The 115027-nt window shown below is 70.7% G+C and carries 99 protein-coding genes, 1 tRNA gene, 3 pseudogenes and 2 riboswitches (1 of these 105 cut by a window edge); of the genes and pseudogenes, 37 read left to right on the forward strand and 66 right to left on the reverse strand.

What is annotated here, in order from left to right:
- From AC792_RS16425 to AC792_RS09150, 8 genes and pseudogenes are all read right to left on the reverse strand, one after another.
- A pseudogene (locus AC792_RS16425) lies at positions 1–101 on the reverse strand (superoxide dismutase); the annotation flags it as partial.
- A 114-nt stretch (positions 102–215) separates the two neighbouring features.
- A complete protein-coding gene (whiA, locus tag AC792_RS09120; RefSeq protein ID WP_049830307.1) occupies positions 216–1199 on the reverse strand; it encodes a DNA-binding protein WhiA in 984 nt (327 codons plus the stop codon).
- Positions 1200–1209: 10 nt separating this feature from the next.
- On the reverse strand, positions 1210–2235 hold the full coding sequence (locus AC792_RS09125; RefSeq protein ID WP_049830222.1) for a gluconeogenesis factor YvcK family protein: 1026 nt from the start codon (positions 2233–2235) through the stop codon (positions 1210–1212).
- Complete coding sequence (gene rapZ / locus AC792_RS09130; RefSeq protein WP_049830223.1) at positions 2235–3134, reverse strand: RNase adapter RapZ; 900 nt, start codon at positions 3132–3134, stop codon at positions 2235–2237. The genes AC792_RS09125 and rapZ overlap by 1 nt, the downstream gene beginning before the upstream one ends.
- Positions 3135–3237: 103 nt before the next feature.
- The gene (gene uvrC, locus AC792_RS09135; protein ID WP_049830224.1) at positions 3238–5298 is read right to left on the reverse strand and encodes an excinuclease ABC subunit UvrC; all 2061 of its coding nucleotides are present in this window, start codon (positions 5296–5298) and stop codon (positions 3238–3240) included.
- Positions 5299–5413: 115 nt separating this feature from the next.
- Positions 5414–6079 (reverse strand): HAD hydrolase-like protein, encoded by a 666-nt coding sequence (locus AC792_RS09140; RefSeq protein ID WP_049830225.1) that lies wholly within the window; start codon positions 6077–6079, stop codon positions 5414–5416.
- A gap of 79 nt (positions 6080–6158) precedes the next feature.
- Complete coding sequence (uvrA, locus tag AC792_RS09145; protein WP_049830226.1) at positions 6159–9065, reverse strand: excinuclease ABC subunit UvrA; 2907 nt, start codon at positions 9063–9065, stop codon at positions 6159–6161.
- A gap of 85 nt (positions 9066–9150) precedes the next feature.
- Positions 9151–9528 (reverse strand): GntR family transcriptional regulator, encoded by a 378-nt coding sequence (locus AC792_RS09150; RefSeq protein ID WP_049830308.1) that lies wholly within the window; start codon positions 9526–9528, stop codon positions 9151–9153.
- A gap of 120 nt (positions 9529–9648) precedes the next feature.
- On the opposite strand from AC792_RS09150, the gene AC792_RS09155 reads away from it, so the two are divergent.
- Positions 9649–10299, forward strand: coding sequence for an MBL fold metallo-hydrolase (locus AC792_RS09155; protein WP_049830227.1), 651 nt, complete (start codon positions 9649–9651; stop codon positions 10297–10299).
- 37 nt (positions 10300–10336) lie between these two features.
- Here the strand turns inward: AC792_RS09155 and AC792_RS09160 are convergent, their stop codons facing one another.
- Complete coding sequence (locus AC792_RS09160; RefSeq protein ID WP_049830228.1) at positions 10337–11110, reverse strand: trans-aconitate 2-methyltransferase; 774 nt, start codon at positions 11108–11110, stop codon at positions 10337–10339.
- A 42-nt stretch (positions 11111–11152) separates the two neighbouring features.
- On the opposite strand from AC792_RS09160, the gene AC792_RS09165 reads away from it, so the two are divergent.
- The 3 genes from AC792_RS09165 to AC792_RS09175 all read left to right on the forward strand — a co-directional run bounded on the left by AC792_RS09165 (position 11153) and on the right by AC792_RS09175 (position 15573).
- Entirely contained in the window at positions 11153–13690 is a 2538-nt protein-coding gene (locus tag AC792_RS09165; protein ID WP_049830229.1) for a DEAD/DEAH box helicase, read from the forward strand.
- Between the two features lie 66 nt (positions 13691–13756).
- Positions 13757–14233 (forward strand): GNAT family N-acetyltransferase, encoded by a 477-nt coding sequence (locus AC792_RS09170; protein ID WP_049830230.1) that lies wholly within the window; start codon positions 13757–13759, stop codon positions 14231–14233.
- Positions 14230–15573, forward strand: a complete 1344-nt coding sequence (locus tag AC792_RS09175) for an alpha/beta fold hydrolase (protein WP_442853611.1) — start codon at positions 14230–14232, stop codon at positions 15571–15573. Before AC792_RS09170 ends, AC792_RS09175 begins: the two co-directional genes overlap by 4 nt.
- Before the next feature lie 62 nt (positions 15574–15635).
- Here AC792_RS09175 and AC792_RS09180 read toward each other — a convergent pair whose 3' ends face one another.
- The 3 genes from AC792_RS09180 to coaE form a co-directional block, all read right to left on the reverse strand.
- Entirely contained in the window at positions 15636–16697 is a 1062-nt protein-coding gene (locus tag AC792_RS09180) for a TerC family protein (protein WP_049830231.1), read from the reverse strand.
- A 205-nt stretch (positions 16698–16902) separates the two neighbouring features.
- Positions 16903–18984 (reverse strand): excinuclease ABC subunit UvrB, encoded by a 2082-nt coding sequence (gene uvrB / locus AC792_RS09185; RefSeq protein WP_049830232.1) that lies wholly within the window; start codon positions 18982–18984, stop codon positions 16903–16905.
- Positions 18985–19102: 118 nt separating this feature from the next.
- Positions 19103–20077, reverse strand: a complete 975-nt coding sequence (gene coaE / locus AC792_RS09190) for a dephospho-CoA kinase (RefSeq protein WP_049830233.1) — start codon at positions 20075–20077, stop codon at positions 19103–19105.
- 201 nt (positions 20078–20278) lie between these two features.
- On the opposite strand from coaE, the gene AC792_RS09195 reads away from it, so the two are divergent.
- Both AC792_RS09195 and AC792_RS09200 read left to right on the forward strand, forming a co-directional pair.
- Positions 20279–21934 (forward strand): RecQ family ATP-dependent DNA helicase, encoded by a 1656-nt coding sequence (locus tag AC792_RS09195; RefSeq protein ID WP_049830234.1) that lies wholly within the window; start codon positions 20279–20281, stop codon positions 21932–21934.
- A 160-nt stretch (positions 21935–22094) separates the two neighbouring features.
- Positions 22095–23243 (forward strand): class I SAM-dependent methyltransferase, encoded by a 1149-nt coding sequence (locus tag AC792_RS09200; RefSeq protein WP_049830235.1) that lies wholly within the window; start codon positions 22095–22097, stop codon positions 23241–23243.
- Positions 23244–23444: 201 nt separating this feature from the next.
- Here the strand turns inward: AC792_RS09200 and rpsA are convergent, their stop codons facing one another.
- The 3 genes from rpsA to polA all read right to left on the reverse strand — a co-directional run bounded on the left by rpsA (position 23445) and on the right by polA (position 29384).
- The gene (gene rpsA, locus AC792_RS09205) at positions 23445–24917 is read right to left on the reverse strand and encodes a 30S ribosomal protein S1 (RefSeq protein ID WP_049830236.1); all 1473 of its coding nucleotides are present in this window, start codon (positions 24915–24917) and stop codon (positions 23445–23447) included.
- A 285-nt stretch (positions 24918–25202) separates the two neighbouring features.
- The gene (locus AC792_RS09210; protein WP_049830237.1) at positions 25203–26525 is read right to left on the reverse strand and encodes a GNAT family N-acetyltransferase; all 1323 of its coding nucleotides are present in this window, start codon (positions 26523–26525) and stop codon (positions 25203–25205) included.
- 54 nt (positions 26526–26579) lie between these two features.
- Positions 26580–29384, reverse strand: a complete 2805-nt coding sequence (polA, locus tag AC792_RS09215) for a DNA polymerase I (RefSeq protein ID WP_268753368.1) — start codon at positions 29382–29384, stop codon at positions 26580–26582.
- A 19-nt stretch (positions 29385–29403) separates the two neighbouring features.
- Here polA and AC792_RS09220 point away from each other — a divergent pair, with 19 nt between their 5' ends.
- The 4 genes from AC792_RS09220 to AC792_RS09235 all read left to right on the forward strand — a co-directional run bounded on the left by AC792_RS09220 (position 29404) and on the right by AC792_RS09235 (position 33981).
- Complete coding sequence (locus AC792_RS09220) at positions 29404–29892, forward strand: hotdog fold thioesterase (RefSeq protein WP_049830238.1); 489 nt, start codon at positions 29404–29406, stop codon at positions 29890–29892.
- Between the two features lie 161 nt (positions 29893–30053).
- Positions 30054–32693 carry a bifunctional lysylphosphatidylglycerol flippase/synthetase MprF gene (locus AC792_RS09225; RefSeq protein WP_152916119.1) on the forward strand — a complete coding sequence of 880 codons (2640 nt, stop codon included), beginning with the start codon at positions 30054–30056 and terminating at the stop codon, positions 32691–32693.
- Positions 32690–33760 (forward strand): alpha/beta hydrolase, encoded by a 1071-nt coding sequence (locus AC792_RS09230; protein WP_049830240.1) that lies wholly within the window; start codon positions 32690–32692, stop codon positions 33758–33760. Before AC792_RS09225 ends, AC792_RS09230 begins: the two co-directional genes overlap by 4 nt.
- A gap of 41 nt (positions 33761–33801) precedes the next feature.
- Positions 33802–33981, forward strand: a complete 180-nt coding sequence (locus AC792_RS09235; protein WP_049830241.1) for a hypothetical protein — start codon at positions 33802–33804, stop codon at positions 33979–33981.
- A gap of 28 nt (positions 33982–34009) precedes the next feature.
- Here the strand turns inward: AC792_RS09235 and AC792_RS09240 are convergent, their stop codons facing one another.
- From AC792_RS09240 to AC792_RS09255, 4 genes are all read right to left on the reverse strand, one after another.
- Entirely contained in the window at positions 34010–34396 is a 387-nt protein-coding gene (locus AC792_RS09240) for a response regulator transcription factor (RefSeq protein WP_049830242.1), read from the reverse strand.
- Positions 34397–34450: 54 nt separating this feature from the next.
- Positions 34451–35071, reverse strand: coding sequence for a hypothetical protein (locus AC792_RS09245; protein WP_049830243.1), 621 nt, complete (start codon positions 35069–35071; stop codon positions 34451–34453).
- 144 nt (positions 35072–35215) lie between these two features.
- On the reverse strand, positions 35216–36238 hold the full coding sequence (gene ligD / locus AC792_RS09250) for a non-homologous end-joining DNA ligase (protein WP_049830244.1): 1023 nt from the start codon (positions 36236–36238) through the stop codon (positions 35216–35218).
- Between the two features lie 58 nt (positions 36239–36296).
- Positions 36297–36378: transfer RNA gene (locus AC792_RS09255), tRNA-Leu, on the reverse strand.
- A gap of 143 nt (positions 36379–36521) precedes the next feature.
- On the opposite strand from AC792_RS09255, the gene AC792_RS09260 reads away from it, so the two are divergent.
- Entirely contained in the window at positions 36522–37124 is a 603-nt protein-coding gene (locus tag AC792_RS09260; RefSeq protein ID WP_049830245.1) for an ANTAR domain-containing response regulator, read from the forward strand.
- Between the two features lie 81 nt (positions 37125–37205).
- Here AC792_RS09260 and pyk read toward each other — a convergent pair whose 3' ends face one another.
- From pyk to hisI, 11 genes are all read right to left on the reverse strand, one after another.
- Complete coding sequence (gene pyk / locus AC792_RS09265; protein WP_049830246.1) at positions 37206–38699, reverse strand: pyruvate kinase; 1494 nt, start codon at positions 38697–38699, stop codon at positions 37206–37208.
- A gap of 48 nt (positions 38700–38747) precedes the next feature.
- Positions 38748–40205, reverse strand: coding sequence for a glutamate synthase subunit beta (locus tag AC792_RS09270; RefSeq protein ID WP_049830247.1), 1458 nt, complete (start codon positions 40203–40205; stop codon positions 38748–38750).
- On the reverse strand, positions 40198–44808 hold the full coding sequence (gltB, locus tag AC792_RS09275; RefSeq protein ID WP_049830248.1) for a glutamate synthase large subunit: 4611 nt from the start codon (positions 44806–44808) through the stop codon (positions 40198–40200). Before gltB ends, AC792_RS09270 begins: the two co-directional genes overlap by 8 nt.
- A 359-nt stretch (positions 44809–45167) precedes the next feature.
- On the reverse strand, positions 45168–46199 hold the full coding sequence (gene lgt / locus AC792_RS09280; protein ID WP_082177615.1) for a prolipoprotein diacylglyceryl transferase: 1032 nt from the start codon (positions 46197–46199) through the stop codon (positions 45168–45170).
- The gene (gene trpA, locus AC792_RS09285) at positions 46196–47032 is read right to left on the reverse strand and encodes a tryptophan synthase subunit alpha (protein WP_049830249.1); all 837 of its coding nucleotides are present in this window, start codon (positions 47030–47032) and stop codon (positions 46196–46198) included. Before trpA ends, lgt begins: the two co-directional genes overlap by 4 nt.
- Positions 47029–48387: a tryptophan synthase subunit beta gene (gene trpB / locus AC792_RS09290; protein WP_082177616.1), complete on the reverse strand. Its 1359-nt coding sequence runs from the start codon at positions 48385–48387 to the stop codon at positions 47029–47031. Before trpB ends, trpA begins: the two co-directional genes overlap by 4 nt.
- An 84-nt stretch (positions 48388–48471) precedes the next feature.
- Complete coding sequence (gene trpC, locus AC792_RS09295; protein WP_049830250.1) at positions 48472–49299, reverse strand: indole-3-glycerol phosphate synthase TrpC; 828 nt, start codon at positions 49297–49299, stop codon at positions 48472–48474.
- Entirely contained in the window at positions 49300–49548 is a 249-nt protein-coding gene (locus AC792_RS09300) for an HGxxPAAW family protein (protein ID WP_049830312.1), read from the reverse strand.
- Positions 49549–49706: 158 nt separating this feature from the next.
- Entirely contained in the window at positions 49707–50480 is a 774-nt protein-coding gene (locus tag AC792_RS09305) for a Trp biosynthesis-associated membrane protein (RefSeq protein ID WP_049830251.1), read from the reverse strand.
- Positions 50477–52030, reverse strand: a complete 1554-nt coding sequence (locus AC792_RS09310; protein ID WP_049830252.1) for an anthranilate synthase component I — start codon at positions 52028–52030, stop codon at positions 50477–50479. Before AC792_RS09310 ends, AC792_RS09305 begins: the two co-directional genes overlap by 4 nt.
- A gap of 2 nt (positions 52031–52032) precedes the next feature.
- Entirely contained in the window at positions 52033–52470 is a 438-nt protein-coding gene (gene hisI / locus AC792_RS09315) for a phosphoribosyl-AMP cyclohydrolase (RefSeq protein WP_049830253.1), read from the reverse strand.
- 81 nt (positions 52471–52551) lie between these two features.
- On the opposite strand from hisI, the gene AC792_RS09320 reads away from it, so the two are divergent.
- On the forward strand, positions 52552–53196 hold the full coding sequence (locus tag AC792_RS09320) for a TIGR03085 family metal-binding protein (protein WP_049830254.1): 645 nt from the start codon (positions 52552–52554) through the stop codon (positions 53194–53196).
- Between the two features lie 42 nt (positions 53197–53238).
- On the opposite strand, the gene hisF is transcribed toward AC792_RS09320, so the two are convergent.
- The 14 genes from hisF to aspS form a co-directional block, all read right to left on the reverse strand.
- Positions 53239–54009, reverse strand: coding sequence for an imidazole glycerol phosphate synthase subunit HisF (hisF, locus tag AC792_RS09325; protein WP_049830255.1), 771 nt, complete (start codon positions 54007–54009; stop codon positions 53239–53241).
- Between the two features lie 13 nt (positions 54010–54022).
- Positions 54023–54868, reverse strand: a complete 846-nt coding sequence (gene hisG, locus AC792_RS09330) for an ATP phosphoribosyltransferase (protein WP_049830256.1) — start codon at positions 54866–54868, stop codon at positions 54023–54025.
- A 63-nt stretch (positions 54869–54931) separates the two neighbouring features.
- Positions 54932–55195: a phosphoribosyl-ATP diphosphatase gene (locus AC792_RS09335; RefSeq protein ID WP_049830257.1), complete on the reverse strand. Its 264-nt coding sequence runs from the start codon at positions 55193–55195 to the stop codon at positions 54932–54934.
- Positions 55196–55266: 71 nt separating this feature from the next.
- Positions 55267–55686 carry a hypothetical protein gene (locus AC792_RS17290; protein WP_235436583.1) on the reverse strand — a complete coding sequence of 140 codons (420 nt, stop codon included), beginning with the start codon at positions 55684–55686 and terminating at the stop codon, positions 55267–55269.
- On the reverse strand, positions 55683–55931 hold the full coding sequence (locus tag AC792_RS09345; RefSeq protein ID WP_152916120.1) for a hypothetical protein: 249 nt from the start codon (positions 55929–55931) through the stop codon (positions 55683–55685). The genes AC792_RS17290 and AC792_RS09345 overlap by 4 nt, the downstream gene beginning before the upstream one ends.
- A 107-nt stretch (positions 55932–56038) precedes the next feature.
- A complete protein-coding gene (locus AC792_RS17295; protein WP_160317628.1) occupies positions 56039–56206 on the reverse strand; it encodes a hypothetical protein in 168 nt (55 codons plus the stop codon).
- Positions 56194–56496 (reverse strand): hypothetical protein, encoded by a 303-nt coding sequence (locus AC792_RS09350; RefSeq protein ID WP_049830260.1) that lies wholly within the window; start codon positions 56494–56496, stop codon positions 56194–56196. Before AC792_RS09350 ends, AC792_RS17295 begins: the two co-directional genes overlap by 13 nt.
- A gap of 240 nt (positions 56497–56736) precedes the next feature.
- Positions 56737–57216: a 6,7-dimethyl-8-ribityllumazine synthase gene (gene ribH / locus AC792_RS09355; RefSeq protein ID WP_049830261.1), complete on the reverse strand. Its 480-nt coding sequence runs from the start codon at positions 57214–57216 to the stop codon at positions 56737–56739.
- Between the two features lie 62 nt (positions 57217–57278).
- Positions 57279–57926, reverse strand: a complete 648-nt coding sequence (gene ribA / locus AC792_RS09360) for a GTP cyclohydrolase II (RefSeq protein WP_049830262.1) — start codon at positions 57924–57926, stop codon at positions 57279–57281.
- Positions 57923–58561, reverse strand: coding sequence for a 3,4-dihydroxy-2-butanone-4-phosphate synthase (gene ribB / locus AC792_RS09365; protein WP_049830263.1), 639 nt, complete (start codon positions 58559–58561; stop codon positions 57923–57925). Before ribB ends, ribA begins: the two co-directional genes overlap by 4 nt.
- Positions 58558–59208: a riboflavin synthase gene (locus AC792_RS09370; protein ID WP_049830264.1), complete on the reverse strand. Its 651-nt coding sequence runs from the start codon at positions 59206–59208 to the stop codon at positions 58558–58560. Before AC792_RS09370 ends, ribB begins: the two co-directional genes overlap by 4 nt.
- A 32-nt stretch (positions 59209–59240) precedes the next feature.
- On the reverse strand, positions 59241–60311 hold the full coding sequence (gene ribD, locus AC792_RS09375; RefSeq protein ID WP_049830265.1) for a bifunctional diaminohydroxyphosphoribosylaminopyrimidine deaminase/5-amino-6-(5-phosphoribosylamino)uracil reductase RibD: 1071 nt from the start codon (positions 60309–60311) through the stop codon (positions 59241–59243).
- Positions 60308–60991 (reverse strand): nicotinamide riboside transporter PnuC, encoded by a 684-nt coding sequence (gene pnuC, locus AC792_RS09380; protein WP_049830266.1) that lies wholly within the window; start codon positions 60989–60991, stop codon positions 60308–60310. The genes ribD and pnuC overlap by 4 nt, the downstream gene beginning before the upstream one ends.
- 120 nt (positions 60992–61111) lie before the next feature.
- A riboswitch (FMN riboswitch) is annotated at positions 61112–61253 on the reverse strand.
- A gap of 182 nt (positions 61254–61435) precedes the next feature.
- On the reverse strand, positions 61436–63205 hold the full coding sequence (aspS, locus tag AC792_RS09385) for an aspartate--tRNA ligase (RefSeq protein ID WP_049830267.1): 1770 nt from the start codon (positions 63203–63205) through the stop codon (positions 61436–61438).
- 215 nt (positions 63206–63420) lie between these two features.
- Between aspS and AC792_RS09390 the strand changes: the two genes are divergently transcribed.
- Positions 63421–64683 carry an APC family permease gene (locus AC792_RS09390; RefSeq protein ID WP_049830268.1) on the forward strand — a complete coding sequence of 421 codons (1263 nt, stop codon included), beginning with the start codon at positions 63421–63423 and terminating at the stop codon, positions 64681–64683.
- Positions 64684–64689: 6 nt separating this feature from the next.
- Here AC792_RS09390 and hisS read toward each other — a convergent pair whose 3' ends face one another.
- Together hisS and AC792_RS18020 are read right to left on the reverse strand one after the other, a co-directional pair.
- Positions 64690–66018 carry a histidine--tRNA ligase gene (hisS, locus tag AC792_RS09395; protein WP_049830269.1) on the reverse strand — a complete coding sequence of 443 codons (1329 nt, stop codon included), beginning with the start codon at positions 66016–66018 and terminating at the stop codon, positions 64690–64692.
- 514 nt (positions 66019–66532) lie between these two features.
- Positions 66533–66673 (reverse strand): hypothetical protein, encoded by a 141-nt coding sequence (locus AC792_RS18020; RefSeq protein WP_326947981.1) that lies wholly within the window; start codon positions 66671–66673, stop codon positions 66533–66535.
- Between the two features lie 77 nt (positions 66674–66750).
- Between AC792_RS18020 and AC792_RS09400 the strand changes: the two genes are divergently transcribed.
- Both AC792_RS09400 and AC792_RS09405 read left to right on the forward strand, forming a co-directional pair.
- Entirely contained in the window at positions 66751–68031 is a 1281-nt protein-coding gene (locus AC792_RS09400; RefSeq protein ID WP_326947983.1) for a DUF349 domain-containing protein, read from the forward strand.
- Between the two features lie 102 nt (positions 68032–68133).
- On the forward strand, positions 68134–68790 hold the full coding sequence (locus tag AC792_RS09405; RefSeq protein ID WP_049830270.1) for a hypothetical protein: 657 nt from the start codon (positions 68134–68136) through the stop codon (positions 68788–68790).
- A 55-nt stretch (positions 68791–68845) separates the two neighbouring features.
- Here AC792_RS09405 and AC792_RS09410 read toward each other — a convergent pair whose 3' ends face one another.
- The 9 genes from AC792_RS09410 to pdxT form a co-directional block, all read right to left on the reverse strand.
- Positions 68846–71248: a RelA/SpoT family protein gene (locus AC792_RS09410; protein ID WP_082177618.1), complete on the reverse strand. Its 2403-nt coding sequence runs from the start codon at positions 71246–71248 to the stop codon at positions 68846–68848.
- Between the two features lie 111 nt (positions 71249–71359).
- Entirely contained in the window at positions 71360–72358 is a 999-nt protein-coding gene (gene secF, locus AC792_RS09415) for a protein translocase subunit SecF (RefSeq protein ID WP_049830271.1), read from the reverse strand.
- On the reverse strand, positions 72355–74094 hold the full coding sequence (secD, locus tag AC792_RS09420; protein WP_049830272.1) for a protein translocase subunit SecD: 1740 nt from the start codon (positions 74092–74094) through the stop codon (positions 72355–72357). The genes secF and secD overlap by 4 nt, the downstream gene beginning before the upstream one ends.
- An 85-nt stretch (positions 74095–74179) precedes the next feature.
- Positions 74180–74734 carry a preprotein translocase subunit YajC gene (yajC, locus tag AC792_RS09425; protein ID WP_049830273.1) on the reverse strand — a complete coding sequence of 185 codons (555 nt, stop codon included), beginning with the start codon at positions 74732–74734 and terminating at the stop codon, positions 74180–74182.
- Positions 74735–74851: 117 nt separating this feature from the next.
- Positions 74852–75925: a Holliday junction branch migration DNA helicase RuvB gene (gene ruvB / locus AC792_RS09430; RefSeq protein ID WP_049830314.1), complete on the reverse strand. Its 1074-nt coding sequence runs from the start codon at positions 75923–75925 to the stop codon at positions 74852–74854.
- A 26-nt stretch (positions 75926–75951) separates the two neighbouring features.
- Positions 75952–76581 (reverse strand): Holliday junction branch migration protein RuvA, encoded by a 630-nt coding sequence (ruvA, locus tag AC792_RS09435; RefSeq protein ID WP_049830274.1) that lies wholly within the window; start codon positions 76579–76581, stop codon positions 75952–75954.
- Positions 76582–76677: 96 nt separating this feature from the next.
- Positions 76678–77244: a crossover junction endodeoxyribonuclease RuvC gene (gene ruvC / locus AC792_RS09440; RefSeq protein WP_049830275.1), complete on the reverse strand. Its 567-nt coding sequence runs from the start codon at positions 77242–77244 to the stop codon at positions 76678–76680.
- A gap of 36 nt (positions 77245–77280) precedes the next feature.
- Complete coding sequence (locus tag AC792_RS09445; RefSeq protein ID WP_049830276.1) at positions 77281–78036, reverse strand: YebC/PmpR family DNA-binding transcriptional regulator; 756 nt, start codon at positions 78034–78036, stop codon at positions 77281–77283.
- A gap of 2 nt (positions 78037–78038) precedes the next feature.
- Positions 78039–78857 (reverse strand): pyridoxal 5'-phosphate synthase glutaminase subunit PdxT, encoded by an 819-nt coding sequence (gene pdxT / locus AC792_RS09450; RefSeq protein WP_082177619.1) that lies wholly within the window; start codon positions 78855–78857, stop codon positions 78039–78041.
- Positions 78858–78958: 101 nt separating this feature from the next.
- Here pdxT and AC792_RS09455 point away from each other — a divergent pair, with 101 nt between their 5' ends.
- The 3 genes from AC792_RS09455 (at position 78959) to AC792_RS09465 (ending at position 81511) form a co-directional block, all read left to right on the forward strand.
- Positions 78959–80230 carry a Mur ligase family protein gene (locus tag AC792_RS09455; RefSeq protein WP_049830277.1) on the forward strand — a complete coding sequence of 424 codons (1272 nt, stop codon included), beginning with the start codon at positions 78959–78961 and terminating at the stop codon, positions 80228–80230.
- Entirely contained in the window at positions 80227–80997 is a 771-nt protein-coding gene (locus AC792_RS09460; RefSeq protein WP_049830278.1) for a type 1 glutamine amidotransferase, read from the forward strand. Before AC792_RS09455 ends, AC792_RS09460 begins: the two co-directional genes overlap by 4 nt.
- A 154-nt stretch (positions 80998–81151) precedes the next feature.
- The gene (locus AC792_RS09465; RefSeq protein ID WP_049830279.1) at positions 81152–81511 is read left to right on the forward strand and encodes a VOC family protein; all 360 of its coding nucleotides are present in this window, start codon (positions 81152–81154) and stop codon (positions 81509–81511) included.
- A gap of 93 nt (positions 81512–81604) precedes the next feature.
- On the opposite strand, the gene AC792_RS09470 is transcribed toward AC792_RS09465, so the two are convergent.
- Positions 81605–83188, reverse strand: a complete 1584-nt coding sequence (locus tag AC792_RS09470) for an alpha/beta hydrolase domain-containing protein (protein WP_049830280.1) — start codon at positions 83186–83188, stop codon at positions 81605–81607.
- Between the two features lie 201 nt (positions 83189–83389).
- Here AC792_RS09470 and AC792_RS09475 point away from each other — a divergent pair, with 201 nt between their 5' ends.
- Positions 83390–85606 (forward strand): M3 family metallopeptidase, encoded by a 2217-nt coding sequence (locus tag AC792_RS09475; protein WP_152916121.1) that lies wholly within the window; start codon positions 83390–83392, stop codon positions 85604–85606.
- Here the strand turns inward: AC792_RS09475 and pdxS are convergent.
- Positions 85554–86401 (reverse strand): annotated as a pseudogene (gene pdxS / locus AC792_RS09480) (pyridoxal 5'-phosphate synthase lyase subunit PdxS). The gene AC792_RS09475 and the pseudogene pdxS sit on opposite strands and share 53 nt — an antisense overlap.
- Positions 86402–86555: 154 nt before the next feature.
- Positions 86556–87665: a spore photoproduct lyase family protein gene (locus tag AC792_RS09485; RefSeq protein ID WP_049830281.1), complete on the reverse strand. Its 1110-nt coding sequence runs from the start codon at positions 87663–87665 to the stop codon at positions 86556–86558.
- 139 nt (positions 87666–87804) lie between these two features.
- Positions 87805–87917, forward strand: a riboswitch (SAM riboswitch).
- 37 nt (positions 87918–87954) lie between these two features.
- On the opposite strand from AC792_RS09485, the gene AC792_RS09490 reads away from it, so the two are divergent.
- From AC792_RS09490 to AC792_RS09500, 3 genes are all read left to right on the forward strand, one after another.
- On the forward strand, positions 87955–89235 hold the full coding sequence (locus tag AC792_RS09490) for an acyl-CoA dehydrogenase family protein (RefSeq protein WP_049830282.1): 1281 nt from the start codon (positions 87955–87957) through the stop codon (positions 89233–89235).
- A gap of 80 nt (positions 89236–89315) precedes the next feature.
- Positions 89316–89759: a DUF7793 family protein gene (locus AC792_RS09495; RefSeq protein WP_049830283.1), complete on the forward strand. Its 444-nt coding sequence runs from the start codon at positions 89316–89318 to the stop codon at positions 89757–89759.
- A gap of 164 nt (positions 89760–89923) precedes the next feature.
- Entirely contained in the window at positions 89924–90727 is an 804-nt protein-coding gene (locus AC792_RS09500; protein ID WP_049830284.1) for a sigma-70 family RNA polymerase sigma factor, read from the forward strand.
- Positions 90728–90847: 120 nt separating this feature from the next.
- Here AC792_RS09500 and pgsA read toward each other — a convergent pair whose 3' ends face one another.
- The 3 genes from pgsA to thrS are packed head-to-tail and all read right to left on the reverse strand — an operon-like array spanning position 90848 to position 94112.
- Complete coding sequence (gene pgsA, locus AC792_RS09505; RefSeq protein WP_049830285.1) at positions 90848–91468, reverse strand: phosphatidylinositol phosphate synthase; 621 nt, start codon at positions 91466–91468, stop codon at positions 90848–90850.
- Entirely contained in the window at positions 91468–92118 is a 651-nt protein-coding gene (locus tag AC792_RS09510) for an HIT family protein (RefSeq protein WP_082177620.1), read from the reverse strand. The genes pgsA and AC792_RS09510 overlap by 1 nt, the downstream gene beginning before the upstream one ends.
- Entirely contained in the window at positions 92118–94112 is a 1995-nt protein-coding gene (thrS, locus tag AC792_RS09515; protein ID WP_442853612.1) for a threonine--tRNA ligase, read from the reverse strand. The genes AC792_RS09510 and thrS overlap by 1 nt, the downstream gene beginning before the upstream one ends.
- A gap of 278 nt (positions 94113–94390) precedes the next feature.
- Here thrS and AC792_RS09520 point away from each other — a divergent pair, with 278 nt between their 5' ends.
- From AC792_RS09520 to AC792_RS09530, 3 genes are all read left to right on the forward strand, one after another.
- Positions 94391–94648 (forward strand): mycoredoxin, encoded by a 258-nt coding sequence (locus tag AC792_RS09520; protein WP_049830287.1) that lies wholly within the window; start codon positions 94391–94393, stop codon positions 94646–94648.
- Between the two features lie 97 nt (positions 94649–94745).
- The gene (locus AC792_RS09525; RefSeq protein WP_049830288.1) at positions 94746–95831 is read left to right on the forward strand and encodes an S-(hydroxymethyl)mycothiol dehydrogenase; all 1086 of its coding nucleotides are present in this window, start codon (positions 94746–94748) and stop codon (positions 95829–95831) included.
- The gene (locus tag AC792_RS09530) at positions 95831–96460 is read left to right on the forward strand and encodes an MBL fold metallo-hydrolase (protein WP_049830289.1); all 630 of its coding nucleotides are present in this window, start codon (positions 95831–95833) and stop codon (positions 96458–96460) included. The genes AC792_RS09525 and AC792_RS09530 overlap by 1 nt, the downstream gene beginning before the upstream one ends.
- An 87-nt stretch (positions 96461–96547) precedes the next feature.
- Here AC792_RS09530 and AC792_RS09535 read toward each other — a convergent pair whose 3' ends face one another.
- Positions 96548–97264, reverse strand: coding sequence for a lipoate--protein ligase family protein (locus AC792_RS09535; protein ID WP_049830290.1), 717 nt, complete (start codon positions 97262–97264; stop codon positions 96548–96550).
- 176 nt (positions 97265–97440) lie between these two features.
- On the opposite strand from AC792_RS09535, the gene AC792_RS09540 reads away from it, so the two are divergent.
- From AC792_RS09540 to AC792_RS09565, 6 genes are all read left to right on the forward strand, one after another.
- Entirely contained in the window at positions 97441–98397 is a 957-nt protein-coding gene (locus AC792_RS09540; protein ID WP_049830291.1) for a manganese catalase family protein, read from the forward strand.
- A 470-nt stretch (positions 98398–98867) separates the two neighbouring features.
- Positions 98868–100376, forward strand: a complete 1509-nt coding sequence (locus AC792_RS09545) for a glycosyltransferase (RefSeq protein WP_235436585.1) — start codon at positions 98868–98870, stop codon at positions 100374–100376.
- Positions 100373–102388 (forward strand): glycosyltransferase family 39 protein, encoded by a 2016-nt coding sequence (locus AC792_RS16995; protein ID WP_049830292.1) that lies wholly within the window; start codon positions 100373–100375, stop codon positions 102386–102388. The genes AC792_RS09545 and AC792_RS16995 overlap by 4 nt, the downstream gene beginning before the upstream one ends.
- 73 nt (positions 102389–102461) lie before the next feature.
- Complete coding sequence (locus AC792_RS09555; protein WP_049830293.1) at positions 102462–103355, forward strand: DUF4397 domain-containing protein; 894 nt, start codon at positions 102462–102464, stop codon at positions 103353–103355.
- Positions 103352–104506: a glycosyl hydrolase family 8 gene (locus AC792_RS09560; protein WP_049830294.1), complete on the forward strand. Its 1155-nt coding sequence runs from the start codon at positions 103352–103354 to the stop codon at positions 104504–104506. Before AC792_RS09555 ends, AC792_RS09560 begins: the two co-directional genes overlap by 4 nt.
- A 14-nt stretch (positions 104507–104520) precedes the next feature.
- A complete protein-coding gene (locus AC792_RS09565) occupies positions 104521–105291 on the forward strand; it encodes a sortase domain-containing protein (RefSeq protein WP_049830295.1) in 771 nt (256 codons plus the stop codon).
- A 45-nt stretch (positions 105292–105336) separates the two neighbouring features.
- Here AC792_RS09565 and AC792_RS09570 read toward each other — a convergent pair whose 3' ends face one another.
- From AC792_RS09570 to AC792_RS09580, 3 genes are all read right to left on the reverse strand, one after another.
- Positions 105337–105729 (reverse strand): hypothetical protein, encoded by a 393-nt coding sequence (locus tag AC792_RS09570; protein WP_049830296.1) that lies wholly within the window; start codon positions 105727–105729, stop codon positions 105337–105339.
- A gap of 305 nt (positions 105730–106034) precedes the next feature.
- Entirely contained in the window at positions 106035–107066 is a 1032-nt protein-coding gene (locus tag AC792_RS09575) for an aldo/keto reductase (RefSeq protein WP_049830297.1), read from the reverse strand.
- A gap of 183 nt (positions 107067–107249) precedes the next feature.
- Positions 107250–108026 (reverse strand): thioesterase family protein, encoded by a 777-nt coding sequence (locus AC792_RS09580; protein WP_049830298.1) that lies wholly within the window; start codon positions 108024–108026, stop codon positions 107250–107252.
- 276 nt (positions 108027–108302) lie between these two features.
- Between AC792_RS09580 and AC792_RS09585 the strand changes: the two genes are divergently transcribed.
- The 3 genes from AC792_RS09585 (at position 108303) to AC792_RS09595 (ending at position 111880) form a co-directional block, all read left to right on the forward strand.
- Entirely contained in the window at positions 108303–109841 is a 1539-nt protein-coding gene (locus tag AC792_RS09585) for a DHA2 family efflux MFS transporter permease subunit (RefSeq protein ID WP_082177621.1), read from the forward strand.
- Between the two features lie 205 nt (positions 109842–110046).
- Positions 110047–111024 (forward strand): SGNH/GDSL hydrolase family protein, encoded by a 978-nt coding sequence (locus AC792_RS09590; RefSeq protein WP_049830300.1) that lies wholly within the window; start codon positions 110047–110049, stop codon positions 111022–111024.
- Positions 111025–111082: 58 nt separating this feature from the next.
- The gene (locus tag AC792_RS09595) at positions 111083–111880 is read left to right on the forward strand and encodes a glycosyltransferase (protein WP_049830301.1); all 798 of its coding nucleotides are present in this window, start codon (positions 111083–111085) and stop codon (positions 111878–111880) included.
- 141 nt (positions 111881–112021) lie between these two features.
- On the opposite strand, the pseudogene AC792_RS16435 reads toward AC792_RS09595, so the two are convergent.
- Positions 112022–112660 (reverse strand): annotated as a pseudogene (locus AC792_RS16435) (DNA alkylation repair protein); the annotation flags it as partial.
- On the opposite strand from AC792_RS16435, the gene AC792_RS09605 reads away from it, so the two are divergent.
- The 3 genes from AC792_RS09605 to AC792_RS09615 all read left to right on the forward strand — a co-directional run.
- Positions 112566–113453, forward strand: a complete 888-nt coding sequence (locus AC792_RS09605) for a ribonuclease Z (RefSeq protein ID WP_049830303.1) — start codon at positions 112566–112568, stop codon at positions 113451–113453. The pseudogene AC792_RS16435 and the gene AC792_RS09605 overlap by 95 nt on opposite strands.
- A gap of 162 nt (positions 113454–113615) precedes the next feature.
- Positions 113616–114602 carry a hypothetical protein gene (locus AC792_RS09610; protein WP_152916123.1) on the forward strand — a complete coding sequence of 329 codons (987 nt, stop codon included), beginning with the start codon at positions 113616–113618 and terminating at the stop codon, positions 114600–114602.
- A protein-coding gene (locus AC792_RS09615; protein ID WP_200903392.1) for a hypothetical protein crosses the window boundary here: on the forward strand, positions 114603–115027 show its 5' portion. Its footprint extends 1195 nt past the window's final position; 425 of the gene's 1620 nt are visible here — the first part of the coding sequence; the start codon lies at positions 114603–114605; the stop codon falls past the right edge of the window.

Below are 115027 nucleotides of genomic sequence, written 5' to 3' on the forward strand. Positions count from 1 at the left end.
GCGTGGTGCTTGGAGTGGTGCAGCTCCATGATCCGGCCGGAGATGTGCGGCTCCAGGGCCGCGTAGTCGTAATCAAGATCCGGCAGTACGTAAACGCTCACGTGATCCTCCTCGGTAGTGGTACGGGCCGCCTGCGCGGTCGATCCCCTCCTCGGAGCCCGTACCGCCGGCGTCGCGCCCGATCAGAAGCGGGCTTGCTGTTCCATCCTATGCACTCATTCCTCGTCGAGCATGTCGGAGGTGACATTTGCGTCCGTACCCGGGATCCCGAGGTCCGAGGCGCGTTTGTCGGCCATCGCGAGCAGGCGGCGGATCCTCCCGGCGATGGCGTCCTTGGTCATGGGCGGGTCCGCGAGATGACCCAGTTCGTCGAGACTCGCCTGCTTGTGCGCCACGCGCAGCTTCCCCGCGTAGTGCAGGTGCTCCGGCACCGTCTCGCCGAGGATCTCGAGGGCCCGCTCCACCCGGGCGCCCGCGGCCACGGCCGCCTGCGCGGACCGGCGGAGGTTCGCGTCGTCGAAGTTGGCGAGGCGGTTCGCGGTGGCACGCACCTCCTTGCGCATACGGCGCTCCTCCCACACCATGAGGGCGTCGTGCGCGCCCATGCGGGTCAGGAGCGCCGCGATCGTGTCACCGTCGCGGATGACCACCCGGTCCACGCCCCGGACCTCCCTGGCCTTGGCCGTGATGTCCAGGCGGCGTGCTGCGCCCACGAGGGCGAGCGCGGACTCCGGGCCCGGGCAGGTGACCTCGAGGGACGAGGAGCGCCCCGGTTCGGTCAACGAGCCGTGCGCGAGGAACGCGCCGCGCCAGACCGCCTCGGCATCGGCGGCGGACCCGTTCACCACCGCCGAGGGGAGACCTCGGACGGGGCGGCCCCGGCCGTCGAGGAGACCGGTCTGGCGTGCCAGGGACTCGCCGTCGCGGACCACGCGCACCACGTACCGGTTGCCCCGCTTCAGCCCGCCCCCGGTGACCACCATGATGTCGCTGCCGTGGCCGTACACCTCGGCGATGGCCGCGCGCAGCCTGCGTGCGGTGGAGGCGAGATCCACCTCGGCCTCGATGACGATCCTGCCGGAGATGATGTGCAGACCGCCGGCGAATCTCAGCAGTGCGGATACTTCGGCCTTGCGCACCGAGGACTTCTTCACGTCGAGGTGGGACAGCTCCTCCTTGACGTCGGCGGTCAGGGCCACGGACACACTCCTAGTTCTTCCCGAACATGTCGTTGTAGGACGTCGCCAATCGCAACGGATCATGCACGGGCTTGCCGGTCGAAGCTCCCACTGTACCGAAGACGGCGCGCCCTCCCAGCCCCTCGACCGCGCGCTCGAAGACGGCGTGGTCGCCCACCACGGACGGGTCGGCGAGCACGACGTCGATCGTGAGCTCCGGTGCGTACCGGGAGATCACGTTCAGGTGGTCCACGGCGGTCATGCCCTGCGGCTCCTTGGGGTCGTTGCTGAGGTTCATGGTCAGGCAGCGGCGGGCGGAGGTGCGGCACAGGGCCTCGCGCAGCTCGGGCAGGAGCAGGTGAGGCAGCACGGAGGTGTCCCAGGAGCCGGGGCCGAGGACCACCCAGTCGGCGAGCTCCACGGCCTCGAGCGCCTCCTGGCAGGCGGGTGCTCCCTCCGGCAGCAGGCGCACCGAGCTCACGTTCCCGTCCTCGGCGGCGATCGCGAGCCCCGCCTGCCCGGTCACCGTCCTGACGCGGAGACTGCCCTCCACCTCGCTCAGCACATCGCCCTCGATGGTGAGCGGCACGGTGGACATCGGGAGGACGCGTCCGCGTGCGCCGAGCAGTGCCCCGGCCCACTGGAGGCCCGCCACGGGGTCCCCGAGCAGCTCCCAGAGGGTGACGATCAGCAGGTTGCCCATCGCGTGGTGGTCGAGCGGACCCTCCACGCCGTCCCGCGAGGTGAACCGGTGCTGCATGACGTCACGCCAGGTGCGCCCCCAGTCCGTGTCGTCGCACAGTGCCGCGAGCGCCATCCTCAGGTCACCGGGCGGGAGGACCCCGAGTTCACGCCGCAACCGGCCGGAGGAGCCGCCGTCGTCGGCCACGGTGACCACGGCGGTGAGCTCCTGGGTCAGGAGCCGCAGGGCGGAGAGGGAGGCGGCCAGGCCGTGGCCCCCGCCCAGGGCGACGACGGAGGGCCCGCTCCCCTGGGCCTCGCCACTCCTGCGGGTGGCGGGTGGAATCAGGGGCAGCGGGCCGGAGAACAGCGCCACTACTCGCGTCCGAGGTCGCGGTGGTGCGCGGCGACCTGCACGCCGGGGAGCTGGGCGAGCCGCTGGGCGATCTCCTCGGTCACGGCCACCGACCGGTGCTTGCCACCGGTGCAGCCCACCGCGATCGTGGCGTAGTGCTTGTTCTCGCGCCGGTAGCCGTCGAGCACCGGCTCCAGCGCGTTGACGTAGCGGTCGATGAAGTCCCCCGCGCCCTGCGCAGCGAGGACGTAGTCGCGGACGGGGCCGTCGAGGCCCGTCTGGGGCCGCAGCACGGGCACCCAGTGCGGGTTGGGGATGAACCGGACGTCCGCCACGTAGTTGGCGTCCACCGGCAGACCGTACTTGAAGCCGAAGCTCATCACGTTGAGCCGCAGCACGATCGGGCCGGACTCGGAGAACAGTTCGGTGACGCGGGTGGCGAGGGCGTGGACGTTCAGTTCGGAGGTGTCGATCACGATGTCCGCGGCGTGCCTGAGTTCCTTGATCACCTCGCGCTCCGCGGCGATGCCGTCGAGGATCCGGCCCGCACCCTGCAGGGGGTGCGGTCGGCGGCCCTGCTCGAAGCGGCGTACCAGCACGGAGTCGTCCGCGTCGAGGAAGAGCACCCGGTAGTTCACGCCGGAGGCCCGCAGGCCTGCCAGGGACGCCTTGATCTCGCTGAACAGTTCCTTGCCCCGCACGTCGATCACCACGGCGAGCTTGGGGAGGGACTGCGGGGTCCGCGCCACGAGCTCGGTGAGCGTGGGCAGCAGCTGCGGCGGCAGGTTCTCCACCACGTACCACCCGTGGTCCTCCAGGGCGTTCGCCGCAGTGCTGCGGCCGGCACCGGACATACCGGTCACCACCAGCAGTTCCGACTCGGTGGGCTTGACCGGAGTCAGGCTCGTGGCCTCAGTCATCTCAGTGCATCCGTTCCGGTTGGACAGGACGCGCCGGTGCTCGCCGGGGCCCTGGGTCTGCAGTTCTCCGCGGCTCGCTCGGGCGGCCGCTGCTTCAGCCTAGCTAATCATCGATGATCTCGCCGGTGGTCATGTTGACCGCCGGCGTACCCGCGCCCTCACCCTGGGCGCCGAGCGCCTGCCGGACCGTCCTGGCCAGCGACGGACCCACCCCGGGTACCTCCACGAGCTCCTCCACGGATGCGGCGCGGATCTTCTTCACCGAGCCGAAGTGCTTGAGCAGTGCCTTGCGCTTGGCCGGACCGAGGCCCGCGATCTCGTCGAGGACGGAGGCGGTCATGGACTTCCCGCGTTTCTGCCGGTGGAACGTGATGGCGAACCGGTGGGCCTCGTCACGGATGCGCTGCAGCATGAACAGGCCCTCCGAGGCCCGCGGCAGGATCACGGGGAACTCGCTGTCCTGCACCCACACCTCCTCGAGCCGCTTGGCCAGACCCACCACGAAGACGTCGTCGATGCCGAGGTCCTGTAGGGCGCGGGCCGCGGCGGCCACCTGCGGGGGTCCACCGTCGACGACGACGAGGCTCGGCGGATAGGCGAACCGGTTCCGGGTGATGGCCGTGGTGGTGTCCTTCAGCGGCTCACCCTGCTCGTCGACGTCCCGCTCGTCCTGTTCGTCGAGGACCGGGTGCTCGGGGACCGCGGCGTCCTGCACTCCCGACCCCGGGTCGGGGGCGGCGGCGTCGACCTGCTCCCCGGCCTTCCCGGCCAGGTAGTTGCGGAAGCGGCGGTGGATGACGTCGTACATGGATGCGGTGTCGTCCCGGGCGGCGTCCCCGGTGATCGAGAACTTGCGGTACTCGGACTTCCGCGGGAGTCCGTCCTCCACCACCACCATCGACGCCACCACGTTGGTGCCCTGGACGTGCGAGATGTCGAAGCACTCGATCCGCATGAGCGGCTGGGGCAGGTCGAGTGCCTCCTGCAACTCCTGCAGGGCGGCCGAGCGGGTGGTGATGTCACCCGCCCGGCGGCTCTTGTGCAGGCGGAGGGCGTCCGCGGCGTTCTGCGCCACCGTGCCGAGCAGGGTGGCCTTGTCCCCGCGCTGCGGCACCCGGACGTCCACCCGGCTGCCACGGAGCCCGCGGAGCCACTCCAGCATCTGCTCCTCGTGGCTCGGCAGCACCGGCACCAGGACCTCGCGCGGGATCTGCTCGTTGCTGCCGCTCCCCTCGCCGTAGACCTGCTGCAGCAGGTGCTCCACGAGCTCGGGGGTGCCCATGTCCTCGACCTTCTCCACCACCCAGCCGCGCTGGCCCCGGATCCGTCCGCCCCGGACGTGGAACACCTGCGCGGCCGCCTCCAGCTCGTCCTCCTCGAGGGCGAAGATGTCGGCGTCCGTGTCCTCGCTCAGCACCACCGTGTTGCGCTCGAACACCCGGCGGAGCGCGGCGATGTCGTCGCGGAGGCGCGCGGCGGACTCGTAGTCGAGCTCGGCAACCGCCTCGGCCATCTTCCGCTCGAGGCCGGTGATGAACTTCTTGGAGTCCCCCGCCATGAAGTCGCAGAACTGGGCGGCGAGGGCCCTGTGGTCCTCCGGGGTGATCCGCCCCACGCAGGGCGCCGAGCACTTGTCGATGTACCCGAGGAGGCAGGGGCGGCCGGTGCGCTCGGCGCGCTTGAAGACCCCTGCGCTGCAGGTCCGGACCGGGAACACCCGGATCATCGTGTCCACGGTCTCGCGGATGGCCTTGGCGGGGTAGAACGGACCGAAGTAGCGCGTGTCCTTCTTCTTGTCACCGCGCAGCACCTGCGCACGGGGGTACTTCTCCCCCATGGTGACGGCCAGGTAGGGGTAGGACTTGTCGTCGCGGAACATGATGTTGAAGCGCGGGTCGAACTCCTTGATCCAGGTGTACTCGAGCTGCAGCGCCTCGAGTTCGCTCCCCACCACCGTCCATTCGACGCTCGCGGCCGTGAAGACCATGCTCCGGGTCTTCGCGAGCAGCCCCTGGGGGTTCGCGAAGTAGGAGTTCAGCCGGGATCTCAGGTTCTTCGCCTTGCCCACGTAGATGACCCGGCCGTGCTCGTCGCGGAAGCGGTACACCCCGGGATCGAGGGGGATCTCGCCGGTCTTCGGCCGGTACGTCACTGGGTTCGCCACCCCACAATCCTAGGGCCGGACGGTGACACCCCCTGCCCGGGGCGGGTCCTGTCAGCTCACCGCGGAGCAGCCGGACGCATGACCGGTGACACGTCCGTGGAGGACGGCGATCGGCTCATGCTGCGCCGAGCAGCGCCTCCGGCAGGTCCTCCGCCGAGTCCACGATCCGCACCGCTCCCGCGTCCTCGAGTTCACCCGCGAGCGCGAAGCCCCAGCTCACGCCGATGCACACCAGCCCGTTCGCCGCGGCGCCCTCGACGTCGTGCCGCCGGTCACCGATCATGACCGCGTCCCGGGCGGATCCCGCATGACGGTCCAGCGCGGCGCGGATGATCGGCGCCTTGCCGTGGGGGGCGCCGGTCTCCTCCCGCGGGGATCCGTGGACGGACGCGAAGAGGTGCCGCATCCCCTGCACCTCCAGGAGTTCCTCCGCGAGCCACTCGGGTTTCTGCGTGGCGACGGCCACCACGGCGCCGGCCTCGACGAGCGCCTCGACGCAGCGGACGATCCCCGGGTAGGGCCTGCTCCGTGCCATCCCGGTGGCGAGGTAGCCGGTGCGGTAGGAGGCCACGACGTCGGGGATCAGTGCGGGAGGCACCTCGGCGATCGCGGCCAGGGACTGCACGAGCGGTGGCCCCACCATCGCCTGGAGCACGGCGTCACTGGGCCTCGGGAACCCGTGGGCCATCAGGGCGGCGGCGATGCCCCCGGTGATGGCACCGGCCGGGTCCACGAGGGTGCCGTCGAGGTCGAAGAGGATCAGCGAGGGTAGAGGAGCCACCGGGCAAGCTTGCCACAGCCGCGCGGACGGGGCGGGAGGGACGGGCCCGCCCTGGCCGCGCTGCACGGGGACAGCGGCCTCAGGCCCGTTCGAAGATCTCCTTCAGGAACGTCCCCGTGTAGCTGCGCTCGTTCTTCGCCACCTGCTCGGGTGTCCCGGTGGCGATCACCTCGCCGCCGCCGGAGCCGCCGTCGGGGCCGAGGTCGATCACCCAGTCGGCGCTCTTGATCACGTCGAGGTTGTGCTCGATGGTGATCACCGTGTTGCCCTTGTCCACCAGTCCCTGGAGCACTCCGAGGAGTTTGCGGATGTCCTCGAAGTGCAGGCCGGTGGTGGGCTCGTCGAGCACGTAGACGCTGCGCCCGTTGGAGCGCTTCTGCAGCTCGCTCGCGAGCTTCACGCGCTGCGCCTCCCCACCGGAGAGCGTCGTCGCCGGCTGGCCCAGGCGTACGTAGCCCAGCCCCACCTCCACCAGGGTCTTCAGGTGCCGGGCGATGGGGCTGAAGGCGGCGAAGAACTCGGCGCCCTCCTCGATGGGCATGTCGAGGACGTCCGCGATGGTCTTGCCCTTGTAGTGCACCTCGAGCGTCTCCCGGTTGTACCGTGCTCCGTGGCAGACCTCACAGGGCACGTAGACGTCCGGGAGGAAGTTCATCTCGATCTTCAGCGTGCCGTCGCCCGAGCAGGCCTCGCAGCGCCCGCCCTTGACGTTGAAGGAGAAGCGGCCGGGCAGGTACCCGCGCACCTTCGCCTCCGTGGTCTCGGCGAACAGCTTGCGGATGTTGTCGAACACCCCGGTGTAGGTGGCCGGGTTGGAGCGCGGGGTGCGGCCGATGGGGCTCTGGTCCACGTGGATGACCTTGTCCAGGTGCTCCAGGCCGTCGATCCGCTTGTGCCGGCCGGCCACCTGCTTGGCACCGTTGAGCTTGTTCGCGAGCACCTTGTAGAGGATGTCGTTGACCAGCGTGGACTTCCCGGACCCGCTGACGCCGGTCACCGCCGTCATGACGCCGAGCGGGATGGTGGCGTCCACGTTCCGCAGGTTGTGCTCACGGGCGCCCACCACCTTGAGCTGGCGCGAGCGGTCGATCTTCCGGCGCTTCTGCGGCGTGGCGATCGTGCGGCGCCCGGCGAGGTAGTCGCCGGTGATGGACCTCTCGTTGGTGAGCAGGTCCTCGAGCAGCCCGGAGTGGACCACCTCCCCGCCGTGCTCCCCCGCCCCGGGGCCGATGTCCACGATCCAGTCCGCCTCGGCGATGGTGTCCTCGTCGTGCTCGACGACGATCAGCGTGTTCCCGAGGTTCCGCAGGCGCGTGAGCGTCTCGATGAGGCGGCGGTTGTCCCGCTGGTGCAGGCCGATGGACGGCTCGTCCAGCACGTACAGGACACCCACGAGACCGGAGCCGATCTGGGTGGCCAGCCGGATGCGCTGCGCCTCGCCGCCCGAGAGCGTGCCGGAGGCGCGTTCCAGGTTCAGGTACTCGAGCCCGACGTCGAGCAGGAAGGTCAGGCGGGCCTGGATCTCCTTGAGCACCTGGTGGGCGATCTGCGCCTCGCGCCCGGTGAGCACCAGGTTATCCAGGAAGTCGGCGCAGTCCCGCATGGGCATCGCGGACACCTCGGCGATGGAGCGCCCGTTGATCAGCACCGAGAGCGAGGCGGGGTTGAGCCGGGCACCACCGCACGTGGGGCACGGGATCTCCCGCATGTACTCCTCGTACCGGTCGCGGGCGTTGTCCGACTCCGTCTCGCCGTGCTTGCGCTGGATGTACTGCACGGCTCCCTCGAACCCGGTGCTGTACTTCCGCTCCCGGCCGAACCGGTTCTTGTACTGCACCACCACCTTGTGGTCCTTGCCGTAGAGCGCAGCCTCACGCGCGCGGTCGGGCAGCTTCCGCCAGGGGGTGGTGATGTCGAACTTCAGCTCGGAGGCGAGACCCTCGAGCAGTCGTGTCCAGTACTCCAGGGTCGCCGTGCCCAGTGACCACGGGGCGATCGCCCCCTCGGCGAGGCTGAGGTCCGGGTTCGGGACCACGAGCTCCTCGTCCACCTCGAGCTTGGAGCCGATGCCCGTGCAGGCCGGGCAGGCGCCGAACGGGTTGTTGAAGGAGAAGGAGCGCGGCTCGATCTCGTCGATGGCCAGCGGGTGCTCGTTGGGGCACGCCAGGTGCTCCGAGTAGGCCTGGATGCGCTTGGCGTCGTCCTCGGGCAGGTCCACGAACTCGGCGAGCACGCGCCCGTCGGCGAGCTTCAGGGCCGTCTCCACAGAGTCGGTGAGCCGCTGCCGGATGCCGTCCTTCACCACGAGGCGGTCCACGATGACCTCGATGGTGTGCTTGTACTGCTTGCCGAGCTTCGGGGGGTCGCTGAGCTGGATCAGCGTGCCGTCCACGCGCGCCCGGGAGTAGCCCTTGGCGGTGAGCTCCTGGAAGAGGTCCACGAACTCACCCTTCCGTGCACGGACCACGGGCGCGAGGACCTGGAAGCGGGTGCCCTCATCGAGCTCGAGCAGCTGGTCCACGATCTGCTGCGGGGTCTGCTTGGCCACCACCTCGCCGCACACGGGGCAGTGCGGGCGGCCCACGCGTGCCCAGAGCAGACGCATGTAGTCGTAGATCTCGGTGATGGTGCCCACCGTGGAGCGGGGGTTCTTGCTCGTGGACTTCTGGTCGATCGAGACCGCCGGGGAGAGCCCCTCGATGAAGTCGACGTCGGGCTTGTCCACCTGGCCCAGGAACTGCCGGGCGTAGGCGGAGAGCGACTCCACGTAGCGCCGCTGCCCCTCGGCGAAGATGGTGTCGAAGGCCAGGGAGGACTTCCCCGAGCCGGACAACCCGGTGAACACGATCATGGCGTCGCGCGGCAGGTCCAGGTCCACGTTGCGCAGGTTGTTCTCACGCGCGCCCTTGACGATCAGCCGGGAGAGGTCCTGGGCGGCCGGGGCCGGGTTGTGGGCATGCTGCTCGAGAGAGTTCGCTGTAGACACCCGACAACTGTAGGCGAAGAACCGCTCGAAGACATGTTCGATTACTCCGGGATCCGCACCGCCGTCCTCCGCCGGACCGTGCCGTTCACGCTCGGCGCAATGCCGCCCGCACCACGGCCACGGCGTCGGCCTCCGAGAGACCCGCGGAGTGCACGACGACGGCGAAGGTCTCCGCCGCGTCCGCCACCCGTCGTCGGGCGTCGTCGCCCCCGGCCGTGATCACCGTCCCGGCCCGTCCTCTCGTCTCCACCACGTCCGCCTGCTCCAGTTCACGGTAGGCGCGGGCCACGGTGTTCGCCGCGACACCGAGGTGCACGGCGAGGGTGCGGACCGGCGGCAACCGCGTGCCCACCGCCGCCCTGCCGGAGTTCGCCGCGGCCAGGACTGCCTGCTTGATCTGCTCGAACGGCGGCACGGGGCTCGTCGGCTCCAGCTTCAGCCAGCGGGGAATTCCCTGTTCCATGCCGTGGTCCTCTCCGGGCCGCCGGGAGACCCGGGCCCTGCTGATCGTGAAATCCTCCTGCACCCTACCGCCGCACCGCTCCTGCCGCACCGTGCGTCCGGCCGCGCCTACACTGGCCCCATGTCCCGCCTTCTGCACCGCCTCCCCGACGTGACCATCCGCAGCATCGCCGTCTCCGCGATGGACAACAACGTCTACCTGCTCACCTCACGCACCAGCGGGGCGCAGGTCCTGATCGACGCCGCCGACGACGCCCCGGCCATCCTCGGTCTCCTCGCGGACGCGCAGGAGGACACCGACGCCGAGGCGCGCCTGGCGCTGATCATCACCACGCACTCGCACTGGGACCACGTGCGGGCGCTCGCGGAGGTGGTCGAGGCCACAGGGGCCCGGACAGCGGCAGGGGCCGACGACGTCGCCGACATCGCCGTCCCCACCGACGTCCCGTTGCGGCAGGGCGACGCGGGATCGTTCGAGGGCTTCGAGCTGGAGGCCGTCCACCTCCGCGGGCACACCCCGGGCTCGGTGGCCCTGCTCTACCGCGACCCCCACGGACCGGCGCACCTCTTCACGGGCGACTCGCTGTTCCCCGGAGGGCTCGGGAACACGCAGGGGGATGCGGCACGGTTCGCCTCCCTGTACGAGGACGTGGTGGCACGGGTGTTCGACCAGCTGCCCGACGACACCCTCGTGCACCCCGGCCACGGGGCCGGCACCACCCTCGGTGCGGAGCGCGCGTCCCTGCCGGAGTGGCGCGAGCGCGGCTGGTAGGCAGCCACGCGCCGGGCCGGTGTCAGCCGGGCCGGTATCAGGCGGATCGGTGCCCGACGGCGAAGATGCGGCGGAACCCGAGGACCGTCCCGTGCCCGGTCCGCGGGTAGGCTGCCCGCAGCAGCTCCGCGTACCCGGTCTCGAAGTCCCGGCCGTCCTCCGCGGACAAGGCCGTGAGCACCGGGCGCAGCGCCGTTCCGCGCACCCACTCCAGGACGGCGTCCTCCCCCTCCAGGACCTGCTGGTAGGTGGTCTCCCACACATCGGCTTCCAGGCCGGCGGACAGCAGCACCTGCAGGTAGTCGGTGGGCTCCCCCACGGCGTCCTCGTGCCGCAGGACACCGTCGAGCTTCGCCGCCCACCGCGGACTCGCGGCGTGCTCGCGCAGCAGGGCATGGGACGGGGCGCCGAAGTTGCCCGGTACCTGGACGGCGACCCACCCGTCGGGGTCCAGCGATCGCGCCCCCCCCGCCAGCAGGTCCTGGTGTCCGGGCACCCACTGGAGCACCGCGTTGCTGACGATCACGTCCACGCCGTCCGTCCGGTGGTCCCGGACGTCGCCGGAGGCGAAGCGCAGATTGGCGGGTACCTGCCGCCGGCGTGCGGCCGCGATCATGTCCTCGCTCGAGTCGATCCCGGTCACCTCGGCCCCGGGCCAGCGGCGGGCGAGGATCTCGGTCAGCTCCCCGGGCCCGCACCCCAGATCCACCACCGTGCGGGGAGCCTCGGCATCGATCCGGCTCAGGAGATCGAGGAAGGGGCGGCCGCGGTGTCCGGCGTAGCGGGCATAGGTCCCGGGGTTCCAGCGCATGGTCCACCCTGACACACGTGCCCCCGGTAGGCTGGACGGACCATGAGGATCCACGAGCACCTGCCCCGGCACGAGAACGGCGAGCTCCCCGCGGACGCCGTCTACGCAGCATTCACCGGGTGGGCGGGCGCACGCGGTCTCACCCTCTACCCCGCCCAGGACGAGGCGGCGATGGAACTCGTCTCCGGGAACAACGTGATCCTCGCGACGCCCACCGGGTCGGGCAAGTCGCTCGTGGCGATCGCGGCGCACCTGAAGTCCTTCGCTGAGGGGCGCACCAGCTACTACACGGCACCGATCAAGGCGCTCGTCTCCGAGAAGTTCTTCGCGCTCTGCGAGATCTTCGGCCCGGAGAACGTGGGCATGATCACCGGGGACTCCGGTGTGAACCAGGACGCCCCGATCATCTGCTGCACAGCGGAGATCCTGGCGAACCTCGCACTGCGCGAGGGTGCGGACGCCGACGTCGACACCGTGGTGATGGACGAGTTCCACTTCTACTCGGACCCGCAGCGCGGCTGGGCGTGGCAGGTACCGCTGCTGGAGCTGCCCCAGGCGCAGTTCCTGCTGATGTCCGCGACCCTGGGCGACGTCACCCGCTTCGAGGAGGACCTCACCGCGCGCACCGGCCGGGACACCGCCACGGTCACCTCCGTGGAGCGCCCGATCCCCCTGCACTTCTACTACGCGGAGACCCCGGTCCAGGAATCCCTCGAGGAGCTGCTCTCCACGGGTCAGGCACCGGTGTACGTGGTGCACTTCAGCCAGGCCGAGGCGATCGAGCGGGCACAGAACCTGATGAGCGTGAACGTCTGCACAAGGGAGGAGAAGGACCGCATCGGGGAGCTGATCGCCGGGTTCCGGTTCTCCTCCGGGTTCGGCAAGACCCTCAACCGCCTCGTGCGCCACGGGATCGGGGTGCACCACGCGGGCATGCTGCCCAAGTACCGGCGCCTGGTCGAGCAGCTCGCGCAGGCAGGTCTGCTGAAGGTGATCTGCGGTACGGACACCCTCGGTGTGGGCATCAACGTGCCGATCCGCACGGTGCTGCTCACCGCGCTCAGCAAGTACGACGGCGTCCGCACCCGGGTGCTCAATGCCCGTGAGTTCCACCAGATCTCGGGACGCGCCGGCCGGGCGGGGTACGACACCGCCGGGACCGTGGTGGTGCAGGCGCCCGACCACGTGGTGGAGAACACCAAGGCTCTGGCTAAGGCGGTCTCGAAGTTCGGCGACGACCAGAAGAAGCTCCGCCAGGTGGTGCGGAAGAAGCCGCCGCAGGGCTTCGTCTCCTGGGGCAGACCCACCTACGAGCGCCTCGTGGAAAGTGTCCCGGACCCGCTGACGTCGTCGTTCTCGGTGAGCCACGCGATGATCCTGAACCTCCTCGAGCGGCCCGGTGACCCGTTCGCGGCGGCGCGACGGCTCCTGACGGAGAACCACGAGAGCCGGGCGTCCCAGCTGCGGCTGATGCGCCGCGCGCTGGGGATCTACCGCGAGCTCGTCGCCGCCGACGTGGTGGAGCGGCTCCCGGAGCCCGAACCCGACGGACGCCAGGCACGGCTCCGGGTGCACCTGCAGGCCAACTTCGCCCTCAACCAGCCGCTCTCCCCGTTCGCATTGGCCGCCCTGGACCTCCTCGACCCGGAGTCACCGGGGTACGCCCTCGACGTCGTCTCCGTGATCGAGGCGATCCTCGAGAAGCCACGCCAGGTCCTCAACGCCCAGGAGAAGAAGGCCCGCGGCGAGGCCGTGGCGGCCATGAAGTCCGAGGGGCTGGACTACGACGCCCGGATGGCGCGCCTCGAGGAGATCGGCTACCCCAAGCCGCTCGAGGAACTGCTGCAGCAGTCCTTCGAGGTGTACCGGGGCTCGGCGCCGTGGCTCGGTGACTTCGAGCTGGCCCCGAAGTCGATCGTGCGCGACATGTACGAGCGGGCCATGAGCTTCGGGGAGTACGTGGCGTTCTACGCGCTCACCCGCTCCGAGGGCATCCTGCTGCGCTACCTCGCCGACTGCTACAAGGCCCTGCGGCACACGGTGCCCACCGAGGCGCTGCGCGAGGACCTCAGCGACGTCATCGAGTGGCTCGGCGAACTGGTGCGCCAGGTGGACAGCTCCCTGCTGGACGAGTGGACCCAGCTCGCCGCCGGCGGGTCGGTGATCGCCGGGACCGCCGTCGACCTCGCCGAGGAGCCGCCGTCGGTGACCTCCAACGAGCGCGCCTTCCGCGTGATGGTGCGCAACGAGATGTTCCAGCGCGTCAAGCTCTTCGCCGACGAGCAGGACGAGGCCCTCGGGGTCCTCGACGGCGGGTCCGGCTGGACGGCGGACCGCTGGGCCGAGGCCCTGGACGGGTACTTCGGCGACTACGAGGACATCGACGACGGCCCGGACGCCCGCGGGCCCGCCCTGCTGCTGATCACCAGGGCACCCGGGATCTGGAAGGTCCGGCAGATCCTCAAGGACCCGGAGAGCAACAACGACTGGGGCATCAACGCGGAGATCGACCTCGCGGCGTCGGACGAGGCGGGGGCACCCGTGGTGCGGATCCTCGGGGTCGGGGCACCTGCGGCCTGATGCCGTAGGTCGGGCCGGCCGGATCCACGGGCCGGCCTGATCCTGGGTCGTGGCTAGGCTGGGAGCATGAACACGATACGGGAAGCACGGCCGGCGGACGTGCCGGTCATCCTCCAGCTCATCCACGACCTCGCCCTCTACGAGCGGGAGCCCGACGCCGTCCGGAACACCGCCGGGTCCCTCACCGAGGCGCTGTTCGGGGAACGTCCCACCATCTATGCGCACGTGGCCGAGGCGCACGGGGAGGTACAGGGCTTCGCCCTGTGGTTCCTCAACTACTCCACCTGGGAGGGCGTCAACGGGATCTACCTCGAGGACCTCTACGTCCGCCCCGAGGCGCGCGGCGCCGGTCACGGGACGGCCCTGCTGGCGAACCTCGCGCGCATCGCCTCGACACGCGGCTACGCACGGGTGGAGTGGTCGGTGCTGAACTGGAACGAGCCGTCCATCAGCTTCTACGAGAGCCTCGGCGCGTACCGGCAGTCGGACTGGAGCACGTTCCGCCTGACCGGTCCCGCGCTCGCCGAGGTGGCCGCCCGATGAGCCCGCACGACTCCACCGATCAGCTGACCGGTCAGCAGCCCGAGCAGCACCGGGTCACTCCCACCAGGGTGATGCGGGGCATGCGCTCCACCGGCCACACCTTCCGCGTACCCCTCGACCACGCCGACCCGGCGTCGCCGGTCATCGAGGTGTTCGCGCGGGAGTACTCCTCCACGGACCACGACGATGAGGAGGTCGCACGCCTGCCCTGGCTGCTCTTCCTGCAGGGAGGCCCGGGTGGGCGCGGTGCACGCGTCACGCAGCTCTCCGGATGGATGAAGGCCGCCGCCCGCGAGTTCCGCATCCTCATGCTGGACCAGCGCGGAACGGGTCTGTCCACCCCGGCGGACGCCACGACCCTCGCCTCGCTGCCCTCCCCCGAGGCGCAGGCCGGGTATCTCCGGCACTTCCGGGCGGAGGCGATCGTGGCCGACGCGGAGCTCATCCGCGCGCGGCTCGGCAGCCCGCCGTGGGCCGTCCTCGGGCAGAGCTACGGCGGGTTCTGCACCCTGACGTACCTCTCGAACGCACCCGAGGGGCTGGACCGCGCACTGATCACCGGCGGGCTCGCGCCCCTGACCGGATCACCGGACCAGGTGTACCGGGCCACCTTCGCCCGCGTGGAGGCGCGCCTTCGCGAGTACTTCTCCTGGTACCCGGAGGACCGCATACTCGTCACGCGGATCGCCCGCCACCTGGACGCCGTGGCCGAGTACCTGCCGAGCGGCGAACGGCTCACCACCCGCCGGTTCCAGATGGTCGGATCGCTCCTCGGGGGCAACACGCGGGTGCACGGGCTGCACTACCTGCTCGAGGACGCCTTCGTCACCACCGACGACGGCGACCGCCTGTCCGCGACGTTCCTGGAGCAGGTGCACGCCCTGGTGAGCAGGGCCTCGCAGCCGCTGTACGCGCTGCTCCACGAGTCGATCTACTGCCAGGGCGCCGCGTCCTCCTGGTCGGCGGAGCGCGTGCTCGAGGAGTACCCGCAGTTCCGCCCCGACGCCGAGGAGCCCCTGCTCACCGGGGAGATGGTCTACCCCTGGTACTTCGAGGAGGATCCGGCACTGCGGCCCCTGCAACCGGTCGCCGAGCTCCTCGCCGCCGAGGAGCACTGGGGCCGGCTCTACGATGTGGACGTCCTGGCCACGAACACCGTACCCGCGGCCGCCGCCGTCTACCGGGACGACATCTTCGTGGACCGGGACCTGTCCCTCCGCACGGCGGCCCAGGTGCGCGGCCTCCGGGTCTGGGAGACCGGCGACTTCCACCACGACGGCATCTCGGACGACGGCGAGGCGATCTTCGACCGGCTGCTCGCCCTCACGCGGGGCTCCTGAGGGCGCAGGTCCGGTACCGCGGGCCCGCAGGGCGCCGGGTACCGGGTACCGGACCTGGAGTGCTAGTGGCGCGGTTCCTTGGTGCCGGCGTCGTCCGCCGCCCCGTCGAGGCCGTCGCTGACACCGGGTGAGTCCTGCCCGGACGCCTCGGTCTCCAGCGAGCGCGAGCGCAGCAGGCTCGCGACCACCGCGACGAGGATCGTGCCGAGGATGACCGCCAGGGACACGAAGGTGGGGATCTCAGGGGCCCACGCGACGTGCTCGCCCCCGTTGATGAACGGCAGCTCGTTCACGTGCAGGGCGTGGAGGATCAGCTTCACGCCGATGAACGCGAGGATCACGGACAGCGCGTGCTTGAGGTAGACCAGGCGGGTCATGAGCCCGCCGAGCAGGAAGTACAGCTGCCGCAGTCCCATGAGCGCGAAGATGTTGGCGGTGAAGACGATGAACGCGCTCTGGGTGAGACCGAAGATCGCGGGGATGGAGTCGACGGCGAACAGGAGGTCCGTCAGCCCGATCGTCACGAAGACGATCAGCATGGGGGTAAACACCTTCCTGCCGTCCACCACGGTGCGGATCCTGTTGCCGTCGTAGGACTCGGACATCGGCAGGACCGACTTCAGCTTGCCGATCAGCTTGTTCTCGCCCGCGTCCTCCTCGTCCTCACCGGAGTCCGCGGCCTGCTTGTACGCGGTGTAGAGGAGGAAGGCACCGAAGATGTAGAAGATCCAGCTGAAGTTCTCGATCACCGCGGCGCCGAGGGCGATGAAGATGCCGCGGAGCACCAGCGCGATGATGATACCCACCATCAGGACCTCCTGCTGGTACTTCCGGGGTACCGAGAAGCGGGCCATGATGATGATGAAGACGAAGAGGTTGTCGATGCTCAGGCTGTACTCGGTGACCCAGCCGGCGATGAACTGCCCGCCGTACTCCGGTCCGGCGACGGCGAACATGAGCGCCGCGAACACGAGCGCGAGACCGACGTAGAACGCGACCCAGAGACCGGCCTCCTTCATGGACGGCTCGTGGGGACGCTTGAGGACGAGCAGCAGGTCGAGGAGCAGGACGAGGCCGAGCACGACGAACGTACCGATCTCGAAGGCGACGGGGAGTGTGGGCACGGCAGGGCCTCTCAGAGGGTACGGGTGATTGCCGCAAGTCTCTCCGCCGCGATGCTACCGCTGGCTGCTACGTCCGGCGGGGCAACGGTGCCCCACGTGTTGACGTCCGTAGCTCTTGGGATACTCCCCTACGTCCGGAGCCGATGGTACTCCTACCGGGCAGCGCCGACGAATCCACGGATCGTCCGCGAGCCGCATCCGTGGATCAGGCGTGTCCCGCGGACTGCATCTGCCGCAGTTCCTTCTTCAGGTCACCCACCTCGTCACGGAGGCGGCCGGCGAGTTCGAACTGGAGTTCCGCCGCCGCGGCGTGCATCTGGTCGGTCAGCTGCTGGATCAGGTCGGTGAGGTCCTCGGCCGGCACGGAGGCCGTCCCGCCCCGGCGTTCGGCGCCCTTGCCCTTCTTGGATCTGGGGTTCTTCCCCGCCTCCTCCAGCAGCGCACGGGTGTCGGCGTCCTCCCGGTTGATCGTGTCTGTGATGTCCGCGATCCGCTTGCGCAGCGGTGTGGGGTCGATCCCGTGCTCCAGGTTGTGCGCCACCTGGATGGCACGCCGTCGGTTCGTCTCGTCGATGGCCCGCTCCATGGAGTCCGTGATCCGGTCCGCGTACATGTGGACCTCACCGGAGACGTTGCGGGCGGCGCGGCCGATGGTCTGGATGAGCGAGGTGGTGCTGCGCAGGAACCCCTCCTTGTCGGCGTCGAGGATGCTCACCAGCGAGACCTCCGGCAGGTCCAGCCCCTCGCGCAGCAGGTTGATGCCCACGAGGACGTCGAAGGTGCCCATCCGCAGTTCGCGCAGGAGCTCCACCCGGCGCAGCGTGTCGACGTCGGAGTGCAGGTACTCCACCTTGACGCCGTGCTCGAGCAGGTATCCGGTCAGGTCCTCCGCCATGCGCTTGGTGAGCGTGGTGACGAGCACCCGCTCGTTGATCTCCGTGCGAGCGCGGATCTCCCCCAGCAGGTCGTCGATCTGGCCCGTGGTGGGCTTGACCACCACCTCGGGGTCCACCAGGCCGGTGGGTCGGATGATCTGCTGCACGTAGCCGTCGGCCTTGCCCAGCTCGTACTTGCCCGGCGTCGCCGAGAGGTAGACGGTCTGCCCGATGCGATCGAGGAACTCGTCCCACTTCAGCGGCCGGTTGTCCATCGCCGAGGGCAGCCTGAAGCCGTGGTCCACCAGGGTGCGCTTGCGCGAGGAGTCCCCCTCGTACATGGCGCCGATCTGCGGGATCGTGACGTGGGACTCGTCCACCACGAGCAGGAAGTCGTCCGGGAAGTAGTCGAGCAGGCAGTGGGGTGCACTGGCCGGATCGCGCCCGTCGATGTGCCGGGAGTAGTTCTCGATGCCGTTGCAGAAGCCCATCTGCTGCATCATCTCGAGGTCGTAGGTCACGCGCATGCGCAGGCGCTGCGCCTCGACCAGCTTGTTCTGCGACTCGAGTTCCGCGAGCCGTTGCTGCAGCTCGTCCTCGATGTCCTTGATGGCCCGCGTCATGCGGTCCTCGCCGGCCACGTAGTGCGAGGCCGGGAAGACGTACATCTCCTCCTCCTCGCGGATCACGTTCCCGGTCAGCGGGTCGAGGGTGTAGATGTTCTCCACCTCGTCACCGAAGAACTCGATGCGCAGGGCGTGCTCCTCGTACATGGGGATGATCTCCACGGTGTCCCCGCGGACGCGGAACGTCCCCCGGTGGAAGTCCATGTCGTTGCGGGTGTACTGCATGCCCACGAACTGCCGCAGCAGCTGGTCCCGGTTCATCTGGTCACCGCGGCGCAGGGTCACCATCTTGTTGATGTACTCCTCCGGCGTTCCCAGGCCGTAGATGCAGGATACCGTGGCCACCACGATGACGTCGCGGCGGGTGAGGAGGGCGTTGGTGGCGGAGTGCCGCAGCCGCTCCACCTCCTCGTTGATGGAGGAGTCCTTCTCGATGAAGGTGTCCGTCTGCGGGACGTAGGCCTCGGGCTGGTAGTAGTCGTAGTAGGAGACGAAGTACTCGACGGCGTTGTTGGGCAGCAGCTCACGGAACTCGTTGGCCAGCTGCGCCGCGAGCGTCTTGTTCTGCACCATCACGAGGGTGGGCCGCTGGACCTGCTCGATCAGCCACGCCGTCGTCGCGCTCTTGCCCGTTCCTGTGGCCCCCAGCAGCACCACGTCCTTCTCCCCCGCGCCGATCCGCTCCGAGAGCTCCTTGATGGCGGTGGGCTGGTCACCGGCCGGCTGGTACTCGCTGATGACCTCGAAGGGCGCCACGACACGCTTGATCTCCTGCGCAAGACTCATGCTCCAACGGTAGTCCCTGCCGGTGACGAACGGACCATGATCTGCTCCGGGCGGACAGCTCGCGCGACGGTTCCCGACGGTGGTCCGACACGGGTCCCGACGGAGGACGCCGTTCGGCTCACCTGCCGCCCGTGAGGGTGACGACGACGTCGTACGCCGGATCGGCCGCGCGGTGCACCGGGGCGGCCGACGACGCCTCCGCCTCGCGTGCGGAGCGCGGGTAGCCGGCTCCCGCGACCGCGGCCGAGACGGTACCGAGGTCCTGCGATCCGGGGACCTGGACGCGGAGGACGGCACGCCGCGCGTCGTCCTCGTGCCCGGAGGTTCCGTCCCCGGCCTCCCCGGACGCCGCGCCGGCCCCGGATCCCTCGACGACGACGTCGGCGGGCAGCACCGCCGCGAGCTTCGCCCGGACGCGGGGGTCGAGGTCCCCCGTCCCGTCGAGCCCGGTCCGGACCGAGCCCGGCGCGGACGCCGGTCTGCCTGCCCGGAGATCGGCGGCGAAGGGCTCGATGCGCTCGTGCCACAGGGCGTCCGTCGCCGCCAGGAGGTCCTCCAGCCCGCGCTCGTTGGGGAGGACCGCGTCGGCCGCCCGGAGCCGTTCGTCCCGCGGGGCCTGGGCGGCGATGCGCTGCTCGGCGTCCTCGCGCCGCATGCCGCGCTGCTCCACCATGCGGCGCACCCGCAGCTCGTCCGCGGCGTCGACGACCACCACCTTGTGGAAGCGTGCGGCCTGCCCGGTCTCCACCAGCAGCGGGATGTCCTCGACCACCACGGAGTCCCCGGGTGCCCGCTCGATCAGGGTCGCGGAGGCGGCGCGCACCCGGGGGTGGATGATGGCGTTGAGCCGTGCGCGTGCGGCGTCGTCGCCGAAGACCAGGCGTCCGAGGGCCGGGCGGTCCAGGGTGCCGTCCGCGCCGAGGACGTCCGGACCGAAGGCGTCGACCACCTCCCCGAGCCCCTCGGAGCCCGGCTCCACCACCTCGCGGGCCAGCAGATCGGCGTCCACGAGGACGGCCCCGAGGTCCCCGAGCCGGCCGGCCACCACGGACTTGCCCGCGGCGATGCCTCCTGTGAGTCCGATGCGCAGCATGCCTCCACCCTAGCGACACCCGACGGGGCCGTCCCTCGGTACTTCGGTCTTCTGCTCCTACGGAACCGGCGCGGGACCAGCGGACGGCGGCGGTGCAGCAGGGGTCCGGTCCTGTCAATCGCACCCATGCGATGCAGGCTGGGCCGGAAACAGTCGGAGCCCCCTCCTACGCTGAGGGTACTGAGCATCGAAGGAGGGCCTGTGACCGTCACAGTGCAGGAGCTACGGCAGACAGCGGAGTACGTGTTCGGCTGGGAGGAGCTGCGCCCCGGTCAGCAGCGGGCCATGGAAGCGGTCCTGGAGGGGCACAGCGTCCTGTGCGTCATGCCCACCGGGGCCGGGAAGTCCGCGATCTACCAGGTCCCGGGACTGGCCCTGCCGGGCATCACCGTGGTGATCTCACCCCTGATCGCCCTCCAGCAGGACCAGGCGGCCTCCATCAACGAGCGCCTCGCCCGTCCGCGCGCGTTCGTCCTGAACTCGGGCAAGAAGAAGCGCGAGATCGAGGCGGCGTGGGCCGCGGCGGAGAACCGGGACGAGACCGAGCGCGCCAAGTTCCTGTTCCTCGCACCCGAGCAGCTGGCCCGGGAGGAGGTCGGGGCCCGGCTGCGTGCCCTCGACGTCTGTCTGGTGGTGGTGGACGAGGCGCACTGCGTGTCCTCCTGGGGTCACGACTTCCGCCCCGACTACCTCCAGCTCGGGCACCTCATCAGGGATCTCGACGTCCCCACGATCGCCCTCACCGCCACGGCGTCGCACTCCACGCAGAGGGAGATCATCGAGCGCCTGCACCTCCGCGAGCCCGTCGAGGTGATCGAGAGCTTCGACCGCCCCAACCTGTTCCTCGACGTGGTGCAGCACGTGGGGAAGACCGACAAGCTCGACGCCGTCCACGACCAGGTACTGACCCTCGGCGGGCACGGGCTGGTGTACGTGGCGACGAAGAAGGCCGCCGACCTGCTCGCCGAGCGCCTCCGGTCCTCGGGCCGTTCCGCCGACGTCTACCACGCGGGGCGGACCAAGGAGGAGCGCGAGAGCGTCCACGAGGCGTTCCTGGACGGCAGCATCGACGTGGTGGTCGCCACGACCGCCTACGGCATGGGCATCGACAAAGCCGACGTCCGCTTCGTGGTGCACGCCGACATCTCCGACTCGCTGGACAGCTACTACCAGGAGATCGGACGGGGAGGACGCGACGGGCTCGAGACCCGGGCGGTGCTCCACTACCGGCCGGAGGACCTCTCGCTGCGCCGGTTTTTCGCCGCGAAGACCGCCGGCAAGAAGGATCTCGAGCAGCTCTTCCTCCTCCTCGTCGCACAGGGCAAGCCGATGCGTCCCGCGAAGCTCAAGGAGATCTCCGGGCTGTCCGCGCGCAAGCTCAGCGGGCTGCTCAACGTCCTGGAGGCCTCGCACGGCATCGACGACGGCGCGAAGGGGTACCGGGTGCGGGACATCCCGCCCCGCCAGGCCGTCCGCCAGGCCGTCGAGTACATCGAGAACCGGGAGCGGATCGACGAGTCGCGGATCGAGATGGCACGCCGGTACGCCGAGACGAGGTCGTGCCGCCGACGCGCGCTGCTGAGCTACTTCGGGGAGGAACTGCCCGTGGCCTGCGGCAACTGCGACAACTGTCTGCGCCACAGCCCGGAGGGCCGCTCGGACGCGGGCGGGACCGCCGCCCCGAAACCGTTCGGCGTCGACAGCGTGGTGGAGCACCCCGAGTGGGGCACCGGCACCGTGATGGGGTACGAGGACGACGTCGTGACCGTCCTGTTCGACACCGTGGGGTACAAGACGCTCTCGGTGCACCTGGTGGAGGAGAAGCACCTGCTGACCGAGGTCGCCGCGGCGGGGTGAGGGGTCGGAGGGCCGGAGTCATCCACCCTCCGGGACGGACCTGCCGGCAGCAGCCGTTCCGACCCGCCGACCGCGGTGGCGATCGCCGGACCGCCGGGACGTGCATCCATAGGGGGTATCGGGGCCGGATCGGGACGTGCAGCCGCCTAGGATGGGCTGAATGAGCCCGTTCCGCCTCGATCGACTCACACGCCATCCCGACATCGACACCCCGGACCTCGTGGCCGTCGACGCGGCCGACCGCCTCCTCCTCGACACGGCCGCCGACGCCCTCCGCCGCGACACCGTCGCGGTGATCGGTGATTCCTACGGCGCGCTGACGCTCACCGCCGCCGAGGTGAACCCGCACCTCCCCGTCCGCGTGTTCCAGGACGGGATCGTCCACCAACGGGCGCTCGGCCGGAACGCCCGTGAGGCCGGGATGGAGGATCGCTACCGCACCCTCCCGCTCGGCGCGGAGCTGCTGGCGGGCGTGTCGACCGTCCTGCTGCGGCTACCGCGGTCCCTGGACGAGCTGGACGAGATCGCGGCGCTGGTGGCCGACCACGCCGCACCGGACGTACGGGTCCTCGCCGGCGGCCGGACCAAGCACATGACACCGACCATGAACGACGTCCTGGGACGGCACTTCGGCACGGTCACCGCGGGGCTGGGCCGGCAGAAGGCCCGGATCCTCACGGCCTCCGATCCCCGCCCCGGCACCTCGGCAGGCTTCCCCAGGAGCGCGCGGCACGACGTCGGCCTCGCACGCCCCCTCGAGCTGCGCGCCTACGGGGCGACCTTCGGAGGTGCGGCCCTCGATCCGGGGACCCGGCTGCTGCTCCCCCACCTGCTCCCCCCTGTGCTCCCCACGGGGCGGACGGAGCGGGACCCGCGGGGGGAGGTGATCGATCTGGGCTGCGGCAACGGCGCCCTCTCCGCCTACCTCGCCCTGACGCACCCGGACCTCGTCGTCCACGCCACGGACCAGTCCGCATCGGCGGTCGCCTCGACCCGGGCGACTGCGGCCGCCAACGGCGTGTCCGACCGCGTCCGGGTCAGCCGGGACGACGCCCTGTCCGAGGTCCCCGACGCCTCGGCGCGGCTGATCGTCCTGAACCCGCCCTTCCACGTCGGCAGCACGGTGCACACCGGGATCGCGCTGAAGCTCTTCCGCGCCTGCGCGCGGGTGCTCGCACCGGGCGGCGAGCTCTACACCGTATGGAACGGCCATCTGCGCTACCGGTCCGCCCTGGAGAGCATCATCGGGCCCACCCGGCAGCTCGACCGCTCACCGAGGTTTACGGTGACCAGCTCGCGACGCGGCTGATGCCCGTCACCCCGCACCGGTCGGCCGGTGCCCACCGCCTGACCCCACCGGGAGGCCGACAGGACGGAGCGGCGGGGAACAGGCTCACGGCGTGGACGACGGAGCCGGCCGGGGAAACCGTGACCAGCACGGGAGCAGGGAACGAGGAAGGCCCCCGTCCGGGTGGACGGGGGCCTTCCTCGTGTTCGCCGTGGCGGGAGCTTACGCCCCGGTCAGCTTCTCGCGCAGTGCCGCGAGTGCCTCGTCCGAGGCCAGCGTCCCGGAACCGGTCTCGGTGGCGACGGGCTCGGAGGAGTAGCTGGTCGAGTTCGACTCGGCCGGCTCGTTGGCGGCCGCGGCGTCGTCCGATGCGTGCTGGACGACCTGCTTCTTGTGGGCCTCCCAGCGGGACTGGGCCTCCGCGTACTGGGCCTCCCACGCAGCGCGCTGCGTCTCGTAGCCCTCGAGCCATTCGTTCGACTCAGGGTCGAAGCCCTCGGGGTACTTGTAGTTGCCCTCGTCGTCGTACTCGGCGGCCATGCCGTAGAGCGCGGGATCGAACTCGGTGCTGTCCGCGTCCACGCCCTCGTTGGCCTGCTTCAGGCTGAGGGAGATCCGGCGGCGCTCGAGGTCGATGTCGATGACCTTGACGAAGAGCTCGTCCCCGACGGAGACGACCTGCTCGGCGAGCTCCACGTGGCGCACGGCCAGCTCGGAGATGTGCACGAGACCCTCGATGCCGTCCTCGACGCGGACGAACGCGCCGAAGGGCACGAGCTTCGTGACCTTGCCCGGCACGACCTGACCCAGGGCGTGCGTACGGGCGAAGGTCTGCCAGGGGTCCTCCTGCGTGGCCTTCAGCGAGAGAGAGACGCGCTCGCGGTCGAGATCGACCTCGAGGACCTCCACGGTGACTTCCTGACCGACCTCGACGACCTCGGAGGGGTGGTCGATGTGCTTCCAGGAGAGCTCGGAGACGTGCACGAGACCGTCGACGCCGCCGAGGTCCACGAACGCACCGAAGTTGACGATCGAGGAGACGACGCCCGGACGGACCTGGCCCTTCTCGAGCTTGTTGAGGAACGTGGAGCGGACCTCGGACTGGGTCTGCTCGAGCCAGGCACGACGTGAGAGGACCACGTTGTTGCGGTTCTTGTCGAGCTCGATGATCTTCGCCTCGATCTGCTGACCGATGTACGGAGCCAGGTCGCGGACGCGGCGCATCTCGACGAGCGACGCGGGCAGGAAGCCGCGCAGACCGATGTCCAGGATGAGACCACCCTTGACGACCTCGATGACGGTACCGGTGACGACGCCGTCCTCCTCCTTGACCTTCTCGATGTCGCCCCAGGCGCGCTCGTACTGCGCGCGCTTCTTGGAGAGGATCAGGCGGCCTTCTTTGTCTTCCTTGGTGAGGACCAGGGCCTCGACCTCGTCACCCACGGAGACGACGTCCCCGGGGTCGACGTCGTGCTTGATGGAAAGCTCGCGGGAAGGAATGACACCCTCGGTCTTGTAACCGATGTCGAGCAGGACCTCGTCGCGGTCGACCTTGACGACCGTACCCTCGACGAGATCTCCGTCGTTGAAGTACTTGATGGTGGCGTCGATCGCTGCGAGGAAGTCCTCAGCGGTGCCGATGTCGTTGATCGCGACCTGCGGGGCACCTTGCTTCTCGGTGGTGGTGATGGTCATGTAGTTGGGGCTCCGTTGTGGAAGATTAATTGCTCCGGACGGCACGGGAACCACCGACCCGGCGGGGCCGGGAGCGGATTCCGATGTCCGGATGTGGACGAAAGGGAAAGAACCTCGGAAGGTTCCGAGAGGAGCGGTGCGATCCTGGATGCCCCCGAGAAGATCCGGGGACGATCGGAGCGCACCACACGCCCGTCCAGTCTAGCCCTCGGTGTCCAGCACCGTCAAAGCACGGACCTCCGCGCGGGGAGGCCCCCGTGCGGCCCGGGCGGGACCGGGACGGGGTCAGAAGTGCGTGATGCAGTACGGCTCCTGTGGCACCCCGAACAGCGTGTCGAGCAGGTCCACGACGTCGTCGGCGTGCGCGGTCAGCGCTCCTGCCGCGGCCAGCACCGAGGCCTGCACACCCCCGAGGTACAGCGAGCCGAGGGCGTTCGCGGTCACCGTGGCGTCCGGTACCGCGGTGGCCCCCGCCGGCTCCACCTCCGCCACGCCGTCCGCGACGGACAGGGCGTAGGAGCCGTCCACGAGTCCGAGGGCGTCCTCCACCGCGACCACGACCCTGCCGCTGCCCCGGTACGACCGCGCCCGGAGGGCCGCAACGACGTCGAGCACGCGGACCCACAGGACGTCGTCGGTCCCCTTGACCTGGTAGCACCGGCGGTCGCGCAGGGCCCAGGGCAGCGGGTCGTCACGCCGGGCGTCGTCCCAGGTGATCCGCTGGACGAGGTCCAGGGATCCGAGATAGCGCCACAGCTCGAGGTAGGCCGAGGGCGTGGCCGCCACCAGGTCCACGAGCTTGGTGGTGCGCGGGGTGGTGTCCCAGCCCGCGAACCGGTAGGAGACGTAACCGGCCGGCTCGCCGTCGGCGTCGTAGTGCACGGCCATGCGGGCGGCGCGGTCCTCGGTGGGCCGCTCGCGCCCCCACTCCCCCGAAGCGCGCCGCGGGTAGGAGGACTGCCTGCCCACGGAGCCGAAGGTGGAGTGCTGGAAACGGTCGAAGACCTCGCCCGCGAGACGTGCGGCGTGCTCCCGCGCCACGAGCGTGGTGGTCCCCGTCGGCGGTGCGGTGATCTCGAACCGCTCCTGCACGTCCACCTCGATGCTCTGCGTGAACGTGGCGCAGCCGAACCCGAACCGCCCGTAGATGGTGGCCTCGGACGCCGTGAGGATCGCGAGCGGGAGCCCGCGCTCCTTCGCGCCCGACAGGTCCTCGGTGATCATGGAGCGCAGGATCCCCCTGCGGCGGTGGCTCGCCCGCACCGTCACCGCGGTGATCTGGTGGACGTCCAGCTGCGTCCGGCCCACGTTGAGGGCGTGCACCATGGTGCCGTAGGTGGCCCCGGGGAAGTCGACGCCCATCGCCTCGGCGGGCTGGGCGTCGTCGTGGACCCCGCGCAGCTCGCGCCGGTCCTCCGTGAACACCCGGAGCATGGCCGGGAGGTCCTCGGGATCCATGAAGGGGTCGTTGAAGCCGATCCCCTCGGCGTTCAACCACGTCGCGAAGCGGCCCTCCGCCGAGGTGTCGTCGGCGGGTCCCGGGGTGAAGCTCTCGGTGCGGAGGTCCCGCCGGTCACGGGTCTGGTCCGGTGCAGTGTAGTCGCTCACACCTTCACCCTAGACGGAGCGTGAGCCGGGCATCCACCTGCGGCGGGCACCCCTCTAGTGCGCGGCCTCGTGCCAGCTGGCGCCGGTCCCCACCGAGACGTCGAGCGGCACGGTCAGATCAGCGGCCCCGCCCATCTGCGCGCGGACCAGCGCCTCCACCTCCTCGGCCTCCCCCGGGGCGATCTCGAGGACCAGCTCGTCGTGCACCTGGAGCAGCATGCGCGAGCCCAGGCCGCGCTGCGTCAGGGCGTCCTCCACCCCGAGCATGGCCTTCTTGATGATGTCCGCCGCGGATCCCTGGATCGGTGCATTGAGGGCTGCCCGCTCCGCCATCTCACGGAGCTGACGGTTGTCGCTGGAGAGATCGGGCAGATAGCGGCGGCGGCCCTCGATGGTGGAGGTGTAGCCGACCTTCCGCGCCTCCTCCACGATGCCGCGCAGGTAGTCCCGCACCGCGCCGAAGCGCTCGAAGTAGTCCCGCATCAGGGTGCGTGCCTCGTCCACGGAGATGTTCAGCTGCTTGGAGAGGCCGAACGAGCTCAAGCCGTAGACCAGGCCGTAGGACATCGCCTTGACCTTGGACCGCATGGCGTTGGTGACCTCCTCCGGGGCCACGCCGAAGATGTGGGAACCGACGAACCGGTGGAGGTCCTCCCCCTCCTGGAAGGCGGAGATCAGCCCCTCGTCGCAGGAGAGGTGCGCCATGATGCGCATCTCGATCTGCGAGTAGTCGGCCGTCATCAGGCTCTCGTACTTCTCACCGTCCCGGCCCTGCCCCACCACGAACACCTCGCGGATGCGCCGGCCCTCCTCGGAGCGGACCGGGATGTTCTGCAGGTTCGGGTTCGTGGAGGAGAGCCGGCCGGTGGCGGCGACCGTCTGCAGGTACGTGGTGTGGACCCGGCCGTCGTCGCCCACGGCCTTCCGCAGACCCTCGACCGTCTGGCGCAGCTTCGTCGCGTCACGGTAGGCGAGGAGCTGGGTGAGGAACGGGTGGCCGGTCTTCGCGATGAGATCCGTGAGGGCATCGGCGTCGGTGGAGTAGCCCGTCTTGATCTTCTTGGTCCTCGGGAGTTCGAGCTCGTCGAACAGGACGGTCTGCAGCTGCTTCGGCGAACCGAGGTTGATCTCCTTGCCGATGATCCGGAAGGCCTCCGCGCTCGTGGCGCCGATGGTCTTCGCGAAGTCGTCGAGGAGCCGCTCGAGGCCGTCGATGGACACGGCCACCCCGGTACGCTCCATCCTCGCGAGGACCTCGGCCAGCGGGAGCTCGAGACCGCCGAGGAGCTGGTTCGCGCCGCGATCCACGAGCTGCCCGGCGAAGTGCTCGCTCAGGCGCAGGGCGGCGAAGGCCGCCACCACCGCGGGGGACGCGACGTCGTTGCCGCCGAGGTCCAGTGCCTGCTGCCCCGAGGAGTCGTTCGCGGACGCCGTGATGGACAGGCGCAGGTGGTACTGCGCGAGGTCGGCGAGGTCGTAGCTGCGGCGATCGGGCTGGATGAGGTACCCGGAGATCGCGGTGTCGTCCACCTCCCCCACGAGCGGCAGACCCCGCTCGGCGAGCAGCTTGAACACGGTCTTGAAGTCGTGGACGATCTTCGGGGCGTCGGCGTCGGCCAGCCACTCCGCGAGCACCTTCTCGGCGGCGGCATCGAGGGGCTCCAGCGGCACGTAGGCGGCCTGCAGGGAGGTGACCACCGCCAGGCCCACCACGTCGGTGGTGCCCGCCGTCGTCTCCGTGGCCGGGGAGATCGACGCCGGGGCCTGGTTCGTCGCCCGGAACCACGCGGCCAGGCTCGCGGCGTCGTCGAGGAGCACGTGGGCGGGGGCGCTGAGCTCGTCCCCCTCCTCCTGCGACTCCTCCTCGCCGAAGAGGTCGAACAAGCGCTTGCGGAGCGTGTTGAACTGCAGGGAGTCGAAGAGGTCCTCCACGGCGGCGCGGTCGGGGTGCTGGGAGAGCATCGCGGACAGCTCCACGGGCAGCTCGAGATCGGTGAGCAGCCGGTTGAGCCTCCGGTTCCGCTTCACGTCCTCGATGTTGGCGCGTAGTGAGTCCCCCACCTTGCCGCCGATCTTGTCCAGGTTCTCGAGGATGCCCTCGAGTCCGCCGTAGAGCTTGATCCACTTCGCCGCGGTCTTCGGGCCCACACCGGGCACGCCGGGGAGGTTGTCGGCGCTCTCCCCCACGAGCGCCGCGAGGTCGGAGTACTGGTGGGGCGGCACGAAGTACTTCTCCTCGATGGCCCGCGCGTCCATCTGCGGGATGTTCGTGACCCCCTGCTTCGGGTACAGCACCGTCACGCGGTCGTTGACGAGCTGGAAGGCGTCGCGGTCGCCGCTGACCACCTGCACGTCCCAGTCGGCCGCGGCGGCCTGGTGCGCGAGGGTGGCGAGGATGTCGTCGGCCTCGTAGCCGTCGAGGGAGATGGTGGGGATCCGCATGGCCTCCATGACCTTGATGATCAGGTCCACCTGGCCGTGGAATTCCTCGGGCGTCTTGTTACGGCCGCCCTTGTACTCGGTGTACTCCTCGCTGCGGAAGGTGGGGGTGTCGAGATCGAAGGCGACCGCGACGTGGCTGGGCTTCTGGTCCTTGATGAGGTTGATCAGCATCGCCGTGAAGCCGTAGACCGCGTTGGTGTGCTGCCCGGTGTCCGTGGAGAAGTTCTCGGCCGGCAGCGCGTAGAAGGCGCGGAAGGCCATGGAGTGACCGTCGATGACCAGGAGCCTGTGGCGCGTGCCGTCGGCGCGGCGGGTGGGCTCCACCGCCGTCGTCCCGACCGCCCGGGCCGGCTCCGGGGAGGCCTCGACGGACGGTTCGGAGGGCGGGGTCACGGCAGTTTTGGTTGTCTCACTCACAGGTGTCAGCCTAGTTCCCATGACAGACAACCGCACCCGCCCCGATCCCCTCGACGAGCCCTCCGGGGAGCGGCTGGCCGAGCTGCTCGCAGCGGGTGTCCCCGCCGAGCTGCACGGTCTGCTCCGCCGCCACGGGGTCGGTGCACTGACGGTCAAGATGGGGATCGTCTTCTCCGAGATGAGTGCCGAGCGCATGGTGGCCACCATGCCGGTGGAGGGCAACCAGCAGGTGGCCGGCATCCTGCACGGCGGCGCGCACGTGGTCCTCGCCGAGACGCTCGGGTCCTTCGCCGCGAGCCTGCACGCGGGCCCCGGGCGGCAGGCCGTGGGTATCGAGGTGGGGGCTACCCACCACCGCGGTGTCGCCTCCGGTCTGGTGACGGGCACGGCCACCGCGATCCATCTCGGGCGTACCCTGACCACGCACGAGGTGGTCATGACCGACCAGGAGGGACGACGGCTGTCCACCGCGCGCATCACCAACCTCATCCGCGACGAGCGCCCGTGAGCTCCACGAGCAGGCCGGACTGACGGTTCCCAGCCGGTCTCCAGCGGACGTCCAGGAACGCACCGGATGCTTGGCGCGGCGCTCCTGCCGAGGAGGAGCGCTGCCGTCCCCGTGAGACCTGTCACCGGCGGCCGTGGAACAGGGCACGGAGGTCGACGACGGTGAACAGCGGTAGGTCCGGGAGCGCGGACACGGAGGGGCCGGGGAGGATCCGGCCGGTGCTGATGGCCGGGGTCCGTTCCGCCCGACGGGTGGCACGCCGGGCACCGTTGTCCGTGGCCGGGGCCGCGTGCCTCTGGCTCCTCGCCCTCGGGACCCGCTCCCTGCCCGCGGGTCCTCACGCGGGGCTCGCCCGATCGGTGCTCTTCGATCCCAGCACGCTCGGCCAGGATCCGCTCTCCCTGCTCCTCTCCCTCGCCTGGGCCCCGGACGCCGGGGCCTACGCCGTGTCCACCGTGGCCCTGCTGGTGCTCGGCGTCCTGGCCGAGAGCAGGCTCGGTTCCCGCCGCTTCGCCGTCGTCGTCGTGCTCAGCCACGTGGTCGCGCTCCTCGGCGCGACCCTGGTGGGGACGGCGATCACCCCGCTGTTCCCGCGGTGGGCCGAGGACTTCAGCAGCACCTACCTGGGCGGTCCCGCCTTCGGGGCGCTGGGCGCCGCGATGGCCGCGACCATGCTGATGGGACCGCTGTGGCGGCGTCGGCTGCGGATCTCGGGGATCCTGCTCCCGGCCACCCTCGTGCTCTACAGCGGGGCCCTCGTGTCCGTGACGCTGCTGCTGGCTGCCCTGGTGGGGCTGACGGCGGGAGCACTGCTGCTGCGACGCCGTGCACGACGACCCGCAGCACCGTCCATCCGGGAATCACGGGTGCTGGTGGCGCTGGTCTGCGCCGCGGCCGCGGTGGGCCCCGCGCTGGCCGCTCTGTCCCCGCACGCCGCCGGTCCGTTCGCGGTGCTCGGGGTCCTGTTCACCTCCTACGACGCCGTCACCCCGGACCTGGTCCGTTCGATCTGCGCACCCGGCGGCGCGGTCCACGACTGCGCCCTGGTGCAGCTGCAGGCCCGGGCCGGCCTGGGCGGCATCGTCATGTCCTGCCTGCCCACCGTCTTCCTCCTCGTCCTCGCCGACGGCCTGCGGCGTGGCCGCCGGTTCGCCTGGGTGGGCACCATCGTGGTGCAGATCGGCCTGGCCCTGCTCTCCGTGGACACGTTCCTCACGCTCCTGAGGCACGGCGGCGACGACGGACTGGTGGTCCTCCTCGGCGGTGAGCGGCCTCGCCAGGTGGTCATGGGCCTGGTCCTGCCGGCCCTCCAGCCCGTCGCGGTACTGCTCCTGCTCGTGCTCACCCGGCACCTGTTCCGCCTGCGTGCAGCGCCCGGCGTCCACCGGTCGATCGCCGTCAGGACCGCTCTCGCTCTGGCGGTGGCCGCCGGGGCCTACGTGGGCGTGGGCCTCGCGCTCGCCGACCAGTTCAGCCCCCGCGCCACACTGCCCCTCCTCCTGGCCGACTTCCCCGAGCGCCTGCTGCCCGTGGAGGCGACCCTGCGCATCTACCCGGCGTTCCTCCCCGTGGACTCCGGGGCCGTGATCCTCTACGAGTGGATCGGCATCGTCTTCTGGGCCGTGGTGGCGGTGCTGCTCCTGCGCTCCTTCCGCTCCGTGCAGCGGACCGAGGACGAGGACGCCCGCGAGCGCGCCCGCTCGATCGCCTCGGTGCACGGGAGGGGGTCGATGACGTGGATGGGCCTCTGGCCGGGGAACTCCTACTGGTTCGACGACACCTCCTACGTGCCGTACCGGGTGATCTCGGGGGTCGCGCTCACGCTCGCCGGTCCGGTGGGTCCCCGTCCGGACGAGCAGCGTGCGCTGCGCGACTTCACCCAGTTCTGTCTCACCCAGGGGTGGACGCCCTGCTTCTACTCGGTGTCCGGTCCCACCGCCGAGGCGCTGGCCGGTTCCGGGTTCCGGCGGCTCCAGGTGGCGGAGGAGACGGTGCTGGATCTCGGTGACCTGGCCTTCAAGGGCAAGAGGTTCCAGGACGTCCGGACCGCGTTGAACCAGGCGCGCAGGAGCGGTGTCCGCAACGAGTGGGTGGACACCGCGCATGTTCCCCTCGTGCTGCTGGACCAGATCCGCAGCATCTCCGAGGAGTGGGTGGCGGACAAGGCGTTGCCGGAGATGGGCTTCACCCTCGGGGGGCTGGAGGAACTGCGCGACCCCGCCGTCCGGTGCTCGGTGATCGTCGACGACGAGCGGACGGTCCACGCGGTGGCCTCCTGGTTGCCGATCCACGACGAGGGCCGGATCACCGGGTGGACGCTGGACTTCATGCGGCGGCGTGGCTCCGGGTTCAAGCACAGCATCGAGGTGCTGATCGCGCAGGCCGCGCTCGATCTCCAGGCGGAGGGCTACACGGAGCTGAGCCTCTCCGGTGCACCGCTCGCACGATCGGGTCCGGTGGCCGCGGGCGAGGTGGAGGCCCTGGACCGGATCCTCGGACTGGTGGGACGGGCGCTGGAACCCGTCTACGGTTTCCGCTCCCTCTTCGCCTTCAAGTCGAAGTTCGGGCCCCGCTACGTACCGCTCTACCTGTGCTACCAGGACCCCACCACCCTGCCCGCGATCGGCCAGGCCATCACGCGGGCGTATGCGCCGGACGTCAACGCCGTGGCCATGTGGCGGCTCCTGACCGCGCGGCCCCGGCCCGAACCCGCTCCGGGGAGAGCACCCGACGCACCTCCCGTCCGGACCGACACCGGCGTCCCGCCCCGGGACACCACCGCAGAGCAGGAGTCACGATGAACCCCGTGGACTGGCAGCTGATCACTCCCGCCGCACTGACCGTGTTCGCGATCGCAGGAGGGCTGTCCCTGCTCTGGTTGATCGCCGGGCACCGCCGCTTCCTCGTGCGGACCGTGCTCCCCGCGGCCGTGCTCGGAACGGTCTGCGCGGTCGGCATCTGGCTGGTCACCGAGAAGGTGCTGAACGTGTGGGGCGCACCGCAGCCCCCGTGGTTCTACGTGCTGGGCGCCGCGGCCATCACCGCCGTCCTCCTGGCGGGCCGCAAGGTGATCTCGCAGCCACACCGGTGGCAGCGGGCGCTCTCGGTGGTCGCGGCGCTCGTGGTCCTCGCCGCGGCGGCCGGAGGGATCAACGCCTACTTCGGGTACTACCCCACGCTGAGGGCGGCGGCCGGCGGGAGCGACATCGCCGAGCTCGGTGTGGTCACCGCGCCGGACGATCCCGGGCCGGTGACCACGCTGGGCGACTGGACCCCACCGGCCGACATGCCGGCCTCGGGCGAGGTGCGGGAGACCACGATCCCCGGGACCGTGTCCGGTGTCGACGCCGGGACGGCCTACGTGTCCCTGCCGCCGGCCTACCTGTCCGCGACACCGGCGAACCTCCCGGTGCTGGTGCTGATCCACGGTGATCCGGGGGGTCCGAAGGACTGGATCACCGGCGGGGAACTGCCCGCCGTGATGGATGCCTACGCCGCCGCGCACAAGGGGCTGGCACCGATCGTGGTGCTCCCGGACGCCTCCGCGAGTACCGGGCCCCCACCGTCCCCGGGCCTGGACAGCAACTACGGGAAGGCGGGCACCTACCTCTCCACCGACGTCCCGGACTGGGTGCGGAGCACACTCGGGGCGGGGACCCACGCCCCGACCGACTGGGCGATCGGCGGGTTCTCCCCCGGGGGCACCTGCTCGCTCACCCTGGCCATGAACCACCCCGACGTCTACCCGAGCTTCCTCGACATCTCCGGCGAGAACGCGCCGACCATCGCCGCCGGACAGGACACGTTGTCACCGACTACTTCTCGGGCGACGCCGCCGCCTTCGCGGCGCAGAGCCCCCTGGACCTGATCACCACGCGGGACTACCCGGACACCGCCGGCATCGTCACCGTGGGGGCCGACGACGCGTTCTACCGCCCGCCGGGTGAACAGGTGGCGGCCGCGATGAAGGACGCCGGGGTGAGCGTGCAGCTGCAGACGGTTCCCGGGGGCCACACGTGGCAGGCGTGGAAGGCCGGTCTGCAGAACAACCTCGACTGGCTCATGCAACGGTACGGCGTGCTGCCCTGAGCAGTCGGCGGAGTCGGCCCCGGCGTCGTCAGAGCCCGGCGGCCCGAGCCGGGACGGCCCGGAGGTGCTCCCGCAGCTCCGCGGGGCGGAAGGGCTTGCGGATGTACCCGTCGGCTCCGGCGGCCCGGCCGCGTTCCTCGTCGCCGTCGCCGGTCCTGGCCGTGATCATCAGGATGAACGTGGTGGAGAACCGACGGATCCGCTGCGCCACCTCGAAGCCGTCGATGTCGGGGAGCCCGACGTCGAGCGTGACGATGTCGGGCATCAGCTGACGGACCATCTCGACGCCCGCGATGCCGGCGGGAGCCGTGTGCACGAGGAAGCCCGACCCGGGGAGGACCGCGTGCAGGAGGTCTCGTACGTCGTCGTCATCCTCGATGACCACCGCAGCGCGGCTCGGTTCCATGCTGGGCATGGCGCAAGCCTACCCCTCGCCCCGCCCGGTACTCCGTACGGTACGGAGGGGGCGTCAGGACCCCGGACGGACCTGTGCCTCCACGGCCTCGCCGCCGCCGCGGGGCTGCACGACCACGCCGGACACGGTGTCGGGGAGCTCCGGGAACAGACCAATCATGAGGAGCTCCGTGGTGGTGTCCGGGAGGGCGTCGCCGCTGTACTGCTCGATGAGGTCCACGACCTCGGCGGACGGCTCGCTCCCGTTCGACGCGGCGCCCCACTCCTCGAGGACCGGCACGGCCGGCCGGAACTGCAGGTCCTGCCCGTCCGGCGTGGTGACCGTGACGGAGTCGAGCCCCAGCGCTGGAGCCCCGTCCGGGTTCTGCACGCTCACCACCGCGTAGGTCACCGGGTCCTGCCCGAGGTCCCCGCGCAGGCGCTCGACGTCCTCGGGCACGGGTGCCGGCAGGGTCACGTCGCCCGTCGCCTCGCCGATGACGAACGCGAACAGCCCGCTGGTCGAGTCCGTGAGGCCCTCCACGGTCGGTGCGTCCGAGGCCGGCGTCACCGGGTCGGTGGCGGTCCGGGCCGGGTCCGGAGTGGCACCTGCGGTCATCGGGGCCGTCGCGGGATTGGCGGTGCAGCCCGTCAGCAGGAGCAGCAGCACACTCGAGGTGAGGAGGGTCTTCTTCATGGGGCTCCCAGCGGCCGGCAGGACCGGCGCGGAATCGGGCCCGGCTCTGCGCCGGGGCTCGGCGGCGTTCCCCTCCGTTCTACCAGTGGAACCCCCTGCGGGCGCCGGGAGATCCTCTGCACCAGGGGTCGTTGACAGGGCTCGTCAGGCGGGCCTACGCGCGCGGCTGGGCTGGACGCGCGGCGGCTCACCCGGCATCTTCGGGAAGTCCGGTGGGAACGGCAGCTCCCCCAGACCCGCCTGTGCATCACGCTCCCACCACTGCCGGAGGACCTCGATGCCGCCCGCCGTCGCGTGGAGGTCCTCCCACGGGTCCCCCACCGTCCTCAGCCGCTCGGGGACGGTCGCCACCGTGAAGGCGGCGGGGTCGACGTCGTCCAGTTCCGCCCAGGTGACGGGGGTGGACACGGGTGCCGCGGGGAGGGCACGCGGGCTGTAGGCGCCGGCCATGGTGCGGTCCCGGTTCGCCTGGTTGTAGTCCACGAAGATCCGCGCTCCGCGTTCCTCCTTCCACCACGCCGTGGTGACCTGCTCCGGCATCCGCCGCTCCAGCTCGCGGGCCGCCGCGATCACGGCCCTGCGGACCTCGAGGAACTCGTGTGCGGGCTCGATCGGCGCGAAGACGTGCAGGCCCCGGTTGCCCGAGGTCTTCACGAACGCCGTCAGGCCCGCCTCCCCGAGGACGGTGCGCAGGGCGTGCGCCGCGACGACGACGTCGGCGAAGGTGGTACCCGGCTGCGGGTCGAGGTCGATGCGCAGCTCGTCCGGCAGATCCGGTGCCCCGGCGCGCGAGGCCCAGGGGTGGAAGACGATCGTGTTCATCTGCGCCGCCCACACCACGGCGGCCGGTTCGTCGAGCACCAGCTGCGGGTGCGAGCGGCCGCTGGGATACACCACGGGCACGCTGCGCAGGTAGTCGGGGGCACCCTTCGGCGGGTTCTTGCTGAAGAAGGACTCACCGTCCACGTCCCCCGTGAAGCGCTGCAGCGAGATCGGACGGTCACCGTTCGCCCGCAGAAAGGCGGGGGCCACCTCGACGAGGTACCGGGCGAGGTCGAGTTTCGTCAGCCCCGCCTGCGGCCACAGCACGCGCGACGGGCTGGAGATCCGGACGGGGCGTGCACCGTGGGGGCCGTCGACCTCGAGGACGATCGCTTCGCTGGCCATGGGGTCAATGTACCGCGCAGCGGGTGCGGAGCCGTGGGGTGCACGTACCAGGGGAAGGTGCCCGAAGTGGGACTCGAACCCACACACCTCTCGATACTGCATTTTGAGTGCAGCGCGTCTGCCAATTCCGCCATTCGGGCCGGCTGCGCATCGGATCCGTGCCGGATCGACTTCTGGACCCCCGGTGCGCGAATCCACTCTACATGCCGATAGGCTGTTTTCAGGAACGACGGGGGACGCTTCCAGCAGCCCATCGGATCACCATCGTCATCAAGGAGCAACAGTGTCTGAACCGATCGAATCCACGCCCACCGGACCGGCACGGCGGGTGGTCGTGGCCGAGGACGAGACGCTCATCCGGCTCGACATCATCGAGATCCTGCGCGGCGAGGGGTACGACGTGGTGGCGGAGGCCGACAACGGGGAGAAGGCCGTGGCCCTCGCCGAGGAGCACAAGCCGGACCTCGTGCTCATGGATGTGAAGATGCCCGTGATGGACGGGATCACCGCGGCCGAGCAGATCGTGAAGGCCCGGATCGCCCCGGTGGTGCTGCTCACCGCCTTCAGCCAGAAGGAGCTCATCGAGCGGGCACGGGACGCCGGGGCCATGGCGTACGTGGTCAAGCCGTTCACCCCCGCGGACCTGATCCCCGCCATCGAGATCGCGATGTCCCGGCACGAGGAGATCAAGGCCCTGGAGGCGGAGGTCTCCGATCTCCAGGAGCAGTTCGCCACCCGGAAGCTCGTGGAGCGGGCCAAGAGCCTGCTGACCACCAAGATGGGGCTCACCGAACCGGAGGCCTTCCGCTGGATCCAGAAGACCTCCATGGACCGCCGCCTGAGCATGCGCGAGGTCGCGGAGACCATCATCAACCAGGTGAACTGAGCGCGCCTCCCCACACCCGCCGTACGACGAGAGGACCCCCACCCGATCTGGGTGGGGGTCCTCTCGTCTGACGGACCTGCTCTACTTCTTGGTCTTCAGCGGCCAGGGACCGACGTTCTCCTTGATGTAGGAGGTGTGACCGTCGGGCAGCTGACCGGCGTCGGTGATGTCACCGACGCGGTGCACCTTGATGGAGTTCGTCGAACCGGCCTGTCCGGGAGGGGACCCGGCAGCGATCACCACGAGGTCGTCCACCTCCACGAGACCCTGCTCGAAGAGCACCTTGTCCACCTGCGAGGTCATCTCGTCGGTGTGCTTCACGAACTCCACCAGGCGGGGCTGGACCCCCCAGAAGAGCGACATGGTGTTCAGCGTGGACTGCACGGGCGTGAAGGCGAAGACAGGCTTCTTGGGCCGGAGCCTGGAGAGACGGCGCGCCGAGTCACCGGACTGCGTGAAGGTGCAGATGTACTTGGCGTCGAGCTGGTCGGAGATCTCGACGGCGGCGCGCGTGATGGCACCACCTCGCGTTTTCGGCTTGCTCCCGAGGGCGGGGACGCGTTCCATACCGTGCAGTTCCGTGGACTCGATGATGTCCGCCATGGTGCGGACCGTCTCCATCGGGTACTTCCCCACGCTCGTCTCGCCCGAGAGCATCACGGCGTCCGCCCCGTCGAGGACGGCGTTGGCGCAGTCGGAGGCCTCGGCGCGGGTGGGCCGTGGGCTGTCGATCATGGACTCGAGGACCTGCGTGGCCACGATGACGGGCTTGGCCCAGCGGCGGGCGAGCTCGACGGCACGCTTCTGCACGATCGGGACGTCCTGCAGGGGGAGCTCGACGCCGAGATCGCCGCGGGCCACCATGATGGCGTCGAAGGCGTCGATGATCTCCTCGAGCGCATCGACGGCCTGCGGCTTCTCGATCTTGGCGATCACGGGAACGCGGCGGCCCTCCTCGTCCATGATCTCGTGGACGCGCACCACGTCCGAGGCGTCACGGACGAAGGACAGCGCGACCATGTCCACGCCGAGCTGGATGGCCCAGCGGAGATCGGCCTCGTCCTTCTCGCTCATCGCCGGGATGTTCACCGCGACACCGGGCAGGTTGATGCCCTTGTTGTTCGAGATGGTGCCACCCACCACCACCTCGGTGACGACCTTGACGTCATCCACCTCGGTGGCCCGCAGTGCGACCTTGCCGTCGTCGATCAGGAGCAGGTCCCCCACCCGGACGTCCTGGGGCAGGCCCTTGAACGTGGTGGAGCAGATCTCCTGCGTACCCTCGATGTCCTCGACCGTGATGGTGAAGACGTCTCCCGGGACCAGGGCGTGCGGCCCGTCGGCGAAGCGGCCGAGGCGGATCTTGGGTCCCTGCAGATCGGCGAAGATGCCCACCGGCTTACCGAGCTCCTCCGAGGCCTGGCGCACGTTCTCGTAGGTGCTGCTGTGCACGGTGTAGTCACCGTGGCTCATGTTCATCCGGGCCACGTCCACACCCGCCTCGAGCACGGCGAGGGTGTTCTCATAGCTGGCGATTGCGGGGCCGAAGGTTGCAACGATTTTTGCGCGTCTCATGGAGCTAGCCTAGTCCTGTTCGGGTATGGGGAGATGTCGCCGGAGGGGTCAGAGGACCGCGATGGAGCGGTCGGTGGGCGCGACCGGCGCCGGGAGTTTGGTGGAACCCATCAGCCACTGGTCCACCGCTGCCGCGCACGCACGGCCCTCCGCGATGGCCCAGACGATGAGGGACTGCCCGCGGCCGGCGTCGCCGGCCGAGAAGACCCCGGGCGTGTTGGTCATGTAGTAGCCGTCGCGGGCGAGGTTCCCGCGGTCGTCGAACTCCGCCTGGACCTGCTCGGTGATACCGGCCGTCTCCGCACCGGTGAACCCGAGGGAGAGGAACACCAGATCCGCCGGGATCTCGCGCTCCGATCCGGCCTTCGGCACACGGCGACCGTCCACGAACTCGGTCTCGGCCACCGTGATCCCGCGGACGGCACCACCCTCGCCCACGAACTCCACCGTGGAGGCGAGGAAGTGACGTTCACCGCCCTCCTCGTGGGCGCTGGCGATGTCGAAGAGAGTGGGGAACGTGGGCCACGGCTGATCCGGCCTGCGCTCGGTGCTGGGCTGCTGGCCGATGGCGAGGGTGGTGACGCTCGCCGCCTTCTGCCGGTGCGCGGTGCCGAGGCAGTCCGCCCCGGTGTCCCCTCCTCCGAGGATCACCACGTGCTTGCCCTCGGCGTGGATCTGGTCCTCCACCTCCTCACCGGCCACCACGCGGTTGGCCTGGACGAGGTAGTCCATGGCGAAGTGGACGCCCGTGAGCTCACGGCCCGGGATGGGCAGGTCACGCGGCACCGTGGCCCCCGTGGCCACCACCACGGCGTCGTACCGCCGCTTGAGCTGCCCCCAGCTGATGTCCTTGCCCACGTCCACACCTGTACGGAAGCGGGTGCCCTCGGCCTTCATCTGGTCCAGGCGGCGCTCCAGGTGGATCTTCTCCATCTTGAAGTCGGGGATCCCGTAGCGGAGCAGCCCGCCCACGCGGTCGTCCCGCTCGTACACCGCCACGGTGTGACCGGTACGCGTCAGCTGCTGGGCCGCGGCGAGCCCGGCCGGGCCGGAGCCGACGACGGCGATGGTGCGCCCGGTCAGACGCTCGGGCGGGTGTGGCTCCACCCATCCCTCGTCGAACGCCTGGTCCGCGATGGAGACCTCCACCTGCTTGATGGTCACGGGGGGCTGGTTGATCCCGAGCACGCAGGAGGACTCGCACGGCGCCGGGCACAGCCTGCCCGTGAACTCGGGGAAGTTGTTGGTCGCATGCAGGCGCTCGATGGCCTCGCGGTCCTTCTCCCGGTAGGTGAGGTCGTTCCACTCGGGGATCAGGTTCCCGAGCGGGCAGCCCTGGTGGCAGAACGGCACACCGCAGTCCATGCAGCGTCCGGCCTGCGACTTCAGGACGCCCTTCTCCTGCGCCTCGTACACCTCCTTCCAGTCCATGATGCGCACCGGTACGGGCCGGCGGGGTTGCGTCTGGCGCTCGCGCACCTTCATGAATCCGCGTGGGTCAGCCACCGGTCACCTCCAGGATCTTGTTCCAGGTCTCTTCGCCGTCGGGGTCCAGCCCCTCCCGGGCGGCGGTGGTGCGGGCGTCCAGGACCGCGGCGTAGTCCCGTGGCAGCACCTTGGTGATGCGCGCGGTCGTGCCCGCGTAGTCCTCCAGCAGTTCCTCCGCCAGGGTCGATCCCGTCTCCTCGACGTGCTGGATCAGCAGCCGGCGGACGATCTCGGCGTCCTCGGCGTCGGGTTCGACGAGCAGCAGCTCACCGTTCTCCAGACTCTGCTTGTTCACGCGGGCGCGGTCCAGGTCCAGGACGAAGGCCGTCCCACCGGACATCCCGGCACCGAAGTTCCGGCCGGTGGGGCCGAGCCCCAGGGCCTGCCCGCCCGTCATGTACTCGCAGCCGTGGTCACCGATCCCCTCGGCCACCGCCGTGGCACCGGAGTTGCGGACCAGGAACCGCTCACCGACCTGACCCCGCAGGAACATCTCGCCGCTCGTGGCGCCGTACCCGATCACGTTCCCCGCGATCACGTTGCGCTCGGCGCGGAACACGTTGGCGCGGTCGGGGCGGACGATCACGCGTCCGCCGGAGAGCCCCTTGCCCACGTAGTCGTTCGAGTCGCCGAACAACCGCAGGGTGATCCCCGCCGGCAGGAAGGCGCCCAGCGACTGACCGGCCTGGCCGGTCAGCGTGACGTCGATGGTGTCCGGTGCCAGGGTTTCCAGAGCGAACGTCCGGGTGACCTCGTGCCCGAGCATGGTCCCCACCGAGCGGTCGGTGTTGACCACGTCCAGGGAGATCCGCACCGGGGAGCGGTGCTGCAGCGCGTCGGCGCTCATCTCGATGAGCTTGTTGTCGAAGTGCAGGTCCAGCTCGTGGTTCTGCTGCAGCATGTTCCGCATCGGCTCGCCCGAGTCGAACTCGTTGCCGCGCAGGATCGGGTCCAGGTCGAGGCCGTCGGCCTTCCAGTGCTCGATCGCCTCCCGCGCGTCGAGCAGCTCGCTGTGCCCGATGGCCTCCTCCAGCGTGCGGAAGCCCAGCTCGGCGAGGATCTCCCGGACCTCCTCCGCGATGAACTCGAAGAAGTTGACCACGAACTCGGGCTTGCCGGTGAACCGGCTGCGCAGCTCCGGGTTCTGCGTGGCCACACCCACGGGGCAGGTGTCCAGGTGGCACACGCGCATCATGATGCAGCCGGTGACCACGAGGGGCGCGGTGGCGAAACCGAACTCCTCCCCACCGAGCAGTGCGGCGATCACGACGTCGCGTCCGGTCTTCAGCTGACCGTCCACCTGCACCACCACGCGGTCCCGGAGACCGTTAAGCATCAGGGTCTGCTGGGTCTCGGCGAGACCCAGCTCCCACGGGATCCCGGCGTGCTTCAGGGAGTTCAGGGGGCTCGCGCCGGTGCCACCGTCATGACCGGACACCAGGACGACGTCGGCCTTGGCCTTCGTGACTCCCGCGGCGACCGTGCCGATCCCCACCTCAGAGACGAGCTTGACGTGCACCCGGGCGCGCGGGTTGGAGCGCTTGAGGTCGTAGATCAGCTGGGCGAGGTCCTCGATGGAGTAGATGTCGTGGTGCGGCGGCGGCGAGATGAGCGCCACGCCCGGCGTGGAGTGGCGGGTGCGCGCGATCCACGGGTACACCTTCTGGCTCATGAGCTGGCCGCCCTCACCGGGCTTGGCTCCCTGGGCCATCTTGATCTGGATGTCGTCGGCGTTGGTCAGGTAGAGGCTCGTGACGCCGAAGCGGCCGGAGGCCACCTGCTTGATCGAGGAGCGCCGCTCCGGGTCCATCAGGCGGTCCACGTCCTCGCCGCCCTCACCCGTGTTGGAACGTCCGCCCAGCCGGTTCATCGCGATGGCCAGCGTCTCGTGCGCCTCCTGCGAGATGGACCCGTAGCTCATGGCGCCGGTCTGGAACCGCTTCACGATCGCGGAGACGGGCTCCACCTCGTCGATGCCGATGGGCTCACGGGCGTCACCGCGCAGCTTGAGCAGACCGCGGAGCGTCATCAGCTCCCGCGACTGGTCGTCCACGCCACGGGTGTAGGCCTTGAAGATGTCGTAGCGGCGCTCGCGCGTGGCGTGCTGCAGGCGGAAGACCGTCTCGGGGTTGAAGAGGTGCGGGGGTCCTTCCCGCCGCCACTGGTACTCCCCCCCGTTGTCCAGGCCGCGGTGCGGGTCCTCGATGCCGTCCTCGGGGTAGGCGCTCTCGTGGCGTGCTGCCGTCTCCTTGGCGATCACGTCGAGACCCACGCCGCCCAGCTGGGTCTGCGTGCCGTGGAAGTACTCGTCCACCAGTTCCTGCGAGAGTCCCAGCGCCTCGAAGGTCTGGGCACCGCAGTAGGAGCTGACGGTGGAGATGCCCATCTTGGACATGATCTTCAGCACGCCCTTGCCGAGGCCCTTGATGAGGTTGGTCACGGCCTTCTCCGCCGTCACGCCGGTGATGTCCCCGTTGCGGACCAGCTCCTCGCAGCTCTCCATCGCGAGGTAGGGGTTCACCGCGGACGCCCCGTACCCGATGAGTACCGCGATGTGGTGGACCTCGCGGACGTCGCCGGCCTCCACCACGAGGGAGGTCTTCGTGCGGGTGGCGCTGCGCAGGAGGTGGTGGTGCACGGCGCTGGTCAGGAGCAGGGACGGGATGGGCGCCCACTGCGCGTTGGAGTCGCGGTCCGAGAGCACCACGTACTCCACCCCGCGGTTGAGCGCACTGGAGACCTGCTCGCAGATCTCCGCGAGCCGTGCACGGAGGGCGGCCTCGCCGCCGTCGTGCCGGTACAGCCCGCGCACACGGACCGCGAGGCGGTCGCCGTCGGCCGTCTCCACGTTGGCGATCTTGGCCAGCTCGTCGTTGGTGATCACGGGGAACTTCAGGGCGATCTGCTTCGAGCGGACCCGGCCGGTGGAGAGCAGGTTGCCGTCGGGGCCGATCGTGACGCCCATCGAGGTGACGAGCTCCTCGCGGATGGAGTCGAGCGGGGGGTTGGTCACCTGGGCGAAGGACTGCACGAAGTAGTCGAACAGGAGCCGCGGCCGCTTGGAGAGCACGGCGATCGGGGTGTCCGAGCCCATCGCGCCGAGCGGTTCCGCGGCGTTCTTCGCCATGGGGCCGAGCAGGATGCGCAGTTCCTCCTGCGTGTACCCGAAGGTGCGCTGGCGCCGGTTGATGGAGGCCTTGGTGTGGATGACGTGCTCGCGCTCCGGCAGGTCCTCGAGCTGGAGCAGGTTCTCCTTCACCCACTCACCCCACGGGTTCGCGGCGGCCACCTCGGCCTTGATCTCGCGGTCCTCGATGAGGCGCCCCTCCTCGGTGTCGACGAGGAACATCTTCCCCGGTGACACCCGGCCCTTCCGGACCACGCGGGCAGGATCGATGTCCAGCACCCCCACCTCGGAGGCCAGGACCACGAGACCGTCCTCGGTGACCCAGTACCGTGCCGGCCGCAGGCCGTTGCGGTCCAGGACAGCCCCGACGAGACGACCGTCGGTGAAGGACACCGCGGCGGGGCCGTCCCAGGGCTCCATGAGCATGGAGTGGTACTGGTAGAAGGCACGCCGCGCGGGATCCATGGTGGCGTGGTTCTCCCACGCCTCCGGGATCATCATCATGATGGCGTGGGTGATCGGGCGTCCGGAGAGGGTCAGGAGCTCGGCGACCTCGTCGAAGGACGCTGAGTCGGAGGCCCCCGGTGTGCAGATGGGGTACAGCTCCTCGGGGGAGTCCCCGAGCAGCGGGTTGGAGAGCATGGACTGCCGGGCCCGCATCCAGTTCCGGTTGCCCTTGACCGTGTTGATCTCCCCGTTGTGGGCGATGGTCCGGAAGGGCTGGGCCAGCGGCCAGGAGGGGAACGTGTTGGTGGAGAAGCGCGAGTGGACGATCCCGAGGCGCGTCTTGAAACGTTCGTCGGACAGGTCCGGGTAGAAGGGCTCGAGCTGGGCCGTGGTCACCATGCCCTTGTAGACGATGGTCCTCGAGGACAGCGAGGGGAAGTACACGCCGTACTTGTTCTGGGCGCGCTTGCGCACCCGGAACGCCTTCGCGTCGAGGTCCGCCGGGTCGCCGTCGGTCGGGGCGAGGAAGAGCTGCACGAAGTGCGGCATGCAGGAGCGGGCCATGGCACCCACGAGATCGGCGACGATCGGCACCACGCGCCAGCCGAGCACCCGGAGCCCCTCCGCCTCCGCGAGGGACTCGAGGCCGGTGCGGGCCGTCTCCTCCTCCTTGGCCTCGGCGGGCAGGAACGCCGTCCCCACCACGTACGACCCTGCCGGCGGGAGGTCGAACCCCACGACGGCGCGGAAGAACTCGTCGGGGATCTGCGTGAGCAGGCCCGCGCCGTCGCCCGTGCCCTCGTCGGCGCCCACGGCGCCGCGGTGCTCGAGGTTGCGCAGCGCCGTGAGGGCGGCGTCCACGATGTCGTGCCCCGGTTCGCCGCGGAGGGTGGCGATGACGGCGAGGCCGCAGGCGTCCTTCTCGTTCTCCGGGTCGTAGAGACCCTGGGCGGCGGGGAGCGCCGCGAAACGGCTGAAGGGCGATTCCGCGACCGGCGTCGTGCCGTTGTCTGCTGCGGCGGATGTGCCCGATGTGAAAGCATTCATAGAAAGGATCCTTCCCCCATGATGGAGCGTCGGGAGGGGACGGCCTCGGCCCCGTGGGTCCCGCACGGGCGGGAGCAGTACGTCTGTCACGAACACGTCCGCCGGCGGGCCCCACCCGGCGCCTGTCGGCGGGAAGGAGCCCTGGTCGTGCTGTACCGGGCGGAAGCGGTGGCGGTGCGGGCTCGGACGGTGATCCAGCCGTTGCACCAGGGGCCCACGACTGTGTGGTCCGGAGTTCCCGACGAGCGGTGGCCCGGGGACTACGGGAACGGATGTCCTCGGGAACACGCGGTTCCACGCGACGCCCCGGACGGCATGCTGCTACCCGGGACCCGTTTGTTTCCGAAAGATTACCACGATCACTTCGCGGGTTTTCCCCGGTCCTCCACCGCTCGATCACCCGTGACCGGAGCGGTGTCCGGGGCTGCAGCTCCCCCGGTTCCCGGAGGCATCAGCCCCTCCCCGGTGGCGGTGGGCACCGGCTGCTGCGCGCCGTCCGTGACGGCGCCGGTCTCCTGCGGTTCGCGACCCGGCAGGTACACGGAGGCGGGGACCTCGCGTCCGCGCCGGACGGCGAGCATCACGAGGATCCCCAGCGAGATCAGGAACACCACGATGCTGGTCCACACGTTCAGGCGCTGCGTGACGCCGAAGAAGGTGACCAGCTCGGCGTCGTCGATCCGGAGGGTCTCGATCCAGACCCGGCCGAGGGTGTAGTAGGCGGCGTAGAGCCAGAACATCCGCCCTCCGCGCAGGCGGAACCTGCGTGCCAGCAGCAGGAGCAGCGCGACCCCGGCGAGGTTCCAGAGGAGTTCGTAGAGGAACGTGGGGTGGAAGAGCGTGCCCGGTTCCTGCGTCCGCGGGAAGTTGGGGCTCGACGCGTCGATCTCGAGGCCCCACGGGAGATCGGTGGGGGCGCCGAAGAGCTCCTGGTTGAACCAGTTGCCGAGCCGCCCGATGGCCTGGGCCAGGAGGATGCCCGGTGCGGCGGCGTCCGCGAAGGCCGAGAGCCGCACACCGGCCCGGCGCGCCCCGATCCACGCACCCACGGCCCCGAGGGCGATCGCACCCCAGATCCCCAGGCCGCCCAGCCAGATCATGGGGATGCGGCTCAGGTCCCCCTGCGGCCCGAAGTACGCCTCGGGCGAGGAGACCACGTGGTAGAGCCGGCCGCCGATGATGCCGAAGGGGACCGCCCAGATGGCGATGTCCCAGATGGTCTCCGCGCGCCCGCCGGAGGCGACGAAGCGCTTCTGGGTGACGAGCAGCGCCAGGACGATGCCGATGAGGATGAACAGGGCGTAGGCGTGCAGGGTGACCGGGCCGAGGGACAGGCTGGCCCACTCGGCGGGCGGGCTCGGGATCGAGGCCGCGAACCGGATGCTGTTCACGCGGCGGTCCTCGGCGTACCGGTGCTGAGCTCACGCGTGAGCTCGGCCACCGCCGGGACACCGCCGTCCCGCAGGGCCGCCACGAGGGCCGTCCCCACGATCACGCCGTCGGCGTAGGCGCCGATCTCCCGCACCTGGGCGGAGGAGGAGACCCCGAGACCCACGCAGACGCGGTCCGCGCCAGCCCCGTGGGCGGCGTCCACCACGGCCTGCGCGGCGGCTCCCACCGAGGTGCGGGCACCGGTCACCCCCATCACGGAGACGGCGTACACGAAGCCGCGGCTCGCCTCCACCGTGGTCTGCATGCGCTTCTGCGAGGTGGACGGCGCCACGAGGAACACGCGGTCCAGTCCGAACTCCTCGGGGGCCTCGAGCCACTCGGCGGCCTCGTCGGGCACCAGGTCCGGGGTGATGAGACCGGCACCGCCTGCGGCGGCCAGGCGCTCGGCGAACGCGCGCACGCCCATCCGCATCACGGGGTTCCAGTAGGTCATCACGAGCACCGCGGCATCCGTGCGCCGGGTGATCCCCTCGACCACCTCGAAGATCTGTGGCACGGTGAAGCCCTGTGCCAGGGCCTCCACCGTGGCCTCCTGGATCACGTGGCCGTCCATCACGGGGTCGGAGTACGGGATCCCGATCTCGATCAGGTCCGCCCCGTTCTCGGCCAGGGCGATCCCGGCCTCGATGCTCGTCGGCACGTCCGGGAAACCCGCGGGCAGGTACCCGATGAGCGCCGTGCGGCCCTCGCCGCGGGCCTTCTCGATCGCCGCGGCGGCCTTGGAACCGCTGCTGCCGGATGTCGTGTCCGGGCTGCTGGGCTGCGTCGTCACAGCTGCTCCCCCTCCTCGGCAATCTCCTGCTCGGCGCTGTCGTCCGGCAGGAGGTCGAAGTATCCTGCGGCAGTGGCCACGTCCTTGTCGCCGCGGCCGGACAGGCTCACGATGACCACCCTGTCGCTCGGGCGCTCGTCCGGGCCGAGATCCGCGGCGAGGCGCCGGCCGATCTTCATGGCACCGGCGAGGGCGTGCGCGGTCTCGATCGCGGGGATGATCCCCTCGCTGCGGCTGAGCACCTTGAAGGCCTCCATCGCCTCGGCGTCGGTGATCGGCTCGTAGTGGGCCCGCCCGATGTCGGCGAGGTACGCGTGCTCCGGTCCGACGCCGGGGTAGTCGAGCCCCGCGGAGATGGAGTGGGACTCCATGGTCTGGCCGTCCTCGTCCTGCATGAGGTAGGAGCGCGCCCCGTGCAGCACGCCGGGACGCCCGAGCGTGATGGTGGCCGCGTGCCTCCCGGTCTCCACCCCCTCACCCCCGGCCTCGAACCCGTACAGCGCCACCGAGGGATCATCGAGGAAGCCGTGGAAGATCCCGATCGCGTTCGAGCCGCCGCCCACGCAGGCGCACACCGCGTCGGGGAGCCTGCCCGTCTGCTCGAGGATCTGCTCGCGGGCCTCCTCACCGATCACCTCGTGGAAGAAGCGCACCATCGCGGGGAAGGGGTGGGCGCCCGCCGCGGTACCGAGGAGGTAGTGCGTGGTGTCCACGTTGGCCACCCAGTCCCGCAGGGCGTCGTTGATGGCGTCCTTCAGGGTCTGGGACCCGTTGGTCACCGGGATCACGGTGGCGCCGAGGAGCTGCATCCGTGCCACGTTCAGCGCCTGCCGCCGCGTGTCCTCCGCGCCCATGTAGACCACGCACTCGAGGTCGAGCAGCGCGGCGGCCGTGGCGCTGGCGACGCCGTGCTGACCCGCGCCGGTCTCGGCGATGATGCGCGTCTTGCCCATGCGCTTGGCGAGCAGCGCCTGGCCGAGCACGTTGTTGATCTTGTGCGAGCCCGTGTGGTTCAGGTCCTCGCGCTTGAGGAACACCCGGACCCCGCCGCAGTGCTCGGCGAAGCTCTTCGCTTCGGTGAGCAGCGACGGCCGGCCGGCGTAGTTCCTGTTGAGCTCCGCGATCTGCGCGGTGAACTCGGGATCCGCCCTGGCCTGCTCGAAGGTCTCCTGCAGCTCGTCGATCGCCGCGATGAGGGATTCGGGCATCCAGCGGCCGCCGTAGGACCCGAAGTAGGGTCCGGGCGCGTTCCGCAGACTCCGGTCGTGGCTGAGGAAGGCCTCGGCCGCTCCGTCCCCGATGGGGTCCGGGGTCCCGGTGCCGTCCGGACCGGTGCCCTGGTGCGTGTCAGTCATGACTTCGACGATCCTCTTCTGTTGTCCTGCCCGGGCGGTGATACCGCCGGGTCGTGCCTCCGGCCCCGCACGACGTCGGGGCGGTCAGCCGTGTGCGGGGGCGTCGGCGTGGTCCCACGCCGCCCGCCCCACGGTCCGGAACTCCGCGATGGTGGCGGCGGGGTCCCGGTGGCGTACCAGTGCCTCTCCCACGAGGACGGCCTGGGCACCGTTCCCCGCGTAGTCCGCCACGTCGGTGGCGTCCCGGACCCCCGACTCGGCGATCACCACGGTCCCAGCCGGGATCAGGCCGGCGAGGGGGGCGAACACCCCGCGGTCGATCTCGAGGGTCTTCAGGTTGCGGACGTTGACCCCGATGATCCGCGCACCCACCGCCACCGCGCGCTCCACCTCACCCGCGGTGTGCGTCTCCACGATGGCGTTCATGCCCAGTTCATGGGTCAACGCGAGGAAGGAGGACAGCTCGGCGTCGGTGAGCGCCGCGACGATCAGCAGGACGACGTCGGCACCGTGGGCCCTCGCCTCCCAGATCTGGTACGCGTCGACCGTGAAGTCCTTGCGCAGGACCGGGACGCCCACGGCGGCACGGACGGCGTCGAGGGCGGCGGGGGAACCGCCGACCCGCCGTTCCTCCGTGAGGACGGAGATCACGGCGGCACCGCCGGCCGCGTACGCTCCCGCGAGGTCCGCCGGGTCCGCGATGTCGGCCAGCGGTCCCTTGGACGGGCTGCTGCGCTTGACCTCGGCGATGACCGCCAGGGATCCCGGTGCTCCCGCCCCGAGGGCCGAGAAGGCGTCCAGGGGTGCCACCGCGGCGAGCGCCGCGGCCCGCACGTCCTCGAGGGGCACCTGCTGGCGGCGTTCCGCGAGGTCCTCGCGTACGCCGGCGATGATGTCGTCGAGGACCGTCATCTAGTGACCGTGGCTCTTCAGCTTGGAGCCGCCCACCCCGTAGCCGAGCTTGCGCATCACGCCCCCGATGATCAGCCCCACGAACATCACGGCGATCCCGGCCCAGAAGAGCAGCGTGCCGAGGTCGTGGTTGCCCTCGGTGCTGGCGAGGATGTAGGCGAACGAGGCGACGGCGGCACCGGCGAGCATGACGAGCACGCACGTCCAGGCCGCAGGGCTGTTGCCGTGGCCGATCGTCTCGTCACCCATCCGGGCGTGGGACTCGGCGGCGTTGCGGTGCGGGGAGTTGCGGGTCTCTGCGGCCATGGGGGATCTCCTTCGAACGGGTTCGGACCTATTCTGCCATTGATGGTGCGGACCGGCCGAACGGTATCGCCGCGGGTGGTCGGGGTGGGACGGGGATCCCGTCAGGTCGGGTCGTTGCCCCGCGACAGCTCGTCCCAGCTGTCGATCTCCCGGGCGTGCGTGCTCCCCCCGGTGCGCCTCGACGGCCGCCGGCCGGGCCGGCCGGCATCGCCCTGGACGCCGCCCGGGCCCGCGGCCCCCGCCGCGTCGACCGGTGTACCGTCATCCTCCGGCCCCGCACCCGGCGCCACGGCGCGGGTGGGCGGGGGTGGTGCTCCGGGCGGCAGGCCTCCGGGGGCGGCAGCACCCGGGCGGGCCGCCCCGGCGGCGTACTCCCGGTTCACCCGCCACGTCCTCCCGGCGAGGACCACCCACACCGCGGCGGCGACGAGCAGCACTCCTCCGAGGGTCGCGATCCAGGGCATCACGGTGGCGTCGGTCCGGGCACCCTCCACCCCGCTCACCCCGATCGCCGCTCCGACGGCCGGCCCGGCTGCGGAGGCGGGATCGAGCGCCACACCCGCCGCGGTCACGGCGATCCCCGCTCCGGAGAGGACGAGGAGGACGGTGATCACCCAGCGGGCGGCGCGCCCGGCGATGGAGACGGCGAGCGCCGCGGCGAGCGCCACGAGGGCGAACGCCGTCACCGGGGTCGCCGCGTCGCTCCCGGCGATCCGCAGATCGGGGGTGAGCACGGCGTCCTGCGGCAGGCCCACCGTCCCCCAGGTCTGGGCGCTGGAGACGAAGACGAGCAGCGCCAGGGCCACGATGCCGAGCACCACGACTCCCCTGCGGGCGAGCCGGCCCGGCGGCGGCTGCTGCAGCGCGGCGCTCACGATCGGTCCGCCGTTGCGTCGCGCAGGGCCGAGGCGGCCAGCGCGGCCCGCAGGGGAGCCGCCGCCTTGTTCACGGTCTCAAGGGCCTCCGCCTCGAGCACGGAGTCCGCCACGATCCCGCCGCCCGCCTGCACGTAGGCACGTCCGTCGCGGAGCAGCGCCGAGCGGATGGCGATCGCCATGTCCATGTCACCGGCGAAGTCGAGGTACCCCACCACTCCCCCGTAGATGCCCCGGCGGTGGGGTTCCACCTCGTCGATGAGGCGCAGCGCCCGGGGCTTCGGGGCGCCGGAGAGGGTGCCGGCGGGGAAGGTGGCCGCGAGGACGTCGTAGGCGGTGCGGCCCGGGGAGAGCCTGCCCACCACGGTGGAGACCAGGTGCATGATGTGGCTGAACTTCTCCACCTCCATGAACTGGGTGACGTCCACGCTGCCGGGGGCGCACACCTTCGAGAGGTCGTTCCGGGCGAGGTCCACCAGCATGAGGTGCTCGGCCTTCTCCTTGAGGTCCCCGCGCAGTTCCACGGCGAGGTCGCGGTCCTCCTCCGTGGTCCTGCCGCGGGGCCTGGACCCTGCGATCGGGTGCGTGATCACCTCGTCCCCGGTGACGGTGACGAGGGCCTCGGGGGAGCTGCCCACGATCGAGTAGGCGTTGCCGTCGGCGTCCTCCAGGCTGAAGAGGTACATGTAGGGGCTCGGGTTGGTGGTGCGCAGGATCCGGTAGACGTCCAGTGCGGAGGCATCGCAGTCGAGCTCGAAGCGGCGGCTGATCACCACCTGGAACACCTCGCCGTCCACGATGGCCCGCTTGCCCCGCTCGATCGCCCGGAGGTACTCGGGTTCGAACCACGACTCCCGCACCCTGCCCATGGACTCCTCGGCGTCCGGGGCGCCACCGTCCAGCACGGACACGGGCAGCTCGGCCGGTGCCACCACCTTGTCGAGCATCGCCCGCACACGGGCCACGGCGTCGTGCCAGGCCTCGTCCACGCGCTCGTCGGTGTCGTCGAAGTTGACGGCGTTGGCCACGAGGGTGAGCGAGCCCTCCGAGTTGTCGTGGACGGCGAGGTCCGAGACCAGGCACATCGCGAGTTCCGGGAGCAGCAGGTCGTCCTCCGGGGGGCTCGTGAGCCGTTCCCAGTGCCGCACCGCCTCCCAGCCGACGAATCCCACCATGCCGGAGGTGAAGGGCGGCAGTTCCTCGAACCGGTCGGTGCGCAGCGCCTCGACGGTCAGGCGCAGCGCCTCGACGGGGTCACCGTCCACCGGTACGCCTGCGGGCGGCTCGCCGAGCCAGTGGGCCTGCCCGTCGCGGGTGGTGAGGGTGGCGCGCGAGTGCGCACCGATGAAGGAGTACCGCGACCACACCCCGCCCACCGCGGCCGATTCCATGAGGAAGGTGCCCGGTTGCCCCGCGGCGAGCTTCCGGTACACGCCGATGGGGGTGAGGGCGTCGGCGAGGACCTTCAGGTGCACGGGCACCACGCGGCGGCTGCGCGCGAGGACCCGGAACTCCTCGAGGGTGGGGCTGACGGTACCGAGCTGCTGCATGGTCAGCGTCCTTCCGCGGCGGTCGGGGCGGCGGTGACCACGGGCAGTGCCCGCCCGTCGAAGCACGTGCGGGTGCCCGTGTGGCAGGCCGCGCCCTCCTGGTCCACGGAGACGAGCAGGGCGTCGCCGTCGCAGTCCAGTGCCACGGCCCTGACCCACTGGCGGTGACCCGAGGTGTCCCCCTTGCGCCAGTACTCGGAGCGGGAGCGGGACCAGAAGGTGACGCGCCCGCTGCTCAGGGTGCGGCGCAGCGCCTCCTCGTCCATCCAGCCCAGCATGAGCACCTCGAGGGTGTCGTGCTGCTGGACGACGGCGGCCACCAGACCGGCGTCGTCCTTCCTGAGCGCTGCGGCGATCGCCGGGTCGAGGGCGTACGGCGCTTCGGTGGCTGCAGTGGGACTTTCGGCGGGGGGCCCCGAGGGGGAGGTGAGGGTTGACATCGCCTCCGATTCTAGTGCCGCGCACGATCCGCGCGGGCGCACCTGCCGCCTCCACATCGGGGCGTGCTAGTTTCTGCTGGTATGCGCTACATGAACCCGTCCCGTGAGGTCCTGGCCGAAACGCTCCTGGCAGCCGGCCCCGATGCGCCTACGCTCTGCGAGGGGTGGCGGACACGCGACCTGGCGGCGCACCTGTACCTCCGCGAGCACCGGCCGGCGCTCGGGGTGGGCATGGTGGTCAAGCAGCTCGCCGGTGTCACCGAGCGGGCCACCCGGGAGACCGCGGAGCGCGCAGCATCACCCGCCGCCTACGAGGCGCTCGTCGAGCGGTTCCTCGCCGGCCCCCCGGCCCTGTCACCGATGCGGATCGGCCCGGTCGACAGGACCGCCAATCTGATCGAGTACTTCGTGCACACCGAGGACGTCCGCCGCGCCACCACGCGCTGGGCACCCCGTGCGCTCGACGAGGACTACGCGGACGCCCTCTGGGAGGACCTCGTCAAGCGTGCCGCGCTCCTGTACCGCGGGGTGGATCTGGGAATCGTGCTGGTCCGCCCGGGCGGACCCCGGCATGTGGCCAAGCGCGCCCCGGTGTCCGTGGCCATCGTGGGCGAGCCGGGCGAGCTGCTGATGCACGCCCACGGACGCACGGAGCAGGCCCTGGTGACGTTCGAGGGGCAACCCGACGCGGTCGCGCTGCTCGAGAGCGCCGACGTCGGCCCCTGACCGGCAGCTCGACCCGCGGCCGGCCGGAGATCGGACGGGTGTTCAGCGGACGGGGAAACCCGCGTCCCGGATGGCCGCCTTGACCTGCGCGATGGCGTCCACGGGACCGAAGTGGAACACGGAGGCGGCCAGGACGGCGTCCGCTCCGGCGGCCACGGCGGGTGGGAAGTGCTCGGGACTCCCGGCGCCGCCCGAGGCGATCAGCGGCACGCCCACGGCGGCACGCACCGCGCGGATGAGTTCGACGTCGAACCCGGCCTTCGTCCCGTCGGCGTCGATGGAGTTCAGCAGGATCTCGCCGACACCCCGCTCGGCGGCCTCCCTCGCCCAGGCCACGGCGTCGATCCCCGTGCCCTTGCGGCCACCGTAGGTGGTGACCTCGAAGCCCGAGGGCGTGCTGGCGTCGCGGGTACGGCGTGCGTCGAGGGACAGCACCAGCACCTGCGCGCCGAAGTGCCGGGTGATCTCGTCGATCACGCCGGGCCGGGCCACGGCGGCCGTGTTGATCGAGGCCTTGTCCGCACCGGAGCGCAGCAGGCGGTCCACGTCGGAGATCTCGCGGACCCCGCCGCCCACGGTGAGCGGGATGAAGACCTCCTCCGCGGTGCGGGCGACGACGTCGAAGGTGGTCCCCCGGTTCCCGGAGGACGCCGTGACGTCGAGGAACGTGAGCTCGTCCGCCCCGGCGCGGTCGTAGCGGTGCGCGAGCTCCACCGGGTCCCCGGCATCGCGCAGGTCCTCGAAGTTCACGCCCTTGACCACACGCCCGGCGTCGACGTCGAGGCACGGGATCACGCGGATCGCGACGCTCACGGTTGCCCCTCCCCTAGATCCGGCAGGCGTGGATGGTGCTGACGAGGATGGCGCGGGCGCCGAGCTCGTACAGCTCGTCCATGACGCGGTTGGTCCTGCCGCGCTCCACCATGGAACGCACGGCCACCCACCCGGAGTCCCGCAGTGGGGAGACGGTGGGCGATTCCAGTCCCGGCGTCAGCGCCGCGGCGGCGTCCACGAGATCCTTCCGGATGTCGTAGTCCATCATCACGTACTGCCGGGCCACCAGGACGCCCTGCAGGCGCCGCAGCAGCACCGCCAGACCGTCCGGCGCCGTGGCGCCGGCCCGGCCGATCAGCACGGCCTCGCTCTCGAGGATCGGTTCGCCGAAGATCTCCATCCCGGCGGCGCGCAGCGTGCTGCCGGTCTCCACGACGTCGGCGATCGCGTCGGCCACGCCGAGCCGCACGGAGGACTCCACGGCACCGTCCAGGCGGACCACGGATGCGCTGATCCCGCGCTCGGCGAGGTAGTCGGTCAGCAGCCCCTCGTAGCTGGTGGCCAGGCGCTTGCCCTCGAGCTGACCGACGGCGGAGAAGTCACCCACCGGGCCGGCGAAGCGGAACGTGGAGGCGCCGAAGCCGAGCTGCAGGAGCTCCTCGGCCTCCACCTGCGCGTCGAGGAAGAGGTCGCGGCCGGTGATGCCGACGTCGAGCGTGCCCGACCCCACGTACACGGCGATGTCCCGCGGCCGGAGGAAGAAGAACTCGATCTCGTTCTCGGGGTCGACGAGCACCAGCTCGCGGGAGTCGCGGCGCTGGCGGTAACCGGCCTCGGAGAGCATCGCGGAGGCGGCCTCGGAGAGGGCGCCCTTGTTGGGAACTGCTACACGGAGCATGACGGAACTTTCGGGAAGAGGGAGAGGGACGGAGCCGGGCCGCGGGCGGGAGCGCCTGCGCGGCTACAGATGCTTGTAGACGTCCTCCAGGGTGAGTCCCTTGGCGAGCATGAGGACCTGCAGGTGGTACAGCAGCTGGGAGATCTCCTCGGCCGTGTCGTCGTCGGACTCGTACTCGGCGGCCATCCACACCTCGGCGGCCTCCTCGACCACCTTCTTGCCGATGCCGTGCACGCCCGAGTCGAGCTCCGCGACGGTCTTCGATCCGGTGGGCCGGTCCGCGGCCTTGGTGCTCAGTTCCTCGAACAGGGAATCAAAGGTTTTCACACCTCTAGGCTATCGGCTCACCGGGCCGTGCCCGCACCGGGCGGTACCCGGGGATCCGGCGGGTAGGGCGGTCACCCCACGTGGCGGAGGGCGGAGCGGACGACGACGACGTCGTGCCCGTACTCGGTGTCCAGCACCTCCTGGAACGAACCGTCGTCGTACACCACCGTCACCGTGACGAAGCCGCGCTCGATCCCGATGGTGAGGACACGTCCGTCGGAGCCGGAGGAGACGGCGTCCAGGATCCGGTCGAGCTCCTGCGGGTCCGCGGCCCCCCGGCGGTCCGCCGTCGGGTCCTCGAGGGGCAGGGGGTCGTAGAGCGAGAGGGGGATGGGGGCGGCGGTGGTGGCGAAGCGCGTGCCGTCCCAGGTTCCGGTGACCGCGTAGGTGCCCCAGGTGACGCCCGAGGCCGTCTCCCGCTGGTCCGCGGGGTCCCAGTCCCAGCCCACGAGCTCCGGGCCCGAGCACTGCGGAGGGTAGGACTCCATCACCGGGCCGAGGCAGAACTGCGGGGCCTCCCCTCCACCTGCAGCACGGTGCCCTGACCGATCACCTCGCCGGCGGCGGGCGGCACGGCATGGTCCGGTGCGGACGGAGTCCCGGGTGGCGCACCGACCGGTGTCCCCGCTGTCGTCGGTTCCACCGCCGGCGCCCTCCCGGCGTCCCCCTGGGTGGCGCAGGCGGTGAGGAGCAGCGTGATGAGGGCGAGGATGCCGTATCGGCTCGGCCGTGTCATGCGTCCATCATCGGCGTCGGCGATCGAGGGCACCATGACCGGCCCGGGATCATCCTCGAACCGTGACCTCGCGCGGCCCGATCATCTTCCCGGGACGGCGGTGCGCCCTAGGCCGACCTGGGGGTGAGCCGAGCGTCGGGCTCCTTGCCGAATCGACGAACGTACACCTGACGGAGCTCTTCGAGCTGGGCGCGTTCGCGATCGCTGATCGGCTCGGCCTTACCCGCCGCGATCCGCCGCTGCAAGCTACCGACCCGCTTGTCTACCTCTGCCATGGAAATCGCCTCCGCCGTCCATTTTCCGCTGATCCGACCGTGGTGTCCATCGACCCGCTCGTCTGCAGGTTCTCGATGGTGCGGTAGATCATCCTGCCTTCCGTCTCTGTTGCATCGTCCAACAGGGCCACCAGGGCGTCGTTCGCGACCTCGCGGTCGGTCTGGCTGTCCGAACCGGCCTGTCCGAGGGCCCACTCCGCGCGCTTCCACCACTGCTCGCGCGCAGCGTTCTCACGAGCGATCAGCGTCGACCGGAACGCCGGGTAGAAGGCGATCGCCGCAGCGATCACGGCGAACAGACCGGCTGCGGGGGGACCGGACCAGAAGCCCCGCCAGAAGGGCCGTCGAGGACGAACGGCGGCCGAAGCCCGCGGCCCGCCCCGCCCCCGAGAGCCGATCCAGCGGCGATACCGCCGAGCAGCCAGCCCCGCCGCGCTCGGGCACTCATCGGCTGCGTCCGCGACGCAGGGCGAAGGACGAGCATCCCGGGATCATGCCGCCCGAACGGCAGGAACGGGGTGGAGCGGTGCTCACCGTCCCCAGGGCCGCAGGACCGCGGCGGGGGCGAGCGCCGCGGTGACGGCCTCGTGGCCCTTGTCCTCGGCGGAGCCGGGCAGCCCGGCACGGTCGAGCCCCTGCTGCTCGGTGTCGCAGGTCAGCACACCGAAACCGATCGGCACGCCGGTGCGGACGCTGACGTCGGTGAGTCCCGACGTCGCCGCCTGGCACACGTAGTCGAAGTGGGGTGTCCCGCCCCGGATGACCACGCCGAGCGCGACGACGGCGTCGTAGTGCGGTGCCAGCCGGGCGGCCGCGACCGGGAGCTCGAAGCTGCCCGGGACGCGGATCACGTCGGGGTCGACGCCGGCCTCCGCTGCCGCCCGGCGCGCGCCGTCGAGCAGTCCGTCCATGATGGCGGTGTGCCAGCTGGCCGCGATGACGGCGAGCCGGACGGGGTGCTCGCGGCCGATGCCGCTGATGTCGATGGTGGGTGCGCCGTGTCCGGCCATGGTTCTCCTTCGGTGGGGTGTTCGGTGTTCGGTGTTCGGTGTTCGGGGTGCGGGAGCGGGCGTCAGCTCTGCCGGACGGTCTTCTCCTGCCGGCGCTCGTGGGACTGCTCCTCGAGGTGGGACAGCCGGTGATCGAGGCGGGCGCGTTTGGTCTCGAGGTAGGGCCGGTTCTCCAGCCGTGACGGGACCTCGGAGGGGACCATCGCCTCCACGATGATGCCGTACCGCTCGAGGTGCGCGCGCTTGAGCGGGTTGTTGCTCAGCAGCCGGATCCGCGGGATGCCCAGCTGGGTGAGGATCTCCGCCGCCGCCCGGTAGTCGCGTGCGTCGACGGGCAGGCCGAGCTGCTCGTTCGCCTCCACCGTGTCCGCGCCGTCCTCCTGCAGGGCGTAGGCCCGGAGCTTGTTCGCGAGCCCGATCCCGCGGCCCTCCTGCCCCCGCAGGTAGACGACCGTCCCGCCCTGCTCCTGGACCAGCTCCAGCGCCTGGTCCAGCTGCTCCCCGCAGTCGCAGCGGTAGGAGCCGAACACGTCGCCGGTGAGGCACTCCGAGTGCATCCGGACCAGGGGTGCGCCGACACCACCCCCGGGACCCGGTGCGGACATGCTCAGGTGCTCCACCCCGGACTCCTGGTCCCCCCAGGCCTGCGCGCGGAACGTCCCGAAGGCCGTGGGGATCCTGACCACCGGGCCTCCGGCCACCGTGCTCATCCCCGGGCCCCGGTGGTCTCCGCGGTGAGATGTGCCGCGAGGTCCTCGATCGAGATCAGCGGCACTTCGGAGCGGGTGGCGAACTCCCGCAGTGCGGGCAGGCGCATCATCGTGCCGTCGTCGTGGGTGACCTCGGCGATCACGGCGGCGGGCTCGAGACCCGCCAGGCGGCACAGGTCCACGGCCGCCTCGGTGTGTCCGCGCCGCTCCAGCACGCCGCCGGCCACGGCCCGGAGCGGGAACATGTGGCCAGGGCGGGTGAGATCGGACGGCGTCGAGGACGCGGAGGCCAGCACGCGTGCGGTCAGTGCCCTGTCCGCCGCGCTGATCCCCGTGCCCACACCGACGGCGGCATCGCAGGAGACGGTGTAGGCGGTCTGCTTCGGGTCCTGGTTGTCGGGCACCATGGCCGGCAGCCCCAGCCGGTCGGCGCTCTCCCCGGCCACCGGGACGCAGAGCACCCCGGAGGTGTACCGGATGGTCCATCCGGTCAGCTCGGCGGTGGCGAACCGGGCGGCGAAGATGATGTCCCCCTCGTTCTCGCGGTCCTCGTCGTCCACCACGACGACGGCGCGGCCCGCGGCGATCGCGGTGATCGCGTCCTGGATCGGGTCGAGACGGATGTCCTCGGTCACTGCTCTCCCCCGGTTCCCGTGCCGCGGGCATCCGCGGCGGCGAAGGAGAGGAGCCGCTCGGCGTACTTGGCGAGGACGTCCATCTCGAGGTTCACGTGGTCCCCGATCGCCTTGGCACCCAGACCCGTCTCCTGGAGCGTGGTGGGGATGAGACCCACCTCGAACCACTGGTCCTGCTCGTCGGGGTCGCTCACGGCGGTGACGGTGAGGGAGACGCCGTCGACGGCGACGGACCCCTTCTCCGCGGCGTAGCGGCCCAGCCGCGCCGGCAGGCCGAAGCGCAGGCGGTGCCAGGCCCCGAGGTCCTCGCGTTCGAGCAGCACACCGGTGCCGTCCACGTGCCCCTGCACCACGTGGCCGTCGAGGCGGCCACCGGCCGGCACGCAGCGTTCGAGGTTGACGGGCGCGCCGGGGTGCAGGGCTCCCGTGGTGGTGCGGCGCAGGGTCTCCCCCATGACGTCCACGCCCACGCGGCCGCCGTCGAGGGTGACGGCGGTTAGGCAGACGCCGTTCACGGCGATCGACGCACCGGGGGTGAGGTCCCGGCCCGTCTCCGGTGCCTCGACGACGAGCAGTCCGCTCTCGCCGTCGGCGGTGAGCTCGAGGGCTACCACGCGGCCCTGCTCGGACACGATTCCTGTGAACATCGATGCTCTCCTTCGGATGGGAGTGGTAGGTATCAGGGGGCGGTGCTGGAGGGGCGGAGATGCAGCCGGACGTCGGGGCCCAGCCGCACGACGGCGGGTCCCCCGGCGTCGTCGAGCTCCCAGCGTGGGGCGTCCGCGAGGGTACCGACCCCGAGGTCGGGGAACGCCGGTGCACCGTCGCCGAGGAGTACCGGTGCCACGTAGGAGAACACCTCGTCCACCACGCCGGCGCGGAGGAAGGCGGAGGCGATCCGCGGTCCTCCCTCGACCAGGAGGTGGCGGACACCCCTGCCGTGCAGCTCGCCGAGGACCTCGGTGACGTCCCGGGTGATGAACCGGAGGAAGCCCTCGCCGCGGATCGCGGCATCCGCGGGCACCGGCGTATGTCCCATGACCACGCGCAGCGGGCCCGAGCCGGGGCCCGGTCCGGTGTCCTCCCCCGACCGGGGACGGGCGGTGAGGCGGGGATCGTCGGCCAGCACGGTGCCGGTGCCCACGAGGACGGCGTCGGCGAGGGCGCGGATCCGGTGCCCGTCGGCGCGGGCGTCGTCGCCCGTGATCCATCGACTGGAGCCGTCCGACGCCGCCACGCGGCCGTCGAGCGACTGCGCCGACTTGAGCGTGACGAAGGGACGCTGCTCGGCGAGGCACCTGGTCCAGCGCTCGTTGAGGCGACGCGACCGCTCGGCGTGGAGGCCGCGGACGCACTGCACACCGGCGGCTTCCAGGGGCTGCGCCCCACCGGCCGCGGGCCCGTTGACGTCGTCCGCCGCGTACGCCACGCGGCCCCCCCCGGCGGCCAGGACCGCCTCGCTGCAGGGCCCGGTGCGCCCGGTGTGGTTGCAGGGCTCCAGGGTCACCACCAGCGTGGTGCCGCGGGGATCGTGGCCGTGTGCCCGGGCGTCGGCCAGGGCGGCGGGTTCGGCGTGGGGTGTGCCGGCGCCGCGGTGGTACCCCTCGCCGAGGACGGCACCGTCCGGGGCGAGGAGCACGGCGCCCACGAGCGGGTTCGCTCCGCGTACGCCGCGGGCCGCCAGCTCCAGGGCACGCAGCATCGCCGCACCCTCCGCCGTCGTGGTGCCCGGAGGCGTCGTCGTCGTCATCGCAGGGTCGGATCGGGGTGCAGGGTCTCCACGCTGGGCTTGGCGTCGCGCTGGGCACGCGCCCAGACGAAGAACCCGACGAGCGTGAAGGCGCCGTAGAACACGTACATGAAGGCGCTCGCGTAGTAGCCGGCGCTGAAGAGCAGCGGTACGCCCACGATGTCCACGGCCACCCAGACGAGCCAGAACTCCACCCACCCCTTGGCCATGCCGTAGGTGGCCAGGAGCGAGCCCACGAAGGTCCAGGCATCGGCCCAGACCGGCTCGTAGGAGCCGAGCATGCGGAACACGGGGGTCAGCGCGATCGTCCCGATCACCATGAAGCCGACCATGCCGAGGCGCGTCCGGTTCCCGGCCCAGGTGGGGGTCACGGCCTGCCCGCCGTCGTGCCGGCTGGCCTGCCACTGGCGCCAGCCGTAGACGGAGACGGCGATGAACATGATCTGCCGCCCGGCCTGCCCCAGGAGATTAGCGGCACTCGCGGCACCGAAGAGGGAACCGAGGAACACGGTGAGGAGCAGGAGATTGCCCACGATGCCCACCGGCCATGCCCATACGCGCCGCCGCATGCCGCCGAGCGCGCTGAGGAGGCCGAAGACGTTGCCCACCACTTCACGCAGCAGGAGGGAGCCGTTGCCTACGGGGATGCGGGCCTCGAAGAGCCACTGCAGAAGATCCATGCCATTTCCTTCGCCGATACGACGGCTCCGGGGGAATGGCAACTGACAGGACAGTCCCGGACGGCGCAGCCGGCCGGGAAGACGGCAGCCCGCAGGGCGGACAGCCGGTATCCTCAGCTGTTCGTGCTTCTCCCATCCAGACTTTGACTGTCGGTCCCGGAATTCCACCGGCTCAACCGTCCCCTCCTCGCGGATGCGAGGAAACGGGCGGGTCGCGGACTATCACCGCCGGTTCGGAATTACACCGACCCCGGAGCACGTACTGCTGCGATTGTCGCACGGACCGCTGACGGGTGTCGCCGGGGTCGTCACAATTCTTCCGAGAGCGATCACCCGACGCCGATCCTTCCGGCGTTCAGCGGTGACGGGCGGTGATGCAGGACGCACGAAGGGCAGGCACCCCTCGCGGCGGAGTACCTGCCCTTCGGGCGGATCGGGGACGGCTCAGGCGTCGGGCGCCTTCGGCTTGGCGTCCACACCGGCTTCCTTGCGCTGCTGCGCGGTGATGGGCGCCGGTGCGGCTGTCAGCGGGTCGTACCCGCCACCGGACTTCGGGAACGCGATGACGTCGCGGATGGAGTCGGCCCCGGCGAGGAGGGAGACCACGCGGTCCCAGCCGAGCGCTATCCCGCCGTGCGGCGGCGCGCCGTACTTGAAGCCCTCGAGCAGGAACCCGAACTTCTCCTGAGCGTCCTCCTGGCTGAGCCCCATGACGGCGAACACGCGCTCCTGGACGTCGCGCCGGTGGATACGGATGGACCCACCACCGAGCTCGTTCCCGTTGCACACGATGTCGTAGGCGTACGCCAGGGCGTGCTCCGGGTCGGTGTCGAAGGTGTCCATGAACTCGGGCTTGGGCGAGGTGAAGGCGTGGTGCACGGCCGTCCAGGCCCCACCACCGACGGCCACGTCACCGGCGGCCACCGCCGCCGAGGCCGGCTCGAACATGGGGGCGTCCACCACCCACACGAACGCCCAGTCGCCGTCCTTGATGAGCCCCGTCCGGTGTCCGATCTCCACCCGTGCAGCACCGAGGATGGCGCGCGAGGTCACGGCGTCGCCCGCACCGAAGAAGATGCAGTCCCCCGGGTTCGCGCCGGTCGCGGCGGCGAGACCCGCACGCTCGGCGTCGGTGAGGTTCTTCGCCACCGGCCCGCGGAGGCTGCCGTCGTCGTCGATGAGGACGTAGGCGAGGCCCTTCGCCCCGCGCTGCTTGGCCCACTCCTGCCAGGCGTCGAGCTGGCGGCGGGGCTGGGAAGCCCCGCCGGGCATGACGACGGCGCCCACGTAGGGGGCCTTGAACACGCCGAAGTCCGTGTCCGCGAAGAACTCGGTGAGCTCGGTCAGCTCCAGCCCGAAGCGCAGGTCCGGCTTGTCCGAGCCGTACTGTGCCATGGCGTCGGCGTAGGTCATGCGGCGGATGGGCAGCGGGATCTCGACGTCGATGAGCTTCCACAGCTCGGAGACGAGGCGCTCACCGAGGGCGATAACGTCGTCCTCCTCCACGAAGCTGGCCTCGATGTCCAGCTGGGTGAACTCCGGCTGGCGGTCTGCGCGGAAGTCCTCGTCGCGGTAGCAGCGCGCGATCTGGTAGTACTTCTCGAACCCGCCCACCTGGAGCAGCTGCTTGAACAGCTGCGGGGACTGCGGCAGCGCGTACCAGGAGCCCGGCGCCAGCCGGGCCGGCACCAGGAAGTCGCGGGCACCCTCGGGGGTGGACCGCGTGAGGGTGGGGGTCTCGATCTCCACGTAGCCGTCGTCGTGCAGGAGGTTGCGGGCGATGCGGCTCGCCTCGGAGCGCAGGCGCAGGGTGGCCTGGGGACCGGGGCGGCGCAGGTCCAGGTAACGGTGGCGCAGACGGACCTCCTCGCCCACCTCCACGTGCTCGTCGATCTGGAACGGGAGGGGGTCCGAGGTGTTCAGGATTTTCACGGTGTCCGCGATGACCTCGATGGCACCCGTGGGCAGGGCCGGGTTCTCGTTGCCCTCGGGGCGCTGCTGCACGGAGCCGACGATCTGCAGGACGTACTCGTTGCGCAGGCTCGAGAAGACGTCCTCCTCCCGCACCACCACCTGGGCAACACCGGAGGCATCGCGCAGATCGAGGAACGCCACCCCGCCGTGATCGCGGCGGCGGGCCACCCAGCCCGCCAAGGTGACCGTCTGTCCTACGTGCTCGGGCCGAAGGGATCCGAGTTCATGCGTGCGGAGCACAGCAATCCTTCCCACAAGTGGTTTCGTCGAGTCGCAGGCGGTACGCCGCCTGCCTAGAGTTGATGCGTATCCGACCACACACTACCGGTCCCGGTCCCGGTCCCGCCGACCGGACAGGCGGTCGCTCCCGAGGACACCCTCGGGAGCAGCGGGGAACCATCCCCCGGACCCGGCCGCACCACACCGAGGGCCCGGACGGGATCCGAAGGAGAAGCATGAGCCAGCAGCCGGGACTCCGCCGAGCACTGGGCGGGTTCGACGCCACCACCGCGGGGATCGGGGCCATGATCGGGGCCGGCGCCTTCGTGGTGCTCGCTCCCGCCACCGCCGCCGCCGGTGGGCTCCTCCCCTACGCCGTCGGCATCGCCGCGTTCGTGGCCTACTGCAACGCCGCGGCGACCGCATCGCTGGCCGTCCGGTACCCCTCGAGCGGCGGGACGTACGTCTACGGGCGGGAGCAGCTGGGTCCGTGGCCGGGTTTCCTGGCCGGCTGGAGCTTCGTCACCGGGAAGATCGCCTCCTGCGCGGCCATGGCGCTGACCTTCGGGCTGTACGTGCTGCCCGGCGCGGAGCGCGCGGCGGCGGTGGCCGCCGTGGTGGGCCTGACGGTGGTCAACCTGCTCGGGATCACCCGGACGGCGCTCGCCACCCGGGTGATCGTCTCGCTCGTGGTGCCGGTGCTCGCGTTCGTGGTGGTGGTGGCCTTCTCCTCACCGCGGGCACCGGACAGCGCCTCGACGGACGCCGTCGGGGCAGGGGGCGTGCTGCAGGCCTCGGCCCTGCTGTTCTTCGCGTTCGCGGGCTACGCGCGGATCGCCACCATGGGTGAGGAGGTCCGCGAGCCCCGCCGCACCATCCCGGCGGCGATCTTCGGGGCCCTCGGCTTCACCCTGCTGCTCTACCTGCTGCTGGCGCTCTCGCTGCTGCACGCCTTCGGGGCCTCGGGCCTCGCCGGGACCACCGCCCCCCTGCGGCAGCTCTTCGAGGACGTGATGCCCGACGCCGGTGCGGCCCGCGCCGGCGGCATCGTCACGATCGCCGCCGCACTCGCGAGCCTCGGGGCGCTCCTGGCACTCATCGCGGGGGTGGGACGCACCACCCTCGCGATGGCCCGGGAGGGCGATCTGCCGCGGGCCCTGGCCCGGATCTCGCACCGCACCTCCGTCCCCTGGCTCGCGGACACCGCCGTCGCCGTCGTGGTGGTGGTGCTCCTGCTCACCACGGACGTCCTCACCGTGGTGGGCTTCTCGAGCTTCGGGGTGCTGCTGTACTACGCGGTGGCGAACATCGCCGCCTTCACCTTGGCCGAACGGCAGTGGTACGCGCCGCGCTGGCTGAACCTGATCGGTGCGGCGGCGTGCCTCGTGCTCGCCTTCACCCTGCCGGTGGCCTCGGTGGTCACCATGCTGGGCGTCCTCGCGGCGGGCCTGGTGCTCCGCGCCGTCGTGCTGGTGCTCCGGCGGCGCCGCACCGCCTGAGCCGGGTCAGGCGGGGGTGACCACCGGGCGGAGATCCTCGGCGGGAGGTGCCCACGACGCCGGATCCGCGCTCACCTGCTCCCCCGACCGGATGTCCTTGACCTCGTGCGAGCCGTCGGCCGCGGTGAACCAGACGAACGGGATGCCTCGGCGGTCGGCGAACTTGATCTGCTTGCCGAACTTCTCCGCCCCGGCGGCCACCTCCGCGGCGATCCCCCGTGCGCGGAGGGCGGCGGCGACGTCCTGGGCCTCGGACCACGAGTCCTCGTCGGTGAGCGTGACGAGGACGGCGGTGGGGACGGCGCGCGAGACGGAGGCGAACCCCTGGCTGAGGATGCGCGAGACGATCCGGGTGACGCCGATGGACAGTCCCACCCCGGGGAAGGTGCGGTTGCCCTTGCGGGCCAGGGCGTCGTAGCGGCCGCCCGAGCAGATGGAGCCGAGGCCCTCGTGGCCGTTCAGCACGGTCTCGTAGACCGTACCGGTGTAGTAGTCGAGACCGCGGGCGATGCTGAGGTCCGCGACCACCCGGCCCGGCGCGCGGCGTGCCGCCTCGTCCACCACCTGGCGGAGTTCCTCCAGGCCCTCCTCGAGGAGATCGTCGCTCACGCCGAGCGCGCGGACCTCGTCCACGAAGGACGCGTCCCGGGTGCGGATGCCTGCGAGCCGCAGCGCCAGCTCCACCTGGTGGTCGTCCGCACCCGCCTCGTCGCGGAGGAGGGCGCCCACCTTCTCGCCGCCGATCTTCTCGAGCTTGTCGATGCTCCGCAGCACCGCGGCGGTGTCCGTGAGGCCGATCCCCCGGTAGAAGCCCTCGGCGAGCTTCCGGTTGTTCACGCGGAGCGTGAAGTCCGGGACGGGGAGCGCGCCGAGCGCCTCGACGACGGCGAGCGCGAGCTCGACGTCGTAGCGGAACGGCAGCGCGCCGTCGCCCACCACGTCGATGTCCGCCTGGGTGAACTCGCGGGCACGGCCCTCCTGGGGCCGCTCGCCGCGCCAGCACTTCTGGATCTGGAAGCGGCGGAAGGGGAAGGCGAGGTGGCCCGCGTTCTCGACCACGTAGCGCGCGAAGGGCACCGTGAGGTCGTAGTGCAGTGCCAGGCCGCTCTCGGAGGCCGACGCCTCGTCCGCCTGGAGCCGCGACACCGCGTAGACCTCCTTGTCGATCTCCCCCTTGCGCAGGAGGTGGTCCACCGTCTCGACGGCCCGGGTCTCGATGCTCGAGAACCCGTGCAGCTCGAAGGTCCGCTGCAGCACGTCGAGCACGTGGAGCTCGATCAGGCGCTCCTCCGGCAGCCATTCGGGGAAACCGGACAGTGATGCCTTGCGGGCCATGGGATTGCTCTCCTCCTGGGGGTGGTACCTGGTGTCGCAGGATGTGCGGCCGGGTGACGGCCGGCCCCGCGGCCTTCATCCTAGGCGGCGGGGCACGCCCGGGGAAAAGGGCGGCATGGCGGCACCGGCTCCTCCTGCCGCGTATCACGCCGCTTCACCCCGTCCGGGGAGGCCCTGTGGGTAAAGTAACCTCAGCGCAGGTTCCGTGGTTCCACGGCCCGGGACGGTGCCGCGCACCACCCGGTCCTGCCGATCGTGACGCGTGGACCGGCTCCCCGGACAGATAGACTCCGAGACCTGCAGAACATGGCCCCGGCGTTGCTTCCGGCCATCCGACGAGCGAAAGACTTCTAGCGGTGACAGACAGTCAGCAATCCGACGACACGACCACGAGCCACGACGCGCAGCAGGGTGCTGCCGGAGGATCCGGTGTGGACACGCCCACCTCCACGGCAGCATCCACGCCGATGACGGAAGCTCCCGCCGACGTCACGGACACCGCGGCGGATCCCGCTCAGGAGGCAGCCGGCAGCGCGGACCCGGTGACCGACGAGAGCGGGCCCACCGACGCCGCGTCCTCCGACGCCGCCTCCGCGGAGCGCGAGGGCCCCCCCGAGGCCGAGGCCGCGGCGGAGGAACCGACGGTGCCCGCCACGGCACCGGCCTCATCGGAGGGCGCTCCGGCCCCGGAGGCCGTCGTCGAACCCGCGGCCCTCGAAGGCAGCCCAGCCGATGGCGACGCCCCCCGCCCACAGCACCCCCCTCGCGGAGGCCGGGAAGTTCGCCCGGGTGGAGGAGGACGGCCATGTCTTCCTGCTCGTCGACGGTGCCGAGCACCCCGTGGGCCAGTACCCGGACGCCTCCCGGGAGGAGGCCCTGGCCTACTTCGTGCGCAAGTACGACGACGTCGCGAGCCAGGTGGCGCTGCTGGAGCAGCGCGTGCAGGCCAAGGCGCCGTCCTCGGACATGGCGAAGACCGCCAAGCACCTGCGCACCCAGGTGGGTGAGCGGAAGATGGTGGGCGACGTCCTCGCACTCGAGGCCCGCATCGACACCCTGCTCGAGGCCGTCCGCGGTATCGAGCAGGCAGAACGCGCGGTCCAGGACGAGCTGAAGGCCAAGGAACTCGCGGCACGGGAGGCGATCGTGGCCGAGGCCGAGGAGCTCGCCGGCCGTGACCCGTCCACCGTGCAGTGGAAGGCCAGCAGCACCCGCATGAACGAGTTGTTCGAGCTGTGGAAGGCCGCGCAGAAGAACGGACCGAGGCTGGGCCGCGGCACGGAGGACGCCCTGTGGAAGCGGTTCCGTTCCTCGCGCACGGTGTTCGACCGCCATCGCCGCGCCTACTTCTCCCAGCTGGACACGGACAACGCGGAGGCCAAGCAGGCCAAGGAGGCGCTCATCACGCGCGCCGAGCAGTTGGCCGACTCCACGGACTGGGGCCAGACGGCCGCGGAGTACCGGCGGCTGATGGACGAGTGGAAGGCGTCCAAGCGTGCCAGCCGGAAGGACGACGACGCCCTGTGGGCGCGGTTCCGCGCGGCGCAGGACCGTTTCTTCGAAGCCCGCAAGTCCGTGAACGAGGCCGTCGACGAGGAGTACGCCGGCAACCTCGTGGTCAAGGAGGCGCTCTTGAAGGAGGCTCAGCAGATCCTCCCGGTCCGCGATCTCGCCGCCGCCCGGAAGGCCCTCACCTCCATCCGTGACCGGTGGGACGCGGCCGGCAAGGTCCCGCGCGCGGACATGGGCCGGATCGACGGCGCCCTGCGCCAGGTCGAGGACGCCGTGAAGTCCGCGGAGGACGAGAACTGGACGAGGACCAACCCCGAGACGAAGGCACGCACCAACAGTGCGCTGAGCCAGCTCGAGGCCACCATCGCCCAGCTCAAGGAGGACCTCGCCGCCGCCGAGCGTGCGGGGGACGCCAAGAAGATCGCCTCCGCCCGGGAAGCGCTGGCGGCCCGCGAGCAGTGGCTCGAGATGCTGCAGCGCTCGGCGCGGGACTTCTCCTAGGACCCCCGTCCGCCGCTGCGGCATCACCGGCCCCCCGGCACCGTTGTCCACATCGGTGCCGGGGGGCTTCCCTGTGCGACGCACGGTGGTGATCCTGGAGGAATGCCTCCCCTGGACGGTCCTCGCGCAGCAGCACCACCGGAGCGGTTCCTCGGTACCGGGGACTCCGCGGTGACCTCCACCGGTGGCACCCTGTTCCACGCGGGCGAGGTCTTCACCTCGGCGGAGCTGCAGGCCATGCGGCTGGAGGGACTGGTGCGCCGCGTGATCGGGGACTCCTACCTCCGCAGCGACTTCACCGAGGATCCGGCCACCCGGGCACGGGCCGCGGTGCGCAGCGTGCCGCCCTCCCTCCGCTCCCGGGTGGCGCTCGGCCGATCGTGCGCGGCGGGGGTGTACGGATGCGCACGGCCGCCCGGACTGATCAGTCTCGTGACCGATCACCGCCGGCGCACCACGGCCCTGCCGCCGTTCGCGGCAGCGGTGATGCACCAGGTGGCACTCGGTCCGTTCGACGTGAACCTGGTGGGCGGCGTCTCGGTGACCACACCCCTGCGCACGGCACTGGACATCGCGGTGCACGGGGACGCCGACGCCGTGGCGGTCCTCCGGGCGATCGGCGGGGCGCAGGAGCTCGACTGCCCGTTACGTCTCGTGGAGGCCGCCCTCGTCAACACGCCCCGCGTACCGGGCAAGACGCGGGCCCTCACCCGGCTGCGGCTGGCACGGCAGCACCCGGACCGGGCACGCTCCGGGTGAGCATCCCCACGGGGCCCGGTGCGGCGGTGCGCCGCCGCACCGGGCGGGCGCGAGGTCAGGATCTGCGCTGGGAACCGGTGGTGCGGTAGACGTCGAACACGCCGTCGATCCGGCGCACCGCGCTCAGCACGTGGTTGAGGTACTTGGGATCACCCATCTCGAAGGCGAAACGGGACATGGCCACGCGGTCCGAGGACGTGTTCACGTTCGCCGCGAGGATGTTCACGTGGTTCTCCGCGAGGACGCTTGTCACGTCCGAGAGCAGGCTCTTACGGTCCAGGGCCTCCACCTGGATCTCCACGAGGAACACGCTCGTCTGGGTGGGTGCCCACTCCACCGGGACCATGCGGTCCGGCTGGTCACGCAGCTCGTCCACGTTGCGGCAGTCGTTGCGGTGCACGGAGACCCCGGAGCCGCGGGTCACGAAGCCGATGATGGGATCCGGCGGCACGGGTGTGCAGCACCGTGCGAGCTTGACCCAGACGTCCCCGACCCCGCGGACGGTGACGCCCGAGTCGGAGAACTTCGGCCGGCGCGGCTGGGTGGTCACGGCCGTCTCGGTGAGGTTCTCCTTGGCCTCCTCGTGGCCGCCCATCAGCGCGACGAGGTGCTCGATCACGTTCTGCGCGGACGTGTGCCCGTCCCCCACCGCCGCGTACAGCGCCGAGATGTCCTGGTGCTTGAGCTTCTCCGCCACCGCCATCAGCGCGCTGTGGCTCATCATGCGCTGCAGCGGCAGGTTCTGCTTGCGCATGGCACGCGTCAGCAGTTCCTTGCCCTTGTCCACCGCCTCCTCGCGGCGCTCCTTGGTGAACCACTGCCGGATCTTGTTCCGGGCCCGCGGGCTCTTGACGAACCCCTGCCAGTCCTGGCTCGGCCCCGCACCCTCGGCCTTGGAGGTGAAGATCTCCACCGAGTCGCCGTGGTTCAGTTCGCTGTTCAGCGGCACCAGCTTGCCGTTCACCCGCGCGCCGATGGTCCGGTGCCCCACCTCGGTGTGCACGGCGTACGCGAAGTCCACCGGGGTGGAGCCCGCCGGCAGGGCCATGACCTCCCCCTTGGGGGTGAACACGAACACCTCGCGCGCGTTGATCTCGAAGCGCAGGGAGTCCAGGAACTCGTCGGGGTCCGCGGTCTCCTGCTGCCAGTCGACGAGGCTGCGCAGCCACCCCATGTCCTCGTTCTCGGGGGCCTCGAACTGCTTGCCGCCGCTCTTGTACTTCCAGTGGGCGGCCACACCGTACTCGGCGCGACGATGCATGTCGTGCGTACGGATCTGGATCTCCACGGGCTTGCCGCCGGGTCCGATCACCGTGGTGTGCAGCGACTGGTACATGTTGAACTTCGGCATCGCGATGTAGTCCTTGAACCGTCCCGGCAGAGGGTTCCAGCGCGCGTGCAGGGAGCCGAGGGTCGCATAGCAGTCGCGGACACTGTCCACGAGCACCCGCACACCCATCAGGTCGTGGATGTCGTCGAAGTCCTTCCCCCGCACGATCATCTTCTGGTAGATCGAGTAGTAGTGCTTGGGGCGGCCGGTGATCGTGGCCTTGATCCTCACCCCGCGCAGGTCCTCCTCCACCTGGTTGCGCACCACGCTCAGGTGCTTCTCGCGTTCGGGTGTGCGGTCCCCCACCATCCGGACGATCTCCTCGTACACCTTCGGGTGCAGTGCGGCGAAGGAGAGATCCTCCAGCTCCCACTTGATGGTGTTCATCCCGAGGCGGTGGGCCAGCGGGGCGAAGATCTCGAGGGTCTCGCGGGCCTTCTTCGCCGAGGACGTCGGCGAGACGAAGCGCCAGGTACGGGCGTTGTGCAGGCGGTCTGCCAGCTTGATGACGATCACGCGGATGTCCTTGGCCATCGCGACCACCATCTTGCGCACGGTCTCCGCCTGGGCCGCGGCACCGAAGGACATCTTGTCCAGCTTGGTGACGCCGTCCACGAGCATGGCGACCTCCGGGCCGAAGTCCCGCGTCAGCTCCTCGAGCGTGTACGCGGTGTCCTCGACGGTGTCGTGCAGCAGGGCGGCGGCCAGCGTGGTGCCGGTCATCCCGAGCTCGGCCAGGATCGTGGCCACGGCCACGGGGTGGGTGATGTAGGGATCCCCGCTCTTCCGGGTCTGCCCCTCGTGGCTGCGCTCCGCGACGAGGTACGCCCGCTGGATGAGGTCGAGGTCCTCCTTCGGGTTGTTGGCCCGTACCGTGCGCAGCAGCGGCTCGAGCACGGGCGAGTAGCCGGAGGAACCGCGGCCGGTGAGGCGCGCGATACGGGCCCTGGTGCGCCCGCGGCGTCCGGTGACGGGGGGTTCCGCGGGCGGGGGCGACGTCGTCCCGGGCCCGGCACCCCGGGCGGGGACGTCGGTCGGTGCATCGGTGGCGACCCGCCCGGGAGCGTTGTGCTCCTGTGGCCCCCGACCGTCCGCGGGCCGCGCTGCGGGATTCACCGCTTCAGCCATTCACAACCCCTCAATCTCGCACCGGGTTCCCACGAAGTGTTCAACATGCCACATCTGCCGGAACAACGCCAAGTGTAGCCGCGCCCGGCCGGCGGGCTCCGCGGGTACGGCTCAGGCCGGGGCCGCCTCGAGCTCACGCCGCTGCTGCACGCGCTCCGCCTGCTTCCTGAGCTCGGGCTCGTTGATCCGGAGCTGCGCGTAGAGGGGGGCCGCAATGAACAGGGTGCCGAGCGTGCCGAGGATGATGCCGATGAACAGGGCCAGCGAGAGGTCCTGGAGGGTGCCGGCGCCCAGCAGGAAGGCGCCGATGAAGAGGATGGAGGCCACCGGGAGGATCGCCACCACGGAGGTGTTGATCGATCGGACGAGGGTCTGGTTCACCGCCAGGTTCACCTGCTCGGCGAAGGTGCGCTTGGTGGAGTCGGTGATGCCCGCCGTGTTCTCGCGGATCTTGTCGAACACCACCACGGTGTCGTAGAGGGCGTAGCTGAGGATGGTCAGGAAACCGATGATCGCCGACGGCGTCACCTCGAAGTTGCTCAGCGAGTACAGTCCGGCCGTGACCACCATGACCACCAGCAGGGCCACCATGGCAGCGAGGGACATCTTCCAGGTGCGGAAGTAGATCCCCATGAGGATCGCGGCGAGCACCACGAACACGCCGAGCCCGATCAGCGCCTGACGGCTGACGTCCTCACCCCAGGTGGGGCCGACGAAGCTGGAGGCCACCTGGTCGGCGTCCACCCCGTAGCCGGCCACCAGGTTGTCGCGTACCTCGAGGGTCTCGTTGTCCGAGAGCTGCTCGGTCTGGATGCGGACGGTGTTGGTGGCGATGTTGGTCACCCGTGGCACCGCCCCGGAGACCACCTGCGTGACGGCGTCCTCACCGATGGAGGTGTCCGTGTTGTCGGTGGCGGACACCGTGAACTCGGACCCGCCCCGGAAGTCGATGCCGAGGTTGAAGCCACCCTTGACCACCGGGATGATCAACGCCGCCAGCACTGCGACGGCCGCGATGACGAACCAGAGCTTGCGCTTGGCGAGGAAGGGGTAGGAACGCTTGCCCGTGTAGAGCTCGTTCCCGAAGGTGGCGAAGCTGGTGCGGCTCATTCGTTGGTCTCTTTCTTCGAGGAACCGGTACGGCCCGCGAGGGTCTTCTCCTGCTCGGCCCGCTTGCGCTCGGCGATGGTCAGGCGCCGTTCGGCCTCCGCCGAGGCACCCTTGTTCCTGGTCCGCGTCGCGGCCACGGCCGCGGGCCGCCCCGGCTCGCGGACCTGGCCCGCCCCCCGGTAGAGGGGGATCTTGTTCAGCGTGTCCGAGGACATCCCGGACCACGGGTGGCCCCCGCCGAAGAAGCGGGTCCCGGCGAGCAGCCTCATGACCGGGTGGGTGAAGAGGAACACCACGATGAGGTCGGCGATCGCGGTGAGCCCGAGGGTGAAGGCGAAACCGCGGACGTTGCCGACGGCGACGAAGTACAGCACCAGCGCGGCCAGCAGGTTCACGGCCTTCGACGCCAGGACCGTCCGCTTGGCGCGCCGCCACCCGCTCTCCACGGCGGCGACGAGGTTGCGGCCGTCCCGCAGCTCGTCACGGATCCGCTCGAAGTACACGATGAAGGAGTCGGCGGTCTGGCCGATGGCCACGATCAGTCCGGCCACGCCCGCGAGCGAGAGCCGGTAGTTCTCCGTCCACCCGAGGATGCAGATGGCGAGGTAGGTGAGCACACCGGCGACGAGCAGCGAGATGATGGTCACCAGACCCAGCAGGCGGTACTGGAACATGGAGTAGACCGCGACGAGGGCCAGCCCGATCAGACCCGCGATCAGGCCGAGGCGCAGCTGGTCGGCGCCGAGGGTGGCGGAGATCTGCTGCTCGCTCTGGATCTCGAAGCTGATGGGCAGCGCACCGTACTTCAGCTGTTCGGCCAGGGCCGCCGCGGACTGCTCCGTGAAGTTGCCGCTGATCGACGGCCTGCCGTCCGGGATCACCGCGTTCGTGGTGGGCGCGGAGACGATCCGGCCGTCGAGCACGATCGCGAACTGGTTGCGGGGGTCCCCCTGACCGATCGCGTACAGGCGCTCGGTCACCTCGCGGAAGGTCTGGGTGCCCTCGGCGTTGAACTCGATGTTCACGGCCCAGGTGTTCAGCGCCTGGCCCGTGGAGCTGCGCTGCAGACCGTAGGTCGCCGTGGTGATGTCCGTCCCCGGCACCTCGACGGGTCCGAGGATGTACTTGCCCTGCGTGTCGGGTTCGCACGCGATCATCGGCTGGTCCGCGGGAGCCGCCTCCACGGCGGGCTCCAGGGTGGCGGGGTCCAGGCAGTCGGTGGTCTCGAACTCGCTGTACAGCTCCGCGGTGATCCAGTTCGGGTCGCTGGCGTCCTGGGGCTCACCGGGCGCATTGGGCAGCTGGTCCTCGGGGGTGGGCGTCTCCGCCGCCGGTGCCTGACCGGGCCCGCCGGCGAGCACCGGGCGGAACTCCATCTGCGCGGAGGCCTGGATCAGGTCGCGGGTCTCGGCGTCCGGGGTCCCGGGGAGCGAGACGATGACGTTCCGGCCGGACTGCGTGTTGATCTCGGCTTCGGAGACACCGGAGCCGTCCACCCGCTGACGGATGATCTCCACGGCCTGGTCGAGCTGCTCGGCGGTGATCTCGCTGCCGCCCTGCACCCGCGGCGCGAGGATCATCTGCGTGCCGCCCTCCAGGTCGAGGGCGAGGCGCGGGCTCCAGCTCGCGGAACCCCACTGGGTGCCCGCGCCCAGCAGGATGGCGAGGAGTGCGGTCAGTGCGCCCAGCCAGACAAGTGTCCGCTTGGCTGCCGTCCCGGGACCGGTACGAGGCATGGTGAGGTGTCCTTATGCAGTGGCGTCCAGGACGCCGAGGTGAACCTGGGGGCGCGGCCGACTACCGGCGCCTTCTGGGAAAATGCTAGTTCTCCGGGTCGGCTTTCGGCTCGCGCCGGCCCCGCGCGTCGGGCTTCCCGGTGCTGCGCTCGCGCTCGAGGCGTGCGAGGGTCTCCTCCGGGGTCTCGACGGCGGAGGAGCCACCGGCGCTCCCCGGGGCGGTGTCCGGACGGTCCACGTCCGCGAGGGAGGACGCGTCGTCGGGTACGGAGGTGCCCTCGTAGGCGTCGAGATCGTTCCGGGTGCCTTCGGCGGGCACCGCTCCCTCCGGGTCCTGCTCCACGACCTTCGCGAGGGCCTGCGTGTGCACGGTGGCGGTGTTGCCGGGGGAGAGCTCCAGGACGGCCTGGTTGTTCTCGGTGTCCACCGAGACGATGGTGCCGAAGAGACCGAACTGCGTCATCACCCGCGTGCCCGGCTCCATCTGCGTCCGCATCTCCTTGACCTGCTGCTGCGACTTCCGCTGACGCCGGAACATCGAGAAGATCAGGAACGCGAGGGCGAGGGGCAGCAGGAGGTTGATGAAGCTGAAACCCCCGCCGTCTGCGGAGGTGTTGGCGGCGAGTACGTCTGCGAGCACTGGGAAGTATCCGTTCCGGGAGCGGGGCTGTGGGCAGCACCCCCGTGCACCGCGGCACGCGAGGGTGAACCCCCAGTGTAGAGGGGGAAACTGGGCGTACCGGTGCCCGCGGGGCTGCTAGGGCCAGGTCGGGGGAGGTCCGTCGGCGTCCGGGAGGTCCTCGGGCACCACGGAGAACAGGTCCTCCGGCATGTTCGCGGCGATGCTCTGCGGGATCTCCAGGCCGAGGTGCCGCCACGCGGCGGCGGTGGCGATGCGGCCGCGCGGCGTCCGCCCGAGCATGCCCTCGCGCACCAGGTAGGGCTCGGCCACCGTCTCCACGGTCTCGGGCTCCTCACCCACCGCGATCGCGAGCGTGGACAGTCCCACCGGCCCCCCGTTGAACTTGGTGATCAGTGCGGTGAGCACGGCGCGGTCCAGCCGGTCCAGGCCCCGGGCATCCACCTCGTACATGTCCAGTGCGGCGCCGGCGCTCCGGGCGTCGATGAGATCGGTCCCGTGCACCAGCGCCCAGTCACGGACGCGGCGCAGCAGCCGGTTGGCGATGCGCGGGGTACCCCGGGAGCGGCCGGCGATCTCCGCGAAGGCGGCGGAGTTGACCTTCATGTCCATGAGCATCGCGGATCGGCGCAGCACCAGTTCCAGTTCCTCCGTGGAGTAGAACTCGAGGTGGCCGGTGAAGCCGAAGCGGTCACGGAGCGGGCCCGGCAGCAACCCCGCACGCGTGGTGGCACCCACGAGGGTGAAGGGCGGCAGCTCGAGCGGGATGGCCGTGGCACCGGCACCCTTGCCCACGATGATGTCCACCCGGAAGTCCTCCATGGCCATGTAGAGCATCTCCTCCGCCGGCCGGGACATGCGGTGGATCTCGTCGAGGAACAGCACCTCGCCGTCCGTGAGGGAGGAGAGGATCGCGGCGAGGTCGCCCGCGTGCTGGATGGCGGGGCCGGAGGTGATGCGCAGGGGCGCGTTCATCTCGGCGGCGATGATCATGGCCAGCGTGGTCTTGCCGAGACCGGGCGGGCCGGAGAGCAGCACGTGGTCCGCGCTCCGCCCGCGGAGCCTGGACGCCTCCAGCACCAGGGAGAGCTGCCCCCGCACACGCTTCTGCCCCACGAAGTCGTCGAGGTTCTTGGGCCGCAGCGCCGCCTCGACGGCGCGGTCCTCGGGATCCGCCGCGGGCGCCACCAGGGGGGCGTCGTCGGTGCCGCCCGCGGTCACGAGCCCACCCTGGTGCGGGCCGAGGTGCGCGCACCGTCCTGGCCGAGCCGGCGGAGCGTGAGTTTGAGGATCTGGCCCACGTCGCCCGTCGCGGCGATCTCGGGCGCCTCGGCGACGGCGGCGTCGACGGCGGCGCCGGCGTCCTTCTCGGACCAGCCGAGGCCCATCATCGCGGTGAGCACCTGCCCCTGCCAGGTCTTCGCCGGGACGCCCGGTGCGGCCTCCGGCGGCACGAGCTTCCCGGCGAGTTCGAGCACGATGCGGCGGGCGCCCTTGGGGCCGATGCCCGGCACCTTGCTGAAGGCCTTGTCGTCCCCCGCGGAGGCCGCGACCCGGATGGCGTCCGGTGCGTGGACGGCGAGGACGGCGAGCGCCAGCCGCGGGCCCACGCCGCTGACGGCCAGGAGGGTCTCGAAGACCTCGCGCTGGTCGGCGTCCTCGAAGCCGAAGAGGGTCATGGAGTCCTCGCGGATGATCATCGCGGTGGCGATGCTCGCGTCCGCACCGACGCGGAGTCCGGCGAGGGTCTGCGGCGTGGCCTGCACCAGCATGCCGAAACCGTTGACGTCGAGGACGGCGGAGTGCAGGCCCACGTGGGTCACTGTCCCGCGCAGGGAACTGATCATGAGGAACTCCAGGGTGCTGTGGGGGTACGGCGGACGGCGACCGGTCGTCCGAACATACGTTCTATTGTGCAACGGTACAGGAGAGCCGCCGGTGGGTCAGCGGCGCCGGGCGCGGGCCTCGGCGTCGGCCCAGATCCGCTGGGCGGGGGTGAGCGAGGACGTCCCGGTGGGGGCACCGGATGCCGCTCCCCTGCGCCAGGCGTGCGTGATGGCCAGCGCCAGCGCGTCCGCCGCGTCGGCGGGCCGGGGCGCGGTGTCGAGGCGGAGGATCTTGGTCACCATCGTGGTCACCGCGGCCTTGCCCGCCTGCCCGTTCCCGGTGACCGCCGCCTTCACCTCCGTGGGGGTGTGCAGGGCCACGGGGATGCCCCGCCGGGCCGCGGCGACGATCACCACGCCGGAGGCCTGCGCCGTCCCCATGACGGTGCTGACGTTGAGCTGGCTGAAGACGCGTTCCACGGCGAGCACCTGCGGCTGGTGGAGATCCAGCCAGGTGTCCACGGCCTCGGAGATCACCAGCAGCCGCTCGTCCAGGCTCCTGCCCGCCTCGGTGCCCACCACGCCCACGGCCACCAGGGTGGAGCGCCGGTTCGGTTCGACGTCCACCACCGCGAGGCCGCAGCGGGTGAGACCGGGGTCCACCCCCATCACGCGGTAGGTCACGGCACGCGCCGCCCGGGGATGCTCACGGGCCCGATGTCAGTCGTCCTCGAGCTCCGCCAGCACGTCCTCGGACAGGGTGGCGTTCGAGTACACGTTCTGGACGTCGTCGAGGTCCTCGAGGGCGTCCACGAGCTTCAGGAACGTGCGTCCGCCGTCGGCGTCGAGGTCCACCTGCATGGAGGGGACGAACTCCACCTCGTCGGTGTCGTAGCCGATGCCGCTCTCGTCGAGGGCCGCCACCACCGCGCGGAGGTCCTGCGGTTCGGAGATGATCTCGAAGGTGTCGGAGGACTCCTTGACCTCGTCCGCACCGGCGTCGAGCACCGACATCAGGAGCTCGTCCTCGGTGAGGTCGTTCTTCGGCAGCGTGACCACGCCCTTGCGCGCGAAGAGGTAGGCCACGGACCCGGGGTCGGCGACGGTGCCGCCGTTGCGGCTGATGCCCAGACGCACCTCGGAGGCCGCACGGTTCTTGTTGTCCGTGAGGCACTCGATGAGCAGCGCCGAGCCCTGGGGTCCGCGCGCCTCGTACATGATGGTCTGGTAGTCCACCGCCTCGCCCAGCAGTCCTGCACCGCGCTTCACCGCGCGGTTGATGTTGTCGATGGGCACGGAGGTCTTCTTGGCCTTGGACACCGCCAGCTCGAGTCCGGGGTTACCGGCGACGTCGGCGCCGCCGGCCCGCGCGGCCACCTCGATGTTCTTGATCAGCTTCGCGAACGACTTCGCCCGCTTGGCGTCGATCGCGGCCTTCTTGTGCTTGGTTGTTGCCCATTTGGAGTGGCCCGACATGCTTACGCTTCCCCTCTGATCATCCGGATGAAAAGTTCGTGGACCCGCCTCTCCCCCGTGACCTCCGGGTGGAAGCTCGTGGCCAGCAGGTTCCCCGAACGCACAGCGACAATTCTAGCGACCGCCGCCACGTCCCGTCCCGCACCCTGTGCAGGGTCTCCGCCGGGACCGTGCACCGGGCCTGCCGCGGGGCCCGGGGCCGGCGTCCTCCCGGCCGATACCTCGGCGAGCACCTCGACGCCCTCGCCCACCTGCTCCACCCCGGGTGCGCGGATGAAGACGGCGTGCACCGGGTCCGCGGCCCCGGCGTCGCCCGTGGCGGCCAGGCCCGCGAAGGCGAGGTCCGTCTCGAAGGATTCCCGCTGGCGGCCGAAGGCGTTGCGCCGCACCACGATGTCGAGGCCACCGAGGGTTCGCTGCGGATCCCCCGATCCGTCGGTCGCGGGGTCGGCCACCACGTCGGCGAGGAGGATCATGCCCGCCCAGGAGCCGTAGACCGGCAGGCCGCCCGCGATCCGCTCCCGCAGCGGCTCCGCCAGACCGAAGGCGCGCGTGAGCTTGTCCATGACGGTGGACTCCCCGCCCGGGATGATCAGGCCGTCGATGCCCGCGAGCTCCGCGGGGCGGCGCACCGGGACGGCACGGCCGCCGAGGGCGGTGACGGTGGCCACGTGCTCCCGCACGTCCCCCTGGACCGCGAGGACACCCACGACGACGCCGCGGCCCCGGGTCCCGGCGCTGGGCGCCGGACCCGCCGCAGGAACGGCCGCCGGAGCGCCGTCGGAGGTGGGCAGGGGTGCCGAGAAGGACGGTGAGGTCATCCGACGATTCTAGATCGACCCCCGAGCACCTGTCGGGGCGCTCGGGCGTCCGACGCCCCGGGGATCCAGGGAAGGGCCCGCGGCGGCGATAGTCTGGGGGGATGAATCCCCTTCCAGTCCTCGTGGGCAAGGCCGTACGCATCGCCTCCCGCCTGCGCGGCGGCGGCTCCGCCCTTCCCGGCCTCGTGGTGGAACGCCTCGATCCCGGTTTCATGGGGCGGGCGCTCGCGGCGGTCCCCCACGGCGTGGTGGTGGTGAGCGGCACCAACGGCAAGACCACCACCACGAAGATGGTGGTGGAACTCCTCGAGGGTCAGGGCCTGACGGTCTTCACGAACCGCACGGGCAGCAACTTCACGCGCGGTGTCGCCGCGGCCCTGCTCGGGGAGGTGGACTGGCGGGGGCGCCTGAAGGCGGACGTGGCCGTCCTGGAACTCGACGAGGCCCACGCCGTGCACTTCGTGAAGCTCGTCCCCCCGCGGTACTCCCTGCTCCTGAACGTGCTCCGCGACCAGCTGGACCGCTTCGGGGAGATCGACGCCACCACACGGCTCCTGGAGCGCATCGCCCTGGCCACCACGGGCACCGTGGTGCTGAACCGGGAGGACCCCCGGGTCGCCGGGATCGCCTCCTCGGTCACCGAGGCCGATGTCCGCTACTTCGGCCTCGACGCGACCCTGCGGAGCACCTTCCCCAACGACGACGAGCTGCGCGGCGCCGAGGGAACCGCGCCGGCGTCGGCCCTGCCCGCGGACGTGGTGCTCCGGTCCGTGGACGGGAACTCGGCGGAGTTCGAGGTGGACGGCGCCACCACGCGCACGGACCTGCGCCTGCGCGGCGTGTACAACATCTTCAACGCCGCCGCGGCGCTCGCCGCCGCCCGGGCGGTCCTCGGGGTCTCCGCCGACCGGGACGCGCTGTTCTCCTCGCTCGCCGCCGTCGAGCCCGCCTTCGGCCGCGGTGAGAGCCTCGTGGTGGACGGCCGGCCCCTCGAGCTCGTGCTCGTGAAGAACCCGAGCGGCTTCCGGCTGGGGCTGAAGTCCTTCGACCCCGCCGGCTGCGCCACCATGATCGCGATCAACGACAACTACGCCGACGGGCGCGACATGTCCTGGCTGTGGGACGTGGACTTCGACTCCCTCGGGCTCGACGGCGTGGACGTGGTCAGCGGCGTCCGCGCGTACGACATGGCGCTGCGCCTACGGTACGACGACGTCCGGGTGGGAGCGGTGGACCCCGACATCACGGCCGCGCTCCGGCAGTTCGTCGCAGGCTCGGCGGACCGGCCCAAACGCATCTTCTGCACCTACACCGCCATGCTCGCGGTCCGCCGCGAGCTCTCCAAGATCACGAAAGTGGAGGTGGTCTCATGACCGACGCACCGTCCGCCGCCGACCTCACCGCCGCCCCCGCGGACTCGTCGAAGGGAACGCTCCGCATCCTGCAGCTGTACCCGCGGGAGATGAACATCTACGGCGACTACGGCAACGTCCTCGTGCTCAAGCAGCGCCTCGCCTGGCGCGGCTACGGCGCGGAGATCCTCGAGTACGACGCCGGGGACGCGTTCCCGGACGACGTCGACGTCGTCGTGGGCGGTGGCGGACAGGACAGCGGCCAGGTGGTCATCCAGGACGACCTCCAGGCGATCGCGCCCCGCCTGCGGGAGCTCGCCGAGGACGGCACCCCGATGCTCCTGATCTGCGGGCTCTACCAGCTCTTCGGGAGGTCCTTCCGCACGCACGACGGCACCGTGATCCCCGGCATCGGCGTGCTGGACCTCGAGACCCGCGGCGGGACCGAGCGATTGATCGGCAACGTGGTGGCCACCAGCGAGGAGTTCGGCGAGATCCACGGGTACGAGAACCACAGCGGCCAGACCTTCCTCGGGGCCGGGCTGGAGCCGCTCGCCACCGTCACCAAGGGTGCCGGCAACAACTCCGAGGAGAAGCACGAGGGCGCCCGGTACAAGAACATCGTGGCCAGCTATCTCCACGGCTCCCTGCTGCCGAAGAACCCCGCGATCGCCGATTTCCTGCTGCGCACCGCGGCGGAGCGGAAGTTCGGATCGTTCGCCGCCGCCGGGGTGGACGGCTCCCGGGCGGACCCCGCCCGCCAGCACGCGGGAGCCCGCCCCCGCTGATCCGAGCGGGTACCGCAGACAGCATCGCGGACCACCGGTCAAGGGGGTACCCGTACGGCTCCGGCGGCAGGACCGGCGGGTAGCGTTCGACGTGGCGGACCCGCTGACGGGTCCGCACCACCTCAGACCCGTTCGGGTCCGGACAAGGAGCGTCATGGCCAAGGGAGTAGCAGCAGTCTGGGTACCGGTCGAGGACATGGACCGGGCCGTCAAGTTCTACCGGGACACCCTCGGGCTCGAGCTGACCATGCAGGATCCCGACTGGAGCGAGATCGACGCCGGTGGCCTCACGATCGGCCTCAACGCCCGCGAGAGCACCTCCGGCGGCGCGGACGGCGGCGCCGTCATCAGCTTCCAGCCGGACGGTTCCATCGAGGACGAGCTCGAGCGGGTCTCCTCGCGGGGCGCCTCGATCGAGGGTGAGATCAGCGACCACCCGTGGGGGCGGATCCTGCCCTTCAAGGACACCGAGGGCAACGACCTCCAGTTCTACACACCGCCGTCGGGCGACTGAGCCCCGAGCAGCGGTAGCTGACACGGGACCCCCGGCGTTCCCGCCGGGGGTCCCGTTCGCTGTACCAGGGGACCTGCGCCTGCGCCTGCGTCGTCAGGAGGGGATCCTGCTCTTCGCGGCCTCCCGTCGGAGCGCCTGGGCGTCGTAGTCCGTCAGGAAACCCTGGCGTTCGAGGGCACGCGTGCTCTCCTTCACCGCGCGCACGTAATCGGCGCGGTTCCGGTAGAGGCCGTCCAGCGTCTGCTGCGCCAGAGGCACCTCGTACCCGGCGATGAAGCAGAACGACGCCCCGGTCGCGTTGCCGTACCAGGTACTGGTGGGCGCGTCGAGGTAGGGCGAACGCAGGCCGCCCTGCACATTGCCGACCTCGTCCAGCACCGGTACGCCGTCGCGGACGAGGATCGGTTCCGCCCGCGGAGGCGCGATGTCGTCACGCACCCAGCGGTCCAGGTTCCTCAGCGCCGCGTCGAAGAAGATGGAACTGGGGAAACGGCTCCGCGGGCCCTCGTTGCACGAGGCCGGCGGGACGTCCCGCCCTGCCGCGAGGATGTCCGCCGACCGCGCCGAGAACGTGAGCTCGTCCGGGGTGGCGTGCCCGGCACCGGCCATCTCGTAGTGGCGGTACCGGTCCCCAGGCTCGTCGCTGTCCGCCCGGCGGGAGCCGATGCCGCGCAGGTAGTCGGACTGCGACATCATCCGCATGACCGGCACACCGACGTCCTGGAACTGCCTGCGCTCGTCGTCCACGGGTGGGGCCGCCTCGCACTGGTTCATCGGGTAGGCGCCTGCGAAGGCGCCTCCGGCGACGGCCACGAGGTACGCGTCGTAGATCGGCGCGCCGTCGGACTCCACCACACGCGGGTGCACCCCGTTGATGTAGTTGACCAGGAAGCCGCCGGTCTGCGAGTAGCCGAAGCCGTAGGCGTGCTCCACCCGCGTGGTGGGCGCGCCGTACCGCAGCGGGTTGGTGGCGGCGTCGCTGCGGAGCCAGGCCCCCACCTGCGAGTAGATGTCCCAGACGAGCCCGTTCTCGGTGGTCCGTGAGGAATCGGCCGCCACGGTGGAGCAGTTGGCGGGGTCCTCGAGCGGCAGCGGGTTGGCGAAGGACAGCGAGGCGTACCGCTGGGGGTCGAAGGTCTTCAGGGCCTCCACGGCCACGGGCTTGGCGGTGATCCCCACCCAGGCGTCCCCGTTGGCGATGATCTGCTCCTGCGCGAGGGCCCAGCCGATGTTGAGGTCGAACAGGTTGCTGGGGTTCAGCATCTCCACCACCACGTTGCCGCTGAACCGGTGGTCACGCGCCGGCCGGCGCACCAGCACCCGGGTGGTGTACGGGGCGTCCGCGGTACGCACCTCGGCGGGGCCGGCGTCGGGCCAGGTGTAGACGTTCGAGGTACCACTGACCAGGTACTCCTCCTCCACGTAACGGCTCTTCGCCAGATCCTGCGGGACCTCCTGGTAGCCGGCGGCACCGAAGGGGTGCGAGTCGGGGGTGACCGCCAGGGGTCCCCGGACCTCCGGGACCGGGGTGCGACCGGGGTCGACGGTCGGGGAGGGTGTCGGGGCCGCGGGCGGAACGGGGTCGGCCGCGACGGCGGCCGGCACGGTGGATGCGCTGAGACCCGTGACCACGAGGGCCACGGTCAGCAGGAGGGACGTCCGGGAACTGCGTCTCATCGTTACTCCTTCTCGGGACCGGGCAACACTGCCCGGTCGGCTCCGCGGCGCACCGGCGTCGGTGCCGCGCGTCCCTGCCGGCCCGGCGCCCCTGCCCGGGACGCCGGCCCCCAGGCGGCGAAGCACCTCGAGACTAGGTACCGGGCCCGCGAGGGTCAAGGGTGCTGCACAAGCGGGGAGGAACGTGCAAAAGTGGTTTCCATGAGCAACCCTTTCCTCACGCCCAGCACGCTCGACCACCAGTTGCCGCCGTTCGCCGAGATCCGCGACGAGCACTACCTGCCCGCGTTCGACGCCGGCTTCGCCGAGCACCTCGCGGAGATCGACGCCATCACCTCCTCGCAGGAGACGCCGACGTTCGAGAACACCGTGGTCGCCCTGGAACGCGCGGGGAGAACGCTCGGGCGCGTGTCCGGCGTCTTCTTCAGCAACTCGGTCAGCCATGCGACGGCGGCCGTCCAGGAGATCGAGCAGCAGATCTCACCCCGCATCGCGGAGCACGAGGACAACATCATGCTGGACCGCGCCCTGTTCGAGCGGCTCCGCCAGGTGCCGCTCGACGGGCTCGACGACGAATCCACCCGCCTGGTCCAGGAGTACCTGAAGAGCTTCGTGCGGGCGGGTGCCGAGCTGGACGACGACGCGCAGGCCACGCTCCGCCGGCTCAACGCCGAACTCTCCACCCTCAGCACCGAGTTCTCGCAGAGGCTCCTGAAGGACACGAACGACTCCGCGCTGCTCCTCGACGCGGCCGAGGAGCTCGACGGCCTCTCCGCGGACGCCGTCTCCGCCGCCGCGAACGCAGCCGCGGACGCAGGGCACGAGGGCAAGTACCTGCTCACCCTGATCCTCCCCACCACGCAACCGGCCCTCGAATCACTCACGGACCGGGACGTCCGCCGTCGGCTCCACGAGGCGTCCGTGACCCGCGGCGCACGCGGGAACGACGCCGACACGCTCGCCACCGCCACGCGCATGGCCGCGCTCCGGGCCGAGCGCGCCGCCCTGCTCGGGTTCGACACCCATGCGGCCGCGGCGACGGACAACCAGACCGCACCCTCCCTCGAGGCGATCCTGGACCGGATGCGCGAACTGGCCGCACCCGCGGTGCGCAACGCACGCGCGGAGGCCGCGGAGCTGGAGGCCGAGGCGGGCCACCCGATCGAGCCCTGGGACTGGGAGTACTACGCGGCGCGGGTGCGGAAGGCGAAGTTCGACGTCGACCTGGATGCCCTGCGCCCCTACTTCGAGCTCGAGCGCGTGCTCCAGGACGGCGTGTTCCATGCCGCCACCCGCCTGTACGGGCTGACGTTCACCGAGCGCCCCGACCTCGTGGGCTATCACCCGGACGTCCGCGTGTGGGAGGTGTTCGACGAGGACGGCTCGGCCCTCGGACTGTTCCTCGGGGATTACTACACGCGCGACACCAAGAGCGGTGGCGCCTGGATGAACTCCTTCGTGCACCAGTCCGCACTCGAGGGCACGCGCGCCGTGGTGGTCAACAACCTGAACATCTCCAGGCCCGCGGCGGGTGAACCCACACTGCTCTCCTACGACCAGGTGGTCACCCTGTTCCACGAGTTCGGCCACGCGCTCCACGGATTGTTCTCCGACGTCACCTACCCGAAGTTCTCCGGCACCGCCGTACCCCGTGACTTCGTGGAGTACCCGTCCCAGGTCAACGAGATGTGGATCCTCTGGCCGGAGATCGTGGCGAACTACGCCCGTCACCACGAGACCGGCAAGGCGCTCCCGCAGGAGGTGATCGACCGCATCCACGCCGCCGGCACCTGGGGCGAGGGCTTCGAGACCACCGCCTACCTCGGCGCCGCACTCCTCGACCTCGCGTGGCACTCGTTGCCCGCGGGCCGGGAGATCGCGGACCCGCTGGCGTTCGAGGCCACGGCGCTCGCCGAGGCCGGCGTCGACTTCGCACCGGTACCACCGCGGTACCGCACCTCCTACTTCAAGCACATCTTCGCGGGCGGGTACGCGGCGTCCTACTACGCGTACATCTGGAGCGAGCTGCTCGACGCCGACACGGTGGAGTGGTTCAGGTCCTCCGGCGGGCCCACCCGGGAGAACGGCGAGCACTTCCGGCGCGAGCTGCCCTCGCGGGGCAACAGTATCGATCCGCCGCAGGCGGTCCGGAACTCCCGCGGGCGCGAAGCCGAGCTCCGGCCCCTGCGGGCGTCGCGGGCTCGCCCGAGGTGTCCCCGAACCGCCGAGGACGCCTCGGCGCCGCAGCGCAGGAACGGGCGGACCCACCGCGGGGATGCCCGGACACAGGACAGGACCGCAGCCCGGGCTGCGGTCCTGTCCTGTGTTGTCCTGCCCTGTGTCTGCGTCCGGCGTACCGGGCCTGCTACCAGCCGCGCTCGGCGAGCCGGTGCGGCTCCGGGATCTCGTCCACGTTGATGCCCACCATGGCCTCCCCGAGGCCCCGGGACACCTTGGCGATCACGTCCGGGTCGTCGTGGAACGTGGTGGCCTGCACGATCGCGTTGGCGCGCTCCGCCGGGTTGCCGGACTTGAAGATGCCGGAGCCCACGAACACGCCGTCGGCGCCGAGCTGCATCATCATCGCCGCATCCGCCGGGGTGGCGATCCCGCCGGCGGTGAACAGCACCCCGGGCAGCTTGCCCGCGGAGGCCACCCCCGCACCAGGGCGTACGGGGCCTGGAGCTCCTTCGCCGCGACGTAGAGCTCGTCCTCGGCCATGGAGGACAGGCGGTTGATCTCCGAGCGGATCCTGCGCATGTGCATGGTCGCGTTCGAGACGTCACCGGTCCCGGCCTCACCCTTGGAGCGGATCATCGCCGCACCCTCGTTGATGCGACGCAGCGCCTCCCCCAGGTTGGTGGCACCGCACACGAAGGGCACGGTGTACTTCCACTTGTCGATGTGGTTCGTGTAGTCGGCGGGGGTGAGCACCTCGGACTCGTCGATGTAGTCGACGCCGAGGGACTGCAGCACCTGCGCCTCCACGAAGTGACCGATGCGTGCCTTGGCCATGACGGGGATGGAGACGGTCTCGATGATGCTGTCGATCATGTCGGGGTCGCTCATCCGTGACACGCCGCCCTGCGCCCGGATGTCCGCGGGCACCCGTTCCAGTGCCATGACGGCCACGGCACCGGCGTCCTCGGCGATGCGGGCCTGCTCGGCGGTGACGACGTCCATGATCACGCCGCCCTTGAGCATCTCGGCCATCCCGCGCTTGACCCGGTCACCGCCGGTCCGTGCTGCGGCTGTCGGGTTTCCTTCAGTGGACACGTTTGCCCCTCAGAGCTAGTTGGGAGTTGGAATCTCATGATACGGCTCCACCCCCGAGGACACGGCGTCGGGTACGGGAGCCCGAGACCGGTCAGGTCCAGTAGAGGAGCCGTGCTTCGGGCAGCCGCCGCTCGAGCCCGTCGACGAACCACTGCCGCATCTCGGCCATGGTCTGCTTCGGGTACACGTACTTCACACCACCGAACTTGGAGCGTTTCCGGCTCCGCGCGTCCTCGTCCATCTCGAGCTTGGTGTTCGGGTACCAGCCGAGCAGCACCTCCTTGCTCGCGGGCGTGAAACGGTGCGTGATGATTTCCGCCGTGAGATCGAGGTCCTCGATGCCGGCGATCGCCTGCGCGACGTCGTCGAGCAGTGCGCCGTACTGCTCGCGCCAGCCGGGCACCGGCATGATCGGGGCGATCGTCAGCCCCACCCGGTACCCGGCCGTCGCCACGGCCCGGAGTGCTGCCAGCCGGGCGGGCATGCGCGCGGTACCGCCCTCGAACCGGTTGGCCACGTCCGCGGCGTTCACCGAGAACCGGATCCGGGTACGGCGCCCGTGGTCGAGGGTCACCAGCTCACGGACGTCGTCGAACTTGGTGGTGAAGCGCAGCTGGACGTCGCTGCCGAACCCACCGGCACCCACCCGCGAGATCGCCGCGGCGAGCGAACCGGTGACGCTCTCGATGCCGAGCGGGTCAGTGTAGCAGGAGAGCTCGAAGGTGGTCCCCTCGTGCCCGCGCTCGATGGTGCCGCTGGTCACGGCACCGCGGCCGGCGTGCGTGGTGATGCCGCCGAGCACGTCGTCGATGTTGGCGTACACGCGGGTCACCGGTGGCCCCTGCAGCGATCCCGCGAGGTAGCAGTACTGGCAGTGCGCGGGGCACCCCTTGGCCAGGTCGATCCGCCAGTCCGCGCTCGGCGGGATGGGCTGCGGCTTGAGGGCGCTCGGTGGGGCCACGACCACGCCCAGGGTGTTCTTCGCCGACGCGTACGTCTCCCGCTCGCTGTTCCCCCGTAGCCCCGTCAGGGCGTTGCCGGGCAGGAACCGGATGTCCGTGACCCCGGCCTGCTCGCACCGCCGGACGATCTCGGCGGTGTGCGGCAGCTCGGCCGCGGCGCGGGTGATCAGCACGTGCTTGGGCACCCACAGGCGTGTTGGCGCGAGGGTGGTCAGGTCGAGTTCCCGGGCTGTGGTCATCGATGTGTACAACACCCGTGGGAGCCGGGATGTTCCGTGGATCCCGCACCCCGGGCGTGCTCCCCGGGCCGTCACGGAGCGTCATCTTCCCCCGGTGCGCTGGTCGTGGGAACAGTGCTCGTCTAGCCTCGGGAGCACAGATCAAGAGTTCCGATGCGAAGCCCTGGCTCGTCGGGCGGCAACCCTCTCCCGTGGCGGGGTGCCCCAGGTGACGATCCGGCCCGCGCATCGAGCGCAGGGCAAGCACGGCGTCGGCCCCCGGGCCGCGCCTCTCCGGAAGGACCTCCGCATGCCCGTACCAGCATCCCTCCAGCGACCCGCTGTGGCCGTCACCGGCGCCGGCGCCGACTACGACCTGCTCGCCGTCCGCTTCCGGCCCCTCTTCGCGCGGATCGCCGAGGGCGCATCGCGCCGGGAGCAGGAGCACGAACTGCCCCGCGCGGAGATCCGGGAGCTGATCGACGCCGGCTTCGGCGCCCTGCGGGTACCGGTGGCCGACGGCGGCTCCGGGGCCTCGCTGCCCCAGCTGTTCCGGCTCCTCACCGAACTGGCCGCAGCGGATCCGAACCTCCCGCAGGCACTGCGCGCGCACTTCGCCTTCGTGGAGGACCGCCTGGTCTCCACCGGTCCGCAGCGCTCGAGGTGGCGCGCCCGGTTCGTGGACGGCGAGATCGTCGGCAGCTCGTGGACCGAGGTGGGCGCCGTGCCCCTCGGGGACGTGGGTACCAAGGTGACACGCCACGCAGGTGGTACCGACACCGGGTTCTCGATCACGGGCACGAAGTACTACTCCACGGGCAGCATCTTCGCCGACTGGATCGACACCTTCGCCCAGCGCACCGACAACGGCGTGAAGGTGATCGCCGTCGTGAACGCCCACCAGCCCGGGGTGACCCACCGGGACGACTGGGACGGGTTCGGTCAGCGCACCACCGGATCGGGGACCTCCACCTTCGAGCAGGCGCACGTGGACCCGGAGAACGTCATCGACTTCGACACACGCTTCAAGTACCAGACCGCGTTCTACCAGGCGGTGCTCCTCGCGGTCCTGGCCGGGAGCATCACCGCCGCCGAGCGTGAGGTGGCGCAGGAGGTCAGGAACCGCACACGGATCTTCAGCCACGGCAACGCGTCCTCCTTCGCGGCCGACCCGCAGATCCTGCAGGTGATCGGGCAGGTCTCCGCCGCCGCCTACGCCGCGGACGCGACGGTGGAACGCGCCGCGCGTGCCCTGCAGCTCGCCCACGAGGGCGCGTTCCTCGGGGACGACGACGAGGACGAGCGCCGCAACGACGCCGCGGAACTGGAGACGGCGAAGGCCCAGGTGATCCTCAGCTCGCTCGCCACGCACGCCGTGTCCGACGTCTTCGACGCGCTCGCCGCCTCCGGGGTGGGCCGGTCGAAGAACTTCGACCGGCACTGGCGGAACGCCCGGACCGCCGCGAACCACAACCCCTGGGTGTTCAAGGCGAGGATCGTCGGGGACCACAGCGTCAACGGGACACCTCCGCCCCGGGTCTGGTCCATCGGTGCCGCACCCGTGGGGAACACGCCACCACCGCGCCTATGATGGTGAGCCCGGTACGCGGCTGGTCTCGAACGTCAGGAGTCGGTGCCGGGGTACCGCCGTCGGACCAGCCGGAAGACTCCATGACAGATCCCGAGACCGCCACGACCTTCCAGCTGGAGCGCCTGGACCGGTGCGCCGTGCTGCTGCGCCCCGGGCGGGACGCCCGGATCACCGAGGCGGACGCGGTGGAGATCCTGCAGCGGAGCTTCGCCCTCACGGGTCGGCGCCAGTACGTGCTCCACTTCGACCTCCGGCGGGTCTCCCGGATCTCCGCCGGAGCGCGCCGCACCTTCGCCTCGGCACGGGACGTCCTGGCCTGCGCCCTGGTCGGCGCGCGGCCCATGGACCGGATGCTTGCGGTGCCCTACGAGCAGGCCGCCTACCCCTCGCAGTACTTCACCGACCCACGGGCGGCGCTGGAGTGGTTGGCGATGATGCACGACGTGCTCTGCGCCGACCCGGTGGAGCACACCATGAGCCTCACCGTGGACGTGGACCCCTTCGATCGGCGCCGTATTTCCTGACGTTAGCGGACGAAGCTCAGCCTTTGAGCAGGATTGGCCCAGCCGGGCGTTCGCCCGAAAATCCCGCTGATAGCTTCATCGGGACAGAGGCCGCCCAGGGCGCATCCTGACAGAGGATGCAGCGCTCGGCAGCACAGGTATCGAGGCAGCTGGGGAGCTCGCTCATGACATCTCGGGAACGCGAACAACTGATCCTCGACAACCTGCCGCTGGTGGGTTTCCTGGTCTCCAACCTGTGCGCCCGCGCCACCCACCTCTCCCGGGAGGATCTGGCCTCGGTCGGGGCGATAGCCCTGATCACCTCCGCCGACTCGTTCGACCCCACGCTGGGCGTACCCTTCGGCGCGTACGCACGGCGCAGGATCACCGGTGCGTTCGCGGACGAGCTCCGCTCCAACGACTGGGCACCGCGCTCGGTCCGACGCCGCATCGGCGAGACCGCAGTTGCGCAGGAGGCCCTCGCCGCCTCCCTCGGCCGGACCCCCACCACCGACGAGCTGGCCATGACACTCGGTGTGACCCGCCAGGAGGTCCGCACCACCCTCGACGATTCCGCGCGCACCGTCCAGGCCCTCGACGAGACGGTCCTCGAGATCGTCCCCTCGCTCGACCAGCTCCCCGAGGCGTCCATCCTCGCCGACGAGCAGGTCCACCACGTCCGGGCCGCGGTGACGCATCTCCCCGCCCGGATGCGCCACGTCATCGAGCGGATCTTCTTCGACGGGCAGTCCGTCACCCAGGTCGCCGACGAGCTCGGCACCACCCACTCCGCGGTGTCACAGCAGAAGTCCGAGGCGCTCAGGCTCCTGCAGGACGGCCTGTCGACGCACTACGCCGACACCACGGAGTCCTCCTGCATCCCGGTGTCCCGGATCTCCCCGAAGCGCCGCGCGGAGTACCTCTCGGCACTCGGCACGGCGCTCGCCCCGGTCCGCAGCGGCGTCGTGGGCCTGGCCTCCGCCTGCTGAGCGGGCACTGGGCGGCCCGATCACCAGCGTCGGACACCCACCTGCAGAACCGACAGGATCCGGGCCACCGGCCCGGGTCCTGTCGTGCTCCTGCTCCTGCTCCTGCTCCTGCTCCTGCTCCTAGGACGGTCGATCGGATTCGAGGGACTGCAGCCGCACCGTCCGCAGGCGCTGGTACACCGTGACCGCGCTCGCGGCGGCCAGGGCCACGAGGACGGCGAGGAGGAACCCCTCGGGCAGCCCCAGGCCGGTGAGCCCCGTGACCACCAGCACGGACACGAGCCGCTCGGCGCGTTCGGCGATACCCACGTTGGCCGTGAAGCCGAGCGACTCGGCCTTCGCACGTGCGTAGGAGACCAGCATCCCCAGCACCAGGCAGACCAGGGCCGCGACGGCGACGGCCGGGTTGTTCCCCCCCAGGAAGAACCAGACGGCGATGCCGGAGAACACGGCTCCGTCCGCGATGCGGTCGAGCGTGGAGTCCAGGAAGCTCCCCCAGGACCCGCTGCGACCTTCCAGGCGCGCCATGATGCCGTCGAGCAGGTCCGAGAAGACGAACAGGGTGATGAACAGGGTGCCCCAGAACAGCTGACCCAGCGGATAGAACACCAGCGCACCGGCGGCGACGCCCACGGTTCCCACGATCGTCACGGTATCGGGGGTGATCCCCCGGTCCAGCAGGAGACGGGCCGGCGGGGTGAGGAGTCGGGTGAAGAAAGCACGTGCGTACCGGTTGAGCATCAGAGACCCGTCGCCTCGTCGGCGACACCGGGGGCCGGCCAGGCCGCAGCCACCTGTGCACGGACCTCGCCGAGCGTCTGCGTGATGGCCTTGGTCTGCGCGATGACGGGCAGGAAGTTCCCGTCACCGCCCCAGCGCGGCACCACGTGCTGGTGGAGGTGCGCCGCGATGCCCGCCCCGCCCGTGACCCCCTGGTTCATGCCGAGGTTGAAACCGGAGGGGTTCGAGACCCGCCGGAGCACCCGCATGGCGGTCTGGGTGAGGGCGGCGATCTCCGCGGTCTCCGCGGCGTCCACGTCCGTGTAGTCGGGGACGTGCCGGTACGGGCACACCAGCAGGTGCCCGGCGTTGTACGGGAAGAGGTTCAGCAGCACGAACGCGTGGGTGCCGCGGTGGACGATCAGGGATTCCTCGTCGCTCTGTCCCGGAGCACGGCAGAACGGGCACGTCTGCTCGGAGGTGACCTGGTCCTGCCCGCCCTTGATGTAGGCCAGGCGGTGGGGGGTCCACAGCCGCTGGAAGGCATCGGGCACCCCCGCCAGGTCGAACTCGTCCGTCACCTCCTCGTCCCCCGGGTACCCCTGGGAACCGTCCGGATCCTCGCCGGGCAGGGCTCCGACCGTGCCTCCCGCGTCTCCCCCGCGCCCCATCAGATCGTGGCCTCCCGGCTGCGGACCGCCTCCACGATCCTGCGCACGGCGTCCTCCACCGGCACCTGGTTCTCCTGGCTGCCGTCACGGAAGCGGAAGGAGACGGCGCCGGCCTCCTGGTCCTCACCACCGGCGATCAGCACGAACGGCACCTTCTCCTTGCTCGCTGTCCTGATCTTCTTCGGGAAGCGGTCGGAGCCGGCATCCATGTGCGCGCGGATCCCCTCGGCCTTCAGCCGGTCGACGACGTCGAACAGGTACTCGTTGAACGCCTCGGCCACCGGGATCGCGAGGACCTGCACCGGCGCCAGCCACGCCGGGAAGGCGCCGGCGTAGTGCTCGGTCAGCACCCCCATGAAGCGCTCGATCGAGCCGAACAGTGCGCGGTGAATCATGACGGGCCGCTGGCGCGAGCCGTCGGCGGCCTGGTACTCGAGCTCGAAGCGCTCCGGCAGGTTGAAGTCCAGCTGGATGGTGGACATCTGCCAGGTGCGGCCGATCGCGTCGCGGGCCTGGACCGAGATCTTCGGGCCGTAGAACGCGGCTCCCCCGGGATCGGGCACGAGCTCGAGACCCGAGGACTCCGCGACCTCGGCGAGCGTGCGCGTGGCCTCGTCCCAGATCTCGTCCGAGCCCACCGACTTCTCCGGGTTGCGGGTGGAGAGCTCCAGGTAGAAGTCCTCGAGGCCGTAGTCCTTGAGGAGCCCCAGCACGAAGTTCAGGGTCCCGGTGAGCTCGTCCTTCATCTGCTCGCGGGTGCAGTAGATGTGGGCGTCGTCCTGGGTCATGCCGCGCACGCGCGTGAGCCCGTGGACCACCCCGGACTTCTCGTACCGGTACACGGAGCCGAACTCGAACAGGCGCAGCGGCAGCTCACGGTAGGAGCGTCCGCGGGAGCGGAAGATCAGGTTGTGCATGGGGCAGTTCATGGGCTTGAGGTAGTAGTCCTGCCCGGGCTTGCGCACCGAACCGTCCTCGTTGAGTTCCTCGTCCACGTGCATGGCGGGGAACATGCCGTCCCGGTACCAGTCCAGGTGCCCGGAGACCTCGTAGAGATGGCCCTTGGTGATGTGCGGGGTGTACACGAACTCGTACCCGGCGTCGGTGTGGCGCTTCCGGGAGTAGTCCTCCATCTCCTTGCGGATGATCCCGCCCCTGGGGTGGAACACCGGCAGCCCCGAACCGAGCTCGTCCGGGAAGGAGAAGAGGTCCAGCTCCGTGCCGAGGCGGCGGTGGTCGCGGCGCTCGGCCTCCGCGATGCGCTCCTGGTAGGCCTTGAGGGCGTCCTTGGTGGGCCACGCCGTGCCGTAGATGCGCTGGAGCTGCTTGTTCTTCTCGCTGCCCCGCCAGTAGGCGGCCGCGGAGCGGGTGAGCGCGTAGGCGTTGGAGATGAGCTTCGTGTTCGGCAGGTGCGGGCCCCGGCAGAGGTCCTGCCACACGACGTCACCGGACTTCCGGTCCACGTTGTCGTAGACGGTCAGCTCGCCGGCACCCACCTCCACGGACGCGCCGTCGTCGTCCGTGGCCCCGCCCTTGAGGCCGATCAGCTCGAGCTTGTACGGCTCGTCCTTCATGGCCTGGCGGGCCTCGTCCTCGGACACCACCCGGCGCACGAAGCGCTGGTTGGCGTTGACGATCCTCAGCATCATCTTCTCGAGCTGCTTCAGCTCATCCGGGGTGAAGGGCTCCTCGACGTCGAAGTCGAAGTAGAAACCGTCCGTGATGTAGGGGCCGATGCCGAGCTTCGCCCCGGGCCGCAGCTGCTGCACGGCCTGGGCCATGACGTGCGCGGCGGAGTGCCGGAGCACCTCGAGCCCGGCCGGGTCCTCCAGTGTCACGCCCTCCACCGCCGCACCGTCGCGGAGCACTGTGTCGAGGTCGCGCAGCTCGCCGTCCACGCGCATGACGACGACGTCGCGCCGGTCGGCGAAGAGCTCGGTGCCGGTGGTACCCGTGGTCGCCTGGTGCTCCTCGCCGTCGACGGTGACTTTCATGGGCTCTGGCGCTGACACGGATGGTCTCCTCGGTGCTGGGTCGGTGCCCCGGAACGGGCGTGACGGATCTCCTGGATGGACCGGAGCCGCCGTCCTGATCGTATCGGCTGGCCCCTGGGCCCACCAACAGCCCCGCCGTCGCCGTGGACCCCGGATGCCGGCGCGTCCGGGAGGAATGGCGGGGCGCCCCCCCGCGGTGACACCGGCCGCGGGCCGATCAGCCGCCCGCACATCGACGATCGCGTACGGGGAGCCGTGCGCCCATCCCGAGGAGCACCGTGGACTACACGCCAGAAGCCGGATCCATCACCATGTTCTCCACCTCCTGGTGCGGGTACTGCCGTCGCCTCAAGTCCCAGCTCGACGCCCAGGGCATCGGCTACACGGAGATCAACATCGAGGAGGTCGAGGGCACGGCGGAACTCGTCGCCTCGCTCAACGGCGGCAACCAGACCGTACCCACCGTGATCTTCCCCGACGGCACGTCCGCCACCAATCCGTCCGCCGCCGAGGTCAGGAGCCGCGTGGCCGCGTGAGCCGACCGCCTCGGCGGACCGGCGGCACCGCCCATATGCTGTCAGAGGTGGGTCCGTTCCCTGGTCCCGCCGACCCCAGCGGAAGGACGGCAGAATCATGGTGCACAAAGTTCAGGGAGTCGTGGTGCGGTCGAAGGACGCCCCGTCCAGCATCGAGACCATCCTCGTCCCGGACCCGGGTCCGGGCGAGGCGCTCGTGGACATCATCACGTGCGGGGTGTGCCACACGGATCTGCACTACAAGCAGGGTGGTATCACGGACGATTTCCCCTTCCTGCTCGGCCACGAGGCCACCGGCACGGTGAGTGCGGTGGGCGCCGGTGTCACCGAGGTGGCCCCGGGCGACCGCGTGGTGCTGAACTGGCGAGCAGTGTGCGGCGAGTGCCGCGCCTGCCGCAGGGGTGAGGCGCAGTACTGCTTCAACACCCACAACGCCACGCAGAAGATGACGCTGGAGGACGGCACCGAGCTCACCCCCGCGCTGGGGATCGGCGCATTCGCCGAGAAGACCCTCGTGGCCGCCGGTCAGTGCACCAAGGTGGACCCCGAGGCGGACGCCGCGGCCGTGGGTCTGCTCGGCTGCGGCGTGATGGCCGGCATCGGTGCAGCCCTGAACACCGGCAACGTCGGCTACGGCGACTCCGTGGCCGTGATCGGCTGCGGCGGGGTGGGCATTGCCGCCGTGGCGGGAGCCCGGCTGGCCGGAGCCACCACGATCATCGCGGTGGACATCGACGACCGGAAGCTCGAGCTCGCCCGCGGCCTCGGCGCCACGCACGTCCTCAACTCCACGGAGGCCGATCCGGTGGAGGGCATCCGGAACCTCACCGACGGCAACGGCGCGGACGTGGTGATCGACGCCGTCGGCCGCCCCGAGACCTATACGCAGGCGTTCTATGCACGCGACCTCGCCGGGACGGTGGTGCTCGTGGGCGTACCCACACCGGGCATGACCATCGAGCTGCCGCTGGACGACGTCTTCGGGCGCGGCGGTGCACTGAAGTCCTCCTGGTACGGGGACTGCCTACCCAGCCGGGACTTCCCCATGCTGGTGAACCACTACCTCCAGGGCAACCTGGACCTCGACGCCTTCGTCACCGAGCGCACCACGCTCGACAAGGTGGACGAGGCGTTCGAGAAGATGCACGGCGGCGCGGTGCTGCGCTCGGTGGTGGAGCTCTGATGCCGGCACGCGTGGAGCACCTCGTCACCTCTGGTACCTTCTCGCTCGACGGCGGCACGTGGGACGTGGACAACAACGTCTGGATCGTGGGCGACGACGAGGAGTGCGTGATCATCGACGCACCCCACGACGCCGGCGCGATCGTGGAGCAGGTCAAGGGCCGCACCGTGCGCGCGATCCTGCTGACCCACGCCCACGACGACCACATCCGCGTGGTCCGGGATCTGCAGGAGAGCGTGCAGGCGCCCGTCCACCTGCACGAGGCGGACCGGGAGCTGTGGGACCTGGTGTTCCCGGACACGGCCCCCGACCGCACCATCGCGGACGGCGACGTGATCGACGTCGCCGGGGCACGCCTGACGGCGCTGCACACCCCCGGGCACTCCCCCGGCTCGGTCTGCTACCACCTGGAGGAGGCGGGCACCGTCTTCACCGGCGACACCCTCTTCCAGGGCGGACCCGGTGCCACCGGGCGCTCCTACAGCGACTTCCCCACGATCGTCGAGTCCATCCGCACCCGGTTGCTCACCCTGCCGCCGGAGACGGTAGCGCGCACCGGTCATGGGGACAGCACCACCATCGGTGACGAGGCCCCGCCCCTCGAGGAGTGGATCGCCCGCGGGCCCTGACCCCCGGCCCGGCCGCACGCCCCGCCCCGCCGTGCGCCGGCAGTCCTCCTCGCCCCGCTGTTCCACGAGCAGCGGGGCGAGGTGCGTTCAGACCAGCCGCACCGCGTCCGCGTACGCGGCGAGCAGCGCCCCCTGCACGTCGTCGACGGTGAGGCCGGGTGCCAGGTCCTCGGCCGACCCCGCCGTCGCCGGCCGCCACGCGAGGCCCAGCGCCGCGTAGACCTCCGTCAGCACCGCCCGCAAGGGCGGGGAACCCTCGACCACCAGCACCGACGAGAACAGCCACGCACCGGAGACCACCCGCTGCGCCGTACCCACCAGCTTCACCGCGGGCAGGCCGCCGACCCGCCCGTGCACCGTGAACTCCCCCGGGCAGTACTCACCCGGGACCTCCCCCACGGCGGCATCGAGACCGAGCCCGGTCAGGACGTCCGCGAAGAACGCGCCGAACGCGGCGAACCGCGCCCGCGTGCCCATGACGGCGTCGGAGGCCGGTTCGAGGTGGTCCACCACCAGGCACCCCGGATGGTAGGCGGCGGCACGCCCGCCGGCCCTGCGGACCAGCGGGGCGAAACCCCGTGCCGACGCCGCCCGCCCGGCAGCACCGAATCCCGCCAGCCGGGCATCACGCTGGCCGAAGGCGACGGTGGGGCTCGGACGGTACAGGCGGAGCGTCGCCGGCCGGTCCCCGGCGGCCACCTCGTGGAGGAGGGAGATCCCGCGGCCGAGCTCCGTCGCGGCGTCGGAGGACAATGGATCCAGTACCAGCGCCAGCTCCGCCGCGCCGCCCCAGGGAGTGCTCATCGACCCATCGTAGGCAGTGCCCGGGGAGGGCCTGGACCCGGGGCCCCCGGGCGCGGGATAGCAAAGTCGGCGCCCGGAGTCCATCGGGGTGCGGCGGCGCGGGGGACGATTGCCGTCGTCCGCGGCGTGGGTGAGGGTGGGCAGTGGTGGCACCGTGCCACGCCTGAGGAGGCATCATGTTCTTCCACGTCCAGCAACTGATCAACGAAATCATCCCCGACGAGCCCGATCCCGCGGCAGCGAACGCACTCCAGGAGGGCCTCGGTGGCCAGTTCGGCGAGATGCGGACCATGATGCAGTACCTCTTCCAGAGCATGAACTTCCGCGGGGCATCGGCGAAGCCCTACCGTGACCTCATCCAGGGGATCGGGACCGAGGAGATCAGCCATGTGGAGCTGATCGGTACCACCATCTCGCGGCTGCTCGACGGCTCCCCCCGGTACCAGGGGAAGCTCGACGACCCCCTCGACACGCCGGGCGCAGGCGGCTCGATCCCGCTGAACCTCGCCCTGTCCGAGGGCAACATCCACCACTACCTCGTCGGAGCCCAGGGTGCTCTGCCCGTGGACTCGGCGGGCAACCCGTGGAGCGGCAGCTACGTGTACAACTCGGGGAACCTCCCCCTGGACCTGCTCTACAACCTGATGCTGGAAGCCACCGGTCGCCTGCAGAAGTGCCGGATGTACGAGATGACGGACAACAAGACCGCCCGCTCCACGATCGCCTACCTGATCGTGCGCGACCAGGCGCACGAGAACGGCTACGCCAAGGCCCTGGAGACGCTGGGGGTCAACTGGAAGTCCCTGCTGCCCATCCCGAAGACCAACGCCGAGAAGTTCCCCGAGGTCAAGAAGCTCGTGGACCTCGGGCTGCAGAGCAAGCAGTACACCTTCGATCTCAAGGGGCAGTCGGAGGCCGGCAAGATCTACCAGGGGCTCTCCCCCTCGAACGACGGCACCATGCTGGATGCCAGCGAGCAGGCACCCGAGGGGGTCCCGTCCACGATCGCGGACGAACGCCTCGAGGAGTTCGCGCCGGGCCTGGACCCGGACCTGCTCGCACTGATCCAGGCCACCGCCGACATGGAGATGGCGGACATCGACGCGACGTTCGGTCCCATGACCGCGAGCTGACCCGTCCGGGAACCGATCCCGGGCGGATGACCCGGAACGGATGACACGGAGGACCCTGCACCCACCGGGTGCGGGGTCCTCCGTCGTCGTACCCGCAATCGCCCCGGAGCTCTCGGTGGTGATGCTGTTCGTAGCCGATGACGCCCCGGATGGCTCCAGCCGGTGGAACCCGGTGATTCCCGGCCGTCTCCGGCCGTGGGGTGCTCGGGAACGAGTGGTGCCTACTCGTGCCATCTGCCCCTGCCCTTCCCTAGCGTGGGACGCGAGGAAGGCGATCCAGGTCTCAGCGGATCGTCCTTCCGGGTCAACGCACCGCCGTCACTGCCGACAGCACTGATGTGAGCCGTGCAGGGTCTCCCTCAGCCGCCGTGTGGACCCAGCGTAGAAGTGGCGACGACGTCCCATGGTCATCGTCCTCGTACGCGCTTCGGCCCCAGCCCGACCACGCTCCGAAGGATCGAGAACCCACGATGGACCTACCAGAGGACGCTCCCGATGTGCGGGCAGCCGACCCGGCGCCCCTGCTGACCCCGCTCCCGGAGGATCCCCTGCCCGTGGACCCCGCGGGGCCGAACCGTGGAGAGCTACCGGTCCCCGGATCCGAGGGTGGTCTCTCCGGATCCTCCCCGTTCGACTGGTCGGTGTGGGAGTGGCTGGGCTACGGGGCCATGATCGTGGTGGCCCTCCTGCTGACGGCGATCGCCGTCACCACGCTCTGGTGGATGCTGCACGCGTGGCGGTCCCGTGACAGTCTCCAGCGCACGGGCTTCTCCAGGGCCCCTCGCCCCGCCGCCCACTCGTTCAGCCTCCTGGTGCCCGGGCGGCACGAGGAGGAGGTGATGGGCCAGACCCTGGACCGGCTGGCCGAACAGGACCACCCCGACTTCGAGGTCATCGCCATCGTGGGACACGACGACCCCGGGACGGAAGCCGTTGCCCGTGCCGCGGCCGCCCGCCACCCGGAGCTCATCAAGGTGGTGGTGGACTCCTCCGTCCCGAAGAACAAGCCCAAGGCGCTCAACCTGGCGCTCGACACCGCTCGGGGCAGCGTGATCGGTGTCTTCGACGCGGAGGACGACGTCCACCCGCGACTGCTCTCCCTCGTGGATTCACGCTTCAGCGAGACCGGCGCCGACGTGGTGCAGGGCGGCGTCCAGCTGATGAACTTCCACAGCTCCTGGTGGTCGCTCCGGAACGTCCTGGAGTACTACTTCTGGTTCCGCTCCCGCCTGCACTTCCACGCCAACGCCAAGTTCATCCCGCTCGGGGGCAACACCGTGTTCATCAAGCGGGTGTGGCTCGACTGGTCCGAGGGGTGGGACGCGGAGTGCCTTGCCGAGGACTGCGAGGTGGGCGTCCGCCTCTCCAGCCAGGGAGCCACGGTGGCCGTGGCCTACAGCCCCGAGGTGGTCACCCGGGAGGAGACGCCGGGAACCCTGACGTCCCTGTTCAAGCAGCGCACGCGCTGGAACCAGGGGTTCCTGCAGGTGCTGGGCAAGGGTGAGTGGCGCAAGCTCCCCAGCGCCCGCCAGCGCCTGTTCGCACGCTACATCCTCGCCATGCCGTTCCTGCAGGCCGCCACGGGTCTGCTGATCCCGTTGTCGATCATGCTCATCCTGTTCGCCAAGGTCCCGGTGGTCGTGGCGCTGATCACCTTCCTCCCGCTCGGCCCCACCCTCGTCACCCTCGCGGTGGAAGCCGCCGGACTGAACGAGTTCGGCCGTCTCTACGGCAGGAAGGTCCGGGTGCGCGACTACGTCCGGCTGATCCTCGGGACCTTCCCCTACCAGGTCTTCCTCGCGGCCGCAGCCGTACGTGCGGTCTACCGCCAGCTCCGCGGGGAGAACTCCTGGGAGAAGACGGAGCACTCCGGGGCCCACCGGACCGAGGCCCCGGTGCGGCCCGAGGAGCGTGAGCTGGTGGCGGCCGGTGCGTCGAGGCCCGCGCAGGGCAGGCACGCGGAAGGAGCATCGTCATGAGCACCTCGCTCGATCGGGTACGTGTGGCCGAACGGCCCACACCGCCCCCCGCACCCCCTGCCGCTCCCCCCACCTCGGACGGCCGGACCCTCGGCCGGAGGTGGGACCGGTGGCGGCGGATCCACGGCCGCGCACCCCTCCACCTGATTCCCCTCCTCCTGATCACGGGCATCGTGCAGGCATGGAACCTGGCGGGTGCTCCGCAGCGGATCGACGACGAAGGCACGTACGTGGCCCAGGCCTGGGCCATCTCGAACCTCGGTGAGCTGGCGCACTACACCTACTGGTACGACCACCCCCCGCTGGGCTGGATCCAGCTCGCCGCCTACACCGACCTGACCGGGGCGTTCTCACGCTGGGACACCGCCGTCATGGCGGGACGCGAGGCCGTCCTGGTGGCCACCCTCGTCTCCACGGCACTGCTCTGGCTCCTCGGACGGAAGATCGGCCTGTCCCGGGGCACAGCCACGGCGGCAGCACTCCTCTTCGCGCTGTCCCCCCTAGCCCTGCAGTTCCACCGCACCGTGTACCTGGACAACATCGCCACCCCGTGGCTCCTCGGGGCCCTGATCCTGGCGATGAGCAGGAAGCATCAGCTGGCCGAGTTCGTGGGCGCGGCCGTCCTCTTCGGCATCGCCGTCCTGACCAAGGAGACCTATCTCCTGGCGCTGCCGCTGCTCGCCTACGTGATGTACCGGTCGGCCTGGCCGGCGACGCGCCGCTACACGCTCTCCGTCGCGGCCAGCATGCTCGTGCTCGTGGGCCTCGGCTATCTCCTCTTCGCGGCGATCAACGGCGAGCTCTTCCCCGGCCAGGATCGCGTGAGCCTCGTCGACGGGGTGGCGTTCCAGCTCGCGTCCCGCGAATCGAGCGGTACCGTCGCCGATCCGGACAGCCTCATCAACCGCACCCTGGCCATGTGGTGGCAGCTCGACCCGGTCTTCATCACGGCAGGCCTCGCCGCGGCCGCCGTTGCGCTCTTCCTGCGACCCCTGCGCCCGTACGCTCTCCTGGTGCTCGCGCTCGTCGCCTTCATGTTCCGCCCAGGGAGCTATCTGCCCGTCCCCTACGTGATCATGCTGCTGCCCTTCGCAGCGCTGCTCGTGGCGGGTACGGCCGGGTGGGCCGTGCGGCAGCTCCGCTCCGGCACCAACGGTGCACTCCTGATGTCCGTCACGGTCCTCAGTGCGCTGGCGATCGCGGCGCTGGTGGCCGTGCCGCTGTGGGCCACCCAGTTGCGGGGTTTCCTCCTCGCGGATCTCGACCGGCCCGGCGTGCAGGCGCAGGAATGGGTGGAGGAGAACGTGGCGCGCTCGGACCGCCTGATCGTGGACGACTCCATGTGGGTGGACCTGGTCAGCAGCGGCTTCGACCGTGACAACGTGATCTGGTACTACAAGCTGGACACGGACAGCGACGTGATGGAGGCGTCCCCCAACGGGTGGCGTGACTCCGACTACATCATCACCACCGATTCCATGCGCACCTTCCCCGAACAGTTCCCCCAGGTGGATCAGGCGCTCTCCAACTCCGAGGTGGTGGCGTCCTTCGGCACGGGCCCGCAGACGGTGGATGTCCGGCGGATCCACCCCGGCGGTCTCGAGGAGCAGAACGGGCTGCGTGCCGAACAGGACGCGCAGCGCGCCGACATCGGAGGGGACCTGACACGCAACCCTGCCCTGGATCTCTCCGCCGAAGCGCGGGCACAGCTCGCGGCCGGGCAGGTGGACGCGCGGATCGTTGTGGCACTCGGACTGCGGGCGTCCATGGACAGCTCCATCACCGCGTCCTTCCCCGCCCGGGACGGCGAGGACGGGTCCCTGCGACGCCAGGTGCTCCTCTCGGCGACGGACGGCACGGACCTCGGTGAGGACACCACCCGGGCGGCGGCCGTCCGCTCCTGGTTCGAGAATCTGCAGCCCGTGCTCGCACCCGCCTCGGTGCAGGAGACGGACGACGGCGTACTGGTCACCTTCCCCCTCGACCAACCGGCGGCACTCCTGCCGGGGTGACACGCCCTGCAGTTCCATTCCATTTCCATTCCATTTCCATTCCACTTCCATTCCACTTCCGAGGAGTTCACCCATGACATCCCGCACCCCACGATCCCGCTCCACCCACCGTCCGCTCCTGAGCCTGCTCGGCACGGTGGCCGTCCTTCTCTCGCTGGTCCTCACGGCCGCCCCGTCCAACGCCTCGGAGCAGTCGTCGACGTCGGAGGGGTGGGCTCGCGTGGCACACCTGTCCCCCGACACGAAGGCCGTGGACGTGGCGCTCACGGCCGTCGCGGGAGGCCGGACGCTCCTCGAGCTCGAGGACGTGGCGTACGGCGACGTCTCCGACTACGTGCGACTGGCCGTGGGGACCTACCTCGTGGAGATGGTGCCCGCCGGGAGCCCCGTCGACACCGCCCCGGCGATCAGCGAGGTGATCCGTGTGCAGGCCGGGCAGCCCATCACCCTGGCCGTGCTCGGAACGAACGACGACCTCACCACGGAGATCTTCCAGGACGACCTCACTCCCCCGGCGGACGGCGAGGCCCGGGTCCGCGTGCTCCAGGCCAGCACCGTGGCGGAGTCGGTGGACATCGCCACCACCACGGGTGACATCATCGCGACGGACGCCCGGCAGAACCAGGTCACCGGATACGCCACCGTGGACGACGGCCCCTGGGACCTCGAACTCACGAACGGTTCGGAGACCAGCTCCGCGGAGGTGGACCTCCGGTCGGGGAGCGTCAACACCCTGCTGGTCCTCGACAACGCGTCCGGCGGACTGACCGTCAAGGCGATCTCCGACAGCGGTTCGGTGAGCGACACCCCGGTGGGCGGCACGAACACCGGTGCGGCACCGGCCGTCGCCGGACCGGTGGACGCCGGGTGGATCGTGGTACCGGTGACAGCCCTGCTGGGCGCGATCGCCCTCGTGGTGCTCCGCGGTGCAGGGCGTGGCCCGGTGGCGGCAGCGCGGCGCCGATGAGATCGGGGCGGACCCCCCGCTGGCTCGTCCTCAGCATCGTCCTCGCCGCCGCGGTCGTCGTCCTGCTCGCCCTGTGGGCCACCGGGATCCTGCGCCCGGGGGCCGGGCCGGAGGGCACGGCGGAGGAACCGGCTCCACCGCCGACGGAGGAGACGACGAGCCCGCAGGAGGCGTCCGCCGACTTCCTCGACACCTGGGTGGACGACGACGGACGGGTGGTCCGCCGCGACCAGGGGAACGACACCGTGAGTGAGGGCCAGGCCTACGGCCTGCTGATCGCCGTGGGCGCCGACGACGAGGAACGGTTCTCCACCATCTGGGACTGGACCCGCACGAACCTGGTGCGCGAGGACGGGCTGCTCGCCTGGCGGTGGCAGGACGGTGCCGTGGTGGACGACGAACCGGCGTCGGACGCGGATCTCGATGCCGCACGCGCCCTGGTCCTGGCCGGGGAGCGCTTCGACCGCCCGGAGTTCACCGACGCCGGCCTCGCACTCGCCGACGTGGTCCTCGACGAACTGACCGCCTCCACCCCGCTGGGGAGGATCATGCTGCCCGGGCTGTGGGCCCAGGGCGGTCCCGACTACTTCTACAACCCGTCCTACGCATCCCCCGCGGCCTTCGCCCAGCTCGGCGCCGCATCCGGCGACCCGCGCTGGGAGGAACTCGAGGAGGGCGCCACGGCGGTCGGTGCTGCTCTGCTCGCCGCGAGCCCGCTCCCCCCGGACTGGGCGCAGATCACCGCGGACGGAGGCACGAACGCGATGCCCGGGGCGGCCGGCACGGGTGACGACGTCCGGTACAGCTACGACGCCGCGCGATTGCCCCTGCGGTACGCCGAGTCGTGCAGGGGCGAGGATCGTGACCTCGCCGCCGCGGTGCTTGCGCCCCTGACCCGCCAGGAGGATCTACCTGCGGCCCTGGACCTCGGCGGCACGGCGGTGAACCCCGACGAGCACCCCCTCGGGTACCTCGCGCGGGCCGCAGCACGGACCGCCGACGGCGACCGGCGTGCCGCGGACGACGACGTACGGCTCGCCGTGTCCCTCGACGAGCAGTTCCCCACCTACTACGGTGCCGCGTGGATCACCCTGGGACGACTGATGCTCGAGACCGACGACCTGGGCGGTTGCTCGCCCTCCGCCGCATGAGAGGAGGACCAGGCATGGTCCACGGCAGCGAAGCCCGACGCCTCGACCGGCTGGTGCTCGGCGCCCTGCTGGTGGGCGCCCTCACCGGGTGCGGGGCGGCGGGAGGGGCGGAGACCACCGCTCCGCCGGAGGACCCGCGCGGCGGAACCGCTGCCGCGGCCGCCGCACCCGCGTCCGCGCCGCCCTCGGCCACCCCGCGCACGGACGCCCCGCTCCCGACGCCGGAGGGCACCGGAAGCACATCGTCCGCCACGTCACCCGCCGCATCGTCCGCGGCGGCGGCGGCCGCCGGTCGTATCCAGGACCCGACGTCGTCGGTGGAGGTCCCCGTCACCACGGAAGCCCCCACCAGGGTGCGCATCCCGTCCATCGGCGTCGATGCGCCCCTCGAGGTCCTGTCCGTGGACGCGGACGACGCCCTGCAGCCCCCGGTGGCCTGGGAGGCGGCCGGGTGGTACGACGGCAGTCCGGTACCGGGCGAGCGGGGCCCCGCGGTGATCGCCGGTCACCTGGTGGGACCCACCGATGCGGCGGTCTTCGTGGATCTGGGGTCACTCGCACCCGGTGACCTGGTGTCGGTGGACCGGGCGGACGGGACCAGCGCCACGTTCGCGGTGGACCGCACCATCTCGGCCGAACGGACCGACTCCTTCCCCACCTCGGAGATCTACGGCCCCACCCCGGACGCCCAGCTGCGGCTCATCACGTGCGACGGCGAGTACGATCCGTCGCGGGGTCACTGGACCCGCAACATGGTGGTCTTCGCATCCGAGGTCGGCCCCTAGACCGGGCGGCGGGCACCACCACCGGCCGGGCGGACGGGACCGGGGTCAGGCCGGCGGCTGATCCGTCGCGGGGCCCCGACCCGGCGCGGAGTCGTCGAGCAGCCACCAGACGTCGTCGGTGGTGTAGCCGCGGGCCTGGTGCTCGCTCTGCGCGTGGGCATCCAGGGTACGTCTCAGCACCGCCGCAGTGACCCACTCGCCGAGCGGGTCCGCCCGTGCGGACCATCCCCGTACCTCGTCGTCGGCCGGGAGGACCACCCTGACCCCATAGGGTCCCCGGAAGTCCCCCACCGGCCCTTCGAACCGCACACTCAGACAGCCGTGGCGGACCTCGGCGGAGCTCAGGCGCAGCCCGCTGTAGCTGGGGCATCTGCCGAAGGCGTCCTCCGTGGCACGGACGTAGTCCTCGGCGGTGGGTGGTGCGAGCTTGCTGGTCACGTGTCTCAGGTCTCCTGGGAGGAATCGGGTGGTGCGGGCCGTGCGGGCCCCGCTCCACCCCGGTGTTCGGAGCGGTTCCCCCGACGGGTGGCCGGCGCGGTGGTCCTCCCGCGCCGGAGGAGCCGGGCGACGTCGTCGCGCAGGCTCCGCCACGGTCCCTGCGGGGGGTCGACGTCCTCGGGATCGTGTACCCATGGTAGGAGCGCGTACCGCAGGACGGACACCGCATTCCCGTCAGTTTTCCCCGAAGAAACGTTTTCCGGGCACGGAGGCACCGTGCTCCGGGCGGAGCACAGGGCCGGGACCTACCGGCCGCCGTCGATCCTGCGGCTCCGCTGCTCGGTGCCGGGTCCGCCGTACGGGTAGTCGCCGAAGGTCGGCACGCTGACCTCGTCGAGGCGGTCCAGCTCCTCCCGTGTCAGCGTGAGACCGGCCGAACCGAGATTGTCCGCGAGCTGGTCCTGCGAGCGCACCCCCAGGATCACCGAGGTCACCGCGGGTTTCGCGGCCACCCAGGCGAGCGCCACCTGCGAGGCGTTCACGCCGCGCTCGGCGGCGAGCCCGGTGACGGCGTCGACGATCCGCCAGGTGCGCTCCTCCGCGTTGCGCTTCTCCCACGCCTCCATGCCACGTGCAGGGTTCTCGCCGAGGCGGGTGCTGCCCGTCGGTGCGGTGTCCCTCGAGTACTTGCCCGTCAACCACCCGCCCCCGAGGGGGGACCAGGGCAGGATCCCCATGCCGGCGTCGAGCACGGCGGGGACGATCTCCGCCTCGATCTCACGGACCAGCAGCGAGTACTGGGGCTGGAGGGTCACCGGCACCGAGTAGCCGCGCTGCCGTGCCGTCATCACGGCCTTGGTGAGTTGCCACCCCGTGTAGTTGGAGAACCCGTAGTAGCCGATCCTGCCCTGCACCACGGCCTCGTCCAGGAAGCCGAGGGTCTCCTCGAGGGGGGTCAGCGGGTCCCAGGCGTGCACCTGGTAGAGGTCGATGTGGTCCACGCCGAGCCTGGTGAGGGAGGCGTCGAGTGCGCGGCGGAGGTGCCTGCGTGAGAGTCCGAGGTCGTTGACGCCGTCGCCCATGGGGAAGCGACCCTTCGAGGCGAGGACCATGGTGTCCCGTTCGGCCGGGTTCTTCGAGAGCCAGCGCCCGATGATCTCCTCGGACACCCCGGCCGAGTAGACGTCCGCGGTGTCGATCAGGTTGCCGCCCGCTGCTGCGTAGTCGGACAGGATCGCGTGGGATGCCGCCTCGTCCGCCTCCGCCCCGAAGGTCATGGTGCCGAGGGCGAGGTGGGACACCGAGGTGCCGCTGTTGCCCAGTTTCCGATACTCCATGTGCCTGCTCCTTCGCTCGTGCTGCACTCGGCGTCGTCCGTCGTGGCACGGACGCCCTCCCCGAAGAGTAGTGAGCCGCACGCGCTCGTGGCACCCCATGCGACCATCGAGCACCGCACCGGCGTCCTTGCTATGCTCTGCGCCGCCTCGCGGGGACCCGCCCCGGCGCGCCCGACCGAGAGGTCACAGCTTCCGCACGGTGAGGATCTGCTCGATCCGACCGAAAGGACCGGCGAGGTCGTGGACCACGCTGGAGGTCAGTCCCACCCCGTGGGCACCGAACGTCACGCGGGTGTCGAGTCCGAGCCACTCGCCCTCGGGCAGGCGGTGCAGGTGGACCTGCAGATCCACGTTCGGGAACATCCAGCTGTCACCACCCGGAGGAACGCGTGCCGCGATCCCGTTCGCCGCGTCCATCATGCCCACCAGGCGGACGACGTCGGGGCTCACCTGCCCCTCCACGGTGCTGTACGGGGTGCGCAGCCACACCTGACCCCGGCCTGCCCGGTGCCCCGGTACCACCCGGACCTCGAGCGATTCGATGAAACCCCCGGGCCAGGCGGTCATGCCCTCGTGCGGGCCGGCGTCCCCCGGCCCAGGGATGCGGGGGTCCTCGACGGCGGCGACGCCGGCGGTGTCCTGCGTGCTCAGGCGCCAGGCCCGTGCCACCACGGCCGTCCTCCCGCCTGCTTCCATGCGGGCCTCGAGCAGCTCGATGGTGCGGCCCGGCCGGATGACCTCCACGTGCACCTCGAACCTGCCGCCGGGGATCATCCCGAGGATGTCGAAGCTCATCCTCGCGAGCTGCAGGCCGGGGCGGGGCTCATGGTCCAGCAGGCACCGGGTCAGCAGACCCGAGACGGGCGCCATGTGCTGCTCGGAGGGATTCCAGGCGCCCTGCGCGTGCCGGGTGGACTCGAAGCTCCCGCCTCCGAGGTGTCGGTAATAGGCATCGGGCATGGTGCTTCTCCTTCGTCGAGCCGTGGTGGACCCGGCGCGGCCCACCACTGTCATAGCACCGATCGGGCACCGCTCCCCACGCTCCCGGCAGGACCAGCCACGTCCGTCCGGGCACGCAGCAGGTGTCACCCCGTAGGACGGACGGCGGAATAGAGTGCGACGAGGCATGGTTCAGCACCACTGGTGGGGTCTGCCCTGCAGCACCCCGGTATGACCATGGCACACCGGCACAGCGATCCGGTGAGTGCCTCAGTACTTCGAACTGAGCGGAACCTGATGACCAACAGTCCTTCGTCGCGCGTGTCGAACCCCCCGCCGGGCCCCCCCGCCCCTGCCGGGCCGGAGGTGGAAGTCACCGAGACCGCCGGGAACCCCGGCACCCCGGGCAACGGCCCCCTCCCCGCACGGGACAAGCTGGTGATCACGCTGCTGCTCATCTCGGCCTTCGTGGTGATCCTCAACGAGACCATCATGGGTGTGGCCATCCCGCGGCTGTCCGAGGACCTCGGCGTCTCCTTCAGCACCGGTCAGTGGCTGACCACGGCCTTCCTGCTCACCATGGCCGTGATCATCCCCATCACCGGGTTCCTGCTGCAGCGCTTCAACACCCGCCCCATCTTCATCACCGCCATGACGCTGTTCAGCATCGGCACCCTGATCGGTGCCCTGGCCCCCGGCTTCGGGATGCTGGTGACCGGCCGTGTGGTCCAGGCCAGTGGTACGGCCATCATGATGCCGCTGCTCATGACCACGGTGCTCACCCTGGTGCCGCCCGCATCGCGCGGCAAGATCATGGGGAACATCTCGATCGTGATCGCCGTGGCGCCCGCGCTCGGTCCCAGTATCTCGGGGGCCATCCTCAGCGCCTTCGACTGGCGCTGGATCTTCTGGCTCGTGCTGCCGATCGCGCTGACCGCCCTCGGCATCGGCTACGCCAAGATGCAGAACGTCACCACACCCGAGCAGTCCTCCATCGACGTGCTGTCCGTGCTCCTCTCCGGACTGGCCTTCGGTGGACTGATCTTCGGCTTCAGCCAGCTCGGCGAGGCCTCCGAGGGCAGCAGCATCCCGCCGATGCTCCCGCTGGTGGCCGGGATCGTGTTCCTCGCACTGTTCATCACCCGTCAGCTGCTGCTGCAGCGCCGTGACGCCGCGCTGCTGGATCTGCGAGTGTTCACCTCGCGCAACTTCACGGTGTCCATCGTGGCGATCGTGGTGACCATGATGGCCCTCTTCGGGTCCATCATCCTGATCCCCATCTACGTCCAGGAGGTCCTGGGCCTGGACCCCTTCGCGTCGGGTCTGCTCCTGCTGCCCGGCGGTCTGATCATGGGCCTGCTGGGACCGGTGGTGGGGCGCATCTACGACCGCCGTGGCCCGCGCGTGCTCCTGGTACCCGGGTCGCTCATCGTCAGTGCGGTGTTCTGGTCCCTGACCCGGGTCACCGAGAACACGTCCACCTGGTCGGTCCTCGCCGCGCACGTGGTGATGAGCATCGGCCTCGCCCTGATCTTCACCCCCCTGCTCACCTCGGCCCTCGGCTCGGTGCAGCCGCGACTGTACTCCCACGGCAGCGCCGTCTTCGGCACCACGCAGCAGCTGGCCGGCGCCGCCGGGACGGCCCTGTTCATCTCGGTGATGACCCTCCAAGGCGCGGCGCTCGCCGCCGACGGCGTGGCGGAGCTCCCGGCGATGGCCGGTGGTATCCGTGCCGCGTTCCTCTACGGCGCCATCATCTTCGTGCTGGCCGTGATCACCTCGTTCTTCGTGCGGAAGCCCGAGGAGAACGCGGACACCCCGGCTGCGGTGCACTAGCGGCCCCGGATTCCTCCGGTTCCACTGACCGGGCCCCGTCGGATCCCATCCGGCGGGGCTTCGTCGTCCCCGCCGCCGGCACAGGACGGTGGTCAGGATTCACCGTGGTTTCCGCGGGTTTCCACCCGTGGTCCCGTGTCCCGTGCGCACCTCCTTGTAGCCTGATGGACGACGCCGATCGGGGGTACGGCGAGAACGGGTGGGAATGAGCAGCAGGTCACGATCGAACAGGCCGTCGGGACGTCGGCGCAGGGCCGGTATCGCCCTCCTCTCACTGGTGCTGCTGGCCGGTGGGACCCTTCCCGTCTCCGCCACGGAGCAGCCGGACACGACGGGCGCCTTCGGGGGCGCCGCCCCCGGGTCCGACGTCGCGACGCATCGCGTCCACGAGGTCCTACGCCCGGCACCGCATGCGGGTCCGCGGACCCCGGCACGGCAGGCGCCCGCGCCGGGCGCCCTACGACAGGCGCCGGCCACCTCCACGCAGCTCGCCGTGGGCAGTTTCGCGAAGAACTCCATCACGGGCCGTCGGGAAGTGGTGGTCCCCGACATCCGGCGCACGGCGGTGCTCATCGGCGACTCGCAGTCGGGGGGTGAGGACACCTGGCCGCAGCTCGCCCTGCGCGAGCTCGGATACTCGGTGAGCTTCGCCGGAGCCGGCGGCACAGGGTTCGTGGCCGCCAACGAGTCGGGAGCATCGAACTACTACGACTCCCTGACCTCCGGTGCGTGGACACTCCCCCACGGTGATCCCGCCCTGATCGTGCTCGAGGGTGGCGGCAACGACGCCGGCTCCGGTGCTTCCGACGACGCGATCCTCGCCAGTGCGAACGGGCTGATCCTCGCGATGGAACGCACCTACCCGCACTCCCGGATGGTGATGATCAGCACCCTGAGCAGGAGCACCGCCGACGGCGGGGGCCGGCGGGCGGAGGTGGACGCGCTCCTCGGCGGGCTCGCCGAGCTGCGGGGCATCCCGTTCGTCTCCACCGGGGACTGGTTGACCACCTACGGCCTGGAGGACCTCCTCGCCGACACGGTGCACCTGGGCCCCGCCGGTCACCAGCGCGCCGCAGATCTCCTGGAAGGCAGACTCGCGGCCCTGAAGCTGACCGCGGAGGACGCCCGGCTCCGGGCGGCACCGGCGAGCGCCGGGACGGGACACGTCGAGCCGCTCGAGTGACGCCCGCCCCGCTCGCGGGCAGGACGGCCCGTGCAGCAGGGCGGCCTAGAGTGGGAGGATGACCCCCACCGACAGCGAGCCGACCGGTAGATCCTCCGCCACCCCCCTCGCCGTCGTCGTCCCCGTGTTCAACGAACCCGGCATCGCCCGGACCCTGGAGGCCCTGTACGGGCAGCAGGACCGCGGGGACCTCCGGGTGTACGTGGTGGACAACAACTCCTCGGACGACACCGCCGAACGCGTGGCACGGTTCGCGGCCGCTCATCCGGACCTGCCCGTGCACGTGCTGCACGAGGGGCAGAAGGGTACCGGTGCCGCCAGTGACACCGGGTTCCGTGCGGCGATCGCCGACGGCGTCCACCTCGTGGCCCGCACCGACGGCGACAGCGCGCCGGAGCCGGACTGGGCGCGACGGATCCGCGACGTGTTCCGCGCGCATCCCGAGGTCCAGCTGCTCGGTGGCACCAGCATCCCGCTCCGCGACCGTGACTTCCGCTGGGGGGATCACCTCCTGATGCCGGGGGCGCTCGTCCTGCTGAGGATCATGCTGTCCCTCGAGCACCTCAACGTCCGGTACCTGCGTGCGGTGGCCGGGCACAACATGGCCGTGCGCTCCACCGCGTACCTGGCCAGCGGGGGGATCGGCCGCACCTCGATCGACACGCGCGACGAGGACATCGAGTTCTCCGTGCGGGTCTCCCGGACGCTCGGCCACCGTGCCGTGCGCATCGACAACCGGTTGCGGGTCGCCACGTCCATGCGGCGGGTCAGGCGCTACGGCTTCGGCCTCATGGGCATCCACCCCCTGATGCCGGCGCCCCGCGGGAGACCCCCCCGCACCATCGACCTCCGGTAGCCGGCCCCCGGCCCAGGACCCGGTGCCCGCCGCCCCGCGCACCAGGGCCAGGGCCCCCCCCCCCCCCGGCCCCCGCCCCCGCCGCGCTCCCGCGCCGAGCCGCACCGTCCGGCGGAGGTGCGCGTCGTCGCCGTCGCCTGCACGGAAGGCCGCCAGATGGGTCAGCACGGCGGCCCGGCGGAGCCAGGCGTCCTCGGCTGCGGCCCAGCGCTCCAGCACCGTGCGCGCCCGGGCCGCATCGGCCGTCCCCAGGCGCGGGAGCAGCGCCCCGACCACGTCGACGGCGGGGGGGGCCCCCCGGTCCCGGATCCCCGCCGAGCGGAGGAATCCCTCGATCCGGGTGAGGGCCGAGGCGCGCAGCGTGGCCCCCGGGGCCCGGGCGGCCGACTGCAGGAGCACCGCCGCCGCGAGGCGCCGCTCGAACACCGGGCGGGACCACAGCTCCGAGGCGAGGGCGGTGAGATCGTCGTGCCCCTGGTCGGGGAACTTGCGCATCGCATTGCGGACGGTGCCGCGCACGGCGCCCACGGAGGCCCCGTAGTAGGTGAGCACCTCTCCCCACGAGCGCTCGTACTCCTCGGCCCGCTCCCACGAACTCTCGTACTGCAGGGCCTCATCGATGAAGTCCGCAGCAGCACTCATGCTCCCAGCGTAGAACGTGCCCGGCCGGTGCCAGACTGGTGCCATGCGTGAGCTCGTGGTCCTCGGGACCGCCTCCCAGGTCCCCACCCGTACCCGCAACCACAACGGGTACCTCCTGCGGTGGGAGCAGGAGGGCATCCTCTTCGACCCCGGCGAGGGGACGCAGCGCCAGCTGATCCACGCGGGCGTGTCCGCGTCCAGGATCACGCGCATCTGCCTCACGCACGTGCACGGGGACCACTGCTTCGGGCTGCCCGGTGTGCTCTCCCGCATGGTGCTCGACGGCGTCCGGCACCCCGTGCACCTGCACTACCCGGCATCGGGCGAGGACGTGGTGCGGGCCCTCGTCTCCCTCGCCACACCGGGACTCGATCTGCGGCTCGTGCCGCACGGTGCGGCCGGCGTAATCGCGGACGGCCTCGAGGTCGAACCGCTGCATCACCGCATCGAGGCGTACGGCTATCGCGTCACCGAGCCCGACGGGCGGTCCTTCCGGCGGGACCTGCTGGCCGCCGCGGGGATCGAGGGGCCCGCGGTGGGGCGGCTGGTCCGTCAGGGGCGGCTCGGGGACGTCCGGCTCGAGGACGTCAGCGTGCACCGGCGCGGTCGGCGGTTCGCGTTCGTCATGGACACCGCACCGTGCGACGGCGCGTACGAGCTGGCCGACGGCGCCGACCTGCTGGTCGCGGAGAGCACCTTCGCGGACGGGGACGCACCGCTCGCGGCGCAGTACCTGCACCTCACCGCCGGGCAGGCGGGATCGCTCGCGGGAGCGGGCGGGGTGGGCAGGCTGGTCATAACGCACTTCTCGTCGCGGTACGACGACGTCGGGGTGCTCGCGGAGCAGGCCCGGGCGACGGCGGGGGCGGCGGACGTCGTCGCGGCGGCGGACCTGGACCGCGTCCCTCTCCCGCCGCGGACCCGTTCCTGACCGGGCGGATCCGCTGCACCATGACGAGACCATGGCGGAGCCGTGACGGAGCCGTGATGAAACCGTGACGGTGCAGCGGAGGAAGTCGTCCTGAGGTATGACGTGGAACACGTTCCCGGCGGGCTAGCATGCACTAGTCCCGCCCTCAGGAAGAAGGAATCCATGCGTCTCTCGCCCTCTCTCACCGCAGTGCTCTGCGCCTCCCTCGGCGGCTCCCTCCTGCTGGCGGGATGTGCTTCGTCCGAGGAGACCACGACCGCCGAGGAGTCCCCGCTGACGCAGTACTTCTCCGCGGCCTACGGGGGTGACCTCAGCCCCGAGGAGCAGGAGGAGCAGTTCCGCGAGGACAACCGCGAGCGGGAGGAGCTCGTGGCGCAGTGCATGACCGAGGAGGGCTTCGAGTACATCCCCAATGTGCAGAACGCCTCGTTCATGAGCGGGGGCGAGTGGGAACCGGACTCCCGGGAATGGGTGGCCCAGTACGGGTACGGGATGATCAACTACCCGGGCCGGGACGAGCCGGTCCCGGAGGAGGAGCAGTACGTCGACGCCAACCAGGACTACATCGAGTCCCTGTCGGAGTCGGAGCAGACCGCCTTCTTCGAGGCCCTGCACGGTCCGATGCCGGACGAGGAAGCCATGATGTCGGACGAGCCGATGGAGTACGACTGGACCACCGCCGGCTGCTTCGGATGGGCCGAGAACGAGCGCGGCGGTGGTGAGGATCCCTTCTCCACGGAGGAGCACAAACCCCTCATGGACGCGATGGACGAGTTCTACCAGAACACCATGGACTCCCCCGAACTCGCGGAGATCGATGCCGCGTGGTCCTCCTGCATGTCCGACGCCGGCCATCCGGGATTCTCCGCCCAGTACGACGCGCAGACCAGCATCAACGAGGCGTCGAACGCCCTGTACGAGAGCAGTGCGGGGGCGGCGCCCGAGGAGATGGTCATGCCCGACGAGGCGGCCATGGCGGACCTGGGCGAGAAGGAGATCGAGCTCGCCCTCGCGGACCTGGACTGCCGGGAGGAGACCGACTACCGGGAGCGGCAGCAGGAGGTCCAGTTCGAGCAGGAGCAGCAGTTCGTGGACGACCACCAGGACCAGCTGGAGGCCCTGAAGGCCGACATCGAGCAGGGGCGCTGAGTGGCCGGTCTCCGTCGTCGACGCGCACGACCCGTGGAGCAGGGAGAGGGGACACCACCCACCGAGGGCCTGGACCTGATCCTCGACGATCCCGAGGATGCGCCGGAGGAGAGACGCCGCCGGGGGTCCTTCCTCGCCGGCGGGGCAGCGGTCTACCGGCAGAACCGGACCCTGTGGATCGTCGCGGCCGTGGCCCTGCTCGGCCTGGTGGCCGGGCTGCTCCTCGGGCGGTTCGTGGTCTCCCCCGCCGATGCGGCTGCAGGCACCGAACCACCGACGCCGGGACTGGTCACCGTACCCGTGGAGTTCGGCCCGCTCAGCAATGACGTCACCATCCGCGGCGAGGTCGCCTACGCCGATCCGGTGGAGGTGCGCATCGACACCAGCACGGTTCCCGGGGTGGCGGTGGTCACCGGGCAGGTTCC

It is taken from the genome of Arthrobacter sp. RIT-PI-e (assembly GCF_001187915.1).
Classification (GTDB): Bacteria; Actinomycetota; Actinomycetes; order Actinomycetales; family Micrococcaceae; genus Arthrobacter_D.

Coding starts and splice junctions, on each gene's coding strand:
- AC792_RS09410 (WP_082177618.1), bottom strand. CDS start 71,248: ATGGCTGAAGCGGTGAATCCCGCAGCGCGGCCCGCGGACGGTCGGGGG.
- AC792_RS09575 (WP_049830297.1), bottom strand. CDS start 107,066: ATGGAGTATCGGAAACTGGGCAACAGCGGCACCTCGGTGTCCCACCTC.
- AC792_RS09220 (WP_049830238.1), top strand. CDS start 29,404: ATGACAGACAACCGCACCCGCCCCGATCCCCTCGACGAGCCCTCCGGG.
- ribD (WP_049830265.1), bottom strand. CDS start 60,311: ATGACGACGACGACGCCTCCGGGCACCACGACGGCGGAGGGTGCGGCG.
- AC792_RS09535 (WP_049830290.1), bottom strand. CDS start 97,264: ATGAGCACTCCCTGGGGCGGCGCGGCGGAGCTGGCGCTGGTACTGGAT.
- AC792_RS09465 (WP_049830279.1), top strand. CDS start 81,152: ATGGCCAAGGGAGTAGCAGCAGTCTGGGTACCGGTCGAGGACATGGAC.
- AC792_RS09300 (WP_049830312.1), bottom strand. CDS start 49,548: ATGGGTGACGAGACGATCGGCCACGGCAACAGCCCTGCGGCCTGGACG.
- AC792_RS09560 (WP_049830294.1), top strand. CDS start 103,352: ATGAGATCGGGGCGGACCCCCCGCTGGCTCGTCCTCAGCATCGTCCTC.
- ligD (WP_049830244.1), bottom strand. CDS start 36,238: ATGGCCAGCGAAGCGATCGTCCTCGAGGTCGACGGCCCCCACGGTGCA.
- AC792_RS17295 (WP_160317628.1), bottom strand. CDS start 56,206: ATGGCAGAGGTAGACAAGCGGGTCGGTAGCTTGCAGCGGCGGATCGCG.
- AC792_RS09470 (WP_049830280.1), bottom strand. CDS start 83,188: ATGAGACGCAGTTCCCGGACGTCCCTCCTGCTGACCGTGGCCCTCGTG.
- AC792_RS09500 (WP_049830284.1), top strand. CDS start 89,924: ATGACATCTCGGGAACGCGAACAACTGATCCTCGACAACCTGCCGCTG.
- AC792_RS09170 (WP_049830230.1), top strand. CDS start 13,757: ATGAACACGATACGGGAAGCACGGCCGGCGGACGTGCCGGTCATCCTC.
- secF (WP_049830271.1), bottom strand. CDS start 72,358: ATGAGCCGCACCAGCTTCGCCACCTTCGGGAACGAGCTCTACACGGGC.
- AC792_RS09320 (WP_049830254.1), top strand. CDS start 52,552: ATGCGCTACATGAACCCGTCCCGTGAGGTCCTGGCCGAAACGCTCCTG.
- AC792_RS09245 (WP_049830243.1), bottom strand. CDS start 35,071: ATGAAGAAGACCCTCCTCACCTCGAGTGTGCTGCTGCTCCTGCTGACG.
- pyk (WP_049830246.1), bottom strand. CDS start 38,699: ATGAGACGCGCAAAAATCGTTGCAACCTTCGGCCCCGCAATCGCCAGC.
- ribH (WP_049830261.1), bottom strand. CDS start 57,216: ATGGCCGGACACGGCGCACCCACCATCGACATCAGCGGCATCGGCCGC.
- pnuC (WP_049830266.1), bottom strand. CDS start 60,991: ATGGATCTTCTGCAGTGGCTCTTCGAGGCCCGCATCCCCGTAGGCAAC.
- AC792_RS09495 (WP_049830283.1), top strand. CDS start 89,316: ATGACAGATCCCGAGACCGCCACGACCTTCCAGCTGGAGCGCCTGGAC.
- gltB (WP_049830248.1), bottom strand. CDS start 44,808: ATGAATGCTTTCACATCGGGCACATCCGCCGCAGCAGACAACGGCACG.
- AC792_RS09460 (WP_049830278.1), top strand. CDS start 80,227: ATGACCGACGCACCGTCCGCCGCCGACCTCACCGCCGCCCCCGCGGAC.
- AC792_RS09455 (WP_049830277.1), top strand. CDS start 78,959: ATGAATCCCCTTCCAGTCCTCGTGGGCAAGGCCGTACGCATCGCCTCC.
- AC792_RS09605 (WP_049830303.1), top strand. CDS start 112,566: ATGCGTGAGCTCGTGGTCCTCGGGACCGCCTCCCAGGTCCCCACCCGT.
- secD (WP_049830272.1), bottom strand. CDS start 74,094: ATGCCTCGTACCGGTCCCGGGACGGCAGCCAAGCGGACACTTGTCTGG.
- AC792_RS09585 (WP_082177621.1), top strand. CDS start 108,303: ATGACCAACAGTCCTTCGTCGCGCGTGTCGAACCCCCCGCCGGGCCCC.
- AC792_RS09445 (WP_049830276.1), bottom strand. CDS start 78,036: ATGTCGGGCCACTCCAAATGGGCAACAACCAAGCACAAGAAGGCCGCG.
- AC792_RS09390 (WP_049830268.1), top strand. CDS start 63,421: ATGAGCCAGCAGCCGGGACTCCGCCGAGCACTGGGCGGGTTCGACGCC.
- AC792_RS09590 (WP_049830300.1), top strand. CDS start 110,047: ATGAGCAGCAGGTCACGATCGAACAGGCCGTCGGGACGTCGGCGCAGG.
- AC792_RS09150 (WP_049830308.1), bottom strand. CDS start 9,528: ATGGAACAGGGAATTCCCCGCTGGCTGAAGCTGGAGCCGACGAGCCCC.
- AC792_RS09155 (WP_049830227.1), top strand. CDS start 9,649: ATGTCCCGCCTTCTGCACCGCCTCCCCGACGTGACCATCCGCAGCATC.
- AC792_RS09310 (WP_049830252.1), bottom strand. CDS start 52,030: ATGCAGCAGCTCGGTACCGTCAGCCCCACCCTCGAGGAGTTCCGGGTC.
- hisI (WP_049830253.1), bottom strand. CDS start 52,470: ATGTCAACCCTCACCTCCCCCTCGGGGCCCCCCGCCGAAAGTCCCACT.
- AC792_RS09540 (WP_049830291.1), top strand. CDS start 97,441: ATGTTCTTCCACGTCCAGCAACTGATCAACGAAATCATCCCCGACGAG.
- thrS (WP_442853612.1), bottom strand. CDS start 94,112: ATGAAAGTCACCGTCGACGGCGAGGAGCACCAGGCGACCACGGGTACC.
- AC792_RS09230 (WP_049830240.1), top strand. CDS start 32,690: ATGAACCCCGTGGACTGGCAGCTGATCACTCCCGCCGCACTGACCGTG.
- AC792_RS09240 (WP_049830242.1), bottom strand. CDS start 34,396: ATGCCCAGCATGGAACCGAGCCGCGCTGCGGTGGTCATCGAGGATGAC.
- ribA (WP_049830262.1), bottom strand. CDS start 57,926: ATGAGCACGGTGGCCGGAGGCCCGGTGGTCAGGATCCCCACGGCCTTC.
- AC792_RS09175 (WP_442853611.1), top strand. CDS start 14,230: ATGAGCCCGCACGACTCCACCGATCAGCTGACCGGTCAGCAGCCCGAG.
- AC792_RS09400 (WP_326947983.1), top strand. CDS start 66,751: ATGGCGACGCCCCCCGCCCACAGCACCCCCCTCGCGGAGGCCGGGAAG.
- AC792_RS09475 (WP_152916121.1), top strand. CDS start 83,390: ATGAGCAACCCTTTCCTCACGCCCAGCACGCTCGACCACCAGTTGCCG.
- hisS (WP_049830269.1), bottom strand. CDS start 66,018: ATGGCCCGCAAGGCATCACTGTCCGGTTTCCCCGAATGGCTGCCGGAG.
- pgsA (WP_049830285.1), bottom strand. CDS start 91,468: ATGCTCAACCGGTACGCACGTGCTTTCTTCACCCGACTCCTCACCCCG.
- coaE (WP_049830233.1), bottom strand. CDS start 20,077: ATGCTGCGCATCGGACTCACAGGAGGCATCGCCGCGGGCAAGTCCGTG.
- AC792_RS09555 (WP_049830293.1), top strand. CDS start 102,462: ATGACATCCCGCACCCCACGATCCCGCTCCACCCACCGTCCGCTCCTG.
- pdxT (WP_082177619.1), bottom strand. CDS start 78,857: ATGACCTCACCGTCCTTCTCGGCACCCCTGCCCACCTCCGACGGCGCT.
- AC792_RS09525 (WP_049830288.1), top strand. CDS start 94,746: ATGGTGCACAAAGTTCAGGGAGTCGTGGTGCGGTCGAAGGACGCCCCG.
- hisG (WP_049830256.1), bottom strand. CDS start 54,868: ATGCTCCGTGTAGCAGTTCCCAACAAGGGCGCCCTCTCCGAGGCCGCC.
- AC792_RS09345 (WP_152916120.1), bottom strand. CDS start 55,931: ATGACACGGCCGAGCCGATACGGCATCCTCGCCCTCATCACGCTGCTC.
- trpC (WP_049830250.1), bottom strand. CDS start 49,299: ATGACGGTCCTCGACGACATCATCGCCGGCGTACGCGAGGACCTCGCG.
- AC792_RS09510 (WP_082177620.1), bottom strand. CDS start 92,118: ATGGGGCGCGGGGGAGACGCGGGAGGCACGGTCGGAGCCCTGCCCGGC.
- AC792_RS09490 (WP_049830282.1), top strand. CDS start 87,955: ATGCCCGTACCAGCATCCCTCCAGCGACCCGCTGTGGCCGTCACCGGC.
- AC792_RS09405 (WP_049830270.1), top strand. CDS start 68,134: ATGCCTCCCCTGGACGGTCCTCGCGCAGCAGCACCACCGGAGCGGTTC.
- ruvA (WP_049830274.1), bottom strand. CDS start 76,581: ATGATCAGTTCCCTGCGCGGGACAGTGACCCACGTGGGCCTGCACTCC.
- AC792_RS09160 (WP_049830228.1), bottom strand. CDS start 11,110: ATGCGCTGGAACCCCGGGACCTATGCCCGCTACGCCGGACACCGCGGC.
- rpsA (WP_049830236.1), bottom strand. CDS start 24,917: ATGACCATCACCACCACCGAGAAGCAAGGTGCCCCGCAGGTCGCGATC.
- AC792_RS09485 (WP_049830281.1), bottom strand. CDS start 87,665: ATGACCACAGCCCGGGAACTCGACCTGACCACCCTCGCGCCAACACGC.
- AC792_RS09595 (WP_049830301.1), top strand. CDS start 111,083: ATGACCCCCACCGACAGCGAGCCGACCGGTAGATCCTCCGCCACCCCC.
- trpB (WP_082177616.1), bottom strand. CDS start 48,387: ATGACTGACACGCACCAGGGCACCGGTCCGGACGGCACCGGGACCCCG.
- AC792_RS09580 (WP_049830298.1), bottom strand. CDS start 108,026: ATGCCCGATGCCTATTACCGACACCTCGGAGGCGGGAGCTTCGAGTCC.
- AC792_RS09545 (WP_235436585.1), top strand. CDS start 98,868: ATGGACCTACCAGAGGACGCTCCCGATGTGCGGGCAGCCGACCCGGCG.
- AC792_RS09530 (WP_049830289.1), top strand. CDS start 95,831: ATGCCGGCACGCGTGGAGCACCTCGTCACCTCTGGTACCTTCTCGCTC.
- uvrB (WP_049830232.1), bottom strand. CDS start 18,984: ATGAGTCTTGCGCAGGAGATCAAGCGTGTCGTGGCGCCCTTCGAGGTC.
- AC792_RS09565 (WP_049830295.1), top strand. CDS start 104,521: ATGGTCCACGGCAGCGAAGCCCGACGCCTCGACCGGCTGGTGCTCGGC.
- AC792_RS09610 (WP_152916123.1), top strand. CDS start 113,616: ATGCGTCTCTCGCCCTCTCTCACCGCAGTGCTCTGCGCCTCCCTCGGC.
- AC792_RS09200 (WP_049830235.1), top strand. CDS start 22,095: ATGAGCCCGTTCCGCCTCGATCGACTCACACGCCATCCCGACATCGAC.
- rapZ (WP_049830223.1), bottom strand. CDS start 3,134: ATGACTGAGGCCACGAGCCTGACTCCGGTCAAGCCCACCGAGTCGGAA.
- AC792_RS16995 (WP_049830292.1), top strand. CDS start 100,373: ATGAGCACCTCGCTCGATCGGGTACGTGTGGCCGAACGGCCCACACCG.
- AC792_RS09165 (WP_049830229.1), top strand. CDS start 11,153: ATGAGGATCCACGAGCACCTGCCCCGGCACGAGAACGGCGAGCTCCCC.
- AC792_RS09370 (WP_049830264.1), bottom strand. CDS start 59,208: ATGTTCACAGGAATCGTGTCCGAGCAGGGCCGCGTGGTAGCCCTCGAG.